The sequence below is a fragment of the Aggregatibacter sp. HMT-949 genome, from assembly GCF_041734645.1.
In the GTDB taxonomy this organism is placed as follows: Bacteria; Pseudomonadota; Gammaproteobacteria; order Enterobacterales; family Pasteurellaceae; genus Rodentibacter.
Genome location: NZ_CP162010.1, coordinates 1,495,615 through 1,610,957, shown reverse-complemented (window position 1 = coordinate 1,610,957; position 115,343 = coordinate 1,495,615). Strand labels below are relative to the sequence as shown.

111 protein-coding genes, 3 tRNA genes, 1 other RNA gene, 5 pseudogenes and 1 other annotated feature (2 of these 121 only partly in view) are annotated in these 115,343 nt (G+C 42.9%); of the genes and pseudogenes, 53 read left to right on the top strand and 67 right to left on the bottom strand.

Annotated features, from left to right (window positions below; genetic code table 11):
• The 3 genes and pseudogenes from rne to AB3F25_RS07505 all read left to right on the top strand — a co-directional run.
• Positions 1-1,067, top strand: a pseudogene (rne, locus tag AB3F25_RS07515) (ribonuclease E) (its annotated part extends 1,426 nt beyond the left edge of the window); the annotation flags it as partial.
• Positions 1,068-1,127: 60 nt separating this feature from the next.
• Positions 1,128-1,358: pseudogene (locus tag AB3F25_RS07510) on the top strand (polyhydroxyalkanoate depolymerase); the annotation flags it as partial.
• 128 nt (positions 1,359-1,486) lie between these two features.
• Positions 1,487-1,576, top strand: a tRNA-Ser gene (locus tag AB3F25_RS07505).
• A 53-nt stretch (positions 1,577-1,629) separates the two neighbouring features.
• Here AB3F25_RS07505 and priC read toward each other — a convergent pair.
• From priC to AB3F25_RS07465, 8 genes are all read right to left on the bottom strand, one after another.
• Positions 1,630-2,214, bottom strand: a complete 585-nt coding sequence (gene priC, locus AB3F25_RS07500) for a primosomal replication protein PriC (protein WP_373603229.1) — start codon at positions 2,212-2,214, stop codon at positions 1,630-1,632.
• A 33-nt stretch (positions 2,215-2,247) separates the two neighbouring features.
• Positions 2,248-3,600, bottom strand: coding sequence for a Na+/H+ antiporter family protein (locus AB3F25_RS07495; protein WP_373603228.1), 1,353 nt, complete (start codon positions 3,598-3,600; stop codon positions 2,248-2,250).
• Positions 3,601-3,688: 88 nt separating this feature from the next.
• Positions 3,689-3,810 (bottom strand) — a sequence feature (His leader region).
• Positions 3,811-3,933: 123 nt separating this feature from the next.
• The gene (gene rnt / locus AB3F25_RS07490; protein ID WP_373603227.1) at positions 3,934-4,611 is read right to left on the bottom strand and encodes a ribonuclease T; all 678 of its coding nucleotides are present in this window, start codon (positions 4,609-4,611) and stop codon (positions 3,934-3,936) included.
• Between the two features lie 94 nt (positions 4,612-4,705).
• The gene (gene gloA, locus AB3F25_RS07485) at positions 4,706-5,113 is read right to left on the bottom strand and encodes a lactoylglutathione lyase (RefSeq protein WP_373603226.1); all 408 of its coding nucleotides are present in this window, start codon (positions 5,111-5,113) and stop codon (positions 4,706-4,708) included.
• A gap of 108 nt (positions 5,114-5,221) precedes the next feature.
• The gene (gene thiE / locus AB3F25_RS07480; RefSeq protein ID WP_373603225.1) at positions 5,222-5,878 is read right to left on the bottom strand and encodes a thiamine phosphate synthase; all 657 of its coding nucleotides are present in this window, start codon (positions 5,876-5,878) and stop codon (positions 5,222-5,224) included.
• Positions 5,865-6,683 (bottom strand): bifunctional hydroxymethylpyrimidine kinase/phosphomethylpyrimidine kinase, encoded by an 819-nt coding sequence (gene thiD, locus AB3F25_RS07475; RefSeq protein WP_373603224.1) that lies wholly within the window; start codon positions 6,681-6,683, stop codon positions 5,865-5,867. Before thiD ends, thiE begins: the two co-directional genes overlap by 14 nt.
• A gap of 116 nt (positions 6,684-6,799) precedes the next feature.
• A complete protein-coding gene (locus AB3F25_RS07470) occupies positions 6,800-8,650 on the bottom strand; it encodes an ABC transporter ATP-binding protein (RefSeq protein ID WP_373603223.1) in 1,851 nt (616 codons plus the stop codon).
• A gap of 245 nt (positions 8,651-8,895) precedes the next feature.
• Positions 8,896-9,939: a glycosyltransferase family 9 protein gene (locus tag AB3F25_RS07465; RefSeq protein WP_373603222.1), complete on the bottom strand. Its 1,044-nt coding sequence runs from the start codon at positions 9,937-9,939 to the stop codon at positions 8,896-8,898.
• Positions 9,940-10,110: 171 nt separating this feature from the next.
• Between AB3F25_RS07465 and AB3F25_RS07460 the strand changes: the two genes are divergently transcribed.
• Together AB3F25_RS07460 and rdgB are read left to right on the top strand one after the other, a co-directional pair.
• Complete coding sequence (locus AB3F25_RS07460; RefSeq protein WP_373603221.1) at positions 10,111-10,836, top strand: 3-deoxy-D-manno-octulosonic acid kinase; 726 nt, start codon at positions 10,111-10,113, stop codon at positions 10,834-10,836.
• A gap of 9 nt (positions 10,837-10,845) precedes the next feature.
• Positions 10,846-11,439 carry an RdgB/HAM1 family non-canonical purine NTP pyrophosphatase gene (gene rdgB / locus AB3F25_RS07455; RefSeq protein WP_373603220.1) on the top strand — a complete coding sequence of 198 codons (594 nt, stop codon included), beginning with the start codon at positions 10,846-10,848 and terminating at the stop codon, positions 11,437-11,439.
• Positions 11,440-11,550: 111 nt separating this feature from the next.
• Here the strand turns inward: rdgB and AB3F25_RS07450 are convergent, their stop codons facing one another.
• From AB3F25_RS07450 to glyQ, 9 genes are all read right to left on the bottom strand, one after another.
• On the bottom strand, positions 11,551-13,371 hold the full coding sequence (locus AB3F25_RS07450; protein ID WP_373603219.1) for a monovalent cation:proton antiporter-2 (CPA2) family protein: 1,821 nt from the start codon (positions 13,369-13,371) through the stop codon (positions 11,551-11,553).
• Between the two features lie 59 nt (positions 13,372-13,430).
• Positions 13,431-13,507: transfer RNA gene (locus tag AB3F25_RS07445), tRNA-Ile, on the bottom strand.
• 86 nt (positions 13,508-13,593) lie between these two features.
• Positions 13,594-15,675: a glycine--tRNA ligase subunit beta gene (gene glyS / locus AB3F25_RS07440; protein WP_373603218.1), complete on the bottom strand. Its 2,082-nt coding sequence runs from the start codon at positions 15,673-15,675 to the stop codon at positions 13,594-13,596.
• A 42-nt stretch (positions 15,676-15,717) separates the two neighbouring features.
• Complete coding sequence (locus AB3F25_RS07435) at positions 15,718-16,284, bottom strand: hypothetical protein (RefSeq protein ID WP_373603217.1); 567 nt, start codon at positions 16,282-16,284, stop codon at positions 15,718-15,720.
• A 241-nt stretch (positions 16,285-16,525) separates the two neighbouring features.
• A complete protein-coding gene (locus AB3F25_RS07430) occupies positions 16,526-16,891 on the bottom strand; it encodes a DUF559 domain-containing protein (protein WP_373603216.1) in 366 nt (121 codons plus the stop codon).
• Positions 16,892-16,896: 5 nt separating this feature from the next.
• Positions 16,897-18,162 (bottom strand): histidine-type phosphatase, encoded by a 1,266-nt coding sequence (locus AB3F25_RS07425; RefSeq protein WP_373604348.1) that lies wholly within the window; start codon positions 18,160-18,162, stop codon positions 16,897-16,899.
• Between the two features lie 4 nt (positions 18,163-18,166).
• A complete protein-coding gene (locus AB3F25_RS07420; protein ID WP_373603215.1) occupies positions 18,167-18,424 on the bottom strand; it encodes a hypothetical protein in 258 nt (85 codons plus the stop codon).
• Positions 18,424-19,077, bottom strand: a complete 654-nt coding sequence (locus AB3F25_RS07415) for an FABP family protein (protein WP_373603214.1) — start codon at positions 19,075-19,077, stop codon at positions 18,424-18,426. Before AB3F25_RS07415 ends, AB3F25_RS07420 begins: the two co-directional genes overlap by 1 nt.
• A 135-nt stretch (positions 19,078-19,212) precedes the next feature.
• Entirely contained in the window at positions 19,213-20,121 is a 909-nt protein-coding gene (gene glyQ, locus AB3F25_RS07410; protein ID WP_373603213.1) for a glycine--tRNA ligase subunit alpha, read from the bottom strand.
• Positions 20,122-20,341: 220 nt separating this feature from the next.
• Here glyQ and AB3F25_RS07405 point away from each other — a divergent pair, with 220 nt between their 5' ends.
• Positions 20,342-22,273, top strand: coding sequence for a TonB-dependent receptor plug domain-containing protein (locus AB3F25_RS07405; RefSeq protein WP_373604347.1), 1,932 nt, complete (start codon positions 20,342-20,344; stop codon positions 22,271-22,273).
• Positions 22,274-22,473: 200 nt separating this feature from the next.
• Here the strand turns inward: AB3F25_RS07405 and clpB are convergent, their stop codons facing one another.
• The 6 genes from clpB to msrAB all read right to left on the bottom strand — a co-directional run bounded on the left by clpB (position 22,474) and on the right by msrAB (position 28,299).
• Complete coding sequence (gene clpB / locus AB3F25_RS07400; RefSeq protein ID WP_373603212.1) at positions 22,474-25,044, bottom strand: ATP-dependent chaperone ClpB; 2,571 nt, start codon at positions 25,042-25,044, stop codon at positions 22,474-22,476.
• A 140-nt stretch (positions 25,045-25,184) separates the two neighbouring features.
• Positions 25,185-25,751 carry a 5-formyltetrahydrofolate cyclo-ligase gene (locus AB3F25_RS07395; protein ID WP_373603211.1) on the bottom strand — a complete coding sequence of 189 codons (567 nt, stop codon included), beginning with the start codon at positions 25,749-25,751 and terminating at the stop codon, positions 25,185-25,187.
• 15 nt (positions 25,752-25,766) lie between these two features.
• Positions 25,767-25,961, bottom strand: a non-coding RNA gene (gene ssrS / locus AB3F25_RS07390) — 6S RNA.
• Between the two features lie 135 nt (positions 25,962-26,096).
• A complete protein-coding gene (locus tag AB3F25_RS07385) occupies positions 26,097-26,567 on the bottom strand; it encodes a redoxin family protein (RefSeq protein ID WP_373603210.1) in 471 nt (156 codons plus the stop codon).
• Between the two features lie 13 nt (positions 26,568-26,580).
• The gene (locus tag AB3F25_RS07380) at positions 26,581-27,222 is read right to left on the bottom strand and encodes a cytochrome c biogenesis protein CcdA (RefSeq protein ID WP_373603209.1); all 642 of its coding nucleotides are present in this window, start codon (positions 27,220-27,222) and stop codon (positions 26,581-26,583) included.
• A gap of 12 nt (positions 27,223-27,234) precedes the next feature.
• Complete coding sequence (gene msrAB / locus AB3F25_RS07375; RefSeq protein ID WP_373603208.1) at positions 27,235-28,299, bottom strand: bifunctional peptide-methionine (S)-S-oxide reductase MsrA/peptide-methionine (R)-S-oxide reductase MsrB; 1,065 nt, start codon at positions 28,297-28,299, stop codon at positions 27,235-27,237.
• Positions 28,300-28,410: 111 nt separating this feature from the next.
• On the opposite strand from msrAB, the gene AB3F25_RS07370 reads away from it, so the two are divergent.
• Positions 28,411-28,794, top strand: a complete 384-nt coding sequence (locus tag AB3F25_RS07370; protein WP_373603207.1) for a pyrimidine dimer DNA glycosylase/endonuclease V — start codon at positions 28,411-28,413, stop codon at positions 28,792-28,794.
• On the opposite strand, the gene AB3F25_RS07365 is transcribed toward AB3F25_RS07370, so the two are convergent.
• Together AB3F25_RS07365 and AB3F25_RS07360 are read right to left on the bottom strand one after the other, a co-directional pair.
• The gene (locus AB3F25_RS07365) at positions 28,791-28,970 is read right to left on the bottom strand and encodes a zf-HC2 domain-containing protein (RefSeq protein ID WP_373603206.1); all 180 of its coding nucleotides are present in this window, start codon (positions 28,968-28,970) and stop codon (positions 28,791-28,793) included. The genes AB3F25_RS07370 and AB3F25_RS07365 overlap by 4 nt on opposite strands.
• 8 nt (positions 28,971-28,978) lie before the next feature.
• Positions 28,979-29,524, bottom strand: coding sequence for a sigma-70 family RNA polymerase sigma factor (locus tag AB3F25_RS07360; protein WP_373603205.1), 546 nt, complete (start codon positions 29,522-29,524; stop codon positions 28,979-28,981).
• Between the two features lie 121 nt (positions 29,525-29,645).
• Here AB3F25_RS07360 and AB3F25_RS07355 point away from each other — a divergent pair, with 121 nt between their 5' ends.
• Complete coding sequence (locus AB3F25_RS07355; RefSeq protein WP_373603204.1) at positions 29,646-29,915, top strand: hypothetical protein; 270 nt, start codon at positions 29,646-29,648, stop codon at positions 29,913-29,915.
• Between the two features lie 57 nt (positions 29,916-29,972).
• On the opposite strand, the gene AB3F25_RS07350 is transcribed toward AB3F25_RS07355, so the two are convergent.
• The gene (locus AB3F25_RS07350; RefSeq protein ID WP_373603203.1) at positions 29,973-30,269 is read right to left on the bottom strand and encodes a cell division protein ZapA; all 297 of its coding nucleotides are present in this window, start codon (positions 30,267-30,269) and stop codon (positions 29,973-29,975) included.
• A gap of 159 nt (positions 30,270-30,428) precedes the next feature.
• Between AB3F25_RS07350 and polA the strand changes: the two genes are divergently transcribed.
• Positions 30,429-33,227: a DNA polymerase I gene (polA, locus tag AB3F25_RS07345; protein ID WP_373603202.1), complete on the top strand. Its 2,799-nt coding sequence runs from the start codon at positions 30,429-30,431 to the stop codon at positions 33,225-33,227.
• A 15-nt stretch (positions 33,228-33,242) separates the two neighbouring features.
• Positions 33,243-33,560, top strand: a complete 318-nt coding sequence (locus AB3F25_RS07340; RefSeq protein WP_373603201.1) for a cupin — start codon at positions 33,243-33,245, stop codon at positions 33,558-33,560.
• 290 nt (positions 33,561-33,850) lie between these two features.
• Here the strand turns inward: AB3F25_RS07340 and AB3F25_RS07335 are convergent, their stop codons facing one another.
• On the bottom strand, positions 33,851-34,216 hold the full coding sequence (locus AB3F25_RS07335; RefSeq protein WP_297929020.1) for a transcriptional regulator: 366 nt from the start codon (positions 34,214-34,216) through the stop codon (positions 33,851-33,853).
• Between the two features lie 108 nt (positions 34,217-34,324).
• On the opposite strand from AB3F25_RS07335, the gene AB3F25_RS07330 reads away from it, so the two are divergent.
• The 13 genes and pseudogenes from AB3F25_RS07330 to AB3F25_RS07270 all read left to right on the top strand — a co-directional run bounded on the left by AB3F25_RS07330 (position 34,325) and on the right by AB3F25_RS07270 (position 44,979).
• Positions 34,325-35,326: a TerC/Alx family metal homeostasis membrane protein gene (locus AB3F25_RS07330; protein ID WP_373603200.1), complete on the top strand. Its 1,002-nt coding sequence runs from the start codon at positions 34,325-34,327 to the stop codon at positions 35,324-35,326.
• Between the two features lie 4 nt (positions 35,327-35,330).
• Entirely contained in the window at positions 35,331-35,699 is a 369-nt protein-coding gene (locus AB3F25_RS07325; protein WP_373603199.1) for a hypothetical protein, read from the top strand.
• A gap of 11 nt (positions 35,700-35,710) precedes the next feature.
• Positions 35,711-36,349, top strand: a complete 639-nt coding sequence (locus AB3F25_RS07320) for a VWA domain-containing protein (RefSeq protein WP_049355473.1) — start codon at positions 35,711-35,713, stop codon at positions 36,347-36,349.
• 16 nt (positions 36,350-36,365) lie between these two features.
• On the top strand, positions 36,366-37,004 hold the full coding sequence (locus AB3F25_RS07315; protein WP_373603198.1) for a VWA domain-containing protein: 639 nt from the start codon (positions 36,366-36,368) through the stop codon (positions 37,002-37,004).
• An 8-nt stretch (positions 37,005-37,012) separates the two neighbouring features.
• Positions 37,013-38,050, top strand: a complete 1,038-nt coding sequence (locus tag AB3F25_RS07310; protein WP_373603197.1) for a TerY-C metal binding domain-containing protein — start codon at positions 37,013-37,015, stop codon at positions 38,048-38,050.
• 2 nt (positions 38,051-38,052) lie between these two features.
• Complete coding sequence (locus AB3F25_RS07305; RefSeq protein WP_373603196.1) at positions 38,053-39,585, top strand: PP2C family serine/threonine-protein phosphatase; 1,533 nt, start codon at positions 38,053-38,055, stop codon at positions 39,583-39,585.
• Positions 39,578-41,077, top strand: coding sequence for a helix-hairpin-helix domain-containing protein (locus AB3F25_RS07300; RefSeq protein ID WP_373603195.1), 1,500 nt, complete (start codon positions 39,578-39,580; stop codon positions 41,075-41,077). Before AB3F25_RS07305 ends, AB3F25_RS07300 begins: the two co-directional genes overlap by 8 nt.
• Positions 41,078-41,113: 36 nt before the next feature.
• Positions 41,114-41,692, top strand: a complete 579-nt coding sequence (locus AB3F25_RS07295; protein WP_373603194.1) for a TerD family protein — start codon at positions 41,114-41,116, stop codon at positions 41,690-41,692.
• A gap of 12 nt (positions 41,693-41,704) precedes the next feature.
• Complete coding sequence (locus AB3F25_RS07290) at positions 41,705-42,352, top strand: stress protein (protein WP_373603193.1); 648 nt, start codon at positions 41,705-41,707, stop codon at positions 42,350-42,352.
• A 162-nt stretch (positions 42,353-42,514) separates the two neighbouring features.
• Positions 42,515-42,757, top strand: a pseudogene (locus tag AB3F25_RS07285) (YeeE/YedE family protein); the annotation flags it as partial.
• A gap of 141 nt (positions 42,758-42,898) precedes the next feature.
• Positions 42,899-43,510 (top strand): glutathione S-transferase N-terminal domain-containing protein, encoded by a 612-nt coding sequence (locus AB3F25_RS07280; RefSeq protein WP_373603192.1) that lies wholly within the window; start codon positions 42,899-42,901, stop codon positions 43,508-43,510.
• A gap of 191 nt (positions 43,511-43,701) precedes the next feature.
• Positions 43,702-44,742 (top strand): YeeE/YedE thiosulfate transporter family protein, encoded by a 1,041-nt coding sequence (locus AB3F25_RS07275; protein ID WP_373603191.1) that lies wholly within the window; start codon positions 43,702-43,704, stop codon positions 44,740-44,742.
• Positions 44,743-44,757: 15 nt separating this feature from the next.
• Positions 44,758-44,979: a sulfurtransferase TusA family protein gene (locus AB3F25_RS07270; RefSeq protein WP_373603190.1), complete on the top strand. Its 222-nt coding sequence runs from the start codon at positions 44,758-44,760 to the stop codon at positions 44,977-44,979.
• 568 nt (positions 44,980-45,547) lie between these two features.
• Here the strand turns inward: AB3F25_RS07270 and AB3F25_RS07265 are convergent.
• The 13 genes from AB3F25_RS07265 to dprA form a co-directional block, all read right to left on the bottom strand.
• Positions 45,548-45,892, bottom strand: coding sequence for an NINE protein (locus AB3F25_RS07265; protein ID WP_373603189.1), 345 nt, complete (start codon positions 45,890-45,892; stop codon positions 45,548-45,550).
• 1,564 nt (positions 45,893-47,456) lie between these two features.
• Complete coding sequence (locus AB3F25_RS07260; RefSeq protein ID WP_373603188.1) at positions 47,457-49,124, bottom strand: anaerobic C4-dicarboxylate transporter; 1,668 nt, start codon at positions 49,122-49,124, stop codon at positions 47,457-47,459.
• Between the two features lie 289 nt (positions 49,125-49,413).
• Complete coding sequence (acpP, locus tag AB3F25_RS07255) at positions 49,414-49,644, bottom strand: acyl carrier protein (protein WP_005544465.1); 231 nt, start codon at positions 49,642-49,644, stop codon at positions 49,414-49,416.
• Positions 49,645-49,905: 261 nt separating this feature from the next.
• Positions 49,906-50,634, bottom strand: coding sequence for a 3-oxoacyl-ACP reductase FabG (gene fabG, locus AB3F25_RS07250; protein ID WP_373603187.1), 729 nt, complete (start codon positions 50,632-50,634; stop codon positions 49,906-49,908).
• Positions 50,635-50,647: 13 nt separating this feature from the next.
• Positions 50,648-51,586 (bottom strand): ACP S-malonyltransferase, encoded by a 939-nt coding sequence (gene fabD / locus AB3F25_RS07245; RefSeq protein WP_373603186.1) that lies wholly within the window; start codon positions 51,584-51,586, stop codon positions 50,648-50,650.
• 136 nt (positions 51,587-51,722) lie between these two features.
• Positions 51,723-52,673: a beta-ketoacyl-ACP synthase III gene (locus tag AB3F25_RS07240; protein WP_373603185.1), complete on the bottom strand. Its 951-nt coding sequence runs from the start codon at positions 52,671-52,673 to the stop codon at positions 51,723-51,725.
• 18 nt (positions 52,674-52,691) lie between these two features.
• Positions 52,692-53,720, bottom strand: a complete 1,029-nt coding sequence (gene plsX / locus AB3F25_RS07235; RefSeq protein WP_373603184.1) for a phosphate acyltransferase PlsX — start codon at positions 53,718-53,720, stop codon at positions 52,692-52,694.
• 20 nt (positions 53,721-53,740) lie between these two features.
• Positions 53,741-53,911, bottom strand: a complete 171-nt coding sequence (gene rpmF, locus AB3F25_RS07230; protein ID WP_005544470.1) for a 50S ribosomal protein L32 — start codon at positions 53,909-53,911, stop codon at positions 53,741-53,743.
• A 22-nt stretch (positions 53,912-53,933) separates the two neighbouring features.
• A complete protein-coding gene (gene yceD / locus AB3F25_RS07225) occupies positions 53,934-54,458 on the bottom strand; it encodes a 23S rRNA accumulation protein YceD (RefSeq protein ID WP_373603183.1) in 525 nt (174 codons plus the stop codon).
• A gap of 191 nt (positions 54,459-54,649) precedes the next feature.
• Positions 54,650-55,615, bottom strand: a complete 966-nt coding sequence (gene pfkA / locus AB3F25_RS07220; protein ID WP_373603182.1) for a 6-phosphofructokinase — start codon at positions 55,613-55,615, stop codon at positions 54,650-54,652.
• A 116-nt stretch (positions 55,616-55,731) separates the two neighbouring features.
• Positions 55,732-56,313 (bottom strand): hypothetical protein, encoded by a 582-nt coding sequence (locus AB3F25_RS07215; RefSeq protein WP_373603181.1) that lies wholly within the window; start codon positions 56,311-56,313, stop codon positions 55,732-55,734.
• On the bottom strand, positions 56,306-57,082 hold the full coding sequence (gene yaaA, locus AB3F25_RS07210) for a peroxide stress protein YaaA (protein ID WP_373603180.1): 777 nt from the start codon (positions 57,080-57,082) through the stop codon (positions 56,306-56,308). Before yaaA ends, AB3F25_RS07215 begins: the two co-directional genes overlap by 8 nt.
• A gap of 67 nt (positions 57,083-57,149) precedes the next feature.
• On the bottom strand, positions 57,150-58,337 hold the full coding sequence (gene dprA / locus AB3F25_RS07205) for a DNA-processing protein DprA (protein ID WP_373603179.1): 1,188 nt from the start codon (positions 58,335-58,337) through the stop codon (positions 57,150-57,152).
• Between the two features lie 529 nt (positions 58,338-58,866).
• On the opposite strand from dprA, the gene leuA reads away from it, so the two are divergent.
• The 6 genes from leuA to sodC all read left to right on the top strand — a co-directional run bounded on the left by leuA (position 58,867) and on the right by sodC (position 66,485).
• A complete protein-coding gene (leuA, locus tag AB3F25_RS07200) occupies positions 58,867-60,414 on the top strand; it encodes a 2-isopropylmalate synthase (RefSeq protein WP_373603178.1) in 1,548 nt (515 codons plus the stop codon).
• Between the two features lie 176 nt (positions 60,415-60,590).
• The gene (gene leuB, locus AB3F25_RS07195; RefSeq protein WP_373603177.1) at positions 60,591-61,667 is read left to right on the top strand and encodes a 3-isopropylmalate dehydrogenase; all 1,077 of its coding nucleotides are present in this window, start codon (positions 60,591-60,593) and stop codon (positions 61,665-61,667) included.
• A gap of 200 nt (positions 61,668-61,867) precedes the next feature.
• The gene (gene leuC, locus AB3F25_RS07190; RefSeq protein WP_373603176.1) at positions 61,868-63,277 is read left to right on the top strand and encodes a 3-isopropylmalate dehydratase large subunit; all 1,410 of its coding nucleotides are present in this window, start codon (positions 61,868-61,870) and stop codon (positions 63,275-63,277) included.
• A gap of 10 nt (positions 63,278-63,287) precedes the next feature.
• On the top strand, positions 63,288-63,890 hold the full coding sequence (gene leuD / locus AB3F25_RS07185) for a 3-isopropylmalate dehydratase small subunit (RefSeq protein ID WP_373603175.1): 603 nt from the start codon (positions 63,288-63,290) through the stop codon (positions 63,888-63,890).
• 145 nt (positions 63,891-64,035) lie between these two features.
• The gene (locus AB3F25_RS07180) at positions 64,036-65,694 is read left to right on the top strand and encodes an LTA synthase family protein (protein ID WP_373603174.1); all 1,659 of its coding nucleotides are present in this window, start codon (positions 64,036-64,038) and stop codon (positions 65,692-65,694) included.
• A 233-nt stretch (positions 65,695-65,927) separates the two neighbouring features.
• The gene (sodC, locus tag AB3F25_RS07175; RefSeq protein ID WP_373603173.1) at positions 65,928-66,485 is read left to right on the top strand and encodes a superoxide dismutase [Cu-Zn] SodC; all 558 of its coding nucleotides are present in this window, start codon (positions 65,928-65,930) and stop codon (positions 66,483-66,485) included.
• Between the two features lie 91 nt (positions 66,486-66,576).
• On the opposite strand, the gene AB3F25_RS07170 is transcribed toward sodC, so the two are convergent.
• From AB3F25_RS07170 to AB3F25_RS07155, 4 genes are all read right to left on the bottom strand, one after another.
• Positions 66,577-66,978 carry a nuclear transport factor 2 family protein gene (locus tag AB3F25_RS07170; protein WP_373603172.1) on the bottom strand — a complete coding sequence of 134 codons (402 nt, stop codon included), beginning with the start codon at positions 66,976-66,978 and terminating at the stop codon, positions 66,577-66,579.
• Between the two features lie 73 nt (positions 66,979-67,051).
• Positions 67,052-67,330, bottom strand: a complete 279-nt coding sequence (locus AB3F25_RS07165; RefSeq protein ID WP_373603171.1) for a heavy-metal-associated domain-containing protein — start codon at positions 67,328-67,330, stop codon at positions 67,052-67,054.
• An 8-nt stretch (positions 67,331-67,338) separates the two neighbouring features.
• Positions 67,339-67,701, bottom strand: a complete 363-nt coding sequence (locus AB3F25_RS07160) for a mercuric transporter MerT family protein (RefSeq protein ID WP_373603170.1) — start codon at positions 67,699-67,701, stop codon at positions 67,339-67,341.
• Complete coding sequence (locus AB3F25_RS07155; protein ID WP_373603169.1) at positions 67,673-68,785, bottom strand: transglutaminase-like domain-containing protein; 1,113 nt, start codon at positions 68,783-68,785, stop codon at positions 67,673-67,675. The genes AB3F25_RS07160 and AB3F25_RS07155 overlap by 29 nt, the downstream gene beginning before the upstream one ends.
• A 455-nt stretch (positions 68,786-69,240) precedes the next feature.
• Here AB3F25_RS07155 and metH point away from each other — a divergent pair, with 455 nt between their 5' ends.
• Complete coding sequence (gene metH / locus AB3F25_RS07150) at positions 69,241-72,927, top strand: methionine synthase (protein WP_373603168.1); 3,687 nt, start codon at positions 69,241-69,243, stop codon at positions 72,925-72,927.
• A gap of 28 nt (positions 72,928-72,955) precedes the next feature.
• Positions 72,956-74,944 carry a P-loop NTPase fold protein gene (locus AB3F25_RS07145; protein ID WP_373603167.1) on the top strand — a complete coding sequence of 663 codons (1,989 nt, stop codon included), beginning with the start codon at positions 72,956-72,958 and terminating at the stop codon, positions 74,942-74,944.
• Positions 74,945-75,692: 748 nt separating this feature from the next.
• Here the strand turns inward: AB3F25_RS07145 and AB3F25_RS07140 are convergent.
• The 9 genes from AB3F25_RS07140 to infA form a co-directional block, all read right to left on the bottom strand.
• On the bottom strand, positions 75,693-76,895 hold the full coding sequence (locus AB3F25_RS07140; protein WP_373603166.1) for an ATP-binding protein: 1,203 nt from the start codon (positions 76,893-76,895) through the stop codon (positions 75,693-75,695).
• 419 nt (positions 76,896-77,314) lie between these two features.
• On the bottom strand, positions 77,315-78,052 hold the full coding sequence (locus AB3F25_RS07135; RefSeq protein ID WP_373603165.1) for an ABC transporter ATP-binding protein: 738 nt from the start codon (positions 78,050-78,052) through the stop codon (positions 77,315-77,317).
• Positions 78,053-78,054: 2 nt separating this feature from the next.
• Positions 78,055-79,032 carry a FecCD family ABC transporter permease gene (locus tag AB3F25_RS07130; protein ID WP_373603164.1) on the bottom strand — a complete coding sequence of 326 codons (978 nt, stop codon included), beginning with the start codon at positions 79,030-79,032 and terminating at the stop codon, positions 78,055-78,057.
• 423 nt (positions 79,033-79,455) lie between these two features.
• Positions 79,456-80,409: a sigma 54-interacting transcriptional regulator gene (locus tag AB3F25_RS07125; RefSeq protein ID WP_373603163.1), complete on the bottom strand. Its 954-nt coding sequence runs from the start codon at positions 80,407-80,409 to the stop codon at positions 79,456-79,458.
• A gap of 275 nt (positions 80,410-80,684) precedes the next feature.
• Positions 80,685-81,134 carry a 50S ribosomal protein L9 gene (gene rplI, locus AB3F25_RS07120; protein WP_373603162.1) on the bottom strand — a complete coding sequence of 150 codons (450 nt, stop codon included), beginning with the start codon at positions 81,132-81,134 and terminating at the stop codon, positions 80,685-80,687.
• A 15-nt stretch (positions 81,135-81,149) separates the two neighbouring features.
• Positions 81,150-81,380, bottom strand: coding sequence for a 30S ribosomal protein S18 (gene rpsR / locus AB3F25_RS07115; RefSeq protein ID WP_373603161.1), 231 nt, complete (start codon positions 81,378-81,380; stop codon positions 81,150-81,152).
• An 11-nt stretch (positions 81,381-81,391) separates the two neighbouring features.
• Positions 81,392-81,718 carry a primosomal replication protein N gene (priB, locus tag AB3F25_RS07110; protein ID WP_373603160.1) on the bottom strand — a complete coding sequence of 109 codons (327 nt, stop codon included), beginning with the start codon at positions 81,716-81,718 and terminating at the stop codon, positions 81,392-81,394.
• Entirely contained in the window at positions 81,705-82,082 is a 378-nt protein-coding gene (gene rpsF / locus AB3F25_RS07105) for a 30S ribosomal protein S6 (protein WP_373603159.1), read from the bottom strand. The genes priB and rpsF overlap by 14 nt, the downstream gene beginning before the upstream one ends.
• 196 nt (positions 82,083-82,278) lie before the next feature.
• Positions 82,279-82,497 (bottom strand): translation initiation factor IF-1, encoded by a 219-nt coding sequence (gene infA, locus AB3F25_RS07100; protein WP_013746899.1) that lies wholly within the window; start codon positions 82,495-82,497, stop codon positions 82,279-82,281.
• A gap of 203 nt (positions 82,498-82,700) precedes the next feature.
• On the opposite strand from infA, the gene rsmA reads away from it, so the two are divergent.
• The 4 genes from rsmA (at position 82,701) to AB3F25_RS07080 (ending at position 86,604) form a co-directional block, all read left to right on the top strand.
• Positions 82,701-83,561 carry a 16S rRNA (adenine(1518)-N(6)/adenine(1519)-N(6))-dimethyltransferase RsmA gene (gene rsmA, locus AB3F25_RS07095; RefSeq protein ID WP_373603158.1) on the top strand — a complete coding sequence of 287 codons (861 nt, stop codon included), beginning with the start codon at positions 82,701-82,703 and terminating at the stop codon, positions 83,559-83,561.
• A gap of 13 nt (positions 83,562-83,574) precedes the next feature.
• Positions 83,575-84,399, top strand: a complete 825-nt coding sequence (gene apaH / locus AB3F25_RS07090) for a bis(5'-nucleosyl)-tetraphosphatase (symmetrical) ApaH (RefSeq protein WP_373603157.1) — start codon at positions 83,575-83,577, stop codon at positions 84,397-84,399.
• A gap of 147 nt (positions 84,400-84,546) precedes the next feature.
• A complete protein-coding gene (locus tag AB3F25_RS07085) occupies positions 84,547-85,167 on the top strand; it encodes an HI_0552 family protein (RefSeq protein WP_373603156.1) in 621 nt (206 codons plus the stop codon).
• Positions 85,168-85,269: 102 nt separating this feature from the next.
• Complete coding sequence (locus tag AB3F25_RS07080; RefSeq protein WP_373603155.1) at positions 85,270-86,604, top strand: NAD(P)/FAD-dependent oxidoreductase; 1,335 nt, start codon at positions 85,270-85,272, stop codon at positions 86,602-86,604.
• Between the two features lie 84 nt (positions 86,605-86,688).
• On the opposite strand, the gene AB3F25_RS07075 is transcribed toward AB3F25_RS07080, so the two are convergent.
• The 5 genes from AB3F25_RS07075 to AB3F25_RS07055 all read right to left on the bottom strand — a co-directional run bounded on the left by AB3F25_RS07075 (position 86,689) and on the right by AB3F25_RS07055 (position 90,205).
• A tRNA-Leu gene (locus AB3F25_RS07075) sits at positions 86,689-86,774 on the bottom strand.
• Positions 86,775-86,787: 13 nt separating this feature from the next.
• Entirely contained in the window at positions 86,788-87,132 is a 345-nt protein-coding gene (gene secG / locus AB3F25_RS07070; RefSeq protein ID WP_373604346.1) for a preprotein translocase subunit SecG, read from the bottom strand.
• A gap of 109 nt (positions 87,133-87,241) precedes the next feature.
• Complete coding sequence (locus AB3F25_RS07065; RefSeq protein ID WP_373603154.1) at positions 87,242-89,206, bottom strand: DNA topoisomerase III; 1,965 nt, start codon at positions 89,204-89,206, stop codon at positions 87,242-87,244.
• A 5-nt stretch (positions 89,207-89,211) separates the two neighbouring features.
• Positions 89,212-89,814, bottom strand: a complete 603-nt coding sequence (gene recR / locus AB3F25_RS07060) for a recombination mediator RecR (protein WP_373603153.1) — start codon at positions 89,812-89,814, stop codon at positions 89,212-89,214.
• Positions 89,815-89,875: 61 nt separating this feature from the next.
• A complete protein-coding gene (locus tag AB3F25_RS07055; protein WP_077433564.1) occupies positions 89,876-90,205 on the bottom strand; it encodes a YbaB/EbfC family nucleoid-associated protein in 330 nt (109 codons plus the stop codon).
• A 120-nt stretch (positions 90,206-90,325) separates the two neighbouring features.
• Between AB3F25_RS07055 and AB3F25_RS07050 the strand changes: the two genes are divergently transcribed.
• On the top strand, positions 90,326-91,420 hold the full coding sequence (locus tag AB3F25_RS07050) for a metallophosphoesterase (RefSeq protein WP_373603152.1): 1,095 nt from the start codon (positions 90,326-90,328) through the stop codon (positions 91,418-91,420).
• A gap of 170 nt (positions 91,421-91,590) precedes the next feature.
• On the opposite strand, the gene arcC is transcribed toward AB3F25_RS07050, so the two are convergent.
• The 8 genes from arcC to AB3F25_RS07010 all read right to left on the bottom strand — a co-directional run bounded on the left by arcC (position 91,591) and on the right by AB3F25_RS07010 (position 98,567).
• Complete coding sequence (arcC, locus tag AB3F25_RS07045; protein ID WP_373603151.1) at positions 91,591-92,535, bottom strand: carbamate kinase; 945 nt, start codon at positions 92,533-92,535, stop codon at positions 91,591-91,593.
• A 74-nt stretch (positions 92,536-92,609) separates the two neighbouring features.
• The gene (locus AB3F25_RS07040) at positions 92,610-93,614 is read right to left on the bottom strand and encodes an ornithine carbamoyltransferase (RefSeq protein ID WP_373603150.1); all 1,005 of its coding nucleotides are present in this window, start codon (positions 93,612-93,614) and stop codon (positions 92,610-92,612) included.
• 152 nt (positions 93,615-93,766) lie between these two features.
• Positions 93,767-93,973, bottom strand: a complete 207-nt coding sequence (yacG, locus tag AB3F25_RS07035) for a DNA gyrase inhibitor YacG (RefSeq protein ID WP_373603149.1) — start codon at positions 93,971-93,973, stop codon at positions 93,767-93,769.
• Entirely contained in the window at positions 93,963-94,586 is a 624-nt protein-coding gene (coaE, locus tag AB3F25_RS07030) for a dephospho-CoA kinase (protein ID WP_373603148.1), read from the bottom strand. The genes yacG and coaE overlap by 11 nt, the downstream gene beginning before the upstream one ends.
• 231 nt (positions 94,587-94,817) lie before the next feature.
• Positions 94,818-95,504, bottom strand: coding sequence for a prepilin peptidase (locus AB3F25_RS07025; protein ID WP_373603147.1), 687 nt, complete (start codon positions 95,502-95,504; stop codon positions 94,818-94,820).
• Positions 95,501-96,721, bottom strand: coding sequence for a type II secretion system F family protein (locus tag AB3F25_RS07020; RefSeq protein WP_373603146.1), 1,221 nt, complete (start codon positions 96,719-96,721; stop codon positions 95,501-95,503). Before AB3F25_RS07020 ends, AB3F25_RS07025 begins: the two co-directional genes overlap by 4 nt.
• A gap of 14 nt (positions 96,722-96,735) precedes the next feature.
• Positions 96,736-98,133, bottom strand: a complete 1,398-nt coding sequence (locus AB3F25_RS07015) for a GspE/PulE family protein (protein ID WP_373603145.1) — start codon at positions 98,131-98,133, stop codon at positions 96,736-96,738.
• Positions 98,130-98,567, bottom strand: a complete 438-nt coding sequence (locus AB3F25_RS07010; protein WP_373603144.1) for a prepilin-type N-terminal cleavage/methylation domain-containing protein — start codon at positions 98,565-98,567, stop codon at positions 98,130-98,132. Before AB3F25_RS07010 ends, AB3F25_RS07015 begins: the two co-directional genes overlap by 4 nt.
• 124 nt (positions 98,568-98,691) lie before the next feature.
• On the opposite strand from AB3F25_RS07010, the gene ampD reads away from it, so the two are divergent.
• From ampD to AB3F25_RS06930, 16 genes and pseudogenes are all read left to right on the top strand, one after another.
• A complete protein-coding gene (ampD, locus tag AB3F25_RS07005; RefSeq protein WP_373603143.1) occupies positions 98,692-99,255 on the top strand; it encodes a 1,6-anhydro-N-acetylmuramyl-L-alanine amidase AmpD in 564 nt (187 codons plus the stop codon).
• Positions 99,256-99,780: 525 nt separating this feature from the next.
• Positions 99,781-100,249: pseudogene (rppH, locus tag AB3F25_RS07000) on the top strand (RNA pyrophosphohydrolase); the annotation flags it as partial.
• 119 nt (positions 100,250-100,368) lie between these two features.
• Complete coding sequence (locus AB3F25_RS06995; protein WP_373603142.1) at positions 100,369-101,166, top strand: sulfite exporter TauE/SafE family protein; 798 nt, start codon at positions 100,369-100,371, stop codon at positions 101,164-101,166.
• A gap of 8 nt (positions 101,167-101,174) precedes the next feature.
• Positions 101,175-101,993: a prolipoprotein diacylglyceryl transferase gene (gene lgt / locus AB3F25_RS06990; protein ID WP_373603141.1), complete on the top strand. Its 819-nt coding sequence runs from the start codon at positions 101,175-101,177 to the stop codon at positions 101,991-101,993.
• A 9-nt stretch (positions 101,994-102,002) separates the two neighbouring features.
• Positions 102,003-102,854, top strand: coding sequence for a thymidylate synthase (locus tag AB3F25_RS06985; protein WP_373603140.1), 852 nt, complete (start codon positions 102,003-102,005; stop codon positions 102,852-102,854).
• A gap of 9 nt (positions 102,855-102,863) precedes the next feature.
• On the top strand, positions 102,864-103,394 hold the full coding sequence (gene tadA / locus AB3F25_RS06980; protein ID WP_373603139.1) for a tRNA adenosine(34) deaminase TadA: 531 nt from the start codon (positions 102,864-102,866) through the stop codon (positions 103,392-103,394).
• 95 nt (positions 103,395-103,489) lie between these two features.
• Complete coding sequence (rsfS, locus tag AB3F25_RS06975; protein WP_373603138.1) at positions 103,490-103,798, top strand: ribosome silencing factor; 309 nt, start codon at positions 103,490-103,492, stop codon at positions 103,796-103,798.
• A gap of 80 nt (positions 103,799-103,878) precedes the next feature.
• Positions 103,879-104,346, top strand: coding sequence for a 23S rRNA (pseudouridine(1915)-N(3))-methyltransferase RlmH (rlmH, locus tag AB3F25_RS06970; protein WP_373603137.1), 468 nt, complete (start codon positions 103,879-103,881; stop codon positions 104,344-104,346).
• A gap of 64 nt (positions 104,347-104,410) precedes the next feature.
• Complete coding sequence (mrdA, locus tag AB3F25_RS06965) at positions 104,411-106,393, top strand: penicillin-binding protein 2 (RefSeq protein ID WP_373603136.1); 1,983 nt, start codon at positions 104,411-104,413, stop codon at positions 106,391-106,393.
• Positions 106,393-107,508 (top strand): rod shape-determining protein RodA, encoded by a 1,116-nt coding sequence (gene rodA, locus AB3F25_RS06960; RefSeq protein ID WP_373603135.1) that lies wholly within the window; start codon positions 106,393-106,395, stop codon positions 107,506-107,508. The genes mrdA and rodA overlap by 1 nt, the downstream gene beginning before the upstream one ends.
• A 56-nt stretch (positions 107,509-107,564) precedes the next feature.
• Entirely contained in the window at positions 107,565-108,413 is an 849-nt protein-coding gene (locus AB3F25_RS06955; protein ID WP_373603134.1) for a septal ring lytic transglycosylase RlpA family protein, read from the top strand.
• Between the two features lie 21 nt (positions 108,414-108,434).
• The gene (locus tag AB3F25_RS06950; RefSeq protein ID WP_373603133.1) at positions 108,435-109,619 is read left to right on the top strand and encodes a serine hydrolase; all 1,185 of its coding nucleotides are present in this window, start codon (positions 108,435-108,437) and stop codon (positions 109,617-109,619) included.
• 103 nt (positions 109,620-109,722) lie between these two features.
• A complete protein-coding gene (gene ybeD, locus AB3F25_RS06945; protein WP_373603132.1) occupies positions 109,723-110,031 on the top strand; it encodes a DUF493 family protein YbeD in 309 nt (102 codons plus the stop codon).
• Between the two features lies 1 nt (position 110,032).
• Entirely contained in the window at positions 110,033-110,674 is a 642-nt protein-coding gene (lipB, locus tag AB3F25_RS06940; RefSeq protein ID WP_373603131.1) for a lipoyl(octanoyl) transferase LipB, read from the top strand.
• A gap of 52 nt (positions 110,675-110,726) precedes the next feature.
• Positions 110,727-111,689 carry a lipoyl synthase gene (gene lipA, locus AB3F25_RS06935; RefSeq protein ID WP_373603130.1) on the top strand — a complete coding sequence of 321 codons (963 nt, stop codon included), beginning with the start codon at positions 110,727-110,729 and terminating at the stop codon, positions 111,687-111,689.
• 60 nt (positions 111,690-111,749) lie between these two features.
• Positions 111,750-113,522 (top strand): hypothetical protein, encoded by a 1,773-nt coding sequence (locus tag AB3F25_RS06930; RefSeq protein WP_373603129.1) that lies wholly within the window; start codon positions 111,750-111,752, stop codon positions 113,520-113,522.
• A gap of 336 nt (positions 113,523-113,858) precedes the next feature.
• Here the strand turns inward: AB3F25_RS06930 and AB3F25_RS06925 are convergent.
• Positions 113,859-114,756 (bottom strand): annotated as a pseudogene (locus AB3F25_RS06925) (IS630 family transposase).
• A 286-nt stretch (positions 114,757-115,042) separates the two neighbouring features.
• Here AB3F25_RS06925 and AB3F25_RS06920 point away from each other — a divergent pair.
• Positions 115,043-115,343, top strand: the beginning of a protein-coding gene (locus tag AB3F25_RS06920) for a DNA cytosine methyltransferase (RefSeq protein WP_295697454.1). The gene runs 827 nt beyond the window's last position; only the first 301 of its 1,128 coding nucleotides appear in the window; its start codon is at positions 115,043-115,045; its stop codon lies off the right edge, out of view.

Genomic DNA, 115,343 nt, shown 5'->3' with positions numbered 1-115,343 from the left:
CAATGGAAACACCGCATTTCAGCGTATTCCGTTTACGTGACGGCGAAGAAGTGAACGAATTAAGCTATAACTTGGCGAAAATTCATTGCTCAGAAGAGGATTCGACCGAGGAGTCCTTGGTTTCTCGTAATGTGGAAAGTCCGCTCGTTGTTGAACAACCGGCGGTAGAAAACGCGGCGGTTTCTCTTTCGATTTCTGAAGCCGCACCGACACCGACAGAACGCAAAATGAGCGAACCTTCTTTGTTGACAAAAATCATCGCGAGAATCAAAAGATTGTTCGTATCTGAATTGGTAGAAGAAAAGCCGCAAAATAACCGCAATAACCATAACAACCGTAATCAACGCCGTTCACCAGAACGCCGTAATGTATCGCGTCGTTCAAGAATAGAAAGTTCCGAAACGGAGAAATTTGAGGAAGAAAACCTTCGTCCGGTTCGCGAACACAACGTTCGTCGCTCACGTCGCAATATTGCAGACGAAAATTCGCTCGAAAGAAATACGACGGAAAGTTCGCTTAATTTTGTCGGGGCATCGGAAACTCAAACGGAAGGGAAATCTGAACAGGTTCTGCAACAACGTCGTCAGCGTCGCGATTTACGTAAACGTGTACGTATTGAAGATAATCTGCCAGAAGTACCAAAGGTTGAAACTACAGTTGAGCCTACAATAGTTGAACCAATTCAGTCTGAAGCAACGGAACAGCCACGTCAGGAACGTCAACGTCGTACGCCGCGCCATTTGCGCGTTTCGAATAATCAGCGTCGTCGCCGAGTTGAGCCTAAATCACCAATGCCGTTATTTGCTGCGGTGGCTTCACCGGAATTGGCGAGTGGTAAAGCCTGGATCGATTATTCGACGGTAAATACCTTGAAAGAAAATAATTTTCTATCGGTAGACGAATTGCTTGAGCAAGAGAAAATTAAAAAAGGATTTATTACACCGATAACAGACATTGTTGTTGAAGAAAAAACGGTAGATATAAAACCGGCTTTTGATTTCATTACTCAACCAGCAAACGAATCCGTACAGAAAAAGGTGCAAAAATCCTTAGAACGCCTTCATAGTGAGACATGTGGAGAAATTGAATCGACTGAAACCATTCAATCGGAGTCGGCTGAAAATAATGTGGGATTTGTCCGTCGTTATGAGTTTAATGGTCGCTTAGGTACGATTTCTTCAGTTATTCATACCAAAGCAGAAATGACGCTTGCCAAAGCGAGTGAAGAAGTCTCACGACCATTTCCGATAACGGAATGGCAAGAATCGCGTTATTATTTTTACGGTAAAGGCGCGGCGGGGCATCACAGTGCAATTAGCCACGTATATTCCGAACCTACTCGTGCGAGAGCGGAATAGTTGAAAGATCGGTGCGGTAACGTGCCGATTTTTTATTTTGAATTAAAAATAATCACTCAAGAAAAATATGCTGTTTTGTTCTTGACGAGATTTGTTAAAAAACGTATTATTCGCCTCGTTTAAATCACGGAGGAATGGTCGAGTGGTTGAAGGCACCGGTCTTGAAAACCGGCGAGGGTTTACGCCCTCCTAGGGTTCGAATCCCTATTCCTCCGCCATCAAATTTAAAATCCCCTTATTGAAAAATAAGGGGATTTTGTTTTTTGGGATTTTATTTTCTCGACTGATTTTTATTTTCTTGTTTCTTTTTAAACGCCAAATATTCCTCTAATAAATCGATCGCTTCTTGGCATTTTTGTCGACGTTTTTTGTAACGTTCAGCAAGCTGCGAGTGATATGCTTTTTCTGTTTCGCTTACGGCTAAACGTTCGTTATCGCGTTGTTGTTGATATAAATGATTTAATTGTTGCAATGCCTCGTAATATTTTTCTAACCGTTCTCGCGGCGGAAGTGTGTGAATATCGTGCGAAGTTCTTTTCTGGTGCGGCTTCAATGCGGTGCTGTTGAGCAAGGGTGATTTGCGCTTACGATTTAATGCTTCCGATAATGCCGTGCATTGTTTAAGCAAACGCTCGGCGATAAAGCTGTAGTGGTTTAGTTCGCCGGAATCAAGCGATTGTATTTTCTTTAGTGTTTGATTAATTTCGGCAAAATAAAATGCCGTTGTTTGTCCATTTTCACTGAATAAGGCACGGTCAAATTTTGCGAAAATCTTTTCTTCTTGCTGCGCCTGATGGGTTTGATAAAGTTGTTGAACCTTTTTTTCTAACGTTTGAACGAGCTGTTGAACGATCATAAAGAAATCCCCCGAGACGGGGGATTATAGTCGTTAAAGGTACATGGCGGCAATCCAGCCGAAGATAATTAACGGGATATTGTAGTGAATAAACGTCGGAACGACGGAATCCCAAATGTGGTCGTGTTTACCGTCCATATTCAAGCCGGATGTCGGCCCTAGGGTGGAGTCGGATGCCGGCGAGCCTGCGTCGCCTAAGGCAGCAGCAACGCCTATGATGGATACAGTAGCAAGTGGGGAGAAGCCGAAAGATAAGCAAAGCGGCACATAAATGGACGTAATAATCGGTACAGTGGAGAAAGAGGAACCGATTCCCATGGTAATTAGTAAGCCGACGAGCAGCATAAAGAATGCGGCTAAACCTTTGCTTTGAATCGCGCCGTTGCTTAGATTTTGCACCAAATCGGTTACGCCGGTCGTGGCGTTAATGACGTTGGCAAAGCCCGATGCAGCGATCATTACGAAGCCGATCATAGCCATGAGGCGCAAACCTTGTTGGAAGATATCGTTGCTTTCTTTCAGTTTGAATACACCGAACAAAGCAAAGATTACCAAGCCAATTAAGCCGCCGATAATGGTTGAGCTCGTTACTAATTGGATTGCGAAAGTCGCGACGATTGCAATTAAGCTGGCAACAATTTGTTTCGGACGAATATTGGCGATGTGTTGTTCGATTTCGGCTGTGCTCGGCTCTGCAATGGTGACGTTATATTCGCGCGGTTTGCGGTAAGTGATGAATATGGCGGTTAACAATCCTAGAATCATGCCGATAACCGGTAACAACATGGCTAGGGAAACTTGTGCTACATCGGTTTGCAGACCAAGGGAGGCACCTGCTTGGTTGATATTTTTTACCAAAATACTTTCAATGAAGATTTTCCCAAATCCTACCGGCAATAACATATAAGTGGCAGTTAAACCGAAAGTGAGTACACAAGCCACCGCACGACGGTCGATTTTTAATTTGTTGAAAATGGAAAGGAGTGGCGGTACTACGATCGGAATGAAAGCGATGTGTACCGGTAGTAAGTTTTGCGAGGAAATAGAAAATAACGCTAACACGCCAAACAGCATATATTTGAACCAAGCCAAATTATTGCCGGTCGGGGTTTTATTCATTTTGGTAATGATTTTGTAGGCGATTAAATCGGTGATACCGGATTTAGAAATGGCAATGGCGAAAGCGCCGAGCATGGCGTAATTCATTGCCACTTCAGCACCGCCACCTAGGCCACCGGTGAAGGTTTCGATGGTTTTGCTTAAGCTTAAATCACCGCATAAGCCGGCAGTCAATGCGGCGACCACGAGCGCGATCACCACATTAATGCGTAGCAAGCTTAATACGAGTAGCACGATAATTGAGATAACAACGGGGTTTGATAACATTGTGTTTTTCCTTATAAATTAAGTGTTAAATCGGTTCGGATAGTATTAAATCGGTTAATTGATGATGTCGCATTTTAGCTCCTGTGATAAAAGAAACCCCTCGAAAGTTACCTTCCGAGGGGTAAGATATTGATTATCCCGCCAGCTCGGAAGAAATCTTCCAAGCGCGCCGAAAACCTGAAAGACTATTCAGTGAAATGGCGGTGATGGTGACGGATAATGTTCATTTTTGTTTCTCCAAGTAAGAATGCCACTTAAACTACTGGAAATCGGAAACGATTGCAAGCGCTTTCGGCAAATATTTGTTGAGCGGTTAAGGTTTTATCGCTTTTTTTAAATTTCGGGCTCCTTTTGGGCTTTTGGTTCCGCTGCGATATGCGGGAATCCGCCCAAATCTTTCAAATGATTCACCATATAACAAAATAATTCCGCCGTACGTTCTGTATCGTACAACGCAGAATGCGCTTGTTTACCGTCAAAGGCGATTTTGGCCGCGTGGCAGGCTTTGACTAACACGGTTTGACCGAACATTAAGCCTGCTAAGCTTGCCGTATCGAACATGCCAAAAGGGTGGAACGGGTTGCGTTTTACGCTTGTGCGTTCCGCTGCCGCCATTACGAAGCTTTGGTCGAAAGCCGCATTGTGTGCCACGATGATGGAACGTTGGCAATCAGCCTCTTTTTGGGCGCGACGTACCATTTGAAATAAGCCGGTGATTGCGTCTAATTCCGATACCGCATTGCGCAACGGATTGTGAATATCAATGCCGTTGAATTTCAAGGATTCCGGATTAATGTTTGCGCCTTCAAACGGTTCAATGTGGAAGTGGCATTTTTGATCAGGATGTAAATAACCGTTTTCATCCATTTTCAGCGTGATTGCCGCCAGTTCCAACAAGGCGTCTTGTTTTGCATCAAAACCAGCGGTTTCCACGTCGATAATCACGGGAAAATAGCCGCGGAAACGATTTTTGAGTTGATTGTGGTAGGAAGAATCTTGAACATCGGACATAACAAACCTTACAAAATAAAATAACGCAGGCTAGCCTACGTTATTCGGAGAACTCTCAAAATAGCACCGCATTGAACGCCGTATTTAGGGCAATTTAATTGCCTAAACCGGCTTTGGCGCTTTTATTTTCGATAAATTCGATTTTATAACCGTCGGGATCTTCGACAAAGGCAATAATCGTCGAGCCGCCTTTCACCGGTCCCGGTTCGCGAGTGATTTTACCTCCGTTGGCGCGCACCGCATTGCAAGTTGCTACGATGTCATCTACGCCGATGGCGATATGGCCGTAAGCCGTGCCGAGTTCGTATTCGCTTACGCCCCAGTTATAAGTCAGCTCAATAACGGAGGATTGATCTTCGTCGTCATAACCTAAAAAGGCCAGAGAATAGCGGTATTCCGGGTTTTCACTGGTACGTAGTAAACGCATACCGAGCACATCTCGATAGAATCGGACGGAACGTTCTAAATCACCGACGCGTAACATAGTATGTAAAATTCGCATGGTATCTCCTTCTTCAGATTGAAATAATGGCGGCGATTATGACATAAATGGAAGGAAAAATCAGTAAAGACGATCGGTTGGCGTTGCCGGATAAATATTTTGAATTTTTTACAATAACTTTTTGATTGTTTCCGCTAAATTAGAGGCGCGTGTGAGAGATGAAACGACTGCGATTCCGTCGGCACCTTTCGCTCTTAATAATTTTGCGTTGCTTTCATTTATGCCGCCGATTACCACACAAGGTTTGGTGATCCCTTGGTGGCGTAATTCCGTAATAAAATCAATGCCGACAGGTGGTTGGTGATCTTGCTTGGTTGCGGTGGGAAAAATCGGACCGATACCGAAATAATCGATAGCTTGATTGGATTGAAATTGCTTCGCTTGCATCAGGTTATTGATGGAAAGCCCGATAAACATTTTTCCTTCGGTTTTAGCGATCACCTGGTTAATTTCTTCGTCGGATTGTCCCACATGAATACCGTCTGCTTGAATCATCAAAGCAAGATCGACATTATCATTTATCACGAACGGCACTTGATATTGTCGGCATAAATTGCGACAGCGCTCGGCTAATTGTTGCTGTCTTGCCGGTTGGTGTTGAAGGGAATTTTCGCCTTTATCGCGAAACTGAAAACAGCTGATACCGTGACGCAATGCCTGTTCTAATTTATTCAGTAAATTTTCTTCCGGCGTACCGCCTAAATGCGCGACGTCTTGCGTGCCGGCGATAAAATACAGATTAATCACCGAATTAATGTTCTTCATTTTGATATGCCCAATGGTTAACGGGTCCCTGTCCTTTACCGATATTTAATGGAGCTTCAATCGCCGCACTGATAAAACGTTTTGCGATGATGAGCGCTTGCGTGATGTCTTTACCTTTGGCCAGTTCTGCCGCAAGGCAGGCGGAAAACGTGCACCCCGTGCCGTGGGTGTGTGGCGTATCATAACGTTTATGTTGTAGCGTGAACCGGGTCGTCGGCATAAACACATAATCGATACAATATTCGCTTTGCGAATGTTGCCAATGTCCCCCTTTAATCACAACATTTTGGGCACCCATTTTTTGTAATGCCTCAGCGGCGTGTTGAACGGATTGTTGATCTTTAATCGCAATGCCGGTTAAGGCTTCCGCTTCCGGTAAGTTTGGGGTGATGATTGTTGCTTGTGGAATGAGTCGCTTAATTAAACAATCAAGCGCACTTTGTGACAATAACGCGGAGCCGTCTTTGGCGAGCATTACGGGATCCAGCACCATAGGGCCGAAATGACAATACGCAAGGTTTTCCGCCAGGCAGTGGATAATGTCTTCATTACCCAACATACCGACTTTAAAGGCTTGAATATGAAAATCTTGTGCAATCGCTTGGAGTTGGTTCTCAATAATTGTCGTCGGCAGTATATGGCAATCCATAATTCCTAACGTGTTCTGCGCCGTCACCGCAGTCAGAATACTGGTGCCGTATACGTGGCGCATTTGAAAGGTTTTGAGATCGGCCTGAATGCCGGCTCCGCCGCCGGAATCTGAGCCGGCGACAGTTAAGGCTTGCGGGTAATGAAATGTTGGCATAGTCTTGTTTAAATGTTGCTATCGTGCAGAGAATTGTTCTAAAAGTTATCAATAATGAGGTAAAACCATATGAATCGGTAAAACGCCGGTTTACTACATTAGTGTTTGCCGACGTTTTAATCCAAGTGCCCGTGTTCGCTCAAGAAACCCCCGCTTTGGTGTTTCCAAAGTTTGGCGTAAAGTCCGTTTTGTTCAAGTAATTCGGCGTGTGTGCCTTGCTCGACGATTTTGCCCTTATCCAACACGATTAAACGATCCATCGCCGCGATGGTGGATAGACGATGCGCAATGGCAATCACGGTTTTATTTTCCATCATTTTATCGAGGCTTTCCTGAATCGCCGCTTCCACTTCAGAATCCAACGCACTGGTGGCCTCATCCAATAAAAGAATTGGCGCATCTTTTAACATTACACGAGCAATGGCAATCCGTTGACGTTGACCGCCGGATAATTTCACGCCACGTTCCCCCACATGCGCATCATACCCCTTTCGGCCTTGTGCATCGCTTAAGAACGGAATGAAATTGGCTGCTTCTGCACGTTCCGCCGCCCGCATCATTTCTTCATCCGTCGCACTCGGCCGACCGTAAATAATATTGTCGCGCACGGAACGATGTAATAGCGAGGTATCTTGCGTGACCAAACCGATTTGGCTGCGCAAACTTTCTTGCTGTACATCCGACACATTTTGTCCATCTATGGTGATCGTGCCTTGTTGTGCTTCATAAAAACGCAATAACAAATTCACAATGGTCGATTTACCCGCTCCGGAACGCCCGATTAAACCGACTTTTTCGCCCGGTTTAATGGTGAGATTAAAGTGATTGAGTAACGGCTTAGTCGGATCATAAGCAAAAGTGATATCGTTAAATTGGATCTCACCTTTTTTCACTTTTAACGGTGGACAATTCGGCTTATCCACGATCGTATGTGGTTTGGTCAGCGTGCTCATTCCGTCATTTACCGTGCCGATATTTTCAAATAAGCGTGCCGATTCCCACATAATCCAACGAGAAAGTCCGTTCACACGCAATGTCATAGCGGTTGCCGTGGCAATCGCGCCGACGCCTACTTGTCCGTATTGCCATAAAATCACGCCTAATACTGCGGTGCTTAAAATTAAGAAAATATTCATCGCGTAAGTTAATGTATCCAACGACGTTGCCAAACGCATTTGCGCATGCACGGTTAGCATAAATTCTTCCATAGAACGTTTGGCGTAGGCTGCTTCGCGCGCACCGTGAGAGAATAATTTCACTGTTGCAATATTGGAATAGGCGTCGGTTACCCGGCCGGTCATCAATGAACGGGCATCCGCTTGACGCTCGGCGGTTTTAGCCAAACGCGGAATAAACAATTTCAAAATTATGCCGAACAGCACGAGCCAAATTAAAAATGGCAGCAAAAGCCAGCTATCTAACGCCGCTAACACCAAACCGGAAGTAATAAAATATACCGCCACATAGACCAACATATCGGCAATCGTCATTACCGTATCGCGCACTGCAAGGGCAGTTTGCATGACTTTCGCCGATACGCGACCGGCAAATTCATCCTGATAGAAACTTAAACTTTGTCCCAACATCAAGCGATGAAAATTCCAACGCAAGCGCATCGGGAAAACGCCTTGCAAGGTTTGCAAACGGATTACGGAAGTGAAAAACAGACATACGACGCTTATAAGCAACAACGCGGCCATAGCAAGCAATAGATGCCCTTTTTCTGACCAAAGTGTCGCCGGCGAGTACTGCCCAAGCCAATCCACTAAGACGCCCATAAATTGGAATAACATCGCCTCTATTATGCCAATGCTGACCGTCATCAGGCCCAGCAAAAAAATCCAGCCACGCATCCCTTCGATGCTTGACCAAATAAAGCGGAACAAGCCTTTTGGGGGTGTTGTCGGATTGCTTTCAGGATAAGGATTTAAGCGGTTTTCAAACCACGAAAAAATTTTATCGAACATAGAATTTCCTTAAAAAACAAAAGGCAACCAAGCCGTTGCCTTGTAAATTGTGGTGCATTATAGCCGAAATACGCAGCAACAGATACTGAAAGCCTTGGCTGACGATAGGCGCGAACTGCACTGCTGTGCATTGAATCGCCGTCATAAATCAGTGGCCTCACGGGCACCGCATTGGCGATGCTTAAATGCTGAGGTGCGCTACGAGCACCGCATTGAAACCGCAGAGGAAACCAATATTAGCGACATTACAAGAAATTTAACCTTTTCATTTGCGCAATCACATCGGAAACCGAAATGCCCGCCATTAAATTTTTATCCTTGAGTTTCGTCGCCCAAGGCAATTCGGCGGAAGGTTTGCCGAATGTTTTTTGCACGTTTTCTTCATACACGGAAACCACGTTCGCCAAATTGTTATAAGGCGCGGTGCGCAACGGATTGTGATAAGCGTACAGCCCAATCACCGGCGTGCCTTGCGTGGTGGCGATATGTGCCGGGCCTGAATCGGGCGAAAGCAGTAAATCCGCCTGGCTAATCAATGCGGCCAACTGTTTTAAATTCGTTTTGCCCGCCGCATCGGTCGGTCTAAAATCACACAGCGCGATGATTTTTTCCACCATTTCTAATTCGCGTTTTGTCGGCGAACTGCAGAAAATCACATTCACATTATGTCGATTGGCGATATTCGCCACTTCGGCATAACGTTCTGCCAACCAATCTTTTTCCGCCTTGCTGGAACAAGGCGAAATCAGTAAATTTTTGCGGGTTGGATCAATAAATTGCCGGGCGAATTGCTTATCTTGTTCGGAAAGGGCAAGTTGCCAAGTGGGCGCTGCTTTTGGCACGCCAAGATATTCGGCAAACGCCATAAATCCATCCAACACATGGGGCGAGGGCGGATCTTCCACGCGACGATTGACAAATAGCCATTGCCCTTCGCGTGAACGTTTTTTACCGAAGCCGATTTTGTATTGTGCTTTAATGCCTAACGACAACACGGAGGCACGAAACGCCGTTTGCATATTCAGCAGCGCATCAAAACGTTGATTTTTTAATTGTTTCCACAACGCAAACACGCCTTTCCAGCCGGTTTTTTTGTCATAAGGAAGCAGTGTCACGCCGGGAATTCCGTTTAATAAACCCGCTTCCGTTTTGCCGACAATCCAACTGATTTGAGTTTGTGGATAATATGTCTGAATGTGCTGCACCACCGCCAGCGCGTGACATACATCGCCCAGCGCGGAAAGTCTTAGAATGCAAAGAGATTTGGGCGGTTGAGGGAAGAGAGACATGGTTATTCCTTATTAAATGCCTGCTGGAAATCGACTTTTCTTTTGCTTTTCACCCCTTCGTTGACGGAGAGGAAATCTGAAAAGCGAAGTTTAGAATATCGGTTTTGTCGTTTAATTTGCCGATATTTTAAAGTAGAATGGGCGCATTTTCTATTATGTAACCCGACCAAAATGCTTGAATTCCAGCAAGATAACCGATTTTTCCTGTTCAATTTTGACCGCGCGTTTGAAGGCCAAATGGATTTTTTCAATCCTGACTTTTGGCGAAAACAGCACCGCATTGAAGGCGTGGCAAAAGGGCGGGGTACCACTTATTTTTTACGCACGGAAGATTGGTTCGGCGTGAATTGCGCGTTACGTCATTATTACCGTGGCGGCTTGTGGGGCAAGTTCAATAAAGATCGTTATCGTTTTGTCGGGCTCGCCGATACGCGCAGTTTCACCGAATTTCATTTACTCCAACGCCTGTATGAAGCCGGATTGCCGGTGCCAAAGCCCATCGGCGCACGAGTGCGAAAAGGTAAACTCGGTATTTGTTATCAAGCGGATCTTTTATCGGAAAAAATTGAAAACGCACAAGATTTGACCGTACTTTTGCAAGGTCAAACTTTGCCGAGCGAAACTTGGTGGCAAATCGGCAAATTAATTCGTCGCCTGCACGATTTGCAGATTTGCCACACGGATCTCAATGCGCACAATATTCTGGTGCAACAAACAGAGAACGGCCAAAAATGTTGGTTATTGGATTTTGATAAGTGTGGTGAAAAATCGGGCGATTTTTGGAAAACGGAAAATCTAAATCGCTTGCATCGTTCTTTCGTTAAAGAAGTCACCAGAATGAAAATTCGATTTAGTGAACAAAATTGGGCGGATTTAATCGCCGGTTATCAACAATAAGGACAAATTATGGCTCAAAAAATCGTACTTGCCACCGGCAATCAAGGTAAAGTCAAAGAAATGGCGGACGTGCTGGCCTCGCTCGGTTTTGAAGTGGTGGCGCAAACAGATTTAGGCATTGAAAGCCCGGAAGAAACCGGTTTAACCTTTGTGGAAAATGCCTTGCTGAAAGCTCGCTACGCTGCGGAGAAATCCGGTTTGCCGGCTATCGCTGACGATTCCGGTTTGGTGGTGGCCGCATTAAACGGCGCGCCGGGTTTGTATTCTGCGCGTTATGCCGGCGAAGAGGGTAACGATGCGAAAAATCGCGCCAAGTTGTTGGTTGAGCTTGCCGATGTGCCGCAAGAAAAACGCCAAGCGAAATTCGTCAGCTGTATTGTATTTTTGCGACATCCGACCGATCCGTCGCCGATTATCGCGGAGGGGGAATGTCAAGGCGTAATCGGTTTCGAAGAAAAAGGTGAAAACGGCTTTGGTTACGACAGCTTGTTTTTCAGCCCGCAACAAGGATGCACGTTTGCCGAATTGGAAACCGTCGAGAAGAAAAAAATTTCGCACCGCGCGCGCGCGTTAAATGTATTAAAAGAAAAACTCGGCGCATAAAACATCGCATATCAAGGAACTTCGGCGGTATTGCCGAACGCTTAAAACAGCACTGCATTGAAGTCGCTTCCAATGCGGTGCTGTTATTTGAGCTCGGTAGTGCGCGAAATATTATGCTTCTTCTTGTGCTTGTTCTTGCGCTTTTAACAAAATTTCTTGAATATGCGCCGCCATTTTTTGGTCACATTTCTGTGCAATATCAAGCATTACCGGATTGTTAAAAATCGCCATACCCGGCTCATATACCTGCGACATTAATTCCACTTCATGGCGATCCGCCTTGAAATAATATTTGGCAATGGCTTTTGCGGTTGCTGATTCCATACCCAACGCTTCTAATGCCAAGCGACCGGTGCGTACCGCTGAATCGAAAGTTTCCCGCACAATTTCGTCAGCTCCCGAATTATAAAGATCGAAGGTGTGAAAACGGTCGAAAGCGCGTGCAATAATTTTAATGTTTGGATTGACTTCGCGTGCAAAATGCACAATCGCATTCGCCTGCTCTTTATTATCAATCGCCACAATTAACATTTCCGCGTTTTCCAAGCCTGCCGCAATTAAAAATTCGCGACGCGAAGCATCGCCGAAATAAGATTTAATGCCGTATTCATTGAAACCTTTTATCATTGTCGGATTCAAATCCACAATAGTCGTGGCGTAACCGCTCAAGCGTAATAAATCGTTTACGATTTGGCCGAAACGCCCCATTCCTACGATAATAATCGGATGTTGTTCGTCAATTTCATCGGGTTGAATTTCTTCTTTCGTTTCTTTTGCACCGAATTTTTCGTACAACACTAAAATAATCGGTGTCATTACCATGGAAAGTACCACGATAGCGGTCATATTCGCGTTGACTGTTTCGTCAATTACGCCTTTTGCAAGCGCTGCCGCGAATAAAACAAAAGCGAATTCACCACCTTGCGCCATTAAAAGCGCACGTTCCAATGCGGTGCTGTGGGTGCTTCTCGCCAAACGCGCTACCAAATAAATACAAATACCTTTAGTGAGCATTAACGCGATTACGCCGAGTAAAATAAGTTGCCAGTTTTCCGTCACCACTTTTAAATCGAGCGCCATACCTACGCCGAGGAAGAAAAGTCCAAGCAGTAGGCCGCGAAACGGTTCGATATCCGCTTCTAATTGGTGACGGAAGGCGGATTCCGACAGCATTACGCCCGCTACGAAGGCGCCCATCGCCATGGAAAGACCGGCTTCTTCCATTAATAACCCCGCACCGAGTACGACAAATAATGCTGCCGCGGTCATTACTTCTCGCGCTTTGGCATTCGCCAATATGCGGAATATCGGATTCAATACGAAGCGGCCGATTACGACTAGCGCCGCTAAGGCGAGCATGGCAATGCCGGCGGACTGCCACCAAGGTAGTGAAGCTTCGGTTTTTTCAAAAGGAGAAAGGAAGGAGACGATGGCGAGTAAGGGGACGATTAACAAATCTTCAAAAAGCAAAATCGATACGATTTTTTGCCCCCGCTTGGTGGAAAGCGCTTTGCGTTCGCCCAATACTTGCATTACGATGGCTGTAGAGGTTAGCACGAAACCGGCGGAGGAGACGAACGCCACTTCCCAAGAGACGCCGAATTGTACGCCGACAATTGTCATCAAAATCGCTGAAATCACCACCTGCATACTGCCCAGCCCGAAAATCTGGCGGCGTAAACTCCATAGATGAGAAGGCTTCATTTCAAGTCCGATTACGAACAGAAACATCACTACGCCAAATTCCGCTAAGTGAATAATAGCATGCGGATCATCCACGACATTTAATCCGTAAGGCCCGATCGCCAGTCCGGCGGCTAAATAGCCCAATACCGATCCCAGTCCGATTCGTTTAAATAACGGCACCGCAACTACTGCAGCACCAAGCAATGAGACCACTCGAATTAGATCGCCAGCCCCTTCCGCAGCCATAGAAACTCCTAAGCTAAAAAAGAAATGTAAAAAGAAAAATAAGGTGGGATAAATCTAGATGGTCCCCCCTGCCGGACTTGAACCAGCGACCAAGCGATTATGAGTCGCCTGCTCTAACCGACTGAGCTAAGGGGGGAAAGTGCGGGAGATTATAGAGAAATAATCTATTGAAGTCTATAAAGAAAGGGATGGTTGTCGGAAAAACAACCATCCTGTTTTATGTTATTGCAACAACGAAATATCCGCCACCTGTAAGAATAACCCTTGCAATGTGTTCAAAATGGCTAAACGGTTTTGACGCAATCTTGCATCCTCCGCATTCACCATCACATTATCAAAGAAATTATCCACTGGTTGACGCAAGCCGGCGAGTTTATCTAACACTGCAGTGTATTCGCCTTGTGCGATTAACGGCTGAACCTCTTTTGCCAAACTTAACACGCTTTGCGCAAGCACTTGTTCTGCCGGTTCAACGCATAACGCCACATCAATTGCGCCAATGTTGCCCTCCGCTTTCGCTAAAATATTCGCCACACGTTTATTGGCGGCTGCCAGAGCTTCCGCAGAATCAAGGGTACGGAAATGAGAAACCGCACGCACGCGTGCATCAAAGTCTGCCGGACGGGTTGGACGACGCGCCAATACCGCTTGAATCACATCCACCGCAATGCCTTCATCTTGATACCATGCGCGGAAACGACCGAGCATAAAGTCCACCACATCAGCCACCACATTTTGATTCGTGAGTTTATCACCGAAAAGTGCAGCTGATTTTTTCACTAAATCTTCAAGATCAAGCGGTAAGTTTTTCTCTACGATAATACGCAATGCACCTAATGCTGCACGACGTAATGCAAACGGGTCTGCGCTGCCTTTAGGCGCTTGTCCGATACCGAAGATACCCGTCAAAGTGTCAAATTTATCCGCTAAAGCGACCGAACTTGCAACGAGTGATTTTGGTAACTCATCACCGGCAAAGCGTGGCATATATTGTTCGTTTAACGCCACTGCGACCTCTTCGTCTTCACCGTCATGACGGGCATAGTGCATGCCCATTACGCCTTGCGTATCGGTGAATTCAAACACCATGTTAGTCATCAAGTCACATTTTGACAGTAAGCCGGCACGTTTTGCTTTCGCTTCGTCTGCGCCGATTTGTTTTGCAATTTCGCCTGCAAGTTGTTCAATACGGTCAGTTTTATCTTTCAATGTACCGAGCTGTTGTTGGAACAACACGGTTTCTAAACGCGGTAAACGATCGACCAGTTTTTGTTTTAAATCGGTTTTGAAAAAGAATTCCGCATCCGTTAAACGTGGGCGAACCACTTTTTCGTTCCCTTCTATAATCGCTGTTGGATCTTCTGGGTTGATGTTCGAGACAAAAATAAAGTGCGGTAATAATTTGCCGTCTTTGTCGCCTTCTGTTTTTTCATATAGCGGAAAATATTTTTGGTCACCTTTCATGGTGTAAACCAAGGCTTCTGCAGGCACTGCTAAGAAACGTTCTTCGAATTTTGCCGCTAATACGTTTGGATATTCCACCAAGGAAGTGACTTCTTCAAGCAGACTTTCTTCAATGTCAGCCACGCCGCCAAGTGCGGTCGCTTTTGCTTGAGATTTTGCAAGGATTTCCGCTTTACGCTCGTTGAAATCTGCCACCACAGCCCCTTTTTCACGCAATAATTGCGGATATTGGTCTGCATGTTGAATTTCAAATTCTTTTTCACCTAAGAAACGGTGACCGCGAATGGTGCGTGCGCTTGCTACATCTAAAATTTCGCCTTCGATTAACTCATCGCCCAATAACATAGTTACGGTGTGAACCGGACGAATAAATTGCACGGTTTTATCTGCCCAACGCATTGGTTTTGGAATTGGCAGCTTTGCCAAGGCGTTTGCCACAATGCCATTAAGCAAGTTTTTGGTCGGTTGACCTTCAATTTTTGCACGATGAACGAGCCATTCACCTTTATCGGTCGCAATGCGTTCCGCCTGCTCAACGGTAATGCCACAACCACGCGCCCAGCCTTCAGCTGCTTTTGTTGGTTTACCTTCCGCATCAAAGGCTGCTGACACTGCCGGCCCGCGTTTTTCGATTTCTTTGCTTGGTTGCTGTGTGGCTAAGTTCAACACTTTCACCGCCAAACGGCGCGGTGCTGCAAACCATTCGATTTTGTCGAAGGTTAAGCCTGCTTGATTCAATTCCGCCTCAACATTATCCGCAAAGGCTGTCGCTAATGTTTTCAGAGCTTTTGGCGGCAGCTCTTCCGTGCCGATTTCTACTAGGAAGTTTTGGGTTGTCATTTTAGGGTCTCTATGTAAACGTAATTTATATCATTATAAATATTAAGGCTTTAAACCAAATACTAATGCAAATGGTACCCAAACTGGCATTGTTAAAATAAATAACAATTGACCGTTACCAGTTTCAAAAAAAGGTCTTTTGTCAGTTACTACTATTGGTAGTGGAGTATCTAATTTATATTCATCAGTTAAATTATTTAAACCATAAAAAGTCTTAGCATCAGCCAAGAATGTTACTTTTATATATTGTTTTTCATAAGCTTCAGCTTGATATACTTTTTTTAATTTGATTAAGTCATCATCACTTAATAGATTTTTATCAATAAAAAGTGAGTATATAAGCTCATTAGAACTTTGCGTTAGTATTTGCAGGTTTAAAGCTTGTCTAGACACTTTATAATGGTAACTATCATAAAATTCTTTAAATTGTTGTATTGTTTTCTTATCTTTGCTCTTTAAATGATACAGCTCTTCACCTATCTGAACATTAATAGAATCATCAAAAAAACGTATATGTGTTATTTGTTTTTGAACAACGGAATTGTTATTCGTACAACCTATTATTAACAATACGCAAATAAAAATTATTGAATATGGTTTCTTAATCATCTTTTATATTTCTCTGTTTTCACTTCTGCCAAATCTCCCCTAACCCCTCTTTGCTAAAGAGGGGGTTGGATCTTTGCAGAGTTAAATATCTATTTTCTACTTCCCTCTTTTTAAAAGAGGTTAATTTAACTGCGATTGAAATCAAAATAATGAGTCAACTGCAATCAATTTACTCAAGAAATCCCCCTCTTTAGCAAAGAGGGGTTAGGGGAGATTTGGCAGAACAACTTAACGCTCATACTCAATCAGCCCTTACATTCTCTAAAAACAAATAAATCTGCTCTATTACACCTTCAATTTCACACATGACTTCATCATTGCTAAATCGCATCACCGCAAAACCAAGTGAATTTAATTCTGCATCTCGTAATGCGTCTTTTTCCTGATAATCGGGTTCATAATGCTGACTACCATCTAATTCGATAATCAGCTTTGCTTTCGCACAATAAAAATCAACGATATAACTTAAAAGTGGCTTTTGTCGATTAAATCGAAAACCTAATAATTGATCTCGATTGATGCGTTGCCATAGCTTTCTTTCCGCATCTGTCTGATCCGCTCGCAATTTCTGCGAATTCTCTTTTAAGTATTTTTCATAAGGCTGCATGAAAGCTACTTCTTACCGTTTGCAATACCCTCACTCAACACCTGTTGAAAACGTTCGTAATCACAAAAGCCCTTTTCATCTTTTTCACAGCCTTTGAGGGTTAATGCTGTTTGGTTTGGTGGTGTCGTTAAACTTAATGGCGTGATGTTAATCAGCTGCTCGGTGGTTTGATACACATAATCTAACTTAAATTTGAGCTTACCACTTGGTTTGTGTTTCCACACTTCAAATAGCAACTTGCCACCGATGGGGATATTTTCCAATGAATCATTCAATTCATAAGGCTCAACACCTAGTGCTGCAAGCAGAGCGACGATATTCGAATCATGTCCAACCAATAAGCTAATTTTGTTTTCACTGTTTAGCTGTTGCTGAATAAATACTAACAACGGATATGAGACATTTTGTGCTAACGCTTCGTTATTTTTAAATAAAGTGCGGTAATATTCGTTTTTAATTTCGTTAATTGCACGCCATTTTTCTTGGCTATCCACACGACCGTTTGCGATTTCTGCATCAGGTTTGCCCACATAATGGGCGAGCAATAATGCACTGACAATTTTCTTTCCTGTGCTGATAGAGCCAGTAATTTTGACTGACTTGCCGTCTTTAATACTGTATTCACCGACTTTTCCACCTAAATCACATTCACCTTTTTGTAAACAATTTGGTGAGTTTTTGTAATCGATGATTTCACTTAATAGCGCATAATTCGGCGCTAATTTTTGCTGTAAAGCGGTTAAATCAACGTTATTTTTTGCCGATTCAATCAAGGCTTGACTTGGATTGTGCGCCTGCGTGTTGAAAATTGGATCTTTTTCTGAACCAATTTTACCATGATGTTGCAGTTGAACATTACAGCCCGCAAATGCACCAGACACAATGGCTTGCCCCGTTGCAATGGTGCGTTGTACCCCATTGGCATAAGCGAAAATACCTTCACCCGATGCACAACGTTCTGTTGTTAATAATCCTTTATCCGCGAGCCACTGCCCTAAATATTGCCCGAAATAGGTTTCTAGCACAGTGCCTTTTGCCGTGAGATGACCGGATGGCACATTCCATTTTGCCCACGCATAGGGGGAATATTTCGCCATTTCCTGTGGATCTTTTTCCACCGGTGAGCGCAATCCATGACGACTAAAAATCAAGACTTTCTCAAGTTCATACTCTACACTCGGTGTATTTGGGTGATTTTCCGTTGCAAATACACCACTTGCAAGCGTCAAACCAAATAAAAGTGCGGTCAGTTTTAGGGCTGTTTTTTTCATCATTTTAGAAAATCTCTTTTAATTTAGATTCATCTAAAATAACACGATCGTCCTCTAACAATAATGCTGGGAAGCCCGCATAACCTTTTGCTTTTGCGTCATCAAAGGCTGGGTGACGATCACGCAAACGCAGCCATTGTTTGAGGTTTGGAATGGAAGAAAGCACTTCCACCGCTTCGTATTCCACGCCCAAGCGTTTAAGTTCCGCCACAAATGGCGCGGTATCCGGACATTCTGCGGCATAATAAAGAATCGGTTTCATTATTCACCCTCTTTTTGTGCGGCAAGAGCGGTCGGATTTGGTGTTGCTTCCGCAATTTTGGTCAAGCGATTACGATCGCGATGCTCAAACGGTTTGTCGTAACCCGGAATTGTCATGAGTGTAGTTTGATCGTAAGACCAAGTGCCGTCATCGTTAATATTCACTGTGATTTCATAGCTTTCTGTGGTGAACGATTGTTCCAAGAACGGATTTGACACAATGCCGTTGGTTAATGAGCCGCGCACTGCTTTCACGGTAAATGTTTTCGCATCGGGCGCTGCTTTGCCCACGGCCATTAAAGTTTGCCCGCGCGGAATGCTGACGGTGAATAAAATATTGCCGGTGGCCGGCTCCCAAAGCCAGTAGCCCACTTGATCGTGGAAAGTTTCCACCTCGTCAGGTTGCACGATATGAGTGTGATAACGCAAACCGTAGAATAATTGCGGGCCGTTGGTTTGGGCATCGATAGGTTGTAATTCTACGCGTTCGATATAAGGATCTTTCACCGGGCCTTCTTCTTTTGGATTGATATCCAAACCACGTTTACCTTCCCAAATGCCCGCCAACCCGGCTAACGGGCCGAGATTAGCAAGGGTGTTTACATCAGGTTCGGCTTCGGTGTAGATGTCTTTTGGATATTGATAATCGGTCATATTGCTCTCCTTTAATGTCACTGAGAATTGTGTTTACTTTGCCGTGTAGCTATTTTTCAATGCGGTGCTATTTTCAACTTCCGCGGAATTTCACTTTTCAATGCGGTGCTATTTCAGAGGTTCATTTCTACCGCGTTATTTCTTACAACCCGGGAAACCTAAAGCTTCACGGCTGGCGTAATAAGCTTCCGCCACGCCCTTGGTGAGGGCGCGAATGCGTAAAATGTAACGTTGGCGTTCGGTGACGGAAATGGCTTTGCGCGCGTCTAACAAGTTGAAGCTGTGTGCTGCTTTTAAAATACGCTCGTAAGCCGGCAACGGCAGCGGTTTTTCCAATGCCAATAAGGATTGCGCTTCTTTTTCGTATTGATCGAAGCAGTAGAACAAGAAATCGGTGTCGGCGTATTCGAAGTTGTAGGTGGATTGTTCCACTTCGTTTTGATGGAATACGTCGCCGTAAGTGGTTTTACCGAGCGGGCCATCAGACCAAACTAAGTCATACACAGAATCTACGCCTTGAATATACATCGCCAAGCGTTCCAAACCGTATGTGATTTCACCGGTCACCGGTTTACATTCCAAACCGCCCACCTGTTGGAAATAGGTGAATTGGGTTACTTCCATGCCATTTAGCCACACTTCCCAGCCCAAGCCCCAAGCGCCCAGCGTCGGGTTTTCCCAGTTGTCTTCCACGAAACGAATATCATTTTTCGTCGGGTCGAAACCGAGCATTTTTAAAGAATCCAAATACAGTTCCTGAATGTTGTCCGGCGACGGTTTAATCACCACTTGAAATTGGTAATAATGTTGCAAACGATTCGGGTTTTCGCCGTAACGACCGTCAGTCGGGCGACGGGACGGTTGCACATAAGCAAAGGCCATCGGCTCCGGCCCTAACGCGCGCAAAGCGGTCATCGGGTGTGAGGTGCCTGCGCCCACTTCCATATCAAAGGGTTGCACGACGGTGCAACCTTGTTTTGCCCAGTAATCTTGTAGGGCGAGAATCATGCCTTGGAATGTTTTTACGTTGAATTGATTGCTCATAATTTTGAATCTACGAATGTGATGAAAAATGAACGCATTATACTGGAAACGAGTGGGCGGATAAAGGCGAAAGTAGGGCGTAAGCGTAGTTAAACACGGCGATATTTTTGATGGAATATGAATAAAATTGTCGTTGACTATGAAAGTTTTCAGTTAGGCAACCCGTTGCTGTTATGTCAGAATGCCTGCCGATTTTTGTTATATCAAAGGAACCAAAATGATGAAAAAAAGTTTAATTTCGACTGCATTTTTAGCCACTGTTTCCGGTTTTGTTCAAGCCGAAACCACTAAGCTTCCGAGCGTTAATGTTTATTCCGCTTATGCTGCGCCGGTAAACCAAGATCAAACTGCATCTTCCGTTACCGTGCTCACCGAAAAAGATTTTGCACAGCGTAATGCCACTTATGTGAGCGATGTGTTGAAAACGGTGCCGGGTGTGGCGATGGGGATTAGCGGAGGACGTGGTGCGGCAACCAGCCTTTTCTTACGCGGAGCGAATTCTAAACACACCGCAGTAATCATTGATGGCATTCGCGTGAATCCTGCCGATACTAACTTTGACTTTGGCGGCTTATCATTAAGCAATATTGAACAAATCGAAGTGCTACGTGGCGAGCAATCAGCTCTTTGGGGAAGTGATGCAATGGGCGGTGTGGTTTATATCACGACCAAAAGCGGTTTATACAAAGACAAACCTTTCAATGTCGATTTTGATTTTGGTACGGGATCGCACCGTACTCGTGATGGCTCTGTGACTGTTTCAGGTCAGCAAAATGGCTTCTATTATGCGCTTCACGGCGATAGTCATCGTACAAGCAGTATTTCTGCTCGTAGCAAAAACGTCTTCAACTATACAAGTCTTTCGGGAGCAACATCAACAAATATCCCTGCAAGTGAAAAAGATGGTTTTCATCGTGATAACGCTTCTATCCGTTTAGGCTTTGATGACAGTAAAAAAGGTTTTAATTTCCTTGTATCGCACTCATCGCAAACCTTGCATTTTGATAATAGTGCCGTAGATGAATTGAAGTTTGATGATAATACTCGCGTTCGTGAAACCCGTTATAAATTAAGTGGTTACGTGGGTAATTTGGATGATTTATTTGTTCATAAAGCATCGGTAAGCCACATTAAAACCGACAGCGATACCGCACAATATAGCTCTTGGACTTCTTCTGTCGGAAAAACAAAATATGACAGCAAAAAACTTAATACTAACTACCAATTAGATATTAATTTTGACCGTGAAGGAGAGGTCAAACAAGCGGTTAGTTTGATGGCAGATTATCAAAATACGAAATACTTAGCGTCTGTTTATAACTATGATGAGAAAAAACTTACCGAAAAAAGTTTTGCGGCAGAATATCGTTTATTCACCGAGGCAGATCACAGCCTTTCCATAAGCGGTCGTTATACCGATAACAGCTTATTTGAGAATGCGTTCACCGCACGTCTTGCAGGTGCTTATCGTTTATCACCAAACTTTAAAGCACACGCAAGTGTAGGTAAAGCGATTCACAATCCGACATTTATTGATGTTTATGGTTGGGGAGGCGCGACGAGTTGGGTTGCCAACCCAAATTTAAAAGCAGAGAAAAGTTTAGGCGGGGAATTAGGTTTATTAATCGAAAGCAATGACAAACGTCATAGTCTAGATACCACACTTTTCGCCCGTAATGTGGATAATTTCCTTTCCGCCGTACCTGTCAGCGGTTATACGGTTTATCGCACGGTCAATCGTGACGGTAAAACCAAAATCAAAGGTGTAGAAATCGCCTATAACGGCAAATTAACGGATACTCTTTCAAGCTATGCGAACTACACTTACACCTATATTAAATCGGAAAATGATCAATATGGTTTAAACTACGTTCGTCGTCCGAAACACACGGGCAACCTTGGTTTAGCGTACCAAATTACTGAAAAATTGGGTTCGGATGTGAATGTGTCTTATGTCGGTAAACGTTTAGATTCGGGCGATTTTAAAATGCCTTCATATACACTTGTGAATTTGGGGATAAATTACCAGCTTATTCCAAACCTTAATGTATATGCCCACTTAAATAACCTATTCGATAAAAAATACGAAAATATTGTCGGCTACGGTCAGGACGGGCGCAATGTTTATGTTGGATTAAGAGGCTCCTTCTAAACAAAACCGAAATGATGTAGCGATTGCATAAAGCTAAAATTACTTTTGCAAAATAGCACCGCATTGGAGCGCTTTCCAATGCGGTGCTATTGTTTAATGTCAGCTCATGTTTAATTCAAACAGTTTGAGTATTTGTTACATAATACCGAACAGACAAGAAGAGCGGTGAAACTCACCGCTCTTTTTTCATTCAGGCATTCTTATTGTCTTGCCACCACTTTGCCATCAACATAATCCACGGTCACAACGCTGCTTGGAAGCAAGCTGCCGGAAAGGATTTGTTGTGCTAATGGGTTTTCGATTTCTTGTTGGATTGCGCGTTTTAATGGGCGAGCACCGTAAACCGGGTCGTAACCCACTTCACCGATGAAATCGATTAAGGCTTCAGTGAATACGATTTCGTAACCACGGGTTTCCATTCGGCGTGCCAAGCGTTCTAATTGAATGCTTGCGATGGCGCGAATGTTTTCTTTGCCAAGCGGATGGAATACGACGGTTTCATCAATACGGTTGATAAATTCCGGACGGAAATGTTGGCTCACTACCGACATCACCATATCTTTCATTTCATCATAGCTTCCGCCTTGATGTTCTTGGATTAAGTGAGAACCCAAGTTGGAGGTCATAATCACCACGGTATTACGGAAATCCACGGTTCTGCCTTGTCCGTCGGTTAAACGTCCGTCGTCTAACACTTGAAGTAAGATATTGAACACATCGGCGTGCGCTTTTTCCACTTCATCAAGCAAAATCACGGAATAAGGGCGACGGCGTACGGCTTCCGTTAAATAACCGCCTTCTTCATAACCCACATAGCCCGGAGGTGCCCCGACTAAGCGAGACACGCTGTGTTTTTCCATAAATTCGGACATATCGATACGCACCATAGCATCTTCGCTGTCAAAAAGGAATTTTGCCAAGGTTTTGCACAATTCGGTTTTACCCACACCGGTTGGCCCTAAGAATAAGAAGGAACCAATCGGGCGATTTGGATCAGAAAGCCCTGCACGGCTACGGCGAATCGCATTCGCCACCGCATCCACGGCTTCATTTTGACCGATCACGCGTTTGTGCAATTCTTCTTCCATACGCAAGAGTTTTTCTTTCTCGCCTTCCATCATTTTGGAAACCGGAATACCGGTAGCTTTAGAAAGCACTTCAGCAATTTCTTCGTCTGTCACGCGATAGCGCAGTAAGCTCATTTCTTTGCCTTCAGAGGTTTCGGCTTGAGCAAGTTGTTTTTCAAGCTCCGGAATTCGGCCGTATTGAAGCTCGGACATTTTGCTTAAATCACCGGCTCGGCGGGCTTGTTCCATTTCGGTTTTTGCTGCGTCTAATTCTTGTTTAATGTGTTGTGAACCGGAAAGGGTAGCTTTTTCAGATTTCCATACGTCTTCTAATTCGGCGTATTCGCGTTCTTTTTCGGCCAATTCTTTTTCTAACATTTCTAAACGTTTACGGCTGGCTTCGTCTTCTTCTTTTTTAAGCGCTTGTTGTTCCAATTTTAATTGGATAATACGGCGCTCTAATCGATCCAACGGTTCCGGTTTAGAGTCAATTTCCATACGAATACTGGAAGCCGCTTCATCGATTAAGTCAATCGCTTTATCCGGTAACTGACGATCGGAAATATAACGGTGCGAAAGTGTTGCCGCTGCGACGATTGCCGGGTCGGTAATATCTACATGGTGGTGGATTTCATAACGTTCTTTCAAGCCACGTAAAATCGCGATGGTATCTTCCACGCTTGGTTCATCCACAAACACCTTTTGGAAACGACGTTCCAGTGCCGCATCTTTTTCGATATATTGGCGATACTCATCAAGCGTAGTTGCGCCGACGCAATGCAATTCACCGCGTGCCAAACTTGGTTTTAATAAGTTACCCGCATCCATTGCGCCGTCAGTCTTACCTGCGCCCACCATGGTATGAATTTCGTCGATAAATAAAATCACGCGACCTTCTTCTTTGGCAAGTTCGTTGAGCACCGCTTTCAAGCGTTCTTCAAACTCACCGCGATATTTTGCGCCCGCGATCAATGCCCCCATATCTAACGAAAGTACGCGTTTATTTTTCAATCCTTCCGGCACTTCGCCATTGACAATACGTTGCGCCAAACCTTCCACGATGGCGGTTTTACCCACGCCCGGTTCACCGATGAGTACCGGGTTGTTTTTGGTACGGCGTTGTAGCACTTGAATTGTGCGACGAATTTCTTCATCACGTCCAATCACCGGATCCAATTTGCCGCTTTCTGCACGGGCAGTTAAGTCAATGGTATATTTTTCTAAGGCTTGACGGCTTTCTTCTGCATTTTGATCGTTCACGTTTTGTCCTCCACGAATTTGTTGAATGGCTTGCGAAACTCGTGCCTTATCAGCACCGCATTGAACTAAGATATTACTTAATGCGCTACGTTCCTCTAAAAGGGCAAGCAAGAACAATTCGCTTGAAATAAATTTATCTTTGTTTTGCTGTGCGAGTTTGTCGCATAGATTTAATAAATTAAGTAATTGGCGCGAAATTTGTACATCGCCACCGTTGCCGGAAACTTGTGGCAGCTTATTGAGTTCGTTGTTTAATTCATTACGCAATAAGGCAACATTCACACCGCTTGCCGTTAAAATTGGCGCAATTGAACCGTCTTGTTGATTTAATAATGCGCTCAATAAATGTACCGGTTCAATGTATTGATTATCCTTGCCGATCGCCAAAGACTGCGCTTCCGCCAAGGCTTGTTGAAATTTTGTGGTAAATTTTTCAATGTTCATGTCTGTTTACTCGCTGTAAATTAAAATAGTTTTTGGCTTTCGCCGCTTACGGACAGTAGGTAAGACCGATGGAAAGAATTTCAAGGGAGGATTTAAAATATTTTGATTTTATCTATCAATTTTTTTATAGACGATAGGTTTTACCCCACCAAAATATCAAAAAGCGGCACATCCCAATGTTCGATAGGAAGCTGCTCCAGCTGCTGGCACTGGTGGGCTAAGCCGACTGGAATAAAGGACTTTTGTTGCCAATTCTGCAAAGTGCGGTCGTAAAATCCACCACCCATACCAAGGCGATTGCCTTGTTTATCAAAAGCCACCAACGGCGTAAATAAAATATCCAGTTCATTCAACGACAACACATTTTGCACATTGAGTTTAGGTTCCAAAATGCCAAATTGATTTTTCACCATAGGGGTATCAGGCAAATAACGCAAGAATAGCAAATGCCCTTTGGCAAAAGGATGCAACACCGGCAAATACAGGTTTTTATGTTGCGCCCAAAGTGCATTTATCAAGGATGACGTTGAAATTTCACCATCAAAAGAAAAATACAGTGCGATATTTTGCGCTTGGCGTTGTTCGATTAAAGCTAATGCTTGTTGGGTAATAGACTGTTCCGCCAGTTGCTGCTGGAACACAGTTAAATTTGCTCGAGTCTTTCGGATTTGAGAGCGAATTTGCTGACGTTGCTGTTGGATATTCATAAAGAATGAAAGAAGAAAGGACCCAGAGTGCCGTTGCGGGTGGTAGTCCTTGAACCCGACGGTTCAAGAAAATCGATAAGGCCGTTTTCAGGTTTCTTAATCCTTTGCGATGCAAAGGTAAAGCTTACACACCAACGGCAGGAAACCGATTTATTAGATTTTAAGTATCGGCTCAGGGACATAACCCACTGACGAACACTCCAGGAAATTTTTATGCGGTTATACTAGCCCAAATCCCTCTATTTGACTAGCGTTTATTTTGCCGATTTTGTTAGGTTGGTCACAAAATAATATTTTTATAAACACGAAGCAACGTGCTCATTACCGTATTTCACATCCTTACGGTTATCTCTCTGCAAACGCCCGAATTTGCTCCAAGTTCAAATGCCCCGACACGGTTTTTTTCACGTTTAAATCGCCGTCTAAAAAGAGATTAAACGGATAGCCTCGCACCTGAGTGCGGTCAATTATTTCGCCGTTTTCATCTAACAGCACCTTAATGTTTTTATATTCCAAGCCTTTGTACCACTCAATGAAATCTGCCGTTGATTTTTCGCCTTTATGGCTAGGCGAAACAATGGTGATAACTTCAAATGCGCGATCTTTTTCTGCGCTTAAATCATCAATTTCAGCCAACCCCGCCAAACAAATCGGACACCACGACGCCCACATTTTGATATAAACAGGCTTACCTTTGTATTGAGCCAAACTAACAGGTTGGTTATTTAAATCTTTGAGTTGCACATCCGCCAAATTGGTATCGGCAAAAGCGTTAAGGCTGAATGCCATTAAGAGAATTGAGAGTAATTTTTTCATTTTATTTTCCTTTTTATGCAAAATTATTGGTAATCAATAAAATCCCCATAACGATAATTAAAATACCGCCTGCCGCTTTGAATTTGTCGAGATGTTTGTTTAACCCTTTCACTCGTTTAAGCAAGCTGTCGGAGAAAAACGAGAACAGAACAAAGGGGGTTGCTAGACCTAGGACATAAACAAACATCATTGCAGCACCATATAGCGCAGAGCCTTCATCACCCGAAAGAGCAAGTACGGAGGCGAGTATCGGACCAATACAGGGTGTCCAACCAAGGCTGAAGGTTAAGCCCAATACAAAAGCTTCAAGTGCGGTGGATTTTCCTGATGTTTTGATTTCCACTAACTTCGTGCGTTCAAGTAAACCTATTTTAAGGATGCCCAATTGGTGAATCCCGAGAATAATCACGATAATCCCAGCAATCACGCGGGTGGTATTGCTAAACAAAATCTTACCTAAAAAACCGAAACTAAAGCCAAGGCTAACAAAGGTGAGCGAAAGCCCAAGGATAAACAGAAAAGTGTTCAACACTTTCCTTCCGCCTTTGCTCAGAATACCGAAATAAATTGGGATAATCGGGAAGATGCATGGCGAAAGAAAGGACGCCAGCCCTGCCAAGAAAACCGTGCCAATAAGAAGTTGTTGATCTAACATTGCAAAATCTCCTTATTTTTTGATCGCGCTTACCAAATATCCGTACCCTTCTTTTTCCATTTCATCGAGAGGGATAAATTTGATCGAGGCGGAGTTAATACAATAACGCAAGCCACCTTTGTCTTTCGGGCCGTCGTCAAAAACGTGTCCTAAATGGGCGTTACCCGCACGGCTCAACACTTCGGTGCGTTGCATATTGAAGCTGTTGTCGGTTTGGTAATGCACCACTTCTTTGGCAATCGGCTTGGTGAAACTTGGCCAACCGCAGCCGGATTCGAATTTGTCATTAGACGAGAAAACTGGCTCGCCCGTCGTGACGTCCACATAAATCCCCGGTTGGAAATTGTCCCAATACTCATTGCTGAATGAACGTTCGGTGTGTTTGTTTTGGGTCACGGAATATTGCAACGGCGTGAGCTTGGCTTTGAGCACCGCATCGCTCGGTTTCGGGTAATCTTTCTCATCAATCAACGGCTCATCCGCCTGCGTGATGTCGATATGGCAATAGCCGTTCGGATTTTTCTGCAAATAATCTTGGTGATACTCTTCCGCCATTACATAATTTTTGAGCGGTTGCACTTCAATTTGCACCTTGTTTTTGTACTTGGTTTGAAGTTCGCTGATCGCCTGTTCAATCACTGCTTTATCTGCCGCATCTTGATAGTAAATCCCCGTGCGATATTGTCGTCCGCGATCATTGCCCTGCTTATTCACGCTGGTTGGATCAATCACTTTGAAGTAATACTGCAACAGTTTATCCAGCGAAATTTGGCTGGCATCGTAAGTCACTTTCACGGTTTCCGCGTGATCGGTCACGCCGATCATTTGATAACTGGTTTTGTCGGTCTTGCCATTGGCATAGCCCGAAACCGCATCTTTCACGCCATAAATACGTTGCATATAGGCTTCCACGCCCCAAAAGCAACCGCCGGCAAGATAGATTTCACGGATTGTTTTTTGATTTTCCATCGTCATTTTTGCTTCTCCGGTTTGCGATAGTGTTGAATGCGGTGCTGCCAACGCAGGTGTCGCACAGCAAAGTGCGGTGAGAAATAGTAATGTTTTTGAAGATTTCATCGTTTTTCCTTATGATGTGTCATATTAACGTTACATCTGATTAGACGATGTAAAAATCTTTTTCTTACAATTTTTTTGCACACTGTTTCATAATTTAATAAACGGATATTTATGACTAGGATTAATCTAATTTCACCTTCAGAATTATGTGATCAGCATCTATTGGCTGAACACCGTGAACTCACTCGCATTCCTAATGCAGTAGCAAAAGGGAAATTTAATTTAAAAGGACAGCCTGTAGATTACAAATTAGGCGAAGGACACGTACGTTTCTTTTTTGATAAACTTGCGTTCTTAAAAGAACGTTATGATTTATTGCATAAAGAATGCTTGGCTCGAGGCTTTAATGTGCAATATTTTTGGAACGAAAATTTACCGCAAGATCCTACTTTATGGAAAAATTATACGCCCACAGAAAATGCACTTGCTTTAAATCGTGAGCGTATTGCATTGAGAATGCCTGCTAAGGCAAGGTTTACGGCACGAAAAGATTAATTTTTTTCTCTTTGTTTAAATGCTTTCATCATCCTACTCAATGTTTTGCAATTTTTATCAAAACGACGGCAATGCGGACAGATGAGCAAATGCACTTTTAGCCCGACTTTTTCTTGTAAATCTAATGGGCGTTCGTGCGATTCGGAAATCATTCGAGTGGCTTGGCGGCAACGCATAATCTCTCCTAAAGCTTTCTTGAAAGGCAGTTTTGCAACTGCAGACGCGCCCGATAAAGGCTGGTGTGTAAGTTAGAGGAGCTGAGCCGAGTTTCTTGGCAAATTTCTTCAGATGAAAGCTCTAAAAACTCACGCATCATAAAAATTTTCGCTTGTTTGGCAGGCAAGCACGTCAAACAAGTTTCAAAAATCAACCAAAATTCATCGGAATAAACGCGCTCTTCTTCGCCCTGCAATTCGCTTGGATAATAATCTATTTTCCAATGCCCGGTATCGTCAAAAAAGTGATTGGTGGCATTTTCATCTTCCACTTCACTTTCCAGCACAAAGCGCCCTTTTTGACGTAAATAATCAATAATTTTGTTTTTGAGAATAGCGAAAACCCAGGTTTTAAAGGCGGATTGATGCTTAAAATTAGCTAAATTCTTGAATGCACTTAAAAAGGCTTCTTGCACTAAATCTTCGGCAAGATCTGCGTGGTGTAGCTGCAATTCGGCAAATTTCAGCATTTGAGCACGGATTTGCTCGAGTTCCCGATCTGAAATGGCGGTCATTTTAATTCCTTTAAAATTTTTGTAAGAAAGTAAAAGGTGCTTCGTCTAATACAATGAAAGAGGCGATTTCCTTCGTTCTTTCATAAGCATAATTCTTACCACTCAAAAAAGGAAATTTAAAATGAAAAATATTACATTCAAAAGTGCAATGTTAGGTATGGCGGTATTATTAGGTGCAAGCAGTGTTTATGCGGAGGCAATGAAAGCGGATGCTATGTCGATGAAATCTGAACCAATGAAATCTGAACCAACGATGACTGAGCCAATGAAATCAAAATCGATGATGAACGCTGATGAAAAAATGGATGACGTGAAAATGCAATCGGATAACATGATGAAATCAGGGAAAAAAATGAAACAAGCCGAAATGATGAAGAAAGAAAAAATGTAGTTTGAAATATAAATCGGCTGTGAATAACAGCCGATTTTTAATCTGTCGCAATTAATTTTATTCTTTAGAAACACGGATATTTTCTAACGAATGATTTAACTGCTGAATACGGGTTTTTAGCACCTCTTCAATTTGCGTATTTTTATTTTTTTCTTGAGTCAATTCAAAACTCAAATTTAATGCCACGATGGAAAGTACGCGGTCAAGCTGAATCAAGCCGGTTTTTTCCTTCATTTCGGAAACCAACGCATCTAAATTGCGTGCCGCTTGGCGCAAAGCATCCTCTTGTTCTTGCGGTACATTTAAACGCAACACTTGTCCTAATACGACAATTTCGACCATTTTTAATGACATTGTATTTCCTTGATTTCTTTGTTTTAAACGAACGCTATTATGCCATAGCCAAAATTTTCCGTCATAGGTTTTGCTTTCGATTCACAAGCTTATCCGTTCGCGCCATACCTTAATTTACGCTATAATGCGCCCGTTTTTAACGCTTCAAACGAGACTTTTATGGCACAGATCGCACCTAACCCCCTTGTCCTGGTGGATGGCTCTTCTTACTTATATCGCGCTTTTCACGCCTTCCCTCCACTCACCAATTCCAATGGCGAACCAACAGGCGCCATGTATGGTGTGCTGAATATGTTGAAAAGCTTGATTTCACAAGTGCAGCCAAGTCACATTGCGGTGGTGTTTGATGCCAAAGGCAAAACCTTCCGCGATGAAATGTTTGAGCAATACAAATCCCATCGCCCGCCGATGCCGGACGATCTACGTAAACAAATCCAGCCGTTGCATGACATGATCCGCGCATTGGGGATTCCGCTGTTGGTGGTGGAAGGCGTGGAAGCGGACGATGTGATCGGCACGCTGGCATGCCAAGCCTCAAAAAACGGACAGAAGGTACTTATTAGCACCGGCGACAAAGACATGGCACAGCTGGTGGATGACAACATTATGTTGATTAACACCATGAACAACAACTTGTTGGATCGCGCGGGCGTGATTGAAAAATACGGTATTCCGCCGGAGTTAATTATTGATTATCTGGCATTGATGGGCGATAGCTCCGACAACATTCCCGGCGTATCGGGTATTGGCGAAAAAACCGCATTAGGGCTTTTGCAAGGCATCGGCAGCATGGCACAAATTTATGCCAATCTGGATAAAGTTGCCGAACTGCCGATTCGTGGTGCGAAAAAACTCGGGGAGAAATTGCTTGCCGAAAAAGCCATAGCAGAGTTGTCTTACGCCTTGGCGACCATCAAAACCGATGTAGAACTGGCCTTTTCTCCGCAAGAGTTGGCGCTTAGCGACAGCAATAATGACGCATTAATTGAATATTTCGGGCGGTATGAATTTAAACGCTGGTTAAGTGAAGTAATGAATGGTGCGGATTCCATCACGCAAACGATAGAACAGCCGGTGAAAATGAATACTTATCAGGCAACGCCCGCCATTCCTGCCTCCAATGCGGTGCTGAATTCGACTGTCGTTTACATCGATCGTAGCCGCTATGAAAATATTCTGACTGAATCGGATTTAGCTCGTTGGGTGGAAAAATTAAGTGCCGAGAAACTGATTGCGGTGGATACGGAAACCGACGGGTTGGATTATATGTCCGCCAATTTGGTCGGCGTGTCTTTTGCGTTGGAAAATGGCGAAGCGGCGTATTTACCATTGCATTTGGATTATCTCGGTGCGCCAAAAACGTTGGAAAAAAGCACCGCACTTGCCGCTCTTAAACCCATTTTAGAGAACCCGAATATCGGTAAAGTCGGGCAGAATCTCAAGTTTGATATGACCATTTTCGCCCGTAACGGCATTGCGTTGCAGGGCATTGAATTCGACACCATGTTGCTTTCTTACACCTTGGACAGCACCGGTCGGCACAATATGGACGACTTAGCGAAACGCTATCTCGGACATCAAACCATCGGCTTTGAAGACATTGCCGGCAAAGGGAAGAATCAGCTGACATTCAACCAAATCGCACTAGAGCAAGCAGGCGAATACGCGGCGGAAGATGCCGACGTGACGATGAAATTGCAACAAGTGCTGTGGGAAAAACTTCAGTCGCAACCCAGTTTGGTGGAACTCTATCAATCCATCGAATTGCCGTTGCTCGGCGTATTGTCACGCATGGAGCGTTGTGGTGTGTTGATTGATTCTGATGCGCTGTTCTTGCAATCCAACGAAATTACCGAAAGATTGACCGCACTTGAAATGCAGGCGCATGAACTGGCAGGTCAATCGTTCAATTTGGCCTCTACGAAACAGTTGCAAGACATTTTGTTCGATAAACTCGGCTTGCCGGTGTTGCAAAAAACGCCGAAAGGCGCGCCGTCCACCAACGAAGAAGTGTTAGAGGAGCTGGCGTACAGCCACGAATTGCCGAAAGTGTTGGTGGAACATCGCGGTTTGAGCAAACTGAAATCCACTTACACCGACAAATTGCCGCAAATGGTGAACCCGCAAACCGGGCGCGTGCACACTTCTTACCATCAAGCCGTAACGGCAACCGGGCGGCTTTCTTCCAGTGATCCGAATTTGCAGAATATTCCGATTCGTAACGAGGAAGGCCGTCGCATTCGCCAAGCCTTTATTGCCCGCGACGGTTATAAAATTATTGCCGCAGACTACTCGCAAATCGAGCTGCGCATTATGGCGCATTTGTCCAACGATGCAGGTTTGATTAACGCGTTCGCACAAGGTAAAGACATTCACCGCTCCACCGCCGCTGAAATTTTCGGTTTGCCGTTGGAACAGGTGACGAGCGAACAACGCCGCAACGCGAAAGCCATTAACTTTGGTCTGATTTATGGCATGTCTTCCTTCGGGCTTTCCCGTCAGCTTGGGATTTCCCGCGCGGATGCGCAACGCTATATGGATTTATATTTCCAACGTTACCCGGGCGTGCAAACCTTTATGCACGACATCCAAGAAAAAGCGAAAGCGCAAGGCTATGTGGAAACGCTGTTCGGACGCCGTTTATATTTGCCGGAAATCAATTCTTCCAACGCCATGCGCCGTAAAGGCGCAGAACGGGTGGCGATTAACGCACCGATGCAAGGTACCGCCGCCGATATCATCAAACGCGCCATGATTAAGTTAGATGAAATTACGCGCGATGATCCGGATATTCACATGATCATGCAGGTGCACGATGAATTGGTGTTTGAAGTGCGGTCGGAAAAAATTGCGTTTTTTAGCGATCTCATCAAACAACATATGGAAGCGGCCGCTGAGCTTGTGGTACCACTGATTGTGGATGTGGGCGTGGGCGAAAACTGGGACGAAGCACATTAAAACGAAGGAGAGAATATGTCACACAAAATTATTCGTAGCGCAGAATTCACCGCCACCCGTGCATGGGGCGGCTTGGATATCACCGAAATGAATGGCATCAGCGTGCGTTTGCATTGGACAAATGAGCCTTACAAATGGCATATCAATGATGGTGAGGAAGTTTTTGCGGTGATGGATGGCGTCGTGGAAATGCACTACAAAGAGCGCGGCGAAGCCAAAAGCGTATTGCTAGAAACCGGCGATATTTTCTACGCCGGCATCGGCACCGAACACGTCGCCCACCCACAAGGCGAAGCACGGATTTTGGTGATTGAAAAGGCGGGGAGTGTTTGATTAATAAAGAACTTAACTGTTGCAAAAGAAAGAATCAGAATTATATAATATTTATGCAATATCAAAACTATGTTCCCCGGGAATTTTTATGCCCGGATGAAAATTTATTAAAAATAATACCGCATAGAAATTGCTTCAATGCGGTGTTGTTTTGTGATGTAACAAGTAACAAATTACAATAAAACCTTTCTTGTATCAATCTAACCGACTTTAGCTCCGCCCTACACTTAGGACAAAAGCCCTATATTCTTCTAAATTATATATAAAGTTAAAAATAGTAAAATTTGCACTTAAGTTCTAGTCTGAAATGAACTAATAAATGTAATTAATGCTGATTTTTGTTGTTCAGATAGCCCAACAATCATACTTAACAGCACTTCATCTAACATTGTTTTTTGAGTCTCATCGTTCACGCCATAACGCAACCATTCTGGTTTAACCATCAACCATTTTGATAATGTTTCTATTTTATCCATTGATGGAATTGCTAACCCATTGAGCCATTTATACACTGCTTGTTGTGTTACTGGCTCATTAGGATGTTGTAAATTAAATTTAGTGGCGATTTCACTCGTTTTTAAATTCTGCATAGCCATTGCAGAAAGAGCTAGTTTTAAGCGGGTGCTAAATTTTTCTTTTTCAGTTAATATTTTCATCACGGAAATCATTATGACGAAAGTTAAAAAGAACTTGTAAACCAAACTGGTTTTTATATAAACTGTATCGGTTTAAAATATTAACTGTTTCAGTTTTAGGTCTCATCTATGCATCACTTTGGTTTTCCTTTAGAAGTCATTATTGTTTTCTTCTCTGTCGTCCTTTTCTCCGTTTATATCGATCTTATTTCTCACCGTCGCAGTAAAGAAATTACGGTAAAAAATGCCGCACTTTGGTCAATCTTTTGGATTTCATTGGCATTGGCGTTCTACTTTTATCTTTATTTCCGTTTCGAGCCGGAATGGGCAGATCTCTACCTTGCAGGATATGTTCTCGAAAAGAGTTTATCCATTGATAACTTGATGGTATTTGTTGCGATCTTTGCATCTTTTGGGATTAAAGATCATCTTCAACACCGTATTCTTTATTGGGGAATCTTAGGCGCATTGATTTTCCGAGCTATTTTCGTTGTGATTGGAACAGGATTATTTGCCGCAAGTCCTTGGATTGGATTTATCTTTGCTGCATTTGTACTTTGGAGTGGTTGGAAAATGTTACGAGGCGGAGATGATAGTGAAGAAGAAATCGAAGACTATACTCATCACTGGAGTGTTCGTTTGGTAGGGAAAATGATGCCTGTTTTCCCCAAACTAGTGCAAGAAAAATTCTTTGTAAAACATAACGAATTAAATGCAGATCAAATAGTTTCCGTTACTCGTCAAGGTTTTCGTTACGCAACGCCTGCATTTTTATGTTTAATGGCAATTGAAACATCTGATGTAGCATTTGCCTTTGACTCAGTACCTGCTGTTATTGCTGTGACTCAAGAACCATTACTCGTTTATGCTGCAATGATTTTCGCGATTCTAGGATTACGTAGTCTCTATTTTATTCTTGCTGCACTCACAAAATATCTTGTTCACCTTGAAAAAGCTGTCATTGCCTTATTGTTCTTTATTGGTATCAAAATGGGAATTCAATCTTGGAATCACGCAGTATTTGATACAGGCATTCATATTTCTGCCAATGTTAGCCTTTATATTGTATTAGGTGTTTTATTTATTGGTGTTGTTGCTTCGTTTATTTTCCCTGAAAAAGAAGAAGGATAATGCAATGAACGTAAAGAAATTGATTCTTCTGACCGCTTATTTTACCACTACAAATGCTTTGGCAAACCAATACTATATAACGCCACCAACATCATCTACACGTGGATATGTTCCAGTAATTAGTGATGAAATGGAACAACAATGTGTTGAAATCTACAACCAAGCGAAATGGTTAGGTGATTCACTTCAAAATACCTATGTTGATCAATACTCTATCGCTTCCGTAAATACGTATAACCAGCAAGTTGCACAACATTCACAAATGATCGATTGGTTTAATCAAAATTGTGCGGGTAAACAATCTTATTCAGCTTGTAAAGTCGCAATGGAATTAAACCGTAAAAATGGTATTCCAGCTCAAAATTGTTATTAGGGAGAAAATTTATGCGTCGTTTACCTGTTTATTTATTAGTCGATACTTCTGGCTCAATGATGGGCGAGGCTATTGAATCTGTGCGTAATGGTTTACAAATGCTAGTCTCTGCCTTGCGTCAAGATCCTTACGCATTAGAAACGGCTTATCTATCTGTGATTACTTTTGATAGCAAAGCCAAACAAGTTACACCACTCACAGAGCTAATGAGTTTCCAACTTCCAACTATTGAAGCATCAGGCTTAACATCAATGGGCGAAGCGTTAAGTTTACTTACAGATTGTATCAATCGCGAAGTACAAAAAGGTTCTGCTGAAATAAAAGGTGACTGGAAACCAGTTGTATTTTTACTTTCTGATGGCGTGCCAACAGACGATCTGCAAAAGGGAATTAATGCATTGAGAACAGTGAAAACTGGAACCTTTGTCGCTTGTGCAGCTGGTGCCGGAGCTGATACCAACGTATTAAAACAAATTACAGAAAGCGTGGTGTCATTAGATACTGCTGATGCAAACTCAATTAAAGCCTTCTTTAAATGGGTTTCTGCGTCGATTTCTGTTTCAAGCCAAAAAGTCGATCTCAACAAAAAAGATGTGGGCGGATTAGGTGAATTACCGCCACCACCGGCAGAATTAAATATCGTTTTATAATTTAGGTTGTGTAGATATGTCTAGAAGACTACTCACTTATATTTGTATTGATACTTCAGGCTCAATGAAAGGTGAGCCTATTGAAGCAGTGAATGTCGGATTGCAATCACTGCTTTCTGCATTAAGACAAAATCCTTACGCGCTTGAAAGTGTTTATCTTTCTATTTTCACTTTTGATATACAGATCAAAAATGTTTTGCCACTGACTGCACTTGAAAATGTGGTATTGCCAACGATTTCTTGCCCTGAAAGTGGGGCAACTTTTCTTGGAAAATTGTTAGAAGAGATTGTCCAAACAGTCAAAAAAGATCGCATTCTTGCAACACCTGATCAAAAAGGTGATTGGCGACCAATTTTAATCTTGCTTACCGATGGCAAACCTTCTGACACGCTCGCTTATGAGCAAGCTATTCCACAAATCAAAAGTCTAAATTTCGGCAATATTGTGGCTTGTGCCGCAGGCCCTAAAGCAGATCCGACTATCTTAAAGAAATTGACGGATACCGTTGTGTCGTTAGATACGATGGATGCGAATAGTTTTGCTCAGTTCTTCCAATGGGTATCTGCTTCCGTAGCTCAAACCAGTGTTAGTGTGGGTGCAGTTGATAATAACAGCCTGCCACCGCCACCTGATGAAATTAATATCGTATTGTAGGAAACATTATGCGTCGTTTACCTGTTTATCTTGTTGTTGATATCTCTGAAAGTATGGTTGGTGAAAATCTTCGTCAAATGCAAGAAGGCATTAGCCGCTTGGTTAATCAACTTCGCCGTGATCCTTACGCGTTGGAATCTGTTTATCTTTCTGTGATCGCATTTGCTGGGGCGGCTGGTACGCTTGCACCATTAACGGAATTAATGAGTTTTTACCCACCCCGTTTGCCGATTGGTTCTGGCACATCTATTGGTGCAGTACTGAATCATTTAATGGATTCCTTGGAAAAAGATATTGTGCGTAGTACTCCAGAGAAAAAAGGTGATTGGAAACCGCTGGTTTATCTAATGTCTGATGGAGCGCCAACAGATGATCCTGCACAAGCTATTTCTCGCTGGAAACACCATTTTCAAAATAAAGCGAAGCTAATCAATATCGGCATTGGAAAATTTGCCAATCTCAATACCCTAAGTGAGATCAGCAACTTAACTTATCGCCTTGATGATGACGATATTGAAAAAGTTTACCGCGCTTTATGTGAATCTGTTGCTGATTCTATTTTAAGCCAAAGCCGTTCGTTAGGTGTGGAGTTATCTGTTTCGCTAAATAAAGAAATTTTAGAAAGCGGTGCAATTTCTTTAATTAAAGAAAAAGATCAAGCGGTCGCTTTAGATGAAAATTATGCAATCATCGTGGGTAAATGTAGCAAGGTAAAATTGCCTTATTTAATGAAATATGAACGCATCGAAAGCAGCCCATTGGACAATGTAATTTTCCAATATGTTGGCGTTTACCCCGCTGAAAAAGATTATGAAGATTGGTCTGATCATCGTCCAAATCATAGCAAAATCTCAACATCCCAACTTTGGGGTGGTGGCGGTTGTCCCCATTGTGGTGCTGCGTTTGGCTTGTGTATGTGCAACTGTGGTCAAATTTTCTGTGCCAATGGAGAAAAAGAAGTTGTCTGCCCTGGTTGTAATGAAACCTTATATTTCAATGATGAAGCTGATGACATTGATTTCGACATTAGTCGTGCAAGGGGCTAAAGATGAACGCAACAGAACAATTAGAAAAATTTAAATTGTGGCTCAATCAAGCCGATGAAAAATGGCTTGATGCTTTTGCAAGCCAAAATTTTACACTCATTACCCATCTTTCAGAAATGTGGCAACGCTTTCAAACATCTACAAATTCAACATTACTGGAAAATGATATGTTGATACTTCAACCAACAGAAATTACTCTGATACACAAAAAAGAGCTCATTATTACACTTCCAAATGCGAAGCAAGACGAGCCTTACACTTACTTAAAACCTGCCGACTTGCCTTTAGTTCAATCCATCAAAATAGAAAATGATATTGGATTAACTTGGAATATAGAAAACCAAACTTTGGAAGGTACTCCGACAAAGAGCGGTGAATTTTTAGTGACTTTTCAACTTGATGACGACCATTTAGCTCATACTACATTGTTTGTTAATCCAAATCCTAAATATTTATGGAAAAACATTCCTTCTGATCCTAAATCACGTTTTTGGAAACCGGATAGTGCGAATAAAAGAATCACAACAGAGAGTGGTCAATTAATTGCAGCTCGTATGCGTGGACGTACGCATGCTATGAAAGGAACCTGCTGTGATGATGACTTTGCTATCGGTTATCACGAGAAGTCAAAAGTACATTTTCTAGCCGTGGCAGATGGAGCAGGGAGTGCGGAATTTTCTCGCCAAGGTTCAAAATTAGCCGTCAATGCGGCACAAGATAAAGTGTTTGAATTACTTAGTATTGAAGGCAAAGATTATCAGAAACTGGCTCAAAAAAATGAACAAGAGCTTGCTTACATCACTAAAGTAATTTTTAAAGAAGCTGTTCAAGCCGCTTATCTTGCTCAAGAAACGGAAGCTAGAGATGCAGTGATTGAACAAAAATCGCTTTCTTGCACATTATTGCTGGCATTTACTTTACCTTTAATTGACGGTAAATGGTTTACTGCCTGTTATTGGGTGGGAGATGGCGCAATTGCAATTTTTGATCCAGCTACTCAAAACGTCAAATTATTAGGTGAAGTTGATTCTGGGCAATATTCTGGTGAAACACAATTTTTAACTTTAGGCGAAGCTAACGTTGAAAAAATCACGATGCGTATTTGCACGGATATTCGCGATTATCCACCCATTTTAATGTTAATGACAGATGGTGTTTCCGATCCTAAATTTCAGACTGATGCACAACTCAATACATTTGAAGCTTGGCAAACATTCTGGGAAGAATTGCATACGCCATTGCAAGCAGAAAAACCTGAAAAATCCTTGGAAAACTGGCTCGATTTCTTCTCAAAAGGTGAACATGATGATCGCACTTTAGCTGTTTTCATTCCTGAATCTGAATGGAAAGGCATTACTTATTCAGCTCAATATCAAGAAGAAATTCATACACCAATACAAGTGGTCGAAAATTCACAGCAAATTGTAAATGATCCAGAAAGAAACATTAATGTACCACAAAATGATAAAACAAAAGTGGTTTCGTTGAGCAAAGCGAGTGATGTCGTAATTCAAGAAAGGGAAAAGGATGAATAAGATCATTACACTCACCGCAACAAATGGCGAACAAATTCAATTTGTTGATGAAGTGAAAGCACAAGGGGGAATGAAAGATGTAATGTTTTCCCCCAATAAAGATTATGTCGTCGCTTTCTTTCGTGAACCTGCCGATCTTGCCACAAAAGAGCGGTTAGAAATGATAACTGGTACTTATCGTGAAAAGATCTTCAATCAGGAAGGTGGCGAATATCTGAAAAAATTATTCTGCTGGCCTACGGCAGTAGTGGAATATCAAGGCAAATTAGGCGTGGTTAGCCCTTTCTATCGTGATTGTTTTTTCTTCCAATATGGTAGCCGTAATAACGATATGTTAGGCATTAAAGGCAAAGATAAAGACGGTAAATGGTTCGCCAGTGCTTCTAATCGCAATAAGTTTCTTGACTCTCGAGAGTTAGGCGATTGGATGTTGCATTTGAAAGTCTGTTTGATGCTGGCTCGTGCCGTTCGCCGTATGCATATGGCTGGATTAAGTCATAGTGACTTAGGTTACAAAAACTGTTTAATCGACCCAACAACTGGTCAAGCGAGTTTGATTGATATTGACGGTTTAGTGGTGCCAGGGAAACATCCGCCAACTGTTGTGGGAACACCTGATTTTATTGCACCTGAAGTAGTGGCAACACAACATTTAGATAAAAACGATCCTAAGCGTAAGTTACCTAGCAGAACTACGGATTTACACGCATTAGCTGTTTTAATTTATATGTACTTACTTTATCGCCATCCACTTCGAGGCGATAAGGTTTTTGATATGAATGATAGCCAGCGTGATGAAGAATTAGGAATGGGAGAAAAGGCGTTATTCATTGAACACCCAACCGATCATTCTAATCGTATAAAAATAGGGAATGTTAAACCTAGCGAACAGCCTTGGAAAGACACACAAAAAATGCCTTATATCATTACTGGCCCTTATTTAAGCGAATTATTTAAACGCGCCTTTATTGACGGCTTGCATAATCCTATTGCTCGCCCGACAGCAGATGAATGGGAACAGGCATTAGTCAAAACTGTGGATCTGCTGCAACCTTGCCCAAATTCAAGCTGTGAGCAGAAATGGTATGTCTTTGATAATTCTAAATTGCCTAAATGTCCGTTTTGTGGCACAGCACATCAAGGTAAATTACCTGTGTTAAATTTGTATTCTGCTGCACCAAATGGCCATTATCGCCCTGATAATCACAGAATTATGGTCTACAGCGGGCAATCACTTTTTAAATGGCACGCTGACAACCGCGTATTTCCTAATGAAAAATTAAAAGCCGAAGATGCTAAACGCGTTGGTTATTTCATTCAACATCAAGGAAATTGGTGGCTCGTGAATGAAAATCTGCCTGATATGGTAGATATAAATACTAAACAACTTATTCCTATTGGCGGAAAAGTGAAGCTTGAAGAAAGCACAAAAATTCTTTTGAAAAAGGGCGAGGGTGGACGACTTATCGTTGTTCAAATAGCAGGTGTATAAGATTTATTAACCCAATAACAACTGGAGAACTATAAAATGGCAATTTCATTAACAAAAGGTCAAAATGTTTCATTAAGTAAAACCGATCCGAGTTTAAAAAATGTATTGGTTGGTTTAGGTTGGGACGCTCGTTCAACCGATGGGCAAGACTTTGACTTAGACGCAAGTGTATTTATGGCAACAGAAAACGCTAAAGTGCCTTCTGATAGCTATTTCATTTTCTATAATCAATTAGTTTCACCTTGTGGTGGTGTAGAACATACTGGGGATAACCTGACTGGAGACGGCGATGGTGATGATGAAAGCGTAATTGTTAGATTAGATAAAGTAGAAAGCAATATCAAATCACTTTTTATTACTGTAACTATTCACGATGCAGAAGCTCGTCGTCAAAATTTTGGTCAAGTCAGCAATGCATTCGTACGTATTGTTAATAATGATACTGGTGATGAAATTGTTCGTTTTGATCTTTCTGAAGATTACAGTACAGAAACAGCCATGGTATTTGGTGAAATTTATCGCCATAACGGTGAATGGAAATTCCGTGCAATAGGCCAAGGTTATGCTGGCGGACTATATGCACTTTGCAAGCAATATGGAGTAAATGTGGGTTAATTGGAGTTACAAATGGTTTCACTAAGCAAAATTACGTTAGAGAAAAAAGGTGACTCTCATAAAATTGATCTATCAAAAGCTATAGATCAACAAATAACCATTAACTTAAACTGGACACAACAAAAACCAGTAGGCTTTTTTGGTAGTTTATTTGGAAAAACCAAAGAAATTGACTTAGATCTTGGTTGTTATTGGGAGTTACAGGATGGAACAGCATCTTTGATTGATGGTCTGCAATTTTCTAAAGGCCGTGGTGGCTCAAAAGAACGCTTAACTCGTCAAGGTTGCTATATACAAGCACCTTGGGTATGGCACTGTGGTGATGATAGAAATGGAAGTTCATCTGAGGGGGAAAATATTTTAGTTAACCCCAAAGGGATTCGGGATTTACGCCGCTTAGTAATTTACTGTTTCATTTATGAAGGAGTAGCAAAATGGGCTGAATCTGATGCTATTGTTACTGTTAAAGTGCCAAATCAACCTGAAATCGTCGTTGAAATGGGTAAACAAACTGATCCTCGTACATTCTGCGCCATTGCAACTATTGATTTTGATGGAACTCAAATGTCAGTTCGAAAAGATATCAACTTCTTTAATGGGCACGCAGATTGTAGTAACTATTATGACTGGGGATTTGAATTCTCAGCAGGATCTAAATAAATACTTTTAGAATATCCATACCAAGTAGGGTTAAAAATATCTATTTTTTAACCTTATTTTTTATATCTAAATCACATATCAATTAACTAAAAGTTCTTGACGTATATATTCTAAATTCATTAAAAATACCGCATGCGTTTTTTACTTACTTTAGGAGATCCTATGCTTTTAACAGGATTATTTTGTGGTATTTTGCTTGGCTTTGTGATGCAACGTGGGTGTTTTTGTATCACCGGTGCATTTCGTGATTTATATGTCACCAAAAACAACAAAATGTTTGTTGCATTACTTAGCTTGATTACCGGTTATTATGTATATAAACATTTAACCAAACCGGCGCCCAAATTAGTAACGCTTAAACCAAGAAAAACAGGTTTAGCCCATTTGTTATTTGAAAAATACTGGCGGACACAAAGTTATCAAGTGACGTAATTTTCGTGTCCACCGTAACGTTTTGCTTTCCCAAGAGAGAAGTCATTGGAAAAGTGCGGTAAAATTTAACTGTCTTTTATAGGCTTCCAAAATGCAATGAACAAGGAGATCATCATGAAACTTTGGTATTCCACCACAAGTCCCTTTGTGCGCAAAGTGATGGCTGTGCTTAAATATCATAAATTGGACGAACAAATTGAATTGTTACGCGTGACATCCGCGTTCGATCCCAATTCTCCACATAACCAAGACAACCCGCTTGGACGCATTCCGGCGCTACAACTTGATAACGGAGAATGGTTATTTGGTAGTCTATTAATCAGTGAATATTTCGATTCTATCGGACACAGTCAGTGTTTATTTCCACAAGGAGAGCAACGCTGGCAGGTGCTGCAGACACATTCTTTGGTGGATGGCATTTTAGAAAATACCATTCCAATGCTTGCTGAACGCATGCTTCGCCCACCGGAAGAATGGTGGACGACACGGCATGAACAACTCAATGAACGTAATTGTCGTAGTTTTATTGAATTGGAAAAGTATCTGACAAAATTTGGTGAGCAGTTAAATATCGGTACGATAAGTGCCGTCTGTCTTATTGACTGGTGGCTATTTCGTCAAACTCAAATCGGGTTAGATTTAAACACGCTCTCCCCAAATTTAGTAACTTGGGCAGCGCGTATGAATCAGCATTATGATTTTTTAGCAGAGACCAAACCAAGATAAAACACTTAGGAAAATAACCGCACTTTTATGCTAAAAATATACTGAATGCTACAAAAAAAATAACAATCCGCACGTAAATGTGCGGATTGTTATTTCTAAATCACATATCAATTAACTAAAAGTTCTTGGCGTATATATTCTAAATTCATTAAAAATACCGCATTCGTTTTTTACTTACTTTAGGAGATCCTATGCTTTTAACAGGGTTATTTTGTGGTATTTTGCTTGGTTTTGTAATGCAACGTGGGCGTTTTTGTATCACCGGTGCATTTCGTGATTTATATGTCACCAAAAACAACAAAATGTTTGTTGCATTACTTATTGCCATTACGGTGCAATCTGTTGGCTTCTTTTTATTAAAAGAAATAGGCGTGTTGAATGTTGATCCGGCTGAAAACTTTGCCTTTTTGGCCGTATTAATCGGCGCATTTTTATTTGGTATCGGCATTGTGTTGGCTGGCGGTTGTGCCACAGGAACTTGGTATCGTGCAGCAGAAGGTTTAGTCGGAAGCTGGATTGCGCTTTTTACCTATATGCTGTTAAGCGCAATGATGAGAACCGGCCCGCTCGGTGATTTTAATAAAGCATTGCGCGATATTAATATCGAACAACGCAATATTTACGATACCTTCGGCATTTCACCGTGGTGGTTGGTCGCATTACTTAGCTTGATTACCGGTTATTATGTATATAAACATTTAAGCAAACCGGCGCCCAAATTAGCGACGCTTAAACCAAGAAAAACAGGTTTAGCCCATTTGTTATTTGAAAAACGCTGGCATCCTTTTGTGTCTGCCGTGTTGGTGGGATTCATCGCCTTGCTCGCTTGGCCTTTAAGCGTAGCAACAGGACGTGAATTTGGCCTAGGTATTACCGGCCCTTCTGCCAACATCATGCAATACCTCGTTACCGGCAATGACAAATTTATTAACTGGGGTGTGTTCCTCGTCCTAGGGATTTTTATTGGTTCATTTATTGGGGCGAAAGGAAGCAATGAATTTCGCGTTCGCGTTCCCGATGTCACGAGCATTTTGCGTAGCGCACTAGGCGGTATTTTTATGGGCATCGGTGCAAGCCTTGCAGGCGGTTGCTCTATTGGTAATGGCTTGGTTGAAACCGCTTTCTTCTCATGGCAAGGCTGGATTTCTCTGCCACTAATGGTGCTTGGCACTTGGGTTGCCGCCTACTTTACCATTATCCGACCGCAACGATTAAAAACCGTCACAGCTTAATTTTAGGAGATAAAAATGATTGTTAAATTACCTACTCTCGGTTTAGTTTGCCCTTTCCCATTGGTTGAAGCCAAAGAAGCCATGGCGAAACTCAATAAGGGCGATGGGTTAGAAATTGAATTTGACTGCACACAAGCCACAGAAGCCATTCCTGAGTGGGCGGCAGAAGAAGGTTATGAAGTAACTGATTTTGAACAAATCGATGATGCTAAATGGAAAATTACCGTCATTAAATAAGATATAAAGTGCGGCTCGATGTCTCAAAATTATGTGGCTGCTGCACAGAGCTGAAATGACCTCACAAAATAGCACCGCATTGGAAAGGGCTCCAATGCGGTGCTATTTTTATGACACAAACTTAATGTTCTTTGGCTTGTCGGATAGTTTCTAACGAATGATCCAACTATTGATGTTCGATGCCAAAAGCGAAAACCTTCCGTGACGAAATGTTCGGACAATATAAATTTCATTTTCCTCCACCAGATGAACGACAAAAAATTGCATTCGGGCTGTTGCAGGACAGGAATCTACAACATGGAGCAGATTAAGGAAGTGCCTCGGTGCAATAATTTTCCTTCCTTGGAGTTAAAAATTGGCTCTGTTTTTATTCGGTTTCACATTGTTTCGTATGTTACAAGAAAAATTGTTTACAAGTAGAAGCGCAATTTTTGTCGTTCGGAAGATAAAATTTGATAACTTGGCATTTGAATAGTAGGTGTATTTAGTCATAAAAAATCTGTCCCTTAATCGATCGGGGATTTAGTCCGATTTTTAGGGGACAGAACACTTCATTTTCTCTTTTTACTTAAGAAATAAGCATTATTTTATTAAAATTCATCTCTTTCGCTTTTTTGTAGCATAAATAAATATCTAAGAAGACCCAAATAAATCCTACAATGAGAAATAGAGAAATAATCTTTAAAATACCTTTGCCGATATCGCCTAAATAAAAACGATCGATAGCTAATCCGCCAAATAATAACGAAAGGAGTAATACAATCATCGGATTTTTCAAAGGAATAGATTGAATTGTTGATTGGCGTTGTTCAGGTAAAGTCGAAAGTTTATCTTTAATTAGTACAATTTTCTCTGATGGAAAATAACTTGCATTAGCCATAATATAAGTATCTGCAAATTGTTGTGGTTCCATTTTAAACTCCTATATTTTGTAGATTGTCAATTAATTAGTGCATTAGTAAATGCGCTGCTTATTCAAACAAAAAAGTTGCCTGTTTTCAAGCTATTATTTAGGTTTGAGTCTGTAATTTGGCTAAAATAAATAAAAATAGTGTTCATAAGTAACATATTCAGTGCTTGTAAAAGTAAGCAAGTTTTATTAACCGAATGAAAGCTGATTGGCTTTCGTGAAGCCATATTCTGACTAAAAGGGGAGATTTATATCAAAGAAAGAAATTGATCTATTAGCCATCTATTTGCTGAGCTTGCTTAGATTGAAAATGGTTTATAACATTTAATTTGCCAATTACAGGGCAATATAAGAGTTTTTTGTGCGAAAAAATATTTTTGCATAATTAAACGTATAGAGTCTAAAGTATTTAATGACATTTTTATCAAATTTATCAATGAGATAAGAATAATCCAAGGTTGCGAGCTGATAGCCATTTATGGAAAAAATATTGCGTCATAGTTTCAACACTGAAACACAAACCGCATTGCATAGCATTACGGTATGGAGCAAAACACAAGGGCTTGTCTTATCTCAAAGAAAGTCTGAAGGGAAGAAAAATGAAATTGTTTGGTGTTTCGGTTAATAAATAGACAACACTTGCGGTTGCCCTGTTGACAAAGTCAAAAAAGGGAATTATTATGTGCGCCATTCTTACAGGATATGTAAGAACAGGATTGGTCTCCTGAAAAGTGGCGTGAAGGTTGAGATACCTTCGATTTGTTTTATGTCGCAATTGACTAGAACACCAACTCAATGGTGGACTAGGTAGAAATCCCGCAGGGATGCGAGCAGTAAGCCACTTACTGTTAAGACCAATTCTGCTTAGCTCCACCTCCCTATTGTATAGCTCGTTGTTTTTTAATTATTTCTGAATAAATTATATGGACATACGGGCTTTCTAATAAATACTGCTACTCTTATCTTTCCTCAATAGCATTGCAATCAATTGAGTGTTACTTTATTTCTAGTGTTTCTTTAGCTTTAAGTCTTTAGAATCTTTCGTTCAATCTAATGTTCTTTCTCTCATCTTAACTTAAAATATCGTTTATGGCTCAAGTACAAATATCCAGTTAAGGCCTTGTTAGAAATAAACGAAAGTAATGACATTACGTGTAAATTAGGCTCCATTCCTAAAAATTTGCCCCGATAAACTAATTAATTTTACCATTAGGCTAAATTTATAAGCGACATTAGAGTACTAAAATAGCACCGCATTGGATTGGTATTTTGGGAATATGGGTGATACCCGAACAGGATGAATGTCATTAGCGAATGTTCTGATAGTTGAATATATTGGCATTTCGGTTAATTCGGAAGGGGAGTACGCCGTTTAAAAGTTAGGCGCATTTCGTGAATCTATTTGTTGGTAAGAGCCTGATTTTATTGGTTTGAAGATCAAAATTGACGACTTGCTATTTGAAAAGTTGGAGAATTTGATGATAAAAAGAATCTGCCCTTAATCAGCCGGAGATTTAGTCCGGCTTTGGGGGCAGATTAAAATTAAATAGCTTTATTGAAGAAGTAATTATAAGTAACCGAATAAACCGGTGAAGATATACCCGAAAATACAGGAAGTAATTACGCCGATTAAGCCCGGTAAAATAAAGCTGTGGTTGATTACGAATTTACCGATATGGGTGGTGCCGGAACGGTCGAATTGGATGGCAGCCAAGTCGCTTGGGTAGGTCGGTAAAATGTAGTAGCCATAACAAGCGGCGGCGAAAGCAAGGATAATTGCTGGGTCAACACCGATACCTAATGCAAGTGGTACGAAAGCGACTAATGCGGCAGCTTGGGAGTTTACGAATTTGGAAATTAATAGCAACATTACTGCGTAAGTCCAAGGATGGGCTTTTACCACATCGCCTAAGGCAGCTTTCATCATTGGGGTGTGGACGGAGAACATGGTTTCTGCCATCCAAGAAATTCCAAATACAGCAACCAACGCAATCATACCGGAACGGAAGATTTCGTTTTTGCTGATTTTACTTGCATCGGTTTTGGTAAAGATAATGATGAGCGCACCGGCTAACAACATGAAGATTTGGATAACGTGAACCATACCTAATGTGGTTTTCTTTTTCGCGCTGTCTTTTAACTGAATGGTTGCGTTGGCAACGGTATCGGTTTTATCGCCTGTGGTGATAATAACATTGTTATCCTGCACAGACAAAGTTTGATTTAAGACGCCTTTGTTGTCATAAATTTCAACGCTGTTATAGGCGGTTTGGGCTTTTGCTTTACTGTCTTTTACGTCAAGTGCCACTTTGCCGTCTTTAGTGAAGGCGACGATTTTACCATCTTTAATGTTGAAACTTTGTACTGCTTTACTGTCGGAAATTACTTCAACCACTTGTGCTGGTGCGTTTTTCTCAAAGGACGGGCGTAATTCTTTAAAGTAACCTAGCAAGGCTACGATGATAATTGCACCGAAGAAAATCCACATTGCGTTCCAACTGGATTGTGGTAACTTTTTGTCGAGCAAGGAGGCGCTATCACCATACACATATTTTTTGAATTCCGGATCTTTTAATTTCGCTTGAAATTCCTCGTCTTTATCCAAATCTTTACCGCGGAACCAACTGAAGATACCGATAGCTAATACGCCACAAAGGGTAGAGGGTACGGTGATTTTTAATAAATCCAAGTAACCGTCGAAACCTGCCAAATGATTTTGTGCATTGACTAAGAATGCGGTTAAAGTAACTACCGCAACGGATACCGGTGACGCGATGATCCCCATTTGGGAGGCGATAGAACTCGCTGCCATCGGACGTTCCGGTCGGATGTTATTTTTGATGGCGATGTCATAAATAATCGGCAGCATGGTATAAACCACGTGTCCGGTACCGCATAAAATAGTTAAGAAACAGGTTACGAAAGGGGCGAGAATACTTACATATTTTGGGTTTTTACGCAGTAATTTTTCTGCGATTTGCAACATTACGTCCAAACCGCCACTGGCTTGTAATGTCGCGGATGTCACCACCACAGCGAGGATAGTCAGCATCACGTCGATTGCCGGTTTGCCCGGTTCGATGCCAAAGCCGAATACCAATACAATCAGACCAATACCGCCTAATAAACCCAGTGCAATACCGCCTTTTTTGGCGCCGTAGAACAAACAGATTAAGACGATGGCAAGCTGAATAGTAAATTGCGTGCCTTCTCCTAAATTCATCAAGAAATCCATAAAACACTCCCAAAAAATTGATTAAAGAATTAAAAATTCAGGCAGATCTTAGCATGCTTTTTAATACTAAATAAGTAGTATTAAATAGATTATTGTTTTATATCAATATTTTTTATTAAGCATAATCTTAATGAGTTTGTATGGATCGGAGGATAAGATTTTGGCATTTGGGGAAGAAATTTTAGCTAAAAAATAATGAATTTTAGGAAGGCTATAATTGAAAATGTATTAGTGTTAGAAAGGTGCTTACATAAAAAATTAGGCGACTCAAAAGTCGCCTAACTCGAAATTATTGATTGTTTTGCACGTAATCAATCGCAGATTGAACGGTCGTAATTTTTTCAGCTTCTTCATCAGGAATTTCGATATCAAATTCTTCCTCTAAAGCCATCACTAATTCAACAGTATCTAAAGAATCCGCACCTAAATCTTCAACGAAAGAAGCTTCCGGTTTAACATCTTCTTCTTTAACACCTAATTGTTCAACGATGATTTTTTTTACGCGTTCTTCAATGCTCATTTGTTTTTCCTATGTTGTAATAACTCATTGCTGAGCGGTTAGTGTATGAATTTTTGACAACCTTGCAACCTTTTTATTGAGTGGTCGCACCACGGAAGGGCAAGTAAAAACACATACAGCGAAAATAGTTACATATCTTTGCATACGCTCAAGACGTAACCAAGCTATGATGCGGGACAGATTCTAACACTATCTAAAACCTTTGGCTACGATTTTATAGGGGAAATCCGCCAACCTAAAATGACTTATCCTGTCAAGGAGTTAGCTCATATATAAGCCGCCATTTACATGTAATGTCGTACCGGTAATATACGCAGCATCTTCGGAAGCCAAGAAAGCCACCGCTTTTGCGATATCCTTAGCTTCGCCTAAACGCCCCGCCGGAACATTAGAAAGAATCCCTGCTTTTTGTTCGTCCGTTAGCACCTCGGTCATGTCTGTTGCGATAAAGCCCGGCGCCACCACATTCACGGTAATACCGCGTGCCGCCACTTCTTTTGCAAGAGATTTTGAAAAGCCGATTACGCCCGCTTTTGCCGCACAATAATTGGTTTGTCCCGGATTACCCATTGAGCCTACAACCGAACCGATATTAATAATTCGTCCGAAACGTTTTTTCATCATGCTGCGCAGCACCGCTTTGGAAAGATGATAAACCGCACTTAAATTAGTTTGCATAATATCGAACCATTCATCATCTTTCATACGCATTAACAAATTATCGCGTGTGATACCGGCATTATTCACTAAAATATCGATATCGCCGAAATCACTTTTGATTTTCTCTAACACAGCCTCGATGGATGCAATGTCAGTTACATTCAAAACTAGCCCTTTGCCTTTATCACCTAAATAAGCGGAAATTGATTCTGCGCCTTTTTCAGACGTCGCCGTACCAATTACAAACGCACCTTTGGCGACTAATTCTTCCGCTACCGCTCTGCCAATACCACGCGTTGCGCCTGTTACTAAAGCAATTTTACCTTGCATTTTTCTTTTCCTTTTACGCTAATAATTCTTCGATCGCATTGAGCGATGTGATGTCATTTACTGATGCGGCTTGCAAATCGGCAACGATGCGTTTGGTTAAACCACTCAACACTTTGCCCGGGCCGATTTCAACCAGTACTTGAATGCCTTCTTGCGCCATTTTTTCTACGGTTTCCGTCCAACGAACAGGATTGTACAGTTGGCGAATCAATGCGGTGCTGATCGCGCTGCTCACTGAAGCTTTCTCTACATCAACATTATTAATCACGGCGGTTTGCGGTGCGGATAAAGCGATCTTTTCTAAGGTCAACGCTAATTTATCCGCCGCTGGTTTCATTAATACGCAATGGGAAGGCACGCTCACCGATAATGGTAACGCGCGTTTGGCTCCCGCTTCTTTACATAATGCGGCAGCACGCTCTACCGCTGCTTTTGCACCTGCAATCACTACTTGTCCAGGTGAATTAAAGTTCACCGCAGAAACCACATCGCCCTGCTCGGCTTGTTTACAAGCATTAATAATGGCATCGTTATCTAGCCCGATAATCGCGTACATGGCGCCGGTGCCCTCAGGTACGGCTTGTTGCATAAGTTTACCGCGCAATTCCACCAATTTAACGGCATCTTGAAAATCTAATGCGCCAGCGCATACCAAGGCGGAATATTCGCCTAAGCTATGTCCCGCCATTACTTCTGGTTTGAATTGCGGATATTTTTCTTGCCATACGCGATAAACCGCCACCGAAGCGGCTAGCAGTGCAGGCTGGGTTTGCCAGGTTTTATTGAGTTCTTCTGTAGGGCCTTGCTGTGCTAATTGCCATAAATCATAGCCCAGCACATCAGAAGCTTGTTTGAATGTTTCGGTCACAATTGAGTATTCGGTCGCAAGCTCGGCAAGCATACCGACCGCTTGGGAGCCTTGTCCCGGGAAGACCATTGCAAATTTTTTCATTTTGTTTTCCTGTTTTTTTAGGTTTCAATCAAAATCTTTTTTGATGGAATGAGTTCCGTCTGATTTTAAATATAAAAAATGCGGTTAATATCAACCGCACTTTCAACGCAATCCGACCATTATTTTATCAAAATAATTAGAATCTCACTAATGCCGAACCCCAAGTCCAACCACCACCAAATGCTTCTAATAAAAGCAATTGACCGCGTTGAATACGTCCATCGCGCACTGCTTCATCTAATGCTACCGGTACTGTTGCAGCGCTGTTGTTGGCATATTTATCTAAGGTTACCACCACTTGCGACATATCCATTTCCAGCTTTTTTGCCGTCGCCGTGATAATACGTAAATTCGCCTGATGCGGTACTAACCAGTCAATGTCTTTTTTATCTAAGTTATTGGCCGCAAGCGTTTCCTCCACTACGTTGGAAAGCTCGCGTACGGCCAGTTTAAAGGTCTCGTTGCCTTGCATTTCAATGTAGCCTGATTTGGCTTCGCCACGCTCCGGCTGCGGTAGTACTAAGGCGGCTTTTTTATCTGCTGAAGCGTGTAAGTGGGTAGAAATGATGCCTTCCTGTTCGCTAGCCTCTAAGAGCACCGCACCGGCGCCGTCGCCGAATAACACTACAGTGCTACGATCGGTTTCATCAAGTTTACGAGAATTAAGATCAGAACCAATGACCAATGCCTTTTTCACTTTGCCGGTACGAATAAATTGATCGGCCACGCCTAATGCATACACAAAACCGGTGCAAGCTGCCGCCAAATCGAAGGAAATTGCGTCTTCAATATCTAGCATTCCCTGTATTTGGCATGCCGCGCTTGGGTAAGCGTGCGAGCCACTGGTGGTGGCGACGATAATAAGCTCAATGTCTTGAGCATTTATTTGTGCGGCTTCAATCGCGTTTTTTGCCGCTGCAAACCCCATGCTGGCGACAGTTTCATCGGCGCTAGCAATACGTCGCTCACGAATACCGGAGCGGGTGACAATCCATTCATCGGAAGTGTCGACCATTTTTTCTAAGTCGGCATTAGTACGAATATGACTCGGTAAATAACTACCGGTGGATAAAATTTTACTGTTCATAATCAATAAATTGAATTATTAATAACGAGCTAAACCCGCTAAGATTTTTTCTGGAAGTCGCTGGCGAGCTTGAAAAGCGGCATCGGCGATAGCATGTGCAAAAGCGTTTACATTAGCACTGCCGTGGCTTTTCACCACGACGGCAGTTAAGCCAATCAGTGATGCACCATTATATTCATCAGGATTAATACGCTTTAAACGTTGATAAGTGGTTTTAAATAAGTGGCGCATTATCTTGGCAAAAATAGGTTTAAAATAGCGTGAACGAGACGATGTCTCTTTTCCCTTGAATGAAGATAATACATTTTTTGCCGCGCCTTCGAGCGTTTTCAATGCTATATTTCCGGCAAAACCATCGCTTACGATCACATCCGTTTTACCGTTAAGTAACATATCGCCTTCAATAAAGCCGATATAGTTAAGTAGACTCGATTTTTCAAGTAAATTTGCGGCATCACGTATGGATTGACGACCTTTAATTTCTTCTATACCGATATTCAGCAAAGCAACGCGAGGATACACTAAATTTAATCGATTTTCGGCAAAAATCGCGCCCATTATAGCAAATTGATAGAGATTTTCCGCACTGCATTCGACATTTGCGCCAAGATCTAACATCACGGACTTTTCGCCGTCTACAGTTGGGAGCAATGAAATTAATGCAGGGCGTGCAATACCTTTAAGCGGTTGTAATAAAATTTTGGATAAGCCCATTAAAGCCCCGGTATTGCCTGCGCTCACACAGCCTTGCGCAGCACCGAGCTTCACTGCTTCTAAAGCTAAACGCATAGACGTGCCTTTGCTATGGCGTAATGCGTGAGAGATGCCATAATTATTGTCAATTGTGCGATTACAATGTTGAATCTGGATGCGCTCTAAAAGAGTTTTGGGACAATTTTCGAGTAAGTGCGTGATCTGTTGGCTATCGCCAAATAGAGATAAAGATAGCATCGGATCTTTTTCCAATGCTAAGAGAGATGCGGGGATAGTAATACGGGGACCTATGTCCCCGCCCATCACATCTAACGCTAAGGTTAGACGAGTCAAGTGAATACCTATAAGTGAAATTACTTATTAATCACTTTGCGACCACGATAGTAACCATCAGCGGTTACATGATGGCGTAAGTGAGTTTCACCGCTTGCTTTGTCTACTGATACTGCAGCAGTAGTCAACGCGTCGTGCGAACGACGCATATCACGACGTGAACGAGATTTTTTGTTTTGTTGAACAGCCATCGGCCATACTCCTAAATTTAATTTACTTTTGCTTTAAATTAGCTAATACAGCGAACGGGCTCGGCTTGTTTGCCAATTCTTCTGGCAATTCGCCAAAAACCTGTTCCTGCGCGGACACTTCACAGTGTTCAGGTGAATGCATTGGTACAAGCGGCAAAGCTAAAATTAACTCGTCTTCCACGGTGCCAATTAAATCTATTTCGCCAAACTCATTAAATTCGATTGGCTCATAAATTTGGGGCAATACCTCAGCCTGATCCCAACTAGCCACAGGACTGTAAGCAAATTCACATTCCAATGTTTGCTTGAGTGGCTCACCGCAACGTTGACATTCTAATTCAACCTCAACTTGCGCTTCACCTTTCATTACTACCAATTTTTGCGGATCAATATAAAACGACAATGTTACCTGTGCATCACTGAGCACGTTTACCACTGATTTTGCTAAACGCTTCAACTGATTTGCCGCATAATAACCAGCATAATTAAGCCGTCTTTGAGCATCTTTTTGCGGGTTAACGGTGAGGGGTAGTTTTACCTTTTGCATAGGGCGCGAATATTACCTGTTGTAAAGAAAATAGTCAAAGGAAAATGATATTTTTTATATAAGAAAAAACAAGAACTATCCTAAAAATCAATTTTTACAAGAGTTATTTTGTTCATCACTTTACCGAAGTTATTTTCAACGTGCTTTTGAGCACCGCATTGACCGCTCAAAAGCATTTTATATTCGCCAAATTATTCTAAGCGTTTTGCCACTTCCAACCAGTCGCCTTTAAATTCACGATGCATATTGTTGATAGCATCAATAATATCATGGTGAACCAATTGTTCGTTTTGAATGCCTACGCAGTAGCCACCTTTGCCTTGGAGCAAGAGATCCACTGCATAAACCCCCATCCGTGATGCCAAAATACGATCGAAAGCGCAAGGTGAACCGCCGCGTTGGACATGACCAAGCACAGTTGCACGGGTTTCATGCCCCACACGAGCCTCAATCTCGTGAGCGAGCGAATGCACATCAGTTAACAGCTCTGTAATCGCAATAATCGCATGGCGTTTACCTCGAATAATACTGCGTTCAATTTGACGAATAAGTTCTTCGCGATCAAATTCTACTTCAGACGCGACGATATATTCGCAACCGCCTGCGATGCCTGCAGAGATGGTTAAATCGCTACAATGGCGCCCCATAATTTCTACAATAGAAATACGTTGGTGAGAGCTTGACGTATCACGTAAACGGTCGATGGCCTCTACGGCAGTTTGCAATGCGGTTTGATAACCGATAGTGTAATCTGTGCCGGCGACATCGTTGTCGATGGTGCCCGGAATCCCCACGCAAGGGAATCCGTGCTCTTCCGTTAAGAGTTTGGCGCCCATGTAAGAACCGTCACCGCCGATAACTACTAAAGCGTCGATGCCGTGGGAGCGTAAAATCTCCGCACATTTCGCACGTATTTCCGGATTCTTAAATTCAGGGAAACGCGCCGAACCTAAAAAAGTACCACCGCGATTAATAATATCAGATACGCTATAGCGGTTTAATTGCTTAACTTTATTGTTATATAAGCCTTGATAGCCTTCATAGATTCCAAATACTTCCAATCCTTCTGCCAATGCTGCACGCACTACGCCACGGATTGCCGCATTCATCCCCGGCGCGTCTCCGCCGCTGGTCAATACTGCGATTTTTTTAATCATATATTACCTACTTGAATTTAATAGAATAAGAAATGCAACTAAGGTTACACTATTCGGCCTATCCGCTCTAGAAAAATTCCTGAAATTTATCGGCATTTTGATCTAGATAAACTTTTTTAAGTCAAATGTTGGCAATGCCATCGCCAATCCATTTTATCTAGCGTTTTTACTTCGTTAGCAATCAAATATTTTTGTAAATGTCGCAATACTTTTTCGCGACTTAAATGGCGACTATTTTTTACTTTTTGCGAATATTGGAATTGTACGAAACCGCATTGAGGGATGTTTTGTCCGCGCATTACATCCACTTGCCAAGAAGGATTGGTTGCGCTTGGTGCGTAAACAACATAACCGCTTAAACCTTGTGCTTTTTTCGTTTTTTCATGTTGAACCGGCGCTAATTTAAACGATACGACGTCCGTACTACGATACACGCGTTCCCGTAGTTCAATGCGGTCCTCAATTGAGCGGTTTAACATATTGCGATCTAACAATACTTCGATTTGCGATTGCCATTTTTCTGGCGTATCGGGGGCACTTAGATAAACATAACGCGCCACCGTATCTAAATCTTGCCATTTTGCCAATTGATAGGCTTTATTTTGATATTCGATTTGGTCCGGTACAGCGAGTTGTGTAGGTTTGCTTGCACAAGCGGAAAGCAAGAGTAGGCTCAAAATAATAGCTATCTTATTCATCGTGATCTCGCTTAAATACAAATTCTTTTTCAGTGGAGGCCGTTTCATCAAACCAATAACCGTTCAAATCAAAATCCTTTAATTGTTCAACTTGGGTCAATCGATTTTGAATCATATAACGACACATTAAGCCGCGAGCTTTTTTAGCATAAAAACTGACCGTTTTATATTTGCCGTTTTTGTAATCCAGGAAAATTGGTTTAACGATTTGAGCATTCAATCGGTTCAGTTTTATGGATTTGTAGTATTCTTCAGACGCCAAATTTACCAATACATCGTCCCCTTGCGCATCAATGGCTTGTTGCACGGCTTGGGTAATCGTATTTCCCCAGAACGCATAAAGATCTTTGCCTTTCGGGGTAGTTAATTTAGTGCCCATTTCTAAGCGATAGGGCTGCATTAAATCAAGCGGTTGAAGTAAACCGTATAAACCGGAAAGCATACGAAGGTGAGTTTGGGCAAACGAAATATCCTCATCGGACAGCGAATTCACATCCAAGCCGGTATAAACATCGCCTTTGAAAGCAAAAATCGCTGCGCGGGCATTTTTTTCGTTATGTGATTTTGTCCACTCGGCGAAGCGTGCGGCGTTTAGGCCGGCTAGTTTATCGCTGATAGACATTAAAGATGCAATATCTTGCGGGGAAAGTTTGCGGCAAATTTCAATCAGTTGCTCGCTGTAATCCGTTAAGCGCGGTTGAGAAACTGGCAGATTCCTAACCGTACTTTCAAAATCTAAGGTTTTTGCCGGGGAAATAATCGCTAACATAGCTTCTCCTCAATAAAATTGAGGCGTTATGTTAGCACAGGATCAAGCAAGGCTCTATACGTGGCTTTTATATGCGCTGATAAAGTCCGTTTTCGCTCATAATTAAATCTTGTAATTCCAAATCCAGTAGTTGCACCAGCAACACATCAACACTTAAATTAAATTCCTGCGCCAATTCGTCCACACTAATCGGCGTATAACCGATACGCGCGTAAAGTTCCGGATGGTTCGGGCGTATGGCAGAAGGTGCCGGTGCGTTGGAGGTGCTTTTTAGCACCGCATTGGAAGGTGAAATTCCGCCGGAATAACGCGAAGCAGGCGCAGAATTGCGAGTTGCGACTGCGGTTTTATCAAAATCAATTTTGGCTTGGGCATGCGTGGGATGTTCATCTAATGTATCCAAAATATCTTTCACGTTTTCCACCAATAAGGCGCCCTGTTTAATCAATTGATGGCAGCCACGACTGAATTCGCTTTGCAGGTTACCAGGCAGCGCGAACACTTCGCGATTTTGTTCCAAGGCGTAACGGGCGGTGATCAACGAACCGCTTTTTTCGGTTGCTTCGATCACTAAAGTACCGACGGAAAGCCCACTGATGATGCGATTGCGACGGGGAAAATTTTCCGGTATCGGTGGCTGATCCGGTAAAAACTCTGAAATTAAAGCACCGTTTGCGTCCAAAATACGTTGTGCCAGTGAACGGTGTTTCTGAGGATAAAGTCGATTGAGCCCACTGCCCAGCACTGCAATAGTTTGTCCGCCCGTTTCCAATGCGGCTTGATGGCAATACCCATCGATACCGAGCGCCAATCCGCTGGTAATCGCAAAACCGGCTAGGACGAGTTCAGTCGCAAAATATTTCGCCCAAGCTTCGCCGTAATTCGAGCAATAACGACTACCGACCATGGCGATTTGGCGTTGGGAAAGTGCTGCTATACTACCTTGTACAAATAATAAAGGGGGAAAACCGCTGGTGCATTTTAAAATGTAAGGATAATCGGATGAAAAATAGTTAATCAGATAATTACCTTCTTTTGTCGCCCACTCCAATGCGGGATCAATATATTGGTTACAGGGCTTAAACCAACGTTGTATTTGTATGTCAGTCCAACCTATTTGACGTAGCATCACATCATCATAATTTAAAAAATCAGTCAATTTGATATTGGATAAAATGTTATAAACTCCCACGCTACCCAGTTTCGGCACTTGCAATAGACGAAGCAAAATTTCTGTTGCTTGAGTTTGAGTCATTCCTTGTCCTTTTTATAAAGATTAAATCCCGCAGATTATGTAAATAATGGAAAAACTCGCGAGTGTTTGGTTGCACTTTTGCGATTTGAATCACAAAATTAAGAAAAAATAGAATTTTTTTACCACTCCTATAAAATCGGAAAAGACAGTGTAAAAATAGTTTCTTTATTGTGTTTTTTAGTGGAATTATCTGGGAAATATAGTATAAATAGTGAAATGTATTGGTTATGCTTTTTATAATCTGCGAATGAAGGGATAAAACGCTAAAAAAGCATTTGACAGATCTTTATTTATTCGTAACATAGCTGGCGTTTTACAGCAAAATTTGATAGGATTTTTATGTTTTCTTCTGTTTCTTTATCTCTCAACTTACTGCTCTCACATTCCTTGTGCGGCTAAGTTGTGGGTGAAAAACAGTCAAATGTAAAACCCAAAAAGATTAACCCGCACTTTAGTTTGCGGGTTTTTTCGTTTTTAAAACACCATACAAACCGGCGTACTTTCGGAGTGATTTTAGAAGGATATTGTTATGACAGATCGCGTAATTATTTTTGATACCACCTTGCGTGATGGCGAGCAAGCGTTAAAAGCAAGCTTAACCGTTAAAGAGAAATTACAGATTGCTTTAGCACTTGAACGTTTAGGCGTGGATGTCATGGAAGTGGGGTTCCCGGTTTCTTCTCAAGGGGATTTTGAATCCGTGCAAACTATCGCGCGCCATATTAAAAATTCTCGTGTGGCAGCACTTTCCCGCGCGGTAGAGAAAGACATTGATGCTGCAGCTGAAGCGTTGAAAGTAGCGGAAGCTTTCCGTATTCACACCTTTATAGCCAGTTCCGCATTACACGTTGAAGCCAAATTAAAACGCACCTTTGACGATGTGGTGGAAATGGCGGTGGCGGCAGTGAAACGCGCGCGTAACTACACCGATGACGTGGAATTTTCCTGCGAAGACGCGGGCCGCACCGGTATCGACAATATTTGTCGCATTGTGGAAGCGGCAATCAACGCCGGTGCGACAACGGTCAACATTCCGGATACCGTCGGTTTCTGCTTACCTAACGAATACGGCAACATCATCGCGCAAGTACGCAACCGTGTACCAAACATCGACAAAGCCGTAATTTCCGTGCACTGCCACAATGACTTAGGCATGGCGACCGCCAACTCTTTAACGGCAGTACAAAACGGTGCACGCCAAATTGAATGTACTATCAATGGCATTGGCGAGCGCGCAGGCAACACCGCATTGGAAGAAGTGGTGATGGCAATGAAAGTTCGTCAAGAATTTATGGGTGTGGATACACGCATCAACACGCAAGAAATTCATCGCGTCAGCCAAATGGTCAGCCAGCTTTGCAACATGCCGATTCAACCGAACAAAGCTATTGTCGGCTCAAACGCCTTTGCGCATTCCTCCGGTATTCACCAAGACGGTATGTTAAAAAACAAAAATACCTACGAAATTATGTCACCGGAAACTATCGGCTTGAAGAAAGAGAAATTGAACTTAACCGCGCGTTCCGGTCGTGCCGCGGTGAAAGGCCACATGACCGACATGGGCTACACCGAGCAAGATTACGATTTGGATAAATTGTATGATGCCTTCTTGAAATTGGCGGACAAAAAAGGCCAGGTGTTCGATTACGACTTGGAAGCCTTAGCGTTCATTGATATGCAACAAGGGGATGAAGATCGTTTAGTGTTAGATAAACTTTCTGCCCACTCCACCAAAGAATACCCGGCGACAGCCTTTGTTCAATTACAGTTAGACAGTGAGAAATTAAGCACGTCATCAATTGGCGGCAACGGTCCGGTAGATGCGGTGTATAACGCCATTTTGACCTTGACCGGCTTGGATATCAAAATGTCCCACTATAATTTGACCGCCAAAGGCGAAGGTGCTGAGGCATTAGGTCAGGTGGATATCGTGGTTGAACACGAAGGCCGTAAATTCCACGGTGTGGGTTTGGCGACAGACATCGTTGAATCTTCTGCACTTGCTTTAGTTCATGCAATTAATGCAATTTATCGCGCGCATAAGGTGGCAGATATTAAGAATCACAAAAATCATTAATCTATCTAGCTCCCCTCTTTAGCAAAGAGGGGTTAGGGGAGATTTGGCAGAAGTAACATCAACCTCATCAGTGAATTTTATATCGTTAAAATCTCCCCCGGCCCCTCTTTACAAAAGAGGGGAGAAAATACAAAAAAACTAACCGTACTTTTCAATTTACAAATAGGAAAACCCAAATGCAATCATACAATATTGCTGTTCTCCCCGGCGACGGCATCGGCCCGGAAGTGATGGCAGAAGCCATTAAAGTATTAAACAAAGCCCAAGAAAAATTCGGTTTTAAACTTAACTTTAACGAGTTTTATGTAGGTGGTGCCGCAATTGATAATTGTGGTTGCCCATTACCGGCAGAGACCTTAAAAGGCTGTGAAGAGGCCGATGCAATTTTATTTGGTTCTGTGGGTGGCCCTAAATGGACAAATTTACCGCCGGATCAACAACCGGAACGTGGCGCATTATTGCCATTGCGCAAACATTTCAAATTATTCTGCAATCTTCGCCCGGCAACTCTTTATAAAGGATTGGAAAAATTCTGTCCGTTACGAGCAGACATCGCAGCAAAAGGATTTGATATGGTGGTTGTACGCGAATTAACAGGTGGGATTTATTTCGGTCAGCCTAAAGGTCGTGAAGGTGAAGGCGCACAAACTAAAGCATTCGATACCGAAGTTTATTACAAATATGAAATCGAGCGTATTGCGCGCGCGGCTTTTGATGCGGCAATGAAACGTCGTAAACACGTTACTTCCGTGGATAAAGCTAACGTATTACAAGCTTCTATCTTATGGCGTGAAACTGTGACCGAAGTGGCGAAAGACTACCCTGAAGTCACCTTGGATCATATTTATATTGACAATGCGACTATGCAACTTATCAAAGCACCGGAATCTTTCGATGTGCTCCTCTGTTCCAATATTTTCGGCGATATTATTTCTGATGAAGCGGCAATGATCACCGGTTCTATGGGGATGTTGCCATCCGCCAGCTTAAACGAAGAAGGCTTTGGTTTATATGAACCTGCTGGCGGTTCTGCACCGGATATCGCCGGCAAAGGCATTGCCAATCCAATCGCACAAATTCTTTCAGCGGCGATGATGTTGCGTTACAGCTTCAACTTAAACGAAGCCGCGGATGCCATTGAAAATGCGGTGCAAAAAGTCTTAGCTAATGGTCACCGTACCGGCGATTTAGCCGATGACTCCGCCCCTGTTTCAACGGCGGAAATGGGTACATTGATTGCTGATGCAATTTAAGTCGCAATCGATAGCGCGCGTCTCCCGACGCGTGCTTATATAAATAAAATTAGGGCACGCGTCAGGAGACGCGCGCCATCAATGTGGATATTGATCGCTAACGCAATCTAATAAAAAAACAATGAAAGTGCGGTTTAAAAATACCTCGGATTTTAACCGCACTTACTCTAACAAAAGCCCCTAACGAATTGAGAAACATTATGGCAAAAACTCTTTATGAAAAATTATTCGATGCCCATGTGGTGTACGAAGCCGAAAGCGAAACGCCAATTTTGTATATTAACCGTCATTTAATCCATGAAGTGACCAGTCCACAAGCCTTTGATGGGCTACGTGTCGCAGGCCGTCAAGTACGTCAAGTAAGTAAAACTTTCGGTACCATGGATCACAGTATTTCTACGCAAGTACGCGATGTGAATAAACTTGAAGGCCAAGCAAAAATTCAAGTATTGGAGCTTGCAAAAAACACGAAAGCCACCGGTATTCAATTATTCGACATGACCACAAAAGAACAAGGCATTGTGCATGTGATGGGACCGGAGCAAGGCTTAACTTTGCCTGGCATGACAATCGTTTGTGGTGACTCCCATACCGCTACTCACGGCGCCTTTGGTGCTTTAGCCTTTGGTATCGGTACCTCCGAAGTCGAACACGTATTAGCAACCCAAACCTTAAAACAAGCCCGTGCAAAAAGTATGAAAATCGAAGTACGTGGCAAAGTGGCGCCGGGCATTACCGCAAAAGATATTATTCTTGCCATTATCGGTAAAACCACCATGGCAGGCGGTACAGGCCATGTGGTGGAATTTTGCGGTGAAGCCATTCGTGATCTGTCTATGGAAGGCAGAATGACGGTGTGCAACATGGCAATTGAAATGGGCGCGAAAGCCGGTTTAATCGCGCCGGATGAAACCACTTTTGACTACTTAAAAGGTCGCCCACATGCACCAAAAGGTAAAGATTGGGATGATGCAGTGGCTTATTGGAAAACCTTAAAATCTGACGACGATGCGAAATTTGATGCGGTGCTAACTTTAGATGCTAAAGATATCGCACCGCAAGTCACTTGGGGCACAAACCCGGGACAAGTGATCGGTATCGATCAACGTGTACCTAATCCAGCAGAAATGACCGATCCGGTTACTCGCGCCTCTGCTGAAAAAGCCTTGAATTATATTGGCTTAGACGCTAACGCTGATTTAAAAGAAATCCCGGTGGATCAAGTGTTTATCGGCTCCTGTACGAATGCGCGTATCGAAGATCTACGTGCCGCAGCAGCGGTGATGAAAGGCCGCAAGAAAGCCGATAACGTAAAACGAATTTTAGTGGTGCCGGGTTCTGGTTTAGTAAAAGAACAAGCGGAAAAAGAAGGCTTGGATAAAATCTTTATTGAAGCGGGTGCAGAATGGCGCAATCCGGGTTGTTCCATGTGTTTAGGGATGAACGATGACCGCTTGGGCGAATGGGAACGTTGTGCTTCGACTTCGAACCGTAACTTTGAAGGTCGCCAAGGCCGTAACGGACGTACCCACTTGGTGAGCCCAGCCATGGCAGCCGCAGCGGGAATGTTCGGTAAATTCGTTGATATTCGTGACGTAACATTAAACTAAGGAGCAGAAAATGGCAGGATTTAAACAACTTTCAGGCTTAGTGGTGCCATTGGATGCGGCAAACGTGGACACAGATGCGATTATTCCAAAACAATTTTTACAAGCCATTACCCGCGTGGGCTTCGGCAAACATTTATTCCACGAATGGCGTTATTTGGATGTAGAAGGCACCAAGCCAAATCCGGAATTTGTGTTGAACTATCCACAATATCAAGGTGCGACTATTTTATTAGCGCGTAAAAACCTTGGTTGTGGTTCGTCTCGCGAACACGCCCCTTGGGCGCTTGCCGATTACGGTTTCAAAGTGATGATCGCGCCGAGTTTTGCGGATATTTTCTATAACAACAGCTTAAACAACCACATGTTGCCAATTCGGTTAAGCGAAGAAGAAGTGGAAGAAATCTTTCAATGGGTGTGGGCGAACGAAGGCAAACAAATCCATGTGGATTTGGAAGCGATGACCGTCACCGTAGGCGACAAAGTGTATCACTTTGAACTGGATGAATTTCGCCGTCATTGTTTGTTAAACGGCTTGGATAATATCGGTTTAACGCTTCAACATGAAGACGCCATCGCTGAATACGAAAGTAAAATTCCGGCGTTTTTGCGCTAACTCGAGAACTGATACGCCTCCAATGCGGTTAAGAATTCCTGATTCTAGCCGCATTTTTTATGGATTCATGCATAGCGTTTGACAGGCTATAACCTTGCCCATATCATCTCCCGCGATTTATTTCAGAATTCCCAAGGAACACGCAATGATTGCATACACCTTTTTAGCGTTATTCACGCTTGCCGCGATGATTTTCATCATTAATTCGCATTATCGTTGGACATACTTTTTTTCGATTGCACTTTTCGTTTTTTTCTTCAGTGGAATGCTGGCTATTTCCGGTCAATGGCAACGCGCGCTGAATTTCGCTTCCGTGTTGTTTGTGGCACTGATGCTATTTCACCGTTTAAAAATTCATTATTACAAACAACCATTGCTGATTTCTGATTTTTTCCTCGTTGTTGATTGGCGTAATTGGGAAACTTTAATGCATTATAAAGGCGCGCTCGGTGGCGTTATCGGCTTGCTTGCGTTACTCGGCTACGCGATTTTTGGTTGGTCGTCTGCCGAGCCGCTTGACGCCGTCGTACGGGCTTTCAATGCGGTGCTATTTTTGATCAGCGGCGCTTTGATGTGGCATTACTCGAAAAATCCGAATGCAGTGCAAGTTTGGCTTGATTCGCTACCGGACGACGGGCGCGACGTGTTCTTAAATTTACCGATGTCCTGTCGCGGTATTTTCTTTAAGGTGCCGCAATTTCCCGGTGATGGTGAAAAATTTGCTGCCCGAATGAACGCGCAGTGCTCAAATCCGACCGCATTGAACGCTGAAATTAAGCCGGATATCGTCGTTGCACTTTTGGAATCTACCCTCAATCCGCATCAATTCGCCTTTACCAAACAGAGCATCCCGCCGTTGCCGATGTTTGAACGCCAAGATGATACCGTATTTATCTCTCCATTACGCGTCCATACCTTTGCCGGTGCAACATGGCGTTCGGAGTTCGCCTTTCTCGCCGGACTTCCGCCGACGGATTACGGCGCCTTGGCTAACGGCGTGTTTTATTCCGTAGTGCCGCACTTACAATCGGGCTTAATCAAAAATTTACGTGCGCAAGGTTATTTCTGTGTGGCGCTCTCGCCGTTCACCAAAGGCAACTACAACGCTAAATCCGCCTATGATCATTTTGCCTTCGATTTGATGTTGCAACCGCAAGACTTAGGCTATCCGGCGCCCTTTAGCAAAAACTTGTGGACGATCAGTAGCGAGGAAATGATGGCTTACACCCGTATGATTTTAGAAAAAAAACATCCCGCACTGGAAAACCTCAATCAACCGTTGTTCGTTTACGTGCTCACCATGCGCGAACACGGTCCCTATAATTTAGAGATGGAAAATATCTATGGGCTCGAAATGCCTGCTCTTGGCGCCAAAAGCATTTCGTCGTTAAACGATTACACGCAGCGTATCGTGGCGTTAAACGATGCCGTTGAAAGTATGGGGCAGTATTTGCACGAACGCGGCAAACCTTTTGTATTCGGTTATTTCGGTGATCATCAAGTGGCATTTGATAATCAGATACCGGCGAAAAAAGGTGATTTCCCTTCTCCGGACTGTATTACGCAACTTATAGTAAGAAGCAATTGCGCAAAACAATTTGAGCAAACGCAAGATTTCTTAGATTTGGCCTTTGCCGGCGGTTTGATAATGGAAATTGCAGGACTGCAAGCAAAAGACGATTTTATGAAAGCTAATCAAGCGATGCGCAAACTTAGCGATGGCAGATTGGAAGATGCGGTGGATAAGCAATTAGTGAACGATTACCGCAGTTATCTCTATCAAATTTTAAAGATTGCACAATAATTCGGCGTTATGTAGCAAATGATTGAAACTATCCGAGTGGAGCATGAGTTAGTGTTATCAGATAGCACCGCATTGGAGCCGGCTTTAATGCGGTGCTATTTGGTGAGGTGATTTCAGCTTTGTGTAATGGCTAGATCATTTCGTAATAATGTAAAATTTTTGTAAAAACTATCGGATTATTATTTAAATTTGACTACAATAACCGTGAGTTTTTTCAAAAATAAGGAGCTTATATGAAAACGAAAACTCTTTTGGCATTAGCGGTAAGTACCGTTTGCGCGGTAAGCGTGGTAAACGCGCAAGAGGCGATGAAACCGGCCGCAAAATCTATTGAAGTGAAAGTGCAACAACTTGATCCGGTTAACGGTGACAAAGATGTAGGTACGGTTACCATCACCGAATCTAACTACGGCTTAGTTTTCACACCGAATTTAAAAGGTTTGTCTGAAGGTTTACACGGTTTCCACATTCACCAAAACCCAAGCTGCGAACCGAAAGAAAAAGACGGTAAACTCACCGCAGGTTTAGGCGCCGGCGGCCATTGGGATCCGAAAGATACCAAACAACACGGCTATCCATGGCAAGATGACGCCCATTTAGGCGACTTACCGGCACTTACCGTATTACACGATGGCACAGCCACTAACCCGGTATTAGCACCGCGTATCAAACATTTAGATGAAGTACGTGGTCATTCCATCATGATTCACGTCGGTGGCGACAATCACTCCGATCATCCGGCACCACTTGGCGGTGGCGGTGCACGTATGGCGTGCGGCGTGATTAAATAAACTGATTTTTAGAAACAAAAGTGCGGTTACAAAAATATTGTTTTTTGACCGCACTTTTTATTTACTGAATAAATTTACTAACTTAAATCTTTTACTTATTTTTTAATGCTGATTTAATCAACATTTGAGTTCCAAACCATCCCCAATAAATGCGGTGATTAACAATCAACCCATCACGGATTTCCATTAGTTCAAGAATATCAACCTGCTCTCCATCCGGAGTTTGGCGAGGATATTCCCACACCAAAACATCTCCTGTAATGAAATATTTTCCGGTTCTATACCAACGAACCAGCTCATTAGGACGACGTCGAGTCCCCTCATTTAAAAAAGCCAGAATTTCTGTTTTTCCACGTAATATGCCACTATCTTTATTCATCAAAATAGGAACTAACGGGCTTTCAAATACGGCATCTTCGGCATACAGTTCAATTAACGCTTTTGTCTCTCTTTCTTTGGCATATTTATGCCATTTTTCATAGATCTCTTTCATACTGTCTTCTTATTTTGGTTTGATAACGAGTAAGGTTAATTTACCCACCATAAAAGTGATAGCCTCATAATGGCTATTTAACCACTTCCGCCGAATATTTTAACCGATGAATAGCGTCAATTAATTGTTCATCCGTCACTTTCGGATCTTCCAACACTGTGACTGTCCCATCTTTAATTGATGCTTTGGTGGAAATCACACCATCAATATTACGTAGCTCTTTGTTCACCAAATAAGCGCAAAGCTGGCAGTTCATTTCTTTCACTTTCAGCACGATTTGCTTGGTTTCATTAGCTTGTGCAAAAGACAGGGTAAACAATGAAAGCCAAAGTACGCTGATTATTTTCTTCATTTTCATTTCTAATTAGCTAGCTCTAAAATCCACGGCAACAGCGTCGGATAGGTTAAGAAAAATAACATCACAATAAATACAATCCAATAAAGCACTACTAGTTTTTTGCGGGAAATGTATTTGCTGCAGATGATTTTCTTGGAAAACATCAACAACCAAAAGCCGTAAGCAAAGGCGCATAATGAAACGATAAGCATGGGAATACGTAAATAATTATATTCGCCTAAGCCAATCAACCAGGTGGATGATACGCCGAATAGCAGATAAACCAGTGGTGCAATGCAACACAAGGTGGACGCCACCGCAGCGCTCAATGCGGTGCCGGTGGCGAGCCAAAAGGATTTATTGGAGTTTTTTGGCGACGTAGTCATATTTGAATTCTTTCGGATCGAAGGAATTTAACGGATCGCCGCCTACTTCTGCATACGGATAGCCAAAGTTATTGATTGGTGCAAGTTCCGGTTGCGGATATAAATCGAAATCGCGCGCGTGGTTAAAGCCCACCCAGTTGGCCTCCCAGTTGCCGAATAAGTATTTTGCCACGGCTTGGGTATCTTTATCTTCAACCGTTTTTTTCTCCGCTAAGCGCATTTTTGCCACGTCTGCTGAATCCACCGGCACCCAACCAAAACCGGCAAGATAGAATTCTGCACGGCAATGCTGACCACCGCTCACATTCGTCACGCCATGTTCATCCGCGCTGCCAAATGCACTCTTGGAATATTTCCCCATTTTGTCCGCTGCGCCTAAGCGAATGCCGAAAATTTCACGCGCCGGAATGCCTGCCGCACGGGCAAGTGCCACGAAAACGGAGTTAATATCGGTACATTTACCTTTTAACACGCCTGTGGTGAGAATTTTTTCCACATAGCCATCGCCACAGCCCAATACGGAATTGTCTCGTTCCATATTGCTCACGATCCATTGGTGAATCAACTCGGCTTTTTTCAACGGATTGGTTTCTGCGCCTACAATTTTGTCGGCAAATTGTTTCACAATGCCATCGGTTTTAATGTGCTGTGTCGGCTTTAAATATTCCTGCACATCCACAGAATAGTGAATCTCTTTCGGCGGCGTGTAATGACTTAATGCCCCTTTCGCCATTGGCTCGCGGTCTTTGGTTTCAATCACCATGGTGACTTTCAAATCGCGTTTTGGCGCGTCTTTATCCCAAGTGGCAAATAAGGTTTTCGCGCCGTATTTATTATTTTCCGTCACATAGGCATCGGCATAATTGCCTTCAAAATGCAGGGATTTCACTTGTTGATATTCGCCATTAAACGGCAACGGCAACCATAAATTGGTTTGCCCTTGCGAACCTTTCGGCACGGCTAAATCGTAGGTTTGTGTGAATTCGTAGAGATGGGAATCGGTATTGTAATTTGGAATATCGGTATTTGCATGAGCAATTGCGCCACATGCAGAAAGTACCGCTACAGCGATAAGTTTCTTCATGAAAAGATCCTCTAGTTAATAATAGTTAAACTTAACACATTAGATAAACTAATATGGACAGTCGTATGCTAGCGGATACGATGGAAACATTCAAGAAAATAAGTAGCATTATGCGACAAATACATAAACGTTTGCATGGCTAATCAACGAGCCGTTCGAGTCGGCATGCGTAGTGTCAAAATAGCACCGCATTGAGGGGCTTCAATGCGGTGCTATTTTGGATGTTCGTGGTCAAATGCAAATAATGCATGCTGTTGAGCATAATTCAACCAAACTTATCGTTGTTAAATAAGGACACTTTATTTATTTGACACATATTTTTCATCTGCCTATTATCTCGGATTATTTTTCCCCTAATTCTCAATAGAAACACGCAACGCGCGCTATTCTGAATAATTTTCACAGACTGTTATAATTACCCGCATTTAACAGAATTTCATTTTACGGAACAAACTATGACCAACAAAACCGCTCAACTCAAACATTCCCTCGAAAACCGCATTCTTATTCTAGACGGCGCCATGGGCACGATGATCCAAAAATATAAACTCACCGAAGCGGATTTCCGTGGCGAACGCTTTAAAGAAAGTGCGGTGGATTTACGCGGCAATAATGACTTGCTAACTCTCACCCAGCCGCTGTTAATTTCCGCCATTCACGAAAAATATTTAGAAGCCGGCGCGGATATCATTGAAACCAATACATTTAGTTCAACTACGATTGCGCAAGCGGATTACGACTTGCAATCCATTGCTTACGAACTCAACTTTGCCGGCGCAAAACTGGCGCGTTTGGCGGCGGATAAATACAGCACACCGGAAAAACCAAGATTCGTCGCTGGGATTCTCGGCCCAACGAACCGCACTGCCTCCATTTCCCCGAACGTAAACGACCCCGGTTTCCGTAACGTCACCTTTATGGAATTGGTGGACGCCTATTCAGAAGCCACACGTGGATTAATCAAAGGCGGTGCCGATTTAATTATGATCGAAACCATTTTCGACACGCTAAATGCCAAAGCGGCGGTGTTTGCCATCGAAACCGTATTTGAAGAATTAGGCGTGGAATTGCCGATTATGATTTCCGGCACCATTACCGATGCTTCTGGCCGTACCCTTTCAGGGCAAACCACAGAAGCATTCTACAACTCTCTGCGCCATGCCAAACCACTCACATTCGGTTTGAACTGTGCGCTAGGCCCGAAAGAATTGCGTCAATATGTCGAACAGCTTTCCAAAATCAGCGAAACCTACGTTTCTGTGCATCCGAATGCTGGCTTGCCGAATGCCTTCGGCGGCTACGATCTCGGTGCGGAAGACATGGCAGCACACCTGAAAGAATGGGCGGAAAGCGGCTTTGTGAACATTATCGGCGGCTGTTGCGGCACCACACCGGAACACATTAAAGCCTTTGCCGAGGCGGTAGAAAATATCCCACCACGCAAATTGCCACAAATCAAAACCGCTATGCGTTTATCAGGTTTAGAACCGCTCAACATTGATGATGAAAGCCTGTTCGTGAACGTGGGCGAACGTAATAACGTAACCGGCTCGGCAAAATTCAAACGCTTAATTAAAGAAGACAAATTTGCCGAAGCCATTGAAATTGCTATCGACCAAGTAGAAAACGGTGCACAAGTGATCGACGTAAACATGGACGAAGCCTTGCTCGACGGCAAAAAATGCATGACCCGTTTCCTCAACATTATGGCGACCGAACCGGATGCAGCCAAAGTGCCGGTGATGATCGACTCCTCCAAATGGGAAGTAATTGAGGCGGGCTTGCAATCTGTGCAAGGTAAGCCGATTGTGAACTCTATCTCGTTGAAAGAAGGCGAAGAAATCTTTATTGAACACGCCAAACAGGTGCGTAAATACGGTGCTGCTGTGGTCGTGATGGCATTCGACGAAGTTGGGCAAGCGGACACCGAAGATCGCAAAGTGGAAATCTGTACCCGTGCCTATAACATCTTAGTCAACCAACTTGGCTTCCCGCCGGAAGACATCATTTTCGACCCGAATATTTTCGCCATCGGTACCGGGATTGAAGAACACAACAACTACGGCGTGGATTTCATTAACGCCACAGGCCGTATTAAACGCAGCTTGCCACACGCCAAAATTTCCGGCGGTGTGTCGAATGTGTCTTTCTCTTTCCGCGGCAACAACGTGATGCGTGAAGCGATTCATGCGGTCTTCCTCTATCATGCCATCAAACAAGGCATGGACATGGGGATCGTGAACGCAGGCCAGCTCGCGATTTATGACGATCTCGATCCTGAATTGCGTGAAATCGTAGAAGATGCCGTCTTAAACCGCAGCCCGGATGCCACCGAAAAATTGCTCGATATTGCAGAAAAATACCGTAATCAAGGCAATGAAAGTGCGGTGGATTCTGTCGCCGAATGGCGTACATGGCCGGTGGAAGAACGCTTAAAACACGCCCTCGTGAAAGGGATTACCACACACATCATCGAAGATACCGAAGAAGCACGCCAACAATTCGCTTCACCGTTAGAAGTCATCGAAGGCCCACTCATGGCAGGCATGGATGTGGTGGGCGATTTGTTCGGCGACGGTAAAATGTTCCTCCCACAAGTGGTGAAATCCGCGCGTGTGATGAAACAATCCGTGGCATATTTAGAGCCATTTATCAACGCCACCAAACAAAAAGGCTCCAGCAACGGCAAAGTGGTGATTGCCACCGTGAAAGGCGACGTGCATGACATCGGCAAAAACATCGTGAGCGTGGTGTTGCAATGTAATAACTTTGAAGTGATTGACTTGGGCGTGATGGTGCCGGCGGATAAAATCATTCAAACCGCCATTGATGAAAAGGCGGATATTATCGGCTTGAGCGGTTTAATTACGCCATCCCTTGATGAAATGGAATACTTCCTCGGCGAAATGACACGTTTAGGTTTGAACTTGCCTGTTTTAATCGGCGGCGCAACCACCTCCAAAGAACATACTGCCATTAAACTTTATCCAAAATATAAACAACACGGCGTGTTCTATACCTCGAACGCCTCCCGTGCGGTAACGGTCTGTGCCACATTGATGAACCCGGAAGGTCGCGCGGCATTATGGGAACAGTTCAAGAAAGATTACGAGAAAATCCAACAATCTTTTGCCAACCGCAAACCGTTGCGTAAACAACTTAGCATTGAAGAAGCGCGCGCCAACCGTTTCGATGGCTTTAGCGGCGAATGGGCGGATTACGTGCCGCCAACACCAAAACAAACGGGCATTGTGGAATTTAAAAACGTGCCAATTGCTGAACTGCGCAAATTTATCGACTGGTCGCCGTTCTTCCGTGTGTGGGGCTTAATGGGCGGCTATCCGGATGCCTTTGATCATCCGGAAAGTGGCGAAGAAGCCCGCCGCGTGTGGAATGATGCGCAAGCGATGTTAGATGCTTTTGAACAAAACCACAAACTTAACCCAAGCGGCGTGTTGGGCATTTTCCCTGCAGAACGTGTGGGCGATGATGTGGTGTTATTCTCCGATGAAGACCGCACGCAAACCATTGGCACGGCTTACGGCTTACGCCAACAAACGGAACGCGGCAAAAACAGCAAAAGCCAATTTAACTTTGCCTTGAGCGACTTTATCGCCGATCGCGAAAGTGGCAAAAAAGACTGGATGGGGATGTTTGCCGTGTGTGCCGGCATTGAAGAAATGGATTTAGTGGAAGGCTACAAAGCCGCCGGCGATGACTACAATGCCATCTTGCTGCAAGCCGTAGGCGACCGCCTCGCCGAAGCCATGGCGGAATACCTGCACTTTGAGCTACGTACCCGCATTTGGGGCTACACGCAAGAAGAATTCGACAACCAAGGGTTAATCAACGAAAACTACGTCGGCATCCGCCCGGCACCGGGTTATCCAAGCTGTCCGGAACATACTGAAAAAGCCTTGATTTGGGATTTATTGGAAGTAGAAAAACGCATCGGCATGAAGCTCACCGAAAGCTACGCCATGTGGCCGGCGGCTTCCGTCTGCGGTTGGTATTTTACCCACCCGGCGAGTAACTATTTCACTTTAGGTCGCATCGATGAAGACCAAGCTCAAGATTATGCCAAACGTAAAGGTTGGGATGAGAGAGAGATAGTGAAGTGGTTGGGGGTGGCGATGAAGTGATTTGGAAGTAATAGAAAGGAATACAATCGTGGAGTTAATCAGTGATAATCCGATAAAGGATATTAGTGCCGACTTATTAGATCGGAAAAATAGTGCAGAAAAATTTGCCAAATATATTTTTTCTTTTAATTATAAAGATGGATTAGTCATAGGTATATGTGGTGAATGGGGGTCAGGGAAAACATCATATATTAATTTGATGAAACCCGAATTACAGAAGAATTCTATTGTTATTGATTTTAACCCATGGATGTTTAGCGATTCTTATAACCTTGTATCTTTATTTTTTACTGAAATGGCTGCTCAAATTAAAGATTATAATAATAATACTAATCTTATAAAAGCATTAGATAATTTAGGTGATTTCTTTTCAAGTTTAAGGGCGATTCCATTAGTTGGAGAGTATATTGGCATACTAGGTAAGTTGTTGAATATTTTTGCTAAAAAAAAGAAAGGAGAGAATAGTTTACAAAAACAACGAAGCAATCTAATAAAAGAGCTAAAGAAAATAGAAAAACCTATTGTTGTGATTTTAGACGACATAGACAGATTATCTAGTGATGAATTGGAGTCTATATTGAAATTAGTTAGACTGACAGGCAGATTTCCTAATATTATATATTTATTATCTTTTGATAAAGAAAGAGTAGTTAATACATTAAATAATAAAAATATAGATGGGGAATCTTATTTAGAAAAGATAATTCAGATACCATTTGATATACCAAAAGTGTCAAGAGAACTATTAGAAAAACATCTTTTTGCATCATTAGACTCTATCTTAGGTAATGTAGAAATAGATCGTTATCGTTGGTCTGAAGCATATCTAAACATTATAAAACCAACTATAAAAAATATTCGAGATGTAAAGCGTTATATTTCTTCATTATCATATACATTTAATCAGGTTGGGAAATTTATTAATGTTGTTGATCTAGTAACTATTGAGATTATAAAAGTTTTTTATCCTAAGTCATTTAAAGAACTCTTTTTACTTAGAGAATATTTAACATCAATACATAATGATGACTCTAAAAAGATAGCATTAACTGAATTTATTAAAGATAATCAGATTAATAAAATCTTACTATATATTTTGTTTGATATTGACATAGATATAACAAGTAATTTTGACAGAACCTTTATCAATAATGATAAAAACTTTAGAAGGGATAAAAGAATAGCTGATTTAACACTTTTTAATTTTTATTTTGAGCAAGTAGAAAATGAAGAATTTAAAAATATTATTTTATCACAAACTCTTTGGTCTTATATGTCCTCAGATAAGTTTGCAGTTGAATTAGCTAAAATTGATGAAAACTATTTAGAAAGTGTTGTTAATAATCTCGCTAATTATGAAGCAGATTTTACAGAAAAGACTGCAATGTATTCAATCCCAGCATTATACGAAATTCTACCTCGTGTTCCTGAAAAAGAACGAGGCTTTTTTGAGTTTGATGCACATATCATCTGGAGTCGGCTTGTATATAGATTATTAAGAAAAATATCAGATAACTTAAGATATAATTCGGTACTTAAGCTGATAGATTTATGTAATATATATGGTCAATATGAAATTATGGGGATTGTTGGACATAGGGAAAAAAGAGGTCATAAGCTTGTATCTGAAGAACAAGCAAGAAATATAGAGGATATTTTAATAAGCCATGTGAACAGCTCATCTTTAGATACCTTATCTAAAACTTATAAATTATCTAATATTTTTTATTTTATTGTATCTACTGGAAATAGTATAAATAAAAAAATATTAAGGTCTAATGAGATTTTCTTATCTCTATTAAAGTCTTCAGTTTCTGAAATTAAAAGACAAGTAGGTTCTAATCCAGAAATTATAAGAGAAAAGATATTACATTGGGATGCACTAGTAAAAATATATGATAATGAAGAACATTTAAAGAATAAAATTAGTCTCTTAGAAAAAGATCACAATCTAATTGAAGAGGATTATATTAAGCTTGCAATAAAATATAAAAATGGCTGGAGACATAATGTGTAGAAGATCAAACCCAATCTGACAGACCCTCATGATGGCGCAAGCGTCCTCGCTTGTACCTCTCAGCTAAAAGTACGGTCAAAAATCCAAAGAATTTTGAATATTGGTTCTGACGATGGTTACGGGTAAATTCGCAATGTTTTATTAAACAGCACCAGCGTGGACGCTGACGCTATCTTGCTTTATTTGCACCCATCTAATAGCGCACGCTTCCCAGCGTGTGCCCCTATGATGGTGCAAGCGTCCTCGCTTGTGCCTCTCATCTAAAAGTGCGGTCAAAAATCCAAAGAATTTTGAATATTGGTTCTGACGATGGTTACGGGTAAATTCGCAATGTTTTATTAAACAGCACCAGCGTGGACGCTGACGCTATCTTGCTTTATTTGCACCCATCTAATAGCGCACGCTTCCCAGCGTGTGCCCCTATGATGGTGCAAGCGTCCTCGCTTGTGCCTCTCATCTAAAAGTGCGGTCAAAAAATACAAAGAATTTTGAATATTAGATCTGCCAACGGTTATGGATAAAATTCGCAATGTTTTCCTTAAGTAGCACTAGCGAGGATGCTGGCGCTATCTTTCTTTATTTTTCCATCTCTGTTGGCGCACACTTCCCAGCGTGTGCCTAATTTCAATAAAAACACTTCAAAAACTCACCGCACTTTATTTACTTTCTTTGGCGCGCGTTAGGAAACGCGCGCTAGCATAAGCGTTAGACACAAAAAGTGCGGTAAAAATTTTCAGCGTTTTTATATTTACTGCAACAACCAATCCACTACATAAATCACTTCAATCCCATCAATCTCTGTTTGTTCGTAATATTTTCCCGTAATTAAGATCTTTCTATAGTTATCTTTAATGTGCAAAAGATTATCGGTTTCGTGGGTATTTTCAGGGATTTCAAAGGCGAGTTGTATATATAAAATTTCATCGGCTTTTCGGGCGATAAAATCAATTTCTTGGCTGTCGAGTTTACCGACATCTACGGTATAACCTCGTCTAAGCAATTCAATAAAAACGATATTTTCTAGTCTATTGGCATAATTCACCCCTTTTTTACCGATAGCGTGTCGTCTTAAACCGTTATCCACAATAAAATATTTCGCATTGGTTTTTAAATAACCTTTTCCGCGAATATCATATTGTTTTGCTTTATAGAACAGAAACGCATTTTCTAACAAATCAAGATATTTGCTGATGGTGTGATTTGAAGTGGGGACACGTTCGGACGTGAGCGTGTTGCTAATTTTGCTCGGATTCACCAACTGCCCTACATTATCCGCTAAAAAGAGAATCACGCTTTTAAGAATATGGGTATCTTTCACGCCGGCTCGATGCGCAATATCATTTAGCACGATGGAATCAAAAATGCCCGATAAAATCGTTTCTTTTAAAGGTTCATCAGCCATCACAACGCTGGGAAAACCACCATATTTTTCGTATTCCGAATAGAGTTTATCCACCAATCTTGACTGACTATCTACGTTTTTAGAACGTAAAAATTCTTTAAAAGAAAGCGGATAAATTTTGATTTCTACATACCGACCGCTTAATAAGGTTGCAAGCTCACTGGAAAGCAAGTTGGCATTGGAACCCGTAATCACAATGTCGGTGTTAAAACTCACGCGAAGCGCATTGACGGTTTTTTGCCAACCTTCCACAAACTGAATTTCATCAATCAACAAGTAGATTTTCTCTTGAGAGGGCGGTATTTTTTCTTGAATAAGCTGTTGGAAGTCTTGAGCATCTTTCACCCATTGATATTCAAAAGATTCAAAATTGAGATAAAGAATATTTTCGGAAGCAATCCCTTGCTGCTGCAGATAATCACGGTATTGCATGAGTAACACTGATTTACCGGAACGACGAACACCAGAGATGACCTTGATAAAATCAGTATCTTTAAATTGAATCAGTTGTTGTAAATAATTTTCACGAGAGATCATAGCTTTATCCATTAGAAATGAATTTCATATTTTTAGAAATTATACATAAATTGGAAGTTGATTTCCAATTTATGCAAAAGAAACAAAAGTTAGAAGTTAATTTCCATTATTTAAGCATGACGCCTATTTCCCCTGCTTCTGTCTGAATACAAGAAAAACACGTCAAAATTCCTCCAGGATGGCGCACGCTTCCCAGCGTGAATGTTTGATCATCTTGCAAACATTACTCTCAACGCTCGCGGCACAAAATTTGAAGTGATTTATTGATCCTATCATCTGATTTAAGGTAGTTGCGTCGATTGCAAGTGCTGTAGTTAGATTGTCGGGAAGGGGGACGATGTTGTTATTTTGGAAATGGATTTATAACTTACCAAAAGTCCTCAAAATTAGTGTTTCATCTTTGATTTGCTGTAGAAATGTGCGAGCTGGCGTTAAATTTCTAATTTCTCAATTCCAAAAATTTCTTTTTTTATCCGATCAAACTTTACTTTCACGCCAAACGCTTTCGCCAGATTTTCCGCGTTTAACACGGTTTGCGTTTCCCCATTAGCAATGATTTTGCCGTTATGCAACAAAATCACTTCATCACAGAATTTGTAGGCAAGCGATAAATGATGAATTGCTACTGCAACCGTATGTTTGGGCGTGAGGGATTTAAGTTGTTCCATAATATCGATTTGATAATAAGGATCGAGCGCGGCAATGGGTTCGTCGGCAAGCAGTAAAGGTGCGCCTTTAATGCAACAGCGAGCGAGCTGCACGCGGGATTTTTCACCGCCGGAAAGTTGGCGGAAAGGCTTTTTCAGTAAGTGCGAGACGGAAAACGTATCTGAAATCGACTGCACTTTTTCCTGTTCTTTGGCTTTGTTGAGTGGATTCGGTAGGCCCAGTGCGATAACGTCATACACGGATAAATCCCAATGAATTTCGATATTTTGCGCAAGGTAAGCTAACTGCCGGCTTTTTTGTGAGGCGCTCATGGTGCTTAATTTGTCGTGGTTAAACCAAATTTCGCCATCGGCAATAGGCAGAATTCCGGCGATAGTTTTTAATAACGTAGATTTTCCCGTGCCGTTGGCGCCCATAATGCCGACTAATTTTCCTTGCGGAATGCAGCAGTTAATATTTTTTAAGCCGTAAGACTGGGTGAGGTTTTCGATTCTAATCATAATTATCCGGCTAATTTCCGCTGTTCTGTTAATAAAATCCAAATTAAACATGGAGCACCGATAATTGCGGTGAGCGTACCGATGTAAATGTGGGAGAAAAAGGGAACGTGTTGCACGCAAAGATCGGCGATTAAGAGCAACAAGGCACCGAGCAATGCACTGGTCAAATAAAGCTGAGATGGGCGTTTTTTCAGTAAAATTCGAGCGACGTGCGGGGCAATTAAGCCGATAAACCCGATGGTACCCGTTTGTGGAATGGTTGCGCCAACCAATAAGGCGATGCCGAAAGTTATGATGAAAAAGCTACGTTGCGGATCGATACCCATGGTGCTGGCGGTTTCTTCGCCAAAGGTGAGCAAATCTATGTAACGATGTTGTCGATACAAACAAGCCATACCAGACAATGCAATGGGTAAGGAAATTAACAGGGTATCCGATTGAGCCCACACCAATGAGCCTTGTAGCCAGCGGTAAAGTTCCGCCAACGCCCATGGGCTTTCGGCGTTGGAAAGCAATAAGGCAATTACTGCACCAAGCAACATATTTACCGCCAAACCGCTTAAAATCATCATGGTCGTGCCATGATTTTTAGCAATGGCGTAAACCAATAAAAAGCTTGCTAAGGCCCCGGCAACACCACCAAATAGCAATATAGTAAAAGGCACAGAAAAATAATACAGAATCAGCACACTGGCGGCCGTCGCCCCCGCACTACTGCCGAGCAACCCCGGACTGGCGAGCGGATTTTGGAAAATCCCCTGCATGGCATTGCCCGCCAATGCAAGACAAGCTCCGGTCAGCACTGCCAAGCCGATACGCGGCACGCGAATTTCCCATAATACGAGAGAACGCATATCCGTCAGCACGCCCTCAGCATTTTTGAGATGGGCGAAGTCATCGAGTTGGTGATAAAGGGCGAGAGCAGAGATCAGCACGAGGGCTGAAAAAAGGATTAAATTTAGAGTTTTTTGTGTTTCCATGGTGATTACATTATGTGCGGAAGCGTGGCAAACAACGATTATTTAACAACATTAAGAATGCTCTAAAGGGACAAGCAATGACGCAGACCCTTGCAATAATTGATAGAGGCTAATGGTTTTCGCGTCATCATCTTATCATTAACGAATTCTCTGCGTTCTTTTCACTTTTAGCAGCACCGCATTGAATGCTTAAAATAGCACCGCATTGAATTCTTAAAATAGCACCGCATTGAACTTTCAAAACAGCACCGCATTGAACTCTCAAAATAGCACCGCATTGAACTCTCAAAACAGCACCGCATTGAACTTTCAAAATAGCACCGCATTGAATGCTCAAAATAACAGCGCATTGAGATTCGCATCGGCAAAAAACGAATTAATTTTGCTCAATAGTCACGTATTCGGTTCGGAACAACGAAAAAATTACTTTCCTATTCCATATTGGCGTAATTTATTGGCAATTGCCGTGTGCGATACGCCGAGGCGTTGCGCGAGTTTGCGCGTGCTGGGAAATTCGCGATAAAACGCACGTAAGATTTGAGCTTCATAGCGCCCGATAATCTCATCTAAGGTTTGCTTTTCAAATTCTTCAATGGAAACGAGGGTATTTGACGGCAAACGAAGATTAAGGTTTTCGATGGTCAAGCGGTTATCCTTCGCCAAGGAACAGGCGCGATACAAGGTGTTATAAAGTTCGCGCACGTTACCTTGCCAATTATATTGCTGCAAATATACGAGGAACTGTCGATCAAAAGTTGGTTTCTGAATGTTAAGGGATTCGCTGATTTCCTGCAGAAAACCTTCCGTTAAAGGTTCGATATCTGCAATCCGTTCGCGCAGCGGTGGCACGTTGAGGGTCAGCACGTTTAAACGATGAAACAAATCCGCGCGCACTTTGCCTTGTTCAACCAATTGATTTAATGGCATTTGCGCAGTGCAAATTACGCGCACGTTAGCATGATGTTCTTTTTCTTCACCGACTCGGCGAAACGAACCGTCCGTTAAAAAACGCAGTAGTTTCGCCTGTAAGCTGAGGGAAAATTCTGCAATGCCGTCTAATAGCACCGTGCCGCCGTCGGCATATTCGAAAAAGCCGATGGTTTCGTCTTCTCCCACTTTACGGCCGAACATTTCGCTTTCTGCATCTTCGTCAGGTAAGCCGGCGCAATTCACCGCAATAAATTTATGCGCGCGGCGCAAACTTTGGTAATGGCAGGCTTTGGCTAATAAATCTTTGCCTGTACCGGTTTCACCTTGAATCAATAACGGCACATCAAACATGGCGAAACGCTGGGCATTTTGCACCGTATTTTTCATGCTTTCGCTGTGAGTCACAAAGCAAGAAAAAGGATGTTGCGGATCAAATTTAAAGGTCATAAAAGCCTACTTACTGCGAGTAAAAATTGTCGCTATGATAGTGAGTTTATCCTTTTCCGTAAAGATTTATTTACAGAAATGTGTGCTAGAAAGGAGGGAGGAATTGAATAATTGCAGTGAGGCGGATTTCAATGCGGTGCTGATTTGAATGTGCACTATAGGTGAATATTCTAGATAAATTAAAAGGACTAAGCGCTATAAAAATAATGCTTAGTCCTTGCATTCAATTGAGTTTTCAGAAATCAGAGCAATCTCAGTTTCTGCTTAACAATTGATTACTCTGCAACAACAACGATGTTTAATGTTGCGAACACTTCACCATGAAGTTGGAAACGAACGTCGTGGTCACCGAGAGTACGGATTGGACCATTTGGTAAACGCACTTCGCTTTTCGCAATTTCAATGCCTGCTGCGCTGACAGCATCAGCAACATCGCGAGTTGTGATAGCACCGAATAAACGGCCTTCGTCACCGGCTTTAGAAGCAATAGTAACCGCTCCCAATGCGGTAATTTGCGCTGCACGGGCTTGTGCCGCGGCAAGACTTGCTGCTGCTGCCGCTTCTAATTCAGCACGGCGCGCTTCAAAGTGTTCGATATTAGCTTTGGTCGCCATAACCGCTTTTCCTTGCGGGATTAAGAAGTTACGTGCAAAACCTGATTTAACATTAACTTGATCACCAACATTACCTAGGTGAACAATTTTATCTAAAAGAATTACTTGCATTTGTCCTTCCTCTTCTTAGTTATGATGCATATCAGAGTAAGGGATTAACGCTAAATAACGTGCGCGTTTGATAGCGCGGGCTAATTGGCGTTGGTACTTCGCACGAGTACCGGTAATGCGGCTTGGTACAATTTTGCCGCTTTCAGAAATGTAGTTCTTTAATGTAGCGATATCTTTGTAATCGATTTCAACAACATTTTCCGCTGTAAAACGGCAGAACTTACGACGACGGAAATAACGTGCCATTTGGCTGTCTCCTAATCTATAAATTCGATTTGCTCGGCATGTAAGACTAACTGATGTAAACCGTTGTTGGTTTTATGAGAGGTTATAAACCCGACTATCAATAGTTGAGTGCCGACCGTAATGCTTTGAGTTTTTTCTACTAATTGATTGCCGCTGACTTGAATCGGCATTTTTAACCACGCTTGGCGGGGCAAACCGCTTTCAATTTGTTCCGAACGATGTTCCAACCAAAACCGGCAATGCTCGACCCCGTTAGGGCTTTTTGATCGCTTAGGTTCGTGAGTGACGACACCCATTAACGACAAGCGATTATCAATGCTCGAATTACTCTTCAGCATCCTCAAAATCGTTGGTTTCAACTTCAGTTGAAGCGCGACGTTCGTCTTTCGCTTTAACCATTGGGGACGCTTCTGTTACGGCGTGCTTAGTGTGAATAACAAGACTGCGTAATACAGCATCGTTATAACGGAAAGTCGTTTCTAGCTCGTCGATGACTTGTTGAGGCGCTTCTACATTCATAAGCACGTAGTGTGCTTTGTGTAATTTGTTAATTGGGTAGGCTAATTGACGGCGACCCCAATCTTCTAGGCGATGAACTTGACCACCGGCTTCTTTTACAGAACCTGTGTAACGTTCGATCATACCTGGTACTTGCTCGCTTTGGTCCGGATGAACCATAAACACGATTTCGTAGTGACGCATTACTGCTCCTTACGGGTTAATCAGCCTTTGACGTAGATTAGCCACCAATCTGCAAAGGCAAGGAACGAAAATTCAATGTGGCTAAGGGCGCGGATTATACCGAAATTTTCGTTTTCCGCAACCGATTTATGTGATGTTCAGGCAAAAAGAAAGCCGATAAAGTTATCGGCTTTTAACTTGGATTTCACGACGATGATTAGCGGCTACGGAAAACGATACGGCCTTTGCTTAAATCGTAAGGCGTCATTTCTACGGTTACTTTGTCGCCGGTTAAAATACGAATATAGTTTTTACGCATTTTGCCTGAAATGTGAGCGGTTACCACATGACCGTTTTCTAATTCCACACGGAACATCGTATTCGGTAGGGTTTCCAAAATAGTGCCTTGCATTTCAATGCTATCTTCTTTTGCCATTGTATCCTCTAAAATAATGGTTTCTTGACCGTATTTGGGGTCTGATTTAATAAAAACGCGCGGATTATAGCCGTTTTTAGTGTCGTACGAAAGATGAAAATAAATTCGAGTGGAAAAAACACCATTTCGTGCAATTTCGCAACGATTTACAAAGGTAAAACAGGCTCTATAATGTGTGCCACTTTTGCGAAAGGCGAAATACTATGAACTCAAAAAAACATTTAGGCCATACGGCGCGCAAGCGCTTCGGGCAAAATTTTTTGCATGATAATCATGTTATTCAAAATATCGTGGCGGCGATTTATCCGCAAAAAGGTCAATTTTTAGTGGAAATCGGCCCTGGTTTGGGGGCATTAACCGAGCCTGTCGGCGAGCAAGTTGAGCATTTAACCGTTGTCGAACTTGACCGCGATCTTGCCGAACGTTTACGCCATCATCCTTTTTTACATCAAAAATTGACGGTGATTGAAACTGACGCCATGCAATTTGATTTCGGCGCGCTTTATGCCGGCCAAACGGCCGAGCCGAAACAAAAATTGCGCGTGTTTGGTAACTTGCCGTACAACATTTCCACGCCGTTAATGTTCCATTTATTCAAATATCACGACGTGATTCAAGACATGCACTTTATGTTGCAAAAAGAAGTGGTAAAACGCCTTTGCGCCGCGCCGAACAGTAAAGCTTACGGGCGTTTAACCATTATGGCGCAATATTTCTGCCAAGTGATGCCGGTGCTTGAAGTGCCGCCGAGCGCCTTTAAACCGGCGCCGAAAGTGGATTCCGCTGTGGTTCGCTTAATTCCGCATCAAACCCTGCCTCATCCGGTTAAGGATTTATATTGGCTTAATCGGGTTTGTTCGCAAGCCTTTAACCAACGCCGCAAAACCTTGCGCAACGCGCTTTCTAGCTTATTTTCTCCGGAAAATTTGACCGCACTTGAGATTGATTTGAACGCGCGTGCGGAAAATCTTTCCATCGCCGATTATGCCCGCTTAGCGAATTGGCTGGCGGATAATCCGCCGGCGGAGGTGTTGAAGGACGAAATTATGGATTCGGAAGAATAAAGCGCGGTCAAAAATGGCAACCTATTTAGTCGGTGATTTACAAGGCTGTTTCGATGAATTACAGCTTTTATTGGAACGCGTTCGATTCAACCCGGCGCAAGATAAACTCTATCTCGTCGGCGATCTCGTTGCGCGCGGCGATAAATCCTTAGATTGTTTGCGTTTGGTAAAATCTCTTGGCGACGCGGCGCAAACCGTGTTGGGGAATCACGATCTTCATCTGATTTCGACCGCACTCGGCATTAAAAAAATCAAACCGCGCGATCGGGTGGACGCGATTTTTAGTGCGTCGGATTTTGAAGAATTGATTGATTGGTTGCGTCATCAGCCGTTGCTTGTTCACAATGAAAAATTGGGCTTCTTGATGGCGCACGCGGGCATTTCGCCGGATTGGGATTTAGAAACGGCAAAAGCCTGCGCGAAGGAAGTAGAAAAGGTCTTACAAAACGGCGATTTTTATGCGCTGATTTCTCAAATGTACGACAACTTCCCCGACCGATGGTCGCCTGATTTACAAGGTATGGATCGCTTACGTTACATTATCAACGTGTTCACCAGAATGCGGTTCTGCTATCAAGATCATCGATTGGATTTCGCTTGTAAAGTCTCGCCGAAAGAAGCGCCGCCCGAACTCACGCCTTGGTTCGAGTTAAACAATCCGTTGTATCGACAAATCCCGATTGTGTTCGGTCATTGGGCGAGTTTAGTGGATGAAAAAATGCCGCCGAATATTTATGCGCTCGATACCGGCTGTGTCTGGAATAATCGCCTGACCATGCTACGTTGGGAAGATAAACAAATTTTCAGCCAAAGTGCGGTCAAAAATTACGAAATTTAGCAAATGCACAAAACCCGTTTAAATTAAGCATAAACGATAGCACCGCACTGGGAGGGCTTCAATGCGGTGCTATTTTGCAAGGGTAATTTCAACGTTGTGCAACAGCGATATAATTTCGAAAAATTATTGTATTTTTAAGGAAAAATCATGATTTCTCTCAACGCCGAATCCTGCGAAATTTTTAATATTCCGTTCTTTCAATTTGCGCAAATGAAAAAATTCTGCCCGCAAGAAATTCCGGCCATTAAAGCGCGTTACAAAGCGCAGTGGGATAACTGGAAAGCGCTGATTCAAGCCGTTTCCGCCGAACTCGGCGCGCCTTTTGCCAAACCGCATATCGAAAGTTGGACGAACGGTTGGCAGGTACGTGCGCATTTTTTCGCCTATTTCAAATATGAATTCAACCAAAATTCCGCTGCGATTTTCTCCGTATTGCTCAATCGCCGCCGCCTTTCTGTGAGTCTCGATTGGCATTGCTATCGCGCAGATCGCTCACAAATTAATGTGCACCAATATAACCGATGGCTGGAACGATTTGATTTCGCCCGTTTCGCCGACTTCGATTTATGGCGCGGCGATGAAGACGAATATGGCGATTTCCGGCCGGTGAACGCATTTTCACAAGCGGATTTAACCTTGCGCAACGACGATGATTTTTGGTGTATCGGCAAAAATGTGGAAAAGACCGATTTGTCGGCTTTGAATGCGGTGCTATTTGTGACTCACACCATCCGAGAGCTTACCCCCCTTTATGAATGCGTGCACTGAACTTAGTTTTCTCCTTATTGAGTAATGTTCCACAAGATGTTTCATGCTACCATAACGTTGATTTAACATTTTTAACAAATTTAATACTTTTAGGAGAATCTTATGAAAAACATCGTCATCGTAGGTGGCGGTGCCGGCGGTATTGAGCTGGCGACATTTTTAGGTGATAAGCTCGGTCGCAAACAACAAGCCAAAATTACCCTTGTGGATCGTAATGCCACCCATCTTTGGAAACCGTTATTGCACGAAATCGCCACCGGCGTAATGGACGATGGCATCGACTCGTTAAGCTACCGTGCGCACGGTAAAAATCATCATTTCAGCTTTGAACAAGGCTCGATCACGCGCATCAACCGCGAACAAAAATACGTGGAATTGGCGCCGGTTTACGGCGAAGAAGGCGATATGATCGTCGTCGCCCGCCGAATTCCTTACGATTATTTGGTCATCGCAATCGGCAGTAAATCAAATGATTTCAACACAAAAGGCGTCGCGGATAACTGCATTTTCTTGGACAGCTCCGAACAGGCGTTGCGTTTTCAAAACAAAATGTTAGAACTTTTCCTTAAATTTTCGGAAAACCGCGCACTAGACGATATTGGTGAAGAAGAATTTAAACAGAAACTGGTCGACCAAAGTAAAATCAATATTGCGATCGTTGGCGGTGGCGCGACCGGCGTGGAACTTACCGCAGAGCTTTATCACGCGGCGGAAGATTTGTCTTCCTACGGTTACGGCAAAATCGACAGCGATTGTTTACAAGTCACGTTGGTGGAAGCCGGCCCGCGTTTATTGCCCGCCTTGCCGGAAAATTTGTCCGATGCGGTGCTGGATGAGCTACGTGAAATGGGTACCGAAGTGAAACTCAACACGATGATCACTGAAGCGCAACCGAATACGCTGATAACGAAAGATGGCGAACAAATTAAAGCGGATTTAATCGTTTGGGCGGCGGGCGTACGCACCTCAAAAGTCACACATCATTTTGATGGCTTGGAAATCAACCGCATCAATCAATTAGTCGTAAAAGATACGCTACAAACTACCGTAGATGACAGCATTTTTGCCATCGGCGACTGCGCCGCATTAACGCAACCGGACGGAAAATTAGTGCCGCCGCGTGCGCAAGCCGCACATCAAATGGCAAAAGCCTGCGCGAAAAATCTCTTTGCAATTTTTGCAAATCAACCGTTAAAAGCCTTCAAATACAATGATAAAGGCACCTTGGTTTCCCTTTCAAGTTTCACCGCATTGGGCAGCTTAACCAACAAATTCGGTAAAAATCCGCTCACCGTTCACGGTAAATTCGCCCAATTCGCTTACGTATCGCTTTATCGCATGCACCAACACGCATTACACGGTTGTATTAAAATCGGTTTGATTATCTTGGTGGATAAAATCAATCGATATTTAAAACCGCGATTGAAATTGCATTAATCTTCAAATTAGTGAACATTTCCTTGTCGGAACCGGATAAAACAAAACCCCGCGTGAAGTTACGCGGGGTTTTGCTTAGTCAAATGGTGCTCTGGGCGAGACTTGAACTCGCACGGCCTACGGCCACTACCCCCTCAAGATAGCGTGTCTACCAATTCCACCACCAGAGCGTTTATTTGTTTATTATTGCGGGATATCGCTATTTTTGTTTTCTATTGCCGGAGCAACTTGTTGATTTTGTTGGACTTGTTCAGCGGCTTGAGACAAATCATCGAACGTACTTTTTTCAAGGTTATTGCGATGAGAATTTATGTTACCTAATACCAGCGCAATTACAAAAAACACAGTTGCTAAAATTGCACTGGCGCGGGTTAAAAAGTTACCTGCACCGGCTGAACCAAACATTGTGCCTGAAGCGCCTCCTCCAAAAGATGCACCGGCGTTTGCTCCTTTACCTTGTTGAACGAGAATAAACCCGATCAAGGCAATAGCGACAACAACATAAATAAATAAAAGAACTTGATACATTTTTTCTACTCTGAATTGCGCATTACGCAAGAAAATCGCGGCGAATAATATAAAAACTGCGAGATTTCCGCAAGTTTTTTTTATTATTTATGCATCGATTGTATCAACTTTAATCAGAAGCCTCTTTCTTCGCTGATTTTTTAGTTTTCCTGACTGTTCTTTGGCGCATGTTCTGTTCGGCTTTTGTGTTTCGACTGACTTGACTTAGCTGGCGCAACGCATTGAGATTCACAAAACGTACCAAGTCCGGCAACATTTGACTTAGACTGTGCATAAATTGCTGGTAAGTCGCTTGTTTTTGACTGATATCGTTCAACTGTGCTTCCCAATGTGCTGTCATATCGGGCTGTGTAGCAATATCCGGCAAAGCTTGAATTAAAATTCGTCCGGCTTCCGTACTGTGAATGTTGCGTCCTTTTTTAATTAAAAAGCCTCGTTTAAACAATAATTCAATAATACCCGCGCGTGTTGCTTCTGTACCTAGTCCATCGGTTTCGCGTAGGATTTTTTTCAATTCTTTATCTTGTACGAAACGCGCAATCCCGGTCATCGCCGAAAGCAACGTTGCATCAGTAAAGGGTTTTGGTGGTTGTGTTTTTTTATTCACCACTTCGCCGCGTTCACAATGCAATATTTGTCCTTTTTTCACAATCGGCAAGAGTGGTTCTTGATTTTCCGAGTCATCTTCTTTGCCGAGTAATGCTTTCCAGCCGGCAGTTTGCAGATTTCGTGCTTGAGCAATAAAAGTTCCACCGGCAATGTTCAGAGTAATTTTGCTTTTGCGATATTCTGCATCCGGACAAAATTGCATTAAATATTGGCGAACAATTAAACCATAAATATTGTGTTCTTCATGAGTTAAATTAACTGCGCGATTTTTTGCAGTCGGAATAATCGCATGGTGTGCATCGACTTTTTTATCGTTCCAACAGCGGTTACGCCGATTGGCATCAATTAGGCTCGGCAAGGTTTGGTAAGCATCGCAATGCACGGAAACCGCATTGAACACATTATATCGTTCGGCAAAATGTTCTTCCGGTAAATAACGACAATCGGAACGCGGATAGGTAATCAAACGATGGGTTTCATACAAGCGCTGACAGGTATCTAAAACCGCTTGCGCGGACATGCCGAAGCGCTTCGCTGCGTCGATTTGCAAAGCGGATAGAGAATAAGGCAGCGGTGCGCTCTCTTTTTCGTGCGAGTTTTTATATTCCGTCACTTCCGCAGGCTGACCGGAAATGCGTTTTGCTACATTTTCTGCTAAGCCTTGAGAAAGTACGCGGCCGTCATCATCTTGATAATCTTCGCAAGCTTTACTTGGTTGCCATAAGGCGCTAAAAAGCGCAGTTGAGGTTTCCGACGTTTTTTCATGCTTACCTTCCGGATTAATCCATGCCAGCACATCAAAGAAATCTTTGGGTTGGAAATGTTCAATATCCAAATCGCGCCGCACAATCAGTCCTAATACCGGTGTTTGTACACGTCCGACGGAAAGCACGCCGTTATAACCCGCCTGACGGCCGCGAATAGTGTAAGCGCGCGTCATATTAATACCGTATAGCCAATCGGCACGGGCGCGGGCTAATGCGGAGGTGGCTAGCGGAATGAAATTACGATTCGGTTGCAGCTTGTTAACCGCTTTCGCCACCGCATTGGGATTCAAATCACTAATTAAACAACGCTGAATTCGATCGCGTTTTTCCGCGCTTAACTTGGTGTAACTAAACACTTCATCCACTAACAATTGCCCTTCGCGATCCGGATCGCCCGCGTTTACCAATTCGTCAGCTTGATGAATCAGTTTTTCCACTGTGGAAAGCTGTTTTTTAACTTCTTTGCGCGGTAATAATTGCCATTTTTCTGGAATGATTGGCAGATGTTCCAAACGCCATTGTTTGAATTTCGGATCGTATGCTTCGGGCTCGGCTTGTTCCAGCAAATGCCCCACGCACCAAGTGACGACATCGTTATCGCCGCATCGGATAAATCCGTCGCCGCGCAGATGTGGTTTTGGCAACACATCGGCAATGGCACGAGCCAAGCTCGGTTTTTCAGCAATAAAGAGACGCATAATAATCAGTCGATCTGACGACGACCGAGGAAAGAGTGAGTTAATGTGGTGCCATCCACCGTTTCCAGCTCGCCACCGATCGGAATACCGTGCGCAATACGACTCACTTTAATATTGTGCAAGCGACAAATTTCCGCGATGTAGTTCGCTGTGGCATCGCCCTCCACCGTCGGATTGGTAGCGAGAATCACTTCGTGGAAGGATTCTTCCGTCAAACGTTGTTGCAATAAATCCAAACCGATTTCGCGCGGACCGATACCGTCCAATGGTGACAAATGCCCCATCAAGACGAAATAACGGCCGGAAAATTGTCCGGTTTGCTCAATTGCTTGAATATCGGAAGGCATTTCCACCACGCAAAGCAAGCCGGAATTTTGGCGACGCGGATTATTACAAATGTTGCAAGTTTCTTCTTCGGTAAAATCACGACATTGTGAACAGTGACCGATTTTAGACATTGCTTCGGTGAGCGCGTGCGCTAAATTCATGCCGCCACTACGATTACGTTGTAATAAATGATACGCCATACGCTGCGCCGATTTCGGTCCCACGCCCGGAAGACAACGTAAATTTTCGATAAGGTGTTCTAAAAGTGGACTGCTTTGCATATTAAAGAGATGGGATAAATGTGAAACGGTGCATGAATATTTTATCCACGCACCTTACGAATTAAAACGGAAATTTCATGCCCGGCGGTAACGGCATACCGGCGGTAACGGACGCCATTTTTTCTTTTTGCAGTTCTTCTGCACGACGCACCGCATCGTTAAACGCCGCGGCAATTAAATCTTCCAACATCTCCTTGTCGTCTTCCATTAAAGACGGATCAATATCGATGCGACGGCAGTTATGCGCACCGTTAAGGGTGATTTTCACCAAGCCTGCGCCCGATTCACCGGTTACTTCAAGTTGCGCAATTTCTTCCTGCATTTTTTGCATTTTTTCTTGCATTTGTTGCGCTTGTTTCATTAAGCCGCCTAAGCCACCTTTTCCAAACATAATGTCGTCCTTTTATCAATTATCAGTCAAAAAAACGCTCGCATTCTAGCGAAAAAATTTGCCTTTGAAAACAAAGAAATTTATGATGCGCGCCTTTAAAATCAAGGGAAAACAGACGTCATGGAAACGCGTTATTACTTTATTTTCGCCATCGTTGTTATCGTTTTGCAATGTTTGCTCGCCATTTTTAACCGCACCTTACGGTGGCTTTGGGTCGATAAGCATTGTCCGCAAAGCAAAAAATGGCTGACCTTGGCACTGTTTACGGCGCCCAATGCGGTGCTAATTTGCCATGTCGCGCAATTTTTTACTGCCTTTCGTTTCATTGCATTGATGCTCACGCTATTGCTTTTTTCAGCCTTTGTAAGCGTGACGATAGGTTTCCTTCGTGTTGTTTTGAAGAAAAGTAAAAACTTTGCCGAAATCGAGCGCCTGCTACGTCTTGTTTATCCCGTCGGGCTCGCCGGTTTAATTGGTTTGAGCCTGTATAATGCCTATGTGCCGCGCATTGTTCATTACAACATTCAATTTGATAAACCGATGAAACCGTTACGCATCGGCGTGGCGAGTGATCTGCATTTGGGCGTTTTATTCGGCGCGCAAGAACTGGATAAATTAGCGCAAATTATGACCGAACAAAAAGTCGATCTCATTTTGTTACCGGGCGATATTATGGATGACAATGTCGATGCCTATTTAGCGGAAAATATGCGCCCACATTTGGCTAAACTGCAAGCACCGCTCGGTGTTTACGCGACCCTCGGCAATCATGATTTCTTCGGTCATCAAGACGAAATCAGAGATGAAATTCGCAAAGCGGGTATAACGCTTCTGCAAGATCAAACTAGGGTGATTAATAACGAATTCGTTTTGATTGGGCGTAACGACGATTTGAATACATCCCGCCCGACGACGGAAATGTTGCTCAAACAAGCGGATTTAAATTTGCCGATTATCGTGCTGGATCATCGTCCGTCGGAAGTGGACATCCATTCGGCGCTACCGTTTGATTTGCAGGTTTCCGGGCACACCCACAAAGGGCAAATTTTCCCGGCCAATCTTATTACCGGCCTACTGTACCGCATTGATTACGGCTTGGAAAAAATCGGTACGCCATATTTTATGGTCACCTCAGGTTTCGGCTTTTGGGGTATTCCGATGCGTTTGGGATCGCAATCGGAGGTGGTGATTTTAGATGTGAAAGGGAAAAATTAAGTGAAATGATGTAGCTGTAGCGCAAGCTGAAATGACCTTGCAAAATAGCACCGCATTGAAGCGGCTTCCAATGCGGTGCTATTTTGCTACATAAAACTGAAATTAAGGCCAAAGTGCGGTGGTTTTTCATCCGTCAAAAAGGGGATCCGTTGCCCCCCTTTTATATTTGATTAGTAAAATTCCACGCCGTTAATGGTATTTGTCACGCGCGTCCCCGCTTTGCCTTGTACGATACGTTCAATATCTGCAAGCGAACCAATTACCGCATCTTTGCCGGTAGCTTTTACGAAGTTAATCACCGCTTTCACTTTTGGCCCCATGGATCCCGGTGCGAACTCGTCAGCCAATGCTTCCAATGCGGTCGGATTGGCGCGGGCGATTTGTTTTTGTTCTGCTTTGTTAAAGTTTACGCAAGCCGCCGGGACGTCCGTCGCGATGATGAATAAATCGGCCTTTAGCTCTTGCGAAATCACTGCCGTGCACAAATCCTTGTCCACTACGGCTTCCACGCCTTGTAATTCTCCCTTTTCATTGTAATAGCTCGGAATACCGCCGCCACCGCCACAAATCACGATATTTTTATTCGCCAGTAAGGCTTTCACGGAATCCATACCGGTAACTGATTTTGGCAACGGACTGGGCACTGCGCGACGATAATGTTGACCGTCCGGCATAATCGTCCAGCCTTTTTCTGCGGCAAGTTTTTCCGCTTCTGCTTTGCCGTAAATCTGACCGATCGGTTTGCTTGGTTTTTCAAAGGCCGGATCGTTCGGAGCCACAATCACTTGGCTTAATACCGTAATGGTCGGCGTTTGCGGCAGCAAATTGGTGAGTTCTTGTTGCAACATATAACCGATCATGCCTACCGTTTGAGAAACCAATACGTCTAACGGATAGGGTTCGATTTTCGCATCTTGCGCATGATAGGCGGCATGTTGTAATGCTAGCAGTCCTACTTGTGGGCCATTACCGTGCGAAATCACCAATTCATGATCTTGCTTAATTTTAGCAAGTTGCTCTGCCGCGATACGAATATTGGCCGATTGATTTTGAGCCGTCATCGGCTCTCCTCTTTTTAATAATGCGTTTCCGCCTAAGGCAACCACAATTCTCATTTTATTTTCCTTCTTCTTTTTATAACGCGATAAAAAAATAGCACCGCATTGAACTGCGATGCTATCAAGCTTAACTAAGCAAGGCTTGCCACCATCACCGCTTTTATGGTGTGCATTCTGTTTTCTGCTTGTTCGAATGCCACATTTGCCGGTGATTCGAATACGTCTTCGGTCACTTCAATACCGTTTGCTAATTGCGGATATTGTGCGGCGATTTCTTTGCCGACTTTGGTTTCGCTATTGTGGAAAGCCGGTAGGCAATGCATAAATTTTACTTTCGGATTGCCGGTGCGTTTCATTAGCTCAGGCGTCACTTGATAAGGCATTAACATATCGATTCGTTTACCCCAAGCTTCAAGCGGTTCGCCCATAGAAACCCACACGTCAGTATGCACGAAATCTACGCCGTTTACCGCTTTGTCGATATCTTCCGTCACGGTAATGCGCGCACCCGATTGTTTGGCAAATTCTTGGCACATTGCAACGAGAGCATCTTCCGGCAACAAGGCTTTCGGTGCGCAGATTCGCACATCCATTCCTAATTTTGCGCCGATTAATAACAAGGAGTTGCCCATATTGTTACGTGCGTCGCCGATATACACATAGCTGATTTGGCTTAACGGTTTTTCGCAGTTTTCCATCATGGTCAACACGTCGGCGAGCATTTGAGTCGGGTGAAATTCGTCGGTCAAGCCGTTAAATACCGGCACCCCGGCATATTGCGCCAATTCGTTTACGACGGACTGTTTGAAACCGCGATATTCAATGGCGTCGTACATTCTGCCTAATACGCGCGCGGTGTCTTTCATCGATTCTTTGTGGCCGATTTGGGAGGAAACGGGATCAATATAAGTCACATGTGCGCCTTGATCGTAAGCGGCGACTTCAAAGGCACATCGGGTGCGGGTGGAGGTTTTCTCAAAGATAAGGGCAATATTTTTACCGGTTAAGCGAGGTTGTTCCGTACCGGCATATTTTGCTCGTTTTAAATCGCGTGCTAAATCTAATAAAAATCGAATTTCACGTTCGCTGTGATTGACTAAACTCAATAAATGCCTGTTTTTAAGATTAAATGCCATAGCGACTCCTTATTTACCTTGAAAAAATGCGGTCATTCTAACAAAGCAATCGATTGCATTCAATGCGGTTCGGTGAGGAGCTATGGCGTAAACGAAGTAAAAATATGGTTAATAAAAATTGCTTTATCACTTACTTTATTTATGTCGAACACTTATTTTACATACCATTCATCGTTGAATTCCGGATTGGTCGCAAAATCGGCGCTGTCACTCGGGATCGCTTTTTCTTCCGCTGCCCATTCTCCGAGATCGATTAATTGACAACGTTTGCTGCAAAAAGGACGAAAGGGACTGTCTGATGTCCAGGGAACGTTTTTTTGACAAATGGGGCAAGGCACTTCAATGATTTCATCCGACACGTTTTAACTCCGCTTGTTGTAAATAAAAGCGATGCAATTCTAGCACTTTTTGCTTTAACTGAAGTAAATTTTCGACAAGATTGGCATCGTTGTTAATTACCTCGGTCGCCCATTTCAACCGCGCTTCGCGACTTACTTGCGCATCCATAATGCGTTGAATTTGCTTAATATTATTATGATCGCGTCGAGTGGCGCGGGCGAGTTGGGTGGCAGGCGCAACATCGACCACAAGCACGCGATCGCAAAGTGTTGTGAGATTATTTTCGATAAGAAGTGGTGCGACAAAAAGTGTATAAGGCGCTGTTTGTGCGGCAAGTTGTGTCGTGATTTCTTGGCGAATAATCGGGTGTAATAAATCGTTGAGCCAATTTTTTTCTTTCTCGTTAGTAAAAATCAGTTCACGTAATGCCGCACGATTGAGTTCGCCGTTATCCAATAAAATATGCTTGCCGAAATGTTCGATAATTTTCGCAAGCGAAGGAGAACCTTTTTTTACCACCTCATGCGCAATAATATCGGCATCAACCCAAGGGACGCCTAATTCGGCGAATAACTCTGTAATCGTGCTTTTACCACTGCCGATTCCTCCGGTGAGGCCGATAATATAAGTCATAGAACGTCCTTGCGGCTAAGTTAGGTTTAGCTAAGTTAGATTAAAAATAAACATCGATCATAAAATCGTAACGACAAATAATCGACGGTTAATACTACAAGATGCGACGTTCGAAAAAAAGCGGGATAACTGATTTTAACAAGAAGCGATTAACTCACCGATGAAGCTAACTCGGGTTTGCCGTAATAATTTTATCTGTGAATCGAAGCAGCGAATGATTTTGGTTTTTTATTAAATTAAATATTTCGCATTAAGCATAATGAACGATAAACACAGAAAAGGCGCAAAGGGTAAAAATTCTTTGGTTTTTCTGAGTGGAAGAGCGAATAGAATTCCTGTTACACAAGCAATCAGCAAAAATACCGGAAGTTGTTCTAATGGCAAGTAGCTGCCGATAGCGAGTGCGAGCCAGTAGTCTCCGCGACCGAAGGCTTCTTGTTTATAATGCCATTTGGCGAACCAATAAACGGCATAAAAAAGCAGGAAAAAACCGGCTGCACTTTGTAGACTTTGTTCTAACATCAAATCTGAAAACGATTGCGCTGCGCCGAATAATCCGAGGGCGAGCAATCCTAAACAGGGCGTTGGTGATATGAGTCGATAGCGCCAATCGAGATAAGCGATTGCCCACAGCAAAGCCAATGCGGTGCTAAACCATAAGGCAAATGAGGGGCTCGGCGCGAGTGCGGCAAATGCGCTAAAAATAAATCCGACAACGAAAAAATATTGCAAAACATGACCGCATTTTTGTGTTTGTAGGTTTGCTAAATGCTTTTGGAAAGGCGGAGGATTGTTAGGGAAGAGTTCGACATAAGCGGCATAAACATCCGTTTGTAATCGTTCGATAAAGCCCGAAATATAAAGATATAATGCGACGCCTAAGGTTCCGCCGAGTAAAAATGTTGCGAAGCCAATCATTGCACTACCGATCCCATATTAAAAATCGGTAAGTACATACCCATCATAATTATGCCGATTAAACCGCCGATGATCACCATCATCAAAGGTTCAAGCATTTGAGAAAGCAGATCAATTTGGTGATTGAGTTTTTCTTGATAATTTTCTGCAATATGTTGCAACATCAATGCAAGTTTGCCGCTCTTTTCACCGATTTGCAGCATTTGTTGCGCTTCCATCGGGAACAGACGGCTACTAATGCTATCAGAAAACGCATAGCCTTGTGAAACCCATTGCAAAATTGATTTGACCTCGCCGTCTAGCACCGCATCCGAGGTAAGCGGTGACTTAATTTGCCAACTTTGGGCACGCGGTAGAAAACTATTGAGCGCTTGATTTAGCGGTACGCCGGCCTGCAGCATAATGTGTAAATTTTGGCTGAAATTAACCAAGCGGGAAAGCTGTTGAATTTTACCGAAAATCGGCATGAGGGCGATAATACGCGCTTTTTGTTGTTTAAAATGTGGTGATTGCTTAAATTTTAAGTGGTAGAAAAGTCCGAGAAAAAGGCTTAGTAACAAAAGAATATATAATTCTTCTCTTAAAAAATTTGACATCGTGAGTAAAACTCGGGTTAAAGTCGGTAGTTCACTATTGTTGCTTTGGTACATTTCGGCAAATTGCGGCACAATAAAAAGCAACAGCATCAACGTGAGTGACAGAGAAATGCCAAGTACCATTGATGGGTAAAGCATAATTTTTTGCAACTTGCGTTGTAACGCCAAAGAGTGATTACGATGTGACGCTATTTTCCCGCATACTAATGCCAATTTGCCGGTCATTTCGCCCACCTGAATTAGTTGAATTTCTTGTCGAGTGAGGTATTTCCCTTGCCGTTCAATACTTTGTGAAAAGGATAAACCGGATTCAATGCTCTGTAAAAGTTGCTCGACCCATTCGTTTAATGCGAGTTGGGTGCAATTCTGCTGCAATATTTGCAGGCTATTTTTAAGCGAAATGGCAGATTGTAATAATATGGCAAGTTGGTTTAATAATGCGCTGATTTCCGCATTTTTTGGCTTGTTGTTAAATTGCCAATTTTGTTGCAGTTTGATATTTGTCAATCCGCGATTCATTAGTTGAAATTCTGCCGCACGGATGGAATCGGCAATAATAGAACCTTTTTGCAGTTGTTCTAAGGTGTTCCGTGCGCGATAGTAAAAAAGTTTTTTTGCCATATCGGTTTCCTTAATTAGGCCGAGCCTAAAACGCGATGGATTTCTGCTTCGTCCGTTACGCCTTGTTTTACTTTTTCCAATCCGCTTTGACGAAGATTGTCGAAATCCGTTTGATAACCGTTTTGTTGCCAATGTAAGAATTGGTAAACACCAATGCGTCCGTGATAACCTTGATGACAATCACAAGCCTGGATGAAGGGAACATCTGAAGATTGTCTGCACTTTTGGCAACGCTTGCGTACTAGTCGCTGGGCGATGACGAGTAGTAAGCTGCTTTCGATCTCGTGTTGCTTGATGCCGAGTTGTTGTAAACGAGAAATCGCGGAAATCGCATCATTGGTATGAAGGGTGGAAAGTACCAGATGTCCGGTTTGTGCGGCGCGTAACGCCATGGCGGCGCTTTCTTCATCACGAATTTCGCCAAGCATAATGATATCGGGATCTTGACGCAAAAAAGAACGTAAAAGTCGGCTAAAATCCAGTCCAATTTGCGGATTGATTTGGCTTTGAATAATGCCGTCAAGTTCAATTTCTATCGGATCCTCCGCCGTCATAATGTGTTTATCGGGCGTATTAAGCCATTGAAGTGCAGTGTAAAGTGAAATACTTTTTCCGCTGCCGGTCGGTCCGGTGACTAAAATTAATCCCTGCGGTTGGCTGAGTGCCTGTTGGAACGAAGCTTGTTGGGCTTCCGTCATACCCAATTCGGCAAAGCTGAGTTCGACCGGTTTGTTTTGTTGGGCGCGCAGTACCACTTTTTCACCCCAATGGGTTGGCAAAGTGGAAAGACGAAAATCAAGAATATCGGAAAATGTGGTTTTAAACTGAAAACGGCCGTCTTGTGGTAGGCGGGTTTCACTGATGTCGAGTTTAGCAAGTAATTTTAAGCGAGAGATTAAACGATTCGCCAGATTTTTACTGACCGGAGTTTGTGGTTGCAATACTCCATCAATTCGGAACCGCACTTGGAATTGATGTTGTAAGGTTTCCAAATGAATATCGGACGCGTTCTTTTGCAGAGCGGATTCAAAGATACGATTGAGCAATTGAATGACCGGTTCATCATCCAACGAATCGGTCGATTCCTCTTCTTGCGAGGCGTAAAAGTTAACCTGTTCTTCCTCTTGTGAAGCTTGTGGTGCTAGTTGTTGCAAAAGCGCTTTAAGTTGTACGCTGTCGAGCAATACCGGTTCTACCAATTTGCCGCAAATAAAGGCGATGGTTTCGCAGGCGGAGAGATTATTTAGAGAATCGACCGCCAGCCAGATTCGATGCTCTTCTTCTTTTAAGGGGAGGGTAAAATAGCGTAAAAACAGCGCACTTTGTTGTTGGTTTCGAGCCCAAAGTTCAGGCGAAATCTCGAAGATTTCGCCGTTTTGTGCGGTAACCGTTGTTAAATAATAAGTTGTCATTTAGAACAGAATCCGGCCGGGAAGAGAGATTTATCACCGGTACAGCTGGCCGCCCAAGTTATGCCCTTACTTTTGTCACCAGTGGCGGTGAGCGTGTATTGAATGTCTTTCAATGTGCCGTCACCAACCACAGTAATCGCACCGGCGTTAGTACTGATACTTTTTATATAACCTTTTGCAGCAGTGGTATTGGCCGCCACACCGTTACTCCCGCCGCTACAATTAGTGGTGGTGCCAGTACCGTAAATGCACAGCTCAACATCTGCTTTATAAGGCGCGGAAGCTTGCAATAATTCGGACATTGCCGCTTTTTGGGTGTAATTTTGATAAGAGGGAATGGCAATAGTTGCCAAAATGGCGATAATCGCGATGACAATCATTAATTCAATTAGAGTAAAACCCTTTTTTAATACGTGTGAAGAAATAAATTTCATAGATTTTCCTTTTATTGGTACAAGTTTTGCCAAAGGTGGCGCAACGATTGTGAAAAAGGAAGAAATATCCGTAAAACCGATCGCATTTTTTATGCGATCACGATCGCAAAGATAGAAAAGAAGTATGAAAAAAACGCAGAATATTGAACAAGGTTGGCTAAAGAATTGCCGCCATATTTTCTCTCCTCATTTTGATGCGCGACCGGATATTAAAGATATTTCGCTGCTTGTGATCCATTACATTAGCTTGCCGCCGGAAGAATTCGGGGGTGGTTATATTGATGATTTTTTTCAAGGAAAGCTTGACCCAACAATTCATCCTTATTTTAAAGAAATTTATCGCATTCGCGTGTCGGCCCATTGTTTAATTGAACGTGACGGACGTATTACGCAGTACGTAAGTTTTAACCAGCGCGCTTGGCATGCCGGGCTTTCCTGTTTTCAAGGACGAGAAAAATGCAATGATTTTGCTATCGGTATTGAGCTGGAAGGTAGCAATGAACAACCTTTTACTGATGCACAATATCAGGCTTTGCAGTGGCTCACTCAACTGATTATGCAAGCCTATCCCAAAATTACGAGCGAGCGTATCGTAGGGCACGCCGATATTTCGCCGGGACGCAAGATCGATCCAGGACAATATTTTGACTGGAAACGTTATTTGAGCGGATTAAATTTTGATGGTTAAAAAATGAACGGTGCATTTGCGGAATTACTCACATCATGAATTTCGTAGAATTGTTAATTTAACTATTTGAATTAAAAAGAATTAAAATTTCTTGTAGAGTGCAGCCGTTTGATTCTGCAAAGTTATACAAGGTTATGAATTTCCCCAGCCACAATTTTATCCACAGAAATATTGAATAACTCACAAGCCCATCGGCTCTTATTGTAAAAATTATGCGATTTAAGAAAACGGAATGTTTTTTAAGCGCTTTTTAAGGTATTTCCGATGAAATAAAGAGCTATTAGCTTTTTGCAAACAAGTTTTGTTATTAAAGCGGATAAAACGGAGGGAAGGAAGTCATCGACGCGATCTTCACGATCTTCTACACAATTTCTCGATGTTTTTTGTAACGGTTAACCACAGAATTATCCACAATAAGAATGATAATGGAAGAGTAGTGCGCCTTGGGCGTTGGTTGATAAAAAAGCGGATTTATGAAACAATTCGCGGATTATTTTTGAGTCAAAATTTAAGGTAAAAACGATAGTGATCGATTTTGACGGCTACCGTCCCAATGTGGGCATTGTGATTTGCAATCGCAAAGGACAGGTGCTTTGGGCGAAACGTTGCGGGCAGAATTCTTGGCAGTTTCCGCAAGGCGGCATTAATGATAACGAAAGCGCGGAACAAGCGATGTATCGCGAACTTTACGAGGAAGTGGGGTTGCAGCCGAAAGACGTACGTATTTTATACGTATCAAAACATTGGCTGCGTTATAAATTACCGAAACGTTTGTTACGTTATGACAGTAAACCGATATGTATCGGGCAAAAACAACGTTGGTTCTTATTACAGCTTGTCTCCGAAGAAAAAAATATCAATATGCAAGCCACCAAGTCGCCGGAATTTGATGGTTGGCGTTGGGTGAGTTTTTGGTATCCTGTGCGCCAAGTGGTGTCGTTCAAGAAAGACGTGTATCGCCGCGCGATGAAAGAATTCGCAACTTTTTTATTTTTCGGCGAAAAAGAAAAACAAACGGAGCATCAAACGGAATCTGATATTAAACCGGTTTTTCCGCGTAAGCCGCATTATGCTAAATATTCCAAACGCCCGTTGAATAAAAGAGGGTAGATTATGCTAACTTTTATTGCTATTTGTTTGCTGGTAGGTTGTATCGTCGGGTTTCTTGCCGGGCTTTTCGGTATCGGTGGCGGTTTGGTGATTGTGCCGACTTTAGTTTATTTATTGCCGATGATGGGCGTGCCGGAACCTTTGCTTATGAGCACCGCATTGGGCACCTCATTCGCCACTATTGTGATTACCGGTTTTTCTTCCGCTCAACGCCATCATAAACTCGGCAATATTGTGTGGGATGCGGTGAAAATTCTCATTCCCGTGATTATGGTTACAGTATTTATCTGTGGTTTATTTATTGGCAAACTTGATCGCGCCGTTGTAGCTAAATTATTTGCTTGTTTAGTGGTTTATTTAGCGATAAAAATGCTGGTTTCCATTAAATCCAAAGCTACGCAATCGTCCAAAACGCTCACCACCACCTCGTCGATTGTAGGCGGTATTTTAATCGGCATGGCGTCAAGCGCAGCCGGTATCGGCGGTGGTGGTTTTATCGTGCCGTTTTTAAATTCACGCGGTATCGATATGAAAAAAGCTATCGGATCTTCTGCCTTTTGCGGCATGTTACTTGGATTATCGGGGATGTTGAGTTTTGCTGTGAGTGGTTGGGGCAATACTACTATGCCAGAGTATTCCTTGGGGTACATTTATTTGCCGGCCGTGTTAGGCATTACTGCCACGTCATTTTTTACCTCTAAACTTGGTGCAACCGCGACTTCAAAACTACCGGTGCCGATTTTGAAAAAAGGCTTTGCATTATTACTTATTGTCATCGCCGTCGATATGTTTCTGAAATAAGGAAAATTATGAATCAATATTTAGTGCTTCCGCACTTTGATCCGACCATTTTTACTATTGGCGATAGCAATATTGGCTTGCGTTGGTACGGTTTAATGTATTTACTCGGGTTTATTTTCGCCCGTTGGTTGGCGGTGCGTCGTGCCGCTCGTCCGACTAGTGGTTGGACCGTAGAGCAAGTAGATAGCTTGTTATTTAACGGTTTTATGGGTGTGTTTATTGGCGGACGCGTTGGTGACGTATTCTTTTACAATATTGATCATTTCTTGCAAGAACCGAGCTATCTCTTCCGTGTTTGGGAAGGCGGAATGTCTTTCCACGGCGGTCTTATCGGGGTGATCATCGCGATGATTTGGACTTCTCATGCGCAAAAACGTAATTTTTGGCAAACTACTGATTTTGTTGCACCGCTGATTCCGTTCGGTTTAGGTTTGGGACGAATCGGTAACTTCATTAATCTCGAACTTTGGGGACGCCAAACCGACGTACCTTGGGCGATGATTTTTCCTACAGATCCGCAATTACTGCCTCGTCACCCATCACAACTTTATGAAGCTTTTTTAGAAGGTCTGGTGTTATTTGCCATCTTGAATTTATTTATTAGAAAATCCCGTCCGACAGGTTCGGTTGCCGGTTTATTCTTAATCGGTTACGGAATATTTCGTTTTATCGTGGAATACGTACGCGAGCCGGAAACGGAATCCTTCCTCGGCATTATGACGCGCGGCCAAGCACTTTGTTTACCAATGATTATTGGCGGCGTTTTAATTATGGCATGGGCTTATATGCGTACTGATTCAAGCAACAGTGCGCCCGCCAAATCCTAAGGAATTCTTATGCAACAATATCTTGAGCTTTGCCAGCGGATTATTGACGAAGGTCAATGGATCGCCAACGAGCGCACCGGTAAGCGGTGTTTAACGGTTATTAATGCGGATCTCGAATACGATGTGGCGAACAACCAATTTCCGCTGATTACCACCCGCAAAAGCTACTGGAAAGCGGCGATTGCGGAATTTTTAGGTTATATCCGTGGTTACGATAATGCCGCCGATTTTCGTAAACTCGGCACTAAAACTTGGGACGCAAACGCCAATGAAAATGCCTCATGGTTGGCCAATCCACATCGTAAAGGCATTGACGACATGGGACGCGTGTACGGCGTGCAGGGGCGCGCGTGGCGCAAACCGAATGGCGAAACCGTCGATCAACTGCGCAAAATTGTTAATAACCTTGCCAAAGGTATTGATGATCGCGGCGAAATTTTGACCTTCTTTAATCCGGGCGAATTTGATCTGGGCTGTTTGCGTCCTTGTATGCACACGCATACCTTTTCTTTACTGGGCGACACGCTTTATCTCACCAGCTATCAACGTTCCTGCGATGTGCCGTTGGGCTTGAATTTCAATCAAATTCAAGCGTTCACTTTCTTAGCTTTAATGGCGCAAATTACCGGTACAAAAGCGGGCAAGGTGTATCATAAAATTGTCAATGCGCATATTTATGAAGATCAACTTGAATTGATGCGTGATGTTCAACTCAAACGTGAACCGTTCCCGTTGCCAAAATTAGAAATTAATCCGGACATCAAAACTCTTGAAGACCTCGAAACTTGGGTCACGATGGACGATTTCAAGGTTATCGGTTACCAATCTCACGAGCCGATTAAATATCCTTTCTCTGTTTAAGACGCGAAAGTGCAAACAAACGCCCAAACAATAGAAGTACGCTCAGATTTAGACGAAAAATTCATGCGCCACGCCCTTGCCTTGGCTGACAAAGCGGAAGCGTTGGGTGAAATTCCCGTGGGTGCGGTGCTGGTGGATGAGTTCGGCAATATTCTCGGCGAGGGTTGGAATCTGTCCATTATGGAACATGATCCGACCGCCCACGCGGAGATTGTGGCATTACGCAATGGCGCGAAAAATCTCGAAAATTATCGTCTGCTCAATTGCACCCTTTATGTTACGCTTGAGCCTTGCACTATGTGCGCCGGCGCAATTTTGCACAGCCGCATTAAACGCTTGGTGTTCGGCGCTGCAGATTATAAAACCGGTGCCGTTGGCTCGCGTTTTCACTTTTTTGACGATTACAAAATGAATCATTGTGTAGAAATTAGCGCGGGCGTTCTGGCCGAAGAATGTGGTCAAAAACTGAGCGCCTTTTTTCAAAAGCGACGCGCCCAAAAGAAAATTGAAAAGCCGCTTGTTTCTGTTTCTAGAAAATAAAAGTGCACTCAAAAAATACGCGTTTTGTCCTTTTCCCTAGTCCTGCGCACCATTCAATGGTAGAATCTCGCGCTTTTACAAATAAAGGAAAGAGCATGTCATTAGTCGAATTTGTCATTAATAAACTGGGTGATTTAAAGGGCTCGGATATCGTGCATTTTGATGTGCGCGGCAAATCCTCCGTCACCGAAAATATGGTGATTTGCACCGGAACGTCAAGCCGCCAAGTGTCGGCGATGGCGGATAATTTAATTGCGGAATGCAAAAAAGCGGGCGTGGAAACATTCGGTCAAGAAGGCAAAAATACTGCTGATTGGATCGTGGTTGATTTAGGCCAAACCATGGTTCATATCATGCAACGCGAGACGCGAGAACTTTACCAATTGGAGAAACTTTGGGCATAGGACGTAGGCGTTGGATAACGAAAATAGCACCGCATTGAACGAAGAAAATAGCACCGCATTGAACAAATAAGGGAACGCTTGTGAAGATCTCGTTAATTGCCGTAGGCACCAAAATGCCGGCCTGGGTTACCGCCGGATTTGAAGAATACCAACGTCGTTTCCCGAAAGATATGCCGTTTGAATTAATCGAAATTCCCGCCGGCAAGCGCGGTAAAAATGCTGACATTAAACGCATTTTGGAACAAGAAGGCAAAGCGATGTTAGCGGCATGCGGCAAAGGTAAAGTGGTAACTTTGGACATTCCGGGCAAGCCTTGGACAACAGCGCAACTCGCCGAGCAATTGGAGGCGTGGAAAAATGACGGGCGTGACCTGTGTTTGTTAATCGGCGGGCCGGAAGGTCTTTCGCAGGACTGCAAAGCCGCGGCGGAGCAGAGTTGGTCGCTTTCGCCGCTCACTTTACCGCATCCGCTTGTGCGTGTGGTCGTTGCGGAAAGTTTGTATCGAGCCTGGTCGCTCACAACTCATCATCCTTATCATCGAGAGTAACAGTTCAATCGCTTGTGCTTGCGTTTCATCGTTAAAATCATGGTAAAAAATAAGTCGATTTGAGATGAATTTAAAAAAATTCTTCGCTGCTCCCACGCATGAACCGATTCGCGACAAAAAAGCGGAGCGGAATCTTTTTGCGCGCCGTACATTGGTGGCGTTTATCGGTATTCTGACGTTGACCGGCGTGCTATTTACCAATATTTATCATTTACAAATCGTTAATTTCGATACCTACCAAACCCGTTCCAACGGTAACCGTATTAAACTTTTGCCGGTGCCGCCGACACGCGGTTTAATCTATGATCGCTACGGCGTATTGCTGGCGGAAAATTTGACGTTCTTTGGCTTATATATTGTGCCGGAAAAAACAGAAAATTTAGTGCAAACCTTTGAAGAATTGCGTTATATCGTCGGCTTGACCGACGATGATATTGAGAACTTCCAAAAAGAACGCCGCCGCGGTACACGCTATACTTCAATTATGCTTAAACCGAATTTGACGGAAGAGCAAATTGCGCGTTTTGCAGTAAATCAATATCAATATCCGAGCCTTGATGTTCGCCCTTATTTTAAACGTAATTATTTATACGGCGATGTGATGACACATATTCTCGGTTATGTGGGTAAAATCAACGATAAAGATGTGGAAAGGCTTAAAAAAGACGAGAAATTCACGAATTATGCGGGATCGCATGATATGGGAAAACTCGGTGTCGAGCGTTATTACGAAGATCAACTACACGGTACTACGGGCTTTGAGGAAGTAGAAATTAACAACCGCGGCAAGGTGATTCGTAAGCTGCGCGAACAACCTGCCATCCCCGGTAAAAGTATTCATTTAACTATCGATTTGGCCTTGCAACGTTATATTACCGATTTATTAGCCGGGCAAAAAGGCGCGGTAGTAGTGCTCGATCCGAGAGATAGCAGCGTACTGGCGATGGTTTCCACACCGAGTTATGACAATAATCTATTCGTGGACGGTATTTCCGGTGCGGATTATAAACGTTTATTAGAAGATCCTTCGCGACCGCTTTACAGCCGCGCCACGCAAGGAGTTTATCCGCCGGCCTCAACGGTGAAACCGTTTATTGCGGTGGCGGCGCAAACGGAAGGCGTAATTAATCAAAGCACGACGATTTTCGATCCGGGTTATTGGATGTTGCCGAACACGACAAAACGTTTTCGTGATTGGAAAAAAGCGGGGCATGGCTATACCGATTTAAATAAAGCAATCACCGAATCTTCGGATACTTATTTTTATCAGGTCGCTTACAACTTAGGAATTGACCGCTTATCCGGTTGGATGAAGCGCTTTGGTTTTGGGATGCCAACGGGAATTGAAATTAGCGAAGAAGCGACGGCTAATATGCCTTCCAAAGAATGGAAACAAAAACGCTATAAACGCCAATGGGTGCAAGGCGATACCATTTCCGTCGGTATCGGGCAGGGGTATTGGACAGCAACGCCGTTGCAAGTAGCAAAAGCCACCGCAATTTTGGTAAATAATGGTAAAGTGAATACCCCGCATTTGATGAAGTCGGTAGAAGGGGCGAAAGTGGAACCCTATCAGGATCCGCGACTTTATGACGATATTAGTGAACCGAAACAGGCGTATTGGGATGCAGCAAAACGCGGTATGTTTAACGTGGTGAATTCCGCGGCAGGTACGGGACGTAAAGCGTTTGTCGGCGCCAATTATCATGTGGCGGGGAAATCGGGTACGGCACAGGTGTTCAGTTTGAAAGAAAACCAAAAATATAATGCCGCCGGCTTAAAAAAAGAACTGCACGACCATGCGTGGTTTACCGCTTATGCGCCTTATGAGAATCCTCAAATAATAGTGTCTATTATTTTAGAAAATGCAGGTGGCGGCTCCAGTAATGCAGCACCGGTGGTGCGTCAAATTATGGATTACTATTTAAATAAACGCTTGCCGGAAATCGAACATAAAGAACGCAACGAAAGTGTTTCTGAAGCAAATGTGCCGAGCAGCGCTAACGATGTCGTTTCCGAGCCGGCAGAAAACGAACGAACAGAATAATGGAAGAAAAAACACCGCTTTGGCTTCGTTTATGGAAGCCACTACATTTAGATTTGGGCTTATTGTTGGGGTTAATCGCTATCACCGGGTACGGCATGCTGGTGCTATATAGCGCATCGGGAGCAAATGAAGTGATGTTCCGAAATCGTATTATCCAGGTTGTTTTGGGGTTTACCGTACTGTTAGTGATGGCTCAATTACCACCGAAATTTTATCAGCGTATCGCACCCTATCTTTATTTAATCGGTTTTATATTATTGATTTTGGTAGACGCGATCGGTACTACCAGTAAAGGTGCGCAACGTTGGCTTGATCTGGGGATTATTCGCTTTCAACCTTCCGAAATCGTAAAACTCGCGGTGCCGTTAATGGTGGCGGTATATTTGGGCAATCGTACGTTGCCTCCGAAGTTAGGCGAAACTTTTATCGCGATTGCAATGATTTTGTTGCCGACTTTATTGGTCGCGATTCAACCCGATTTGGGTACGGCGATTTTGGTAATCGCATCCGGTTTATTTGTGGTCTTTTTGGCAGGGATGAGTTGGTGGCTGATTTTTGCCGCGCTGGTAGGATTAGCAGGATTCATTCCGATTATGTGGCTTTATTTGATGCATGATTATCAACGAACACGAGTGCTTACTTTGCTTGACCCGGAAAAAGATCCCCTTGGTGCAGGCTATCATATTTTGCAATCTAAAATTGCTATAGGTTCCGGCGGTATTTGGGGGAAGGGCTGGATGCAAGGAACTCAATCACAACTCGAATTTTTACCGGAACCGCATACGGATTTTATTTTTGCGGTAATGAGCGAAGAGCATGGTATGGTCGGCTTCGGCATTTTGATTGCGATTTATTTATTTATTATTATTCGTGGATTGATGATCGCCGTAAATGCACAAACCTCTTTCGGACGCATTCTTGCGGGCGCGACCACTTTAATTTTTTTCGTGTATTTATTCGTAAATATTGGTATGGTAAGCGGCATTTTGCCGGTAGTTGGCGTACCGTTGCCGTTATTTAGCTATGGTGGGACGTCATATGTGGCAATTATGGCAAGTTTTGGTTTAGTAATGTCAATTCACACCCATCGTACTAAATTTATGAATAGGAACTAATCGGCGTTTTAAGTTTCTTACGTACGATTTTATATATTTATTGGACAACTTACTTTATGGTATTAAAAACGCTTGCAAAATTCACTGTATCCTTTATTTTCATCGTCCTGACCGTTTTGCCGGTACAGGCCAAAAATGATCCGCATAAACAGTACGGCATTAAAGGCGCGAACTTAACCCACACAACACCGGTAAGCTCTCCTACAAGTTATACGGTAAACGGCAAGACTTACACTACGCACAGTCATAGCACATCGAAAAATTATTCAAAAACCGGAACGGCCAGCTATTATCATCGTAAGTTTCACGGTCGTCGAACATCTAGCGGTGAACCCTATAGTTCCCACCTTTACACCGCCGCTCATAAAACGTTACCGCTCAATTCTTATGCATTGGTGACCAACTTGCATAATAACCGTAAAACTATCGTGCGTATTAACGATCGCGGCCCTTTCGGTCACGGACGCATTATTGATCTTTCTTATGCAGCGGCGCAGGAAATCGGATTAGTGGCGCGCGGTACCGGGCAAGTAAAAATCGAAGCTTTACATATCGCGCCGAACGGCAATATTTCAGGCGCCGCCACGCAAACCTTAGCCAAGCATGCCAAAACTCAAGCGGCTTCCGATCGCCTTGTAAACGTTGAAAAAAAAACAAACGAGTCGGACAAAGCAAAAGATTTGTACAAGCTAAAAATGTTAAACCTACCAAGCCAAAAACTCGCTAACGATGTGATTACGCGTTTGGCGTTGGAGAACGTGAACACGGAAGTGAGCCGACATAACGGCAAATACGAAATTCACTTCGGTCCGGTAGAAAATAAACAAACGATCACGCAATTAAAACTGCAATTACAAAAAATGGCTAATGGAAATCCATTAATCGTTTATGCCTATAAAAACTAAGAAGTAACTAAAGGATACGCTATGTTTAAGCAATCTGCCCAATTCAAAAAATTCGCCCTTATTTCCGGCCTAATTGCCGCCTCCGTTCTGGCTTCCGCGGAAGATATGCAATACGGTATTGCGCCACCGGAAGTGAATGCCCAAAGCTATATTCTGATGGATTATCATTCTGGTGCGGTGCTCACAGCGGTGAACGCCGATCAACGGCAATATCCGGCATCGTTGACCAAAATGATGACCAGTTATGTGGTGGGGCAAGCGATTAAACAAGGTAAAATTCATAATTCCGATATGGTGACTATCGGCGAAAGCGCGTGGGGACGTAATTTCCCGGATTCTTCCAAAATGTTCTTAAATTTAAATCAACAGGTTTCGGTGGAAGATTTAAATAAGGGCGTGATTATCGTATCGGGTAATGATGCCAGTGTGGCGCTTGCAGAACACGTTTCTGGCACCGCATTGAACTTCGTCGACACGATGAACCGCTACGTACAGCAGTTTGGTTTGCAAAATACCCATTTCACCACGCCGCACGGCTTAGACGATCCTAACCAATATTCTTCCGCGCGTGATATGGCAATTATCGGTGCGCATATTATTCGCGATTTACCGGATGAATATAAAATCTACGCGGAAAAAGATTTTACCTTTAACAAAATCAAACAACCGAACCGCAACGGTTTATTGTGGGATAAAACGATGAATGTGGACGGTATGAAAACCGGTCACACCAGCCAAGCGGGTTATAATTTGGTAGCATCGGCAACTAATCCTGGCAATATGCGTTTAATTTCTGTCGTAATGGGCGTGCCGACTTATAAAGGCCGCGAAGTGGAAAGTAAAAAACTTTTACAATGGGGCTTTAGCAATTTTGAAACGTTGAAAGCTCTTGAAGCAAATAAAGCGGTTTCTGAGCAAACTGTTTATTACGGTGATGAAGGGCGCGTGAAATTGGGCGTTTTACAAGATAGTTTTATTACCGTGCCTAAGGGCAAACAAACGCAATTAAAAGCACGTTACGAATTAAATGAAAAATATTTAGAAGCCCCGTTAACGAAAGGTCAAGTGGTCGGTAAAGTGATTTATCAACTTGATGACAAAGATGTCGCGACGGTGAATCTTCAAGTGATGCAAGATGTGAAAGAGGGCGGTGTTTTCGGTAATGTATGGGACTGGTTGGTACTAACCGTCAAAAGCTTATTCTAACACCTTGGAAATTGAGCATACTTTCTCCATTTTACAAAGCGACTAATAAAACCGGGCAGATTGACTATCTGCCCTTTGTCTCATTCAAAACAGAGGAAATTTTATGGCAACCGAACAACAACCAATCGTGCAAGCGACAACCGAACAAGATTACAAAAAACTGAAAGAATTAATGGCATTTCCCACCGAAATGACATTTAAAGTTGCCGGCATAAACCGCGAAAATTTGGCACAAGATTTAATCGCTGTCGTGCAAAAATATTTACCCGGTGATTATATTCCAAAAGAAAAACGCAGCAGCAAAGGCACTTACAATTCCGTTTCTATCGATGTGGTGGCGCAAAATTTCGAACAGGTGGAAACCCTTTACAAAGAACTCGCCAAAGTCGAAGGCGTGAAGATGGTTATTTAATATGCAAAAATTTCCGCTTATTGTGCGCCAACTCGGATTGCAAGATTATCAAGAAATTTGGCATAAAATGCAGGATTTTACCGATAATCGTAATGCCGAAACCATTGATGAAGTTTGGTTAGTGGAACATTATCCGGTATTCACCCAAGGGCAAGCCGGTAAGCCTGAACATCTATTGCAAAGCGGTGCTATTCCGCTAGTACAATCCGATCGCGGTGGACAAATTACTTATCACGGCCCCGGTCAGCAAGTGATGTATGTATTGATTGATATCCGTCGTCATCAAAATTTAAACGTGCGCCGATTGGTCACCGCATTGGAGCAAAGCGTGGTACGGACGCTGGCCGATTATGCTATTGAGGGCTATTCGAAGGTCGATGCGCCGGGCGTGTATATCGACGGCAAAAAGATTTGTTCGCTCGGTTTACGGATTCGCAAAGGATGCTCTTTCCACGGGCTTGCATTCAATATCAATATGGATCTCCAACCATTTCATTATATTAATCCGTGCGGTTACGCCGGTTTGGAAATGTGCCAGTTGGCGGATTTTATTGGTCGAGACGAGGCGGTGTTGGACAAGGTCTCACCGAAATTAGTTAATCACCTTGCCGAGCTTTTAGGCTATAATCTCACAAAATTTTAACATTTAACCACCAAAAATGCCTGTTTCAGGCATTTTTCTTTAGGAAAGAGCCATGTCAACGCCATTTAAAATGGAACGCGGTGTGAAATATCGTGATGCCGCCAAAACTTCCATCATTCCGGTCAAAAACATCGATCCGAACCAAGAATTATTGAAAAAACCGGAATGGATGAAAATTAAACTACCGGCCAGTTCGCTCAAAATTGAAAGCATTAAAAACGGTATGCGTCGCCACGGTTTGCATTCCGTATGCGAAGAAGCCTCTTGCCCGAATTTACACGAATGTTTTAATCACGGTACCGCAACCTTTATGATTTTGGGCGCCATTTGCACCCGTCGTTGTCCGTTTTGCGATGTTGCACACGGCAAGCCGTTACCGCCGGATCCGGAGGAACCGCGCAAACTTGCCGAAACCATTCAAGATATGCAATTAAAATATGTGGTGATTACTTCCGTTGACCGCGATGATTTGCCCGATCGCGGTGCCGGCCATTTTGCCGAGTGCGTGAAAGAAGTGCGTGCGTTAAATCCGGGGATCAAAATCGAAATTTTAGTGCCAGATTTTCGCGGTCGTATTTCTCAAGCATTGGAAAAACTCAAGGATAATCCGCCGGATGTATTTAATCACAATTTAGAAAATGTTCCGCGTCTGTATAAAGAAATCCGCCCGGGCGCGGATTATGAATGGTCGTTAAAACTGTTACGCGAATTTAAACAAATGTTCCCTCACATTCCGACTAAATCCGGTTTAATGGTAGGCTTGGGGGAAACCAACGAAGAAATTTTGCAAGTGATGAAAGACTTGCGCGCCAATGGCGTCACTATGTTGACTTTGGGACAATATTTGCAACCGAGTCGTCATCACTTACCCGTCGCGCGTTATGTGCCGCCGACAGAATTTGATGAATTTCGCGAAAAAGCGAATGAAATGGGCTTTGAACACGCCGCTTGCGGACCTTTCGTGCGTTCTTCTTACCATGCGGATTTACAAGCCAGCGGTGGCTTGGTGAAATAAATTGTGAATTCTAACAATAAATGATACTGAACATCGCTCTTTGGTGCTATACATCGCTAAATGGTGCTAACATGGAATAACAAGATGCCGGTGATCCAGATTAAAGAATTTCCCAACGACGGAAGAGTTTGGAGAATTGATTGGTTCGGAGCAGTACGAAAAAACGATAACGTACCTACGGAACCGACCATCGACGTTTATCTCAGACCTGTATCAGTAACAGACAAAACGTCTATTGCTGATTTTGGCTGGTTAAATAAAGAGCGAATATGCTGCACTATTGGTGTTGGACAACTGCCGGTACTTACTATCGGTTCTCTTTGGAAAAACGGTAAGTTATTGGATTACCAAGTTATCGTGCCTAGTAATCTACCAAACGTTAACATAGCTGAAGATTCTGTACGTTTGATTGAAGCAGCGCATAAAGATCAAACCGGTTATATCATCAATAAAGCTGCCTTTGATATTGGCGGTTTCAAAAATGGATTATCTGCAAGATGTTTGGCTATTGAATCTGATGGAGATCCCTATTCAATCATTATTCCCGTTGCTGAAGTTATTCGTTTTTATTACGCCATTTCAACCAATTTGGCCAAGATTGCTTTTTTGGGGTCATATGAAACTAATTTCGATCAAATCATCGGTGAGCGATGCGGTTTTGATTCAAAAACCAAGATTCTCATAATCCATTTACGACAATGGCTTTACGATAATGAGGGATGGGTTTTGGGTAGGATTTTAAGGGACAAAAATGCACAGCAGGGATTTTTCCAAATTCATCGTTCGTTAGTCAAACAATCAGTGGGGAAGTATCATCAGCCGATGCCGGAAACTAATTTCCCGTTTCAAGGAAAAACAGATTGGGCTGCACGCTGCCTAAGTTTTACGAGCGGTGGAAAAGTTCGTACCTTAATCTTAGAATTATTGCATTGTACTGCTCCCTTTCCTTTTTCTAATTTAGTGGTTATTAGAGACAATGATGGCAGGCAAGCATCTCCAGAAACTGATCTACCGGAATCAAATAAACGTCCTTATCTAAGGAACCAGAGATTAAAATCTGGTACTTCAAAAAAACTGCATAGCATAGAAGAGCCTGTGCAGAATATGAAAAGAATGGTTATTGACTATGTAAAAGAACGTTTTGGAGATCTTTGGAATAAAGAACTCATCAAGCCTGAAAAAGAGTTTTGTAATTATAGAAAAACAGACTTACTGTTTTTGCCGCCATCGGAATCGACCACAGCATTGGGAACCGGCGACGGTACATCAGGACAGTCCAAAACTGCTCCTATTTCAATCTCTATTAATGTTGGAAAAGAAACAGGCATCGCTCAAAAGCTACGTTCTCACAGTCGTTCCGAAGCTCTGCCTGCTACCTTTGAAAATATGATGGCCGCTGTCCGATATTTATCAGAGAACTATCAAGATAAAGGTGTTACGGCAAAAGTATGGCCGACCCTATATATGCCGTTAACTTCTAATCGTAGCAGTCAATGGTCTTATTTAGATACTTCTGCAACAACAACCAACCTAGTCAAAACTCCAAGAAGAGTTTTAATTGCCGAACTCAATATAGATAATATGCTATTTTGGTTGGTGGAGTTTGAACAAAGAGAATCAGAATCCTTAACTGCTGCTATGATATATGGAGCAAGTTCAATGAAGGCTGAAGAAATAAAAAAAATCCTGCATTTGCTTGCTCGGTCAAAAGGAATTTGGAAAAATATTCCTCCACACGGGAGATTTCATATCAGGCCAATGAAGCATAGCTGGCCGAGTATCGAAGAATATGCTTCATCTATTTACAAAGCCTGCTTGGCAACTTCCACCTGACTTGTGTTTCTGTTGGTACAATCCAAATCTATTAGTACATCTGTCATTTAGATACATTAATAATTTCTTAATTTTTAGGATGCAACTTATGCCACGCACGCACGCGATTATACTTCACATCAAATAATTATCTAAAGAATTCAACTCATTGTGCTGATTGATACGGGAGGTACAAAATACCCGAATTAACTTGGCAAGGAAAAGCTCAAGTCAAACTGCATCATCTGGATGTGCCGTTTCATTTTCTCAACAAGCAATATGATTTTCACGCGGCTGCCGGTTCACCAGACAACCGCAGCGACAATATTTTGATCCACTGCGATAACCTGTTAGCACTTAAATCACTGTTGCCAGAATTTGGCGGGCGGATACATTGCATTTATAGTCAATTAAAATCAAAATAGGACAGTAGCGCATCGCCAAATTGGGCGTAATCAGACAAAACGGTTCGCAGATACCGCTTAATATTCGCCCACACCTTCTCAATCGGGTTGAGCTCAGGTGAATAAGGTGCAAGAGGCAATACCTTATGTCCCAATTTTTCCGCCATTTCCCGTAAGACACCCATACGGTGAAATCGTGCATTATCTAAAATAATCACCGATTTTTGAGTCAATGCGGGCAGTAGGCATTGCTGAAACCACGCTTCAAAAAAGACTCCGGTCATCGTATTTTGATAAACCATCGGAGCAATCAGCCGGTTGCCGACTTGTGCGGACACCAGAGATAAGCGTCGGTATCTTTTTCCACTTATCTGCGCTTTCACTATTTGCCCTCTCAGGCTGCGGGCATAGGGACGGAACAGGTAGCGGTCAAATCCTGTTTCATCCAAATAAACACGTTGGTAGTCGGAAAATTCGGCCAGTTGTGTCAAATAATGCGTTACTTTGGCCGGGTCTTGTTCTTTGTAAGTGGTGGTCTTTTTTTTGCGCGTCATCCCCATCTGTTTGAGTGCATAGCAAACGGTAGCTGCCGTACAATCAAAATGTTTGGCGATTTCATGCAGATAGGCATCCGGGTGTTACCCAACATATTGAGCCAGTTTTTGCCTATCCAATTTGACGGCATTTAGACCGGTCACTTGATGTTTTGGGCTGCCTGTTTGTTTTTTAAGGCGAATCCACAGGTAAAGTGTGTTTCTTGACAAGTTAAACGTTGCTGCGGTTTGGCTGATGTTTTTGCATTGTTCGTAATAGTTTAAAGCTTTGTTTCTTAAGTCCGCAGAGTATGCCATGGTTAGACCTTCAAAGTTGAATATTGTACTATTTTGTTTTTAATTGACTATAATGTCCAAAGCCCGATAGTGTTTTCCGACAAGAAGCGTCTTTATTACAGCCTAGATTTTTCTGTTGGCCAAGTCTGAAACACCCGTATAGGCAAGTAAAACCCGCCGCCAACAAATGCAACAATTGGTTACACATTTTTTGCTCTTAATACCTAATCTATTGTTTTGAAATGATTACTTCCATACGGTCGACAAATTGTTTTTTTCAACGTAGAATGCCGTGTAAGAAATACAAATGGTCGAAACGATGAATACAAAACCTGTTTTAGTAGATTTATTTTGCGGATGCGGCGGCTTCGGTTTAGGAGCCGAACTTGCGGGATTTCACACCATTGCGGCTATCGATATAGATCCCACTCTCCAATCCGCCTATAAAAATAATTTTCCTCATACAAAAGTACTGAATAAAGATTTATCCTTGTTGGACGAAAATGGCTGGCGCCATATTTTAGGGCGGCAAAAAATCGACGGTGTGATAGGGGGACCGCCTTGCCAAGGATATTCGAGAATGGGGATTGGTGATGTTAATGATCCGA

Bases quoted from the DNA above. Each gene is read 5' to 3' on its own strand.
- AB3F25_RS07265 (WP_373603189.1), bottom strand. From the start codon at position 45,892: ATGGAACCACAACAATTTGCAGATACTTATATTATGGCTAATGCAAGT.
- AB3F25_RS07170 (WP_373603172.1), bottom strand. From the start codon at position 66,978: ATGAAAGAGATCTATGAAAAATGGCATAAATATGCCAAAGAAAGAGAG.
- sodC (WP_373603173.1), top strand. From the start codon at position 65,928: ATGAAAACGAAAACTCTTTTGGCATTAGCGGTAAGTACCGTTTGCGCG.
- leuD (WP_373603175.1), top strand. From the start codon at position 63,288: ATGGCAGGATTTAAACAACTTTCAGGCTTAGTGGTGCCATTGGATGCG.
- infA (WP_013746899.1), bottom strand. From the start codon at position 82,497: ATGGCAAAAGAAGATAGCATTGAAATGCAAGGCACTATTTTGGAAACC.
- AB3F25_RS07010 (WP_373603144.1), bottom strand. From the start codon at position 98,567: ATGAAATTTATTTCTTCACACGTATTAAAAAAGGGTTTTACTCTAATT.
- dprA (WP_373603179.1), bottom strand. From the start codon at position 58,337: ATGACTCAAACTCAAGCAACAGAAATTTTGCTTCGTCTATTGCAAGTG.
- AB3F25_RS07425 (WP_373604348.1), bottom strand. From the start codon at position 18,162: ATGAAAAAAACAGCCCTAAAACTGACCGCACTTTTATTTGGTTTGACG.
- AB3F25_RS07465 (WP_373603222.1), bottom strand. From the start codon at position 9,939: ATGTCTCTCTTCCCTCAACCGCCCAAATCTCTTTGCATTCTAAGACTT.
- rsfS (WP_373603138.1), top strand. From the start codon at position 103,490: ATGTCATTAGTCGAATTTGTCATTAATAAACTGGGTGATTTAAAGGGC.
- AB3F25_RS07415 (WP_373603214.1), bottom strand. From the start codon at position 19,077: ATGACCGATTATCAATATCCAAAAGACATCTACACCGAAGCCGAACCT.
- rodA (WP_373603135.1), top strand. From the start codon at position 106,393: ATGGAAGAAAAAACACCGCTTTGGCTTCGTTTATGGAAGCCACTACAT.
- AB3F25_RS07240 (WP_373603185.1), bottom strand. From the start codon at position 52,673: ATGAACAGTAAAATTTTATCCACCGGTAGTTATTTACCGAGTCATATT.
- AB3F25_RS07420 (WP_373603215.1), bottom strand. From the start codon at position 18,424: ATGAAACCGATTCTTTATTATGCCGCAGAATGTCCGGATACCGCGCCA.
- AB3F25_RS07295 (WP_373603194.1), top strand. From the start codon at position 41,114: ATGGCAATTTCATTAACAAAAGGTCAAAATGTTTCATTAAGTAAAACC.
- priC (WP_373603229.1), bottom strand. From the start codon at position 2,214: ATGATCGTTCAACAGCTCGTTCAAACGTTAGAAAAAAAGGTTCAACAA.
- msrAB (WP_373603208.1), bottom strand. From the start codon at position 28,299: ATGAAATCTTCAAAAACATTACTATTTCTCACCGCACTTTGCTGTGCG.
- AB3F25_RS07380 (WP_373603209.1), bottom strand. From the start codon at position 27,222: ATGTTAGATCAACAACTTCTTATTGGCACGGTTTTCTTGGCAGGGCTG.
- AB3F25_RS07310 (WP_373603197.1), top strand. From the start codon at position 37,013: ATGCGTCGTTTACCTGTTTATCTTGTTGTTGATATCTCTGAAAGTATG.
- yaaA (WP_373603180.1), bottom strand. From the start codon at position 57,082: ATGTTAGCGATTATTTCCCCGGCAAAAACCTTAGATTTTGAAAGTACG.
- AB3F25_RS07080 (WP_373603155.1), top strand. From the start codon at position 85,270: ATGAAAAACATCGTCATCGTAGGTGGCGGTGCCGGCGGTATTGAGCTG.
- fabG (WP_373603187.1), bottom strand. From the start codon at position 50,634: ATGCAAGGTAAAATTGCTTTAGTAACAGGCGCAACGCGTGGTATTGGC.
- AB3F25_RS07065 (WP_373603154.1), bottom strand. From the start codon at position 89,206: ATGCGTCTCTTTATTGCTGAAAAACCGAGCTTGGCTCGTGCCATTGCC.
- AB3F25_RS07160 (WP_373603170.1), bottom strand. From the start codon at position 67,701: ATGACTACGTCGCCAAAAAACTCCAATAAATCCTTTTGGCTCGCCACC.
- AB3F25_RS07320 (WP_049355473.1), top strand. From the start codon at position 35,711: ATGCGTCGTTTACCTGTTTATTTATTAGTCGATACTTCTGGCTCAATG.
- priB (WP_373603160.1), bottom strand. From the start codon at position 81,718: ATGCTGAAGAGTAATTCGAGCATTGATAATCGCTTGTCGTTAATGGGT.
- AB3F25_RS06995 (WP_373603142.1), top strand. From the start codon at position 100,369: ATGCTAACTTTTATTGCTATTTGTTTGCTGGTAGGTTGTATCGTCGGG.
- AB3F25_RS07350 (WP_373603203.1), bottom strand. From the start codon at position 30,269: ATGTCATTAAAAATGGTCGAAATTGTCGTATTAGGACAAGTGTTGCGT.
- mrdA (WP_373603136.1), top strand. From the start codon at position 104,411: ATGAATTTAAAAAAATTCTTCGCTGCTCCCACGCATGAACCGATTCGC.
- AB3F25_RS07275 (WP_373603191.1), top strand. From the start codon at position 43,702: ATGCTTTTAACAGGGTTATTTTGTGGTATTTTGCTTGGTTTTGTAATG.
- polA (WP_373603202.1), top strand. From the start codon at position 30,429: ATGGCACAGATCGCACCTAACCCCCTTGTCCTGGTGGATGGCTCTTCT.
- AB3F25_RS07050 (WP_373603152.1), top strand. From the start codon at position 90,326: ATGGAAACGCGTTATTACTTTATTTTCGCCATCGTTGTTATCGTTTTG.
- rnt (WP_373603227.1), bottom strand. From the start codon at position 4,611: ATGTCCGATGTTCAAGATTCTTCCTACCACAATCAACTCAAAAATCGT.
- AB3F25_RS07015 (WP_373603145.1), bottom strand. From the start codon at position 98,133: ATGACAACTTATTATTTAACAACGGTTACCGCACAAAACGGCGAAATC.
- AB3F25_RS07435 (WP_373603217.1), bottom strand. From the start codon at position 16,284: ATGATTAAGAAACCATATTCAATAATTTTTATTTGCGTATTGTTAATA.
- AB3F25_RS07370 (WP_373603207.1), top strand. From the start codon at position 28,411: ATGACTAGGATTAATCTAATTTCACCTTCAGAATTATGTGATCAGCAT.
- secG (WP_373604346.1), bottom strand. From the start codon at position 87,132: ATGTATCAAGTTCTTTTATTTATTTATGTTGTTGTCGCTATTGCCTTG.
- AB3F25_RS07290 (WP_373603193.1), top strand. From the start codon at position 41,705: ATGGTTTCACTAAGCAAAATTACGTTAGAGAAAAAAGGTGACTCTCAT.
- AB3F25_RS07495 (WP_373603228.1), bottom strand. From the start codon at position 3,600: ATGTTATCAAACCCCGTTGTTATCTCAATTATCGTGCTACTCGTATTA.
- rplI (WP_373603162.1), bottom strand. From the start codon at position 81,134: ATGCAAGTAATTCTTTTAGATAAAATTGTTCACCTAGGTAATGTTGGT.
- AB3F25_RS07315 (WP_373603198.1), top strand. From the start codon at position 36,366: ATGTCTAGAAGACTACTCACTTATATTTGTATTGATACTTCAGGCTCA.
- AB3F25_RS07365 (WP_373603206.1), bottom strand. From the start codon at position 28,970: ATGCGTTGCCGCCAAGCCACTCGAATGATTTCCGAATCGCACGAACGC.
- AB3F25_RS06950 (WP_373603133.1), top strand. From the start codon at position 108,435: ATGTTTAAGCAATCTGCCCAATTCAAAAAATTCGCCCTTATTTCCGGC.
- AB3F25_RS07270 (WP_373603190.1), top strand. From the start codon at position 44,758: ATGATTGTTAAATTACCTACTCTCGGTTTAGTTTGCCCTTTCCCATTG.
- metH (WP_373603168.1), top strand. From the start codon at position 69,241: ATGACCAACAAAACCGCTCAACTCAAACATTCCCTCGAAAACCGCATT.
- AB3F25_RS07055 (WP_077433564.1), bottom strand. From the start codon at position 90,205: ATGTTTGGAAAAGGTGGCTTAGGCGGCTTAATGAAACAAGCGCAACAA.
- rdgB (WP_373603220.1), top strand. From the start codon at position 10,846: ATGGCTCAAAAAATCGTACTTGCCACCGGCAATCAAGGTAAAGTCAAA.
- AB3F25_RS07300 (WP_373603195.1), top strand. From the start codon at position 39,578: ATGAATAAGATCATTACACTCACCGCAACAAATGGCGAACAAATTCAA.
- AB3F25_RS07280 (WP_373603192.1), top strand. From the start codon at position 42,899: ATGAAACTTTGGTATTCCACCACAAGTCCCTTTGTGCGCAAAGTGATG.
- AB3F25_RS07355 (WP_373603204.1), top strand. From the start codon at position 29,646: ATGAAAAATATTACATTCAAAAGTGCAATGTTAGGTATGGCGGTATTA.
- yceD (WP_373603183.1), bottom strand. From the start codon at position 54,458: ATGCAAAAGGTAAAACTACCCCTCACCGTTAACCCGCAAAAAGATGCT.
- apaH (WP_373603157.1), top strand. From the start codon at position 83,575: ATGGCAACCTATTTAGTCGGTGATTTACAAGGCTGTTTCGATGAATTA.
- AB3F25_RS07330 (WP_373603200.1), top strand. From the start codon at position 34,325: ATGCATCACTTTGGTTTTCCTTTAGAAGTCATTATTGTTTTCTTCTCT.
- AB3F25_RS07085 (WP_373603156.1), top strand. From the start codon at position 84,547: ATGATTTCTCTCAACGCCGAATCCTGCGAAATTTTTAATATTCCGTTC.
- AB3F25_RS07215 (WP_373603181.1), bottom strand. From the start codon at position 56,313: ATGAATAAGATAGCTATTATTTTGAGCCTACTCTTGCTTTCCGCTTGT.
- AB3F25_RS07180 (WP_373603174.1), top strand. From the start codon at position 64,036: ATGATTGCATACACCTTTTTAGCGTTATTCACGCTTGCCGCGATGATT.
- recR (WP_373603153.1), bottom strand. From the start codon at position 89,814: ATGCAAAGCAGTCCACTTTTAGAACACCTTATCGAAAATTTACGTTGT.
- AB3F25_RS07430 (WP_373603216.1), bottom strand. From the start codon at position 16,891: ATGCAGCCTTATGAAAAATACTTAAAAGAGAATTCGCAGAAATTGCGA.
- thiE (WP_373603225.1), bottom strand. From the start codon at position 5,878: ATGAAGAACATTAATTCGGTGATTAATCTGTATTTTATCGCCGGCACG.
- AB3F25_RS07135 (WP_373603165.1), bottom strand. From the start codon at position 78,052: ATGATTAGAATCGAAAACCTCACCCAGTCTTACGGCTTAAAAAATATT.
- AB3F25_RS07395 (WP_373603211.1), bottom strand. From the start codon at position 25,751: ATGAATATCCAACAGCAACGTCAGCAAATTCGCTCTCAAATCCGAAAG.
- glyS (WP_373603218.1), bottom strand. From the start codon at position 15,675: ATGACAACCCAAAACTTCCTAGTAGAAATCGGCACGGAAGAGCTGCCG.
- AB3F25_RS06930 (WP_373603129.1), top strand. From the start codon at position 111,750: ATGGTGCTAACATGGAATAACAAGATGCCGGTGATCCAGATTAAAGAA.
- AB3F25_RS07340 (WP_373603201.1), top strand. From the start codon at position 33,243: ATGTCACACAAAATTATTCGTAGCGCAGAATTCACCGCCACCCGTGCA.
- AB3F25_RS07130 (WP_373603164.1), bottom strand. From the start codon at position 79,032: ATGGAAACACAAAAAACTCTAAATTTAATCCTTTTTTCAGCCCTCGTG.
- leuC (WP_373603176.1), top strand. From the start codon at position 61,868: ATGGCAAAAACTCTTTATGAAAAATTATTCGATGCCCATGTGGTGTAC.
- AB3F25_RS06955 (WP_373603134.1), top strand. From the start codon at position 107,565: ATGGTATTAAAAACGCTTGCAAAATTCACTGTATCCTTTATTTTCATC.
- lgt (WP_373603141.1), top strand. From the start codon at position 101,175: ATGAATCAATATTTAGTGCTTCCGCACTTTGATCCGACCATTTTTACT.
- AB3F25_RS07260 (WP_373603188.1), bottom strand. From the start codon at position 49,124: ATGGATTTCTTGATGAATTTAGGAGAAGGCACGCAATTTACTATTCAG.
- AB3F25_RS07155 (WP_373603169.1), bottom strand. From the start codon at position 68,785: ATGAAGAAACTTATCGCTGTAGCGGTACTTTCTGCATGTGGCGCAATT.
- AB3F25_RS07450 (WP_373603219.1), bottom strand. From the start codon at position 13,371: ATGGCTGCGGAAGGGGCTGGCGATCTAATTCGAGTGGTCTCATTGCTT.
- coaE (WP_373603148.1), bottom strand. From the start codon at position 94,586: ATGACTTATATTATCGGCCTCACCGGAGGAATCGGCAGTGGTAAAAGC.
- AB3F25_RS07335 (WP_297929020.1), bottom strand. From the start codon at position 34,216: ATGAAAATATTAACTGAAAAAGAAAAATTTAGCACCCGCTTAAAACTA.
- rpsF (WP_373603159.1), bottom strand. From the start codon at position 82,082: ATGCGTCACTACGAAATCGTGTTTATGGTTCATCCGGACCAAAGCGAG.
- thiD (WP_373603224.1), bottom strand. From the start codon at position 6,683: ATGCCAACATTTCATTACCCGCAAGCCTTAACTGTCGCCGGCTCAGAT.
- AB3F25_RS07470 (WP_373603223.1), bottom strand. From the start codon at position 8,650: ATGTTCGATAAAATTTTTTCGTGGTTTGAAAACCGCTTAAATCCTTAT.
- fabD (WP_373603186.1), bottom strand. From the start codon at position 51,586: ATGAAAAAATTTGCAATGGTCTTCCCGGGACAAGGCTCCCAAGCGGTC.
- rpsR (WP_373603161.1), bottom strand. From the start codon at position 81,380: ATGGCACGTTATTTCCGTCGTCGTAAGTTCTGCCGTTTTACAGCGGAA.
- AB3F25_RS07140 (WP_373603166.1), bottom strand. From the start codon at position 76,895: ATGGATAAAGCTATGATCTCTCGTGAAAATTATTTACAACAACTGATT.
- AB3F25_RS07165 (WP_373603171.1), bottom strand. From the start codon at position 67,330: ATGAAGAAAATAATCAGCGTACTTTGGCTTTCATTGTTTACCCTGTCT.
- AB3F25_RS07460 (WP_373603221.1), top strand. From the start codon at position 10,111: ATGCTTGAATTCCAGCAAGATAACCGATTTTTCCTGTTCAATTTTGAC.
- rpmF (WP_005544470.1), bottom strand. From the start codon at position 53,911: ATGGCTGTTCAACAAAACAAAAAATCTCGTTCACGTCGTGATATGCGT.
- AB3F25_RS07360 (WP_373603205.1), bottom strand. From the start codon at position 29,524: ATGACCGCCATTTCAGATCGGGAACTCGAGCAAATCCGTGCTCAAATG.
- AB3F25_RS07385 (WP_373603210.1), bottom strand. From the start codon at position 26,567: ATGAAAAAATTACTCTCAATTCTCTTAATGGCATTCAGCCTTAACGCT.
- AB3F25_RS07325 (WP_373603199.1), top strand. From the start codon at position 35,331: ATGAACGTAAAGAAATTGATTCTTCTGACCGCTTATTTTACCACTACA.
- AB3F25_RS07305 (WP_373603196.1), top strand. From the start codon at position 38,053: ATGAACGCAACAGAACAATTAGAAAAATTTAAATTGTGGCTCAATCAA.
- AB3F25_RS07040 (WP_373603150.1), bottom strand. From the start codon at position 93,614: ATGGCATTTAATCTTAAAAACAGGCATTTATTGAGTTTAGTCAATCAC.
- arcC (WP_373603151.1), bottom strand. From the start codon at position 92,535: ATGAGAATTGTGGTTGCCTTAGGCGGAAACGCATTATTAAAAAGAGGA.
- AB3F25_RS07405 (WP_373604347.1), top strand. From the start codon at position 20,342: ATGAAAAAAAGTTTAATTTCGACTGCATTTTTAGCCACTGTTTCCGGT.
- clpB (WP_373603212.1), bottom strand. From the start codon at position 25,044: ATGAACATTGAAAAATTTACCACAAAATTTCAACAAGCCTTGGCGGAA.
- acpP (WP_005544465.1), bottom strand. From the start codon at position 49,644: ATGAGCATTGAAGAACGCGTAAAAAAAATCATCGTTGAACAATTAGGT.
- leuB (WP_373603177.1), top strand. From the start codon at position 60,591: ATGCAATCATACAATATTGCTGTTCTCCCCGGCGACGGCATCGGCCCG.
- glyQ (WP_373603213.1), bottom strand. From the start codon at position 20,121: ATGAGCAATCAATTCAACGTAAAAACATTCCAAGGCATGATTCTCGCC.
- pfkA (WP_373603182.1), bottom strand. From the start codon at position 55,615: ATGATTAAAAAAATCGCAGTATTGACCAGCGGCGGAGACGCGCCGGGG.
- ampD (WP_373603143.1), top strand. From the start codon at position 98,692: ATGAAAAAAACGCAGAATATTGAACAAGGTTGGCTAAAGAATTGCCGC.
- AB3F25_RS07125 (WP_373603163.1), bottom strand. From the start codon at position 80,409: ATGACCTTTAAATTTGATCCGCAACATCCTTTTTCTTGCTTTGTGACT.
- leuA (WP_373603178.1), top strand. From the start codon at position 58,867: ATGACAGATCGCGTAATTATTTTTGATACCACCTTGCGTGATGGCGAG.
- ybeD (WP_373603132.1), top strand. From the start codon at position 109,723: ATGGCAACCGAACAACAACCAATCGTGCAAGCGACAACCGAACAAGAT.
- rsmA (WP_373603158.1), top strand. From the start codon at position 82,701: ATGAACTCAAAAAAACATTTAGGCCATACGGCGCGCAAGCGCTTCGGG.
- gloA (WP_373603226.1), bottom strand. From the start codon at position 5,113: ATGCGAATTTTACATACTATGTTACGCGTCGGTGATTTAGAACGTTCC.
- AB3F25_RS07025 (WP_373603147.1), bottom strand. From the start codon at position 95,504: ATGATTGGCTTCGCAACATTTTTACTCGGCGGAACCTTAGGCGTCGCA.
- AB3F25_RS07020 (WP_373603146.1), bottom strand. From the start codon at position 96,721: ATGGCAAAAAAACTTTTTTACTATCGCGCACGGAACACCTTAGAACAA.
- AB3F25_RS06985 (WP_373603140.1), top strand. From the start codon at position 102,003: ATGCAACAATATCTTGAGCTTTGCCAGCGGATTATTGACGAAGGTCAA.
- lipA (WP_373603130.1), top strand. From the start codon at position 110,727: ATGTCAACGCCATTTAAAATGGAACGCGGTGTGAAATATCGTGATGCC.
- lipB (WP_373603131.1), top strand. From the start codon at position 110,033: ATGCAAAAATTTCCGCTTATTGTGCGCCAACTCGGATTGCAAGATTAT.